The 105,318-nt window shown below is 62.5% G+C and carries 97 protein-coding genes and 3 pseudogenes (1 of these 100 cut by a window edge); 39 read left to right on the top strand and 61 right to left on the bottom strand.

The window, feature by feature from the left end; genetic code table 11:
• Positions 1 to 548: 548 nt before the first annotated feature.
• The 7 genes from ACF8EA_RS05170 to ACF8EA_RS05140 form a co-directional block, all read right to left on the bottom strand.
• Entirely contained in the window at positions 549 to 1,322 is a 774-nt protein-coding gene (locus ACF8EA_RS05170; protein WP_003250095.1) for an enoyl-CoA hydratase, read from the bottom strand.
• A gap of 13 nt (positions 1,323 to 1,335) precedes the next feature.
• The gene (locus ACF8EA_RS05165; RefSeq protein WP_021785352.1) at positions 1,336 to 2,463 is read right to left on the bottom strand and encodes an acyl-CoA dehydrogenase; all 1,128 of its coding nucleotides are present in this window, start codon (positions 2,461 to 2,463) and stop codon (positions 1,336 to 1,338) included.
• A gap of 8 nt (positions 2,464 to 2,471) precedes the next feature.
• The gene (locus ACF8EA_RS05160) at positions 2,472 to 3,665 is read right to left on the bottom strand and encodes an acetyl-CoA C-acyltransferase (RefSeq protein ID WP_392521219.1); all 1,194 of its coding nucleotides are present in this window, start codon (positions 3,663 to 3,665) and stop codon (positions 2,472 to 2,474) included.
• 11 nt (positions 3,666 to 3,676) lie between these two features.
• Positions 3,677 to 4,444, bottom strand: a complete 768-nt coding sequence (locus ACF8EA_RS05155; protein WP_021785354.1) for an SDR family NAD(P)-dependent oxidoreductase — start codon at positions 4,442 to 4,444, stop codon at positions 3,677 to 3,679.
• A gap of 13 nt (positions 4,445 to 4,457) precedes the next feature.
• On the bottom strand, positions 4,458 to 6,104 hold the full coding sequence (locus ACF8EA_RS05150; protein ID WP_325948497.1) for an acyl-CoA synthetase: 1,647 nt from the start codon (positions 6,102 to 6,104) through the stop codon (positions 4,458 to 4,460).
• A 228-nt stretch (positions 6,105 to 6,332) separates the two neighbouring features.
• The gene (locus tag ACF8EA_RS05145) at positions 6,333 to 7,355 is read right to left on the bottom strand and encodes an AraC family transcriptional regulator (RefSeq protein ID WP_021785356.1); all 1,023 of its coding nucleotides are present in this window, start codon (positions 7,353 to 7,355) and stop codon (positions 6,333 to 6,335) included.
• A 200-nt stretch (positions 7,356 to 7,555) separates the two neighbouring features.
• Positions 7,556 to 8,419, bottom strand: a complete 864-nt coding sequence (locus ACF8EA_RS05140) for a LysR substrate-binding domain-containing protein (protein WP_021785357.1) — start codon at positions 8,417 to 8,419, stop codon at positions 7,556 to 7,558.
• Between the two features lie 112 nt (positions 8,420 to 8,531).
• On the opposite strand from ACF8EA_RS05140, the gene ACF8EA_RS05135 reads away from it, so the two are divergent.
• Together ACF8EA_RS05135 and phnX are read left to right on the top strand one after the other, a co-directional pair.
• Entirely contained in the window at positions 8,532 to 9,638 is a 1,107-nt protein-coding gene (locus ACF8EA_RS05135) for a 2-aminoethylphosphonate--pyruvate transaminase (protein WP_103444025.1), read from the top strand.
• A gap of 34 nt (positions 9,639 to 9,672) precedes the next feature.
• Positions 9,673 to 10,500, top strand: a complete 828-nt coding sequence (gene phnX / locus ACF8EA_RS05130) for a phosphonoacetaldehyde hydrolase (RefSeq protein ID WP_003250077.1) — start codon at positions 9,673 to 9,675, stop codon at positions 10,498 to 10,500.
• A 77-nt stretch (positions 10,501 to 10,577) separates the two neighbouring features.
• On the opposite strand, the gene ACF8EA_RS05125 is transcribed toward phnX, so the two are convergent.
• Positions 10,578 to 11,642 (bottom strand): AI-2E family transporter, encoded by a 1,065-nt coding sequence (locus ACF8EA_RS05125; protein WP_021785358.1) that lies wholly within the window; start codon positions 11,640 to 11,642, stop codon positions 10,578 to 10,580.
• A 133-nt stretch (positions 11,643 to 11,775) separates the two neighbouring features.
• Between ACF8EA_RS05125 and yegQ the strand changes: the two genes are divergently transcribed.
• The 6 genes from yegQ to ACF8EA_RS05095 all read left to right on the top strand — a co-directional run bounded on the left by yegQ (position 11,776) and on the right by ACF8EA_RS05095 (position 17,744).
• Positions 11,776 to 13,110, top strand: coding sequence for a tRNA 5-hydroxyuridine modification protein YegQ (gene yegQ, locus ACF8EA_RS05120; RefSeq protein WP_021785359.1), 1,335 nt, complete (start codon positions 11,776 to 11,778; stop codon positions 13,108 to 13,110).
• A 78-nt stretch (positions 13,111 to 13,188) separates the two neighbouring features.
• Entirely contained in the window at positions 13,189 to 14,913 is a 1,725-nt protein-coding gene (locus ACF8EA_RS05115) for a copper resistance system multicopper oxidase (RefSeq protein WP_392521218.1), read from the top strand.
• Positions 14,906 to 15,790, top strand: coding sequence for a copper resistance protein B (locus ACF8EA_RS05110; protein WP_021785361.1), 885 nt, complete (start codon positions 14,906 to 14,908; stop codon positions 15,788 to 15,790). Before ACF8EA_RS05115 ends, ACF8EA_RS05110 begins: the two co-directional genes overlap by 8 nt.
• A gap of 14 nt (positions 15,791 to 15,804) precedes the next feature.
• A complete protein-coding gene (locus tag ACF8EA_RS05105) occupies positions 15,805 to 16,233 on the top strand; it encodes a DUF411 domain-containing protein (RefSeq protein WP_003248913.1) in 429 nt (142 codons plus the stop codon).
• Positions 16,233 to 16,670 (top strand): YqaA family protein, encoded by a 438-nt coding sequence (locus tag ACF8EA_RS05100; RefSeq protein WP_392521217.1) that lies wholly within the window; start codon positions 16,233 to 16,235, stop codon positions 16,668 to 16,670. The genes ACF8EA_RS05105 and ACF8EA_RS05100 overlap by 1 nt, the downstream gene beginning before the upstream one ends.
• A gap of 75 nt (positions 16,671 to 16,745) precedes the next feature.
• Positions 16,746 to 17,744, top strand: coding sequence for an alpha/beta fold hydrolase (locus ACF8EA_RS05095; RefSeq protein ID WP_103444023.1), 999 nt, complete (start codon positions 16,746 to 16,748; stop codon positions 17,742 to 17,744).
• A 75-nt stretch (positions 17,745 to 17,819) separates the two neighbouring features.
• On the opposite strand, the gene ACF8EA_RS05090 is transcribed toward ACF8EA_RS05095, so the two are convergent.
• From ACF8EA_RS05090 to ACF8EA_RS05065, 6 genes are all read right to left on the bottom strand, one after another.
• Positions 17,820 to 18,401, bottom strand: a complete 582-nt coding sequence (locus tag ACF8EA_RS05090) for a DinB family protein (protein ID WP_392521216.1) — start codon at positions 18,399 to 18,401, stop codon at positions 17,820 to 17,822.
• Positions 18,402 to 18,414: 13 nt separating this feature from the next.
• Complete coding sequence (gene zapE / locus ACF8EA_RS05085) at positions 18,415 to 19,521, bottom strand: cell division protein ZapE (protein ID WP_021785364.1); 1,107 nt, start codon at positions 19,519 to 19,521, stop codon at positions 18,415 to 18,417.
• Between the two features lie 42 nt (positions 19,522 to 19,563).
• Positions 19,564 to 20,709 carry a PQQ-dependent sugar dehydrogenase gene (locus ACF8EA_RS05080; RefSeq protein WP_021785365.1) on the bottom strand — a complete coding sequence of 382 codons (1,146 nt, stop codon included), beginning with the start codon at positions 20,707 to 20,709 and terminating at the stop codon, positions 19,564 to 19,566.
• Between the two features lie 22 nt (positions 20,710 to 20,731).
• A complete protein-coding gene (locus tag ACF8EA_RS05075; RefSeq protein ID WP_010953180.1) occupies positions 20,732 to 21,049 on the bottom strand; it encodes a hypothetical protein in 318 nt (105 codons plus the stop codon).
• 233 nt (positions 21,050 to 21,282) lie between these two features.
• Positions 21,283 to 22,248, bottom strand: coding sequence for an agmatinase (gene speB / locus ACF8EA_RS05070; protein ID WP_021785367.1), 966 nt, complete (start codon positions 22,246 to 22,248; stop codon positions 21,283 to 21,285).
• 25 nt (positions 22,249 to 22,273) lie between these two features.
• Entirely contained in the window at positions 22,274 to 23,353 is a 1,080-nt protein-coding gene (locus ACF8EA_RS05065) for an extracellular solute-binding protein (protein ID WP_103469263.1), read from the bottom strand.
• Between the two features lie 102 nt (positions 23,354 to 23,455).
• Here ACF8EA_RS05065 and ACF8EA_RS05060 point away from each other — a divergent pair, with 102 nt between their 5' ends.
• Positions 23,456 to 24,346 carry a LysR family transcriptional regulator gene (locus tag ACF8EA_RS05060; RefSeq protein ID WP_021785369.1) on the top strand — a complete coding sequence of 297 codons (891 nt, stop codon included), beginning with the start codon at positions 23,456 to 23,458 and terminating at the stop codon, positions 24,344 to 24,346.
• Between the two features lie 197 nt (positions 24,347 to 24,543).
• Here the strand turns inward: ACF8EA_RS05060 and ACF8EA_RS05055 are convergent, their stop codons facing one another.
• Both ACF8EA_RS05055 and ACF8EA_RS05050 read right to left on the bottom strand, forming a co-directional pair.
• Positions 24,544 to 26,970, bottom strand: a complete 2,427-nt coding sequence (locus ACF8EA_RS05055; protein ID WP_392521221.1) for a TonB-dependent receptor — start codon at positions 26,968 to 26,970, stop codon at positions 24,544 to 24,546.
• Between the two features lie 228 nt (positions 26,971 to 27,198).
• Entirely contained in the window at positions 27,199 to 28,323 is a 1,125-nt protein-coding gene (locus tag ACF8EA_RS05050) for a sigma-70 family RNA polymerase sigma factor (protein ID WP_392521215.1), read from the bottom strand.
• A 131-nt stretch (positions 28,324 to 28,454) separates the two neighbouring features.
• Between ACF8EA_RS05050 and ACF8EA_RS05045 the strand changes: the two genes are divergently transcribed.
• Positions 28,455 to 28,937 carry an LEA type 2 family protein gene (locus ACF8EA_RS05045; RefSeq protein ID WP_392521214.1) on the top strand — a complete coding sequence of 161 codons (483 nt, stop codon included), beginning with the start codon at positions 28,455 to 28,457 and terminating at the stop codon, positions 28,935 to 28,937.
• A 17-nt stretch (positions 28,938 to 28,954) separates the two neighbouring features.
• Here ACF8EA_RS05045 and ACF8EA_RS05040 read toward each other — a convergent pair whose 3' ends face one another.
• The gene (locus ACF8EA_RS05040) at positions 28,955 to 29,218 is read right to left on the bottom strand and encodes a hypothetical protein (protein ID WP_003248880.1); all 264 of its coding nucleotides are present in this window, start codon (positions 29,216 to 29,218) and stop codon (positions 28,955 to 28,957) included.
• A gap of 22 nt (positions 29,219 to 29,240) precedes the next feature.
• On the opposite strand from ACF8EA_RS05040, the gene ACF8EA_RS05035 reads away from it, so the two are divergent.
• Positions 29,241 to 29,666: a YqjD family protein gene (locus tag ACF8EA_RS05035; protein WP_392521213.1), complete on the top strand. Its 426-nt coding sequence runs from the start codon at positions 29,241 to 29,243 to the stop codon at positions 29,664 to 29,666.
• Positions 29,667 to 29,688: 22 nt separating this feature from the next.
• On the opposite strand, the gene ACF8EA_RS05030 is transcribed toward ACF8EA_RS05035, so the two are convergent.
• On the bottom strand, positions 29,689 to 30,306 hold the full coding sequence (locus tag ACF8EA_RS05030) for a tRNA-(ms[2]io[6]A)-hydroxylase (protein ID WP_021785374.1): 618 nt from the start codon (positions 30,304 to 30,306) through the stop codon (positions 29,689 to 29,691).
• 154 nt (positions 30,307 to 30,460) lie between these two features.
• Here ACF8EA_RS05030 and ACF8EA_RS05025 point away from each other — a divergent pair, with 154 nt between their 5' ends.
• Complete coding sequence (locus ACF8EA_RS05025) at positions 30,461 to 31,324, top strand: universal stress protein (RefSeq protein ID WP_392521212.1); 864 nt, start codon at positions 30,461 to 30,463, stop codon at positions 31,322 to 31,324.
• 114 nt (positions 31,325 to 31,438) lie between these two features.
• On the opposite strand, the gene ACF8EA_RS05020 is transcribed toward ACF8EA_RS05025, so the two are convergent.
• The 10 genes from ACF8EA_RS05020 to ACF8EA_RS04975 form a co-directional block, all read right to left on the bottom strand.
• Positions 31,439 to 31,642 (bottom strand): formate dehydrogenase subunit delta, encoded by a 204-nt coding sequence (locus ACF8EA_RS05020; RefSeq protein WP_021785376.1) that lies wholly within the window; start codon positions 31,640 to 31,642, stop codon positions 31,439 to 31,441.
• Positions 31,639 to 34,521, bottom strand: a complete 2,883-nt coding sequence (fdhF, locus tag ACF8EA_RS05015) for a formate dehydrogenase subunit alpha (protein ID WP_392521211.1) — start codon at positions 34,519 to 34,521, stop codon at positions 31,639 to 31,641. The genes ACF8EA_RS05020 and fdhF overlap by 4 nt, the downstream gene beginning before the upstream one ends.
• Complete coding sequence (locus tag ACF8EA_RS05010) at positions 34,518 to 36,077, bottom strand: formate dehydrogenase beta subunit (RefSeq protein ID WP_392521210.1); 1,560 nt, start codon at positions 36,075 to 36,077, stop codon at positions 34,518 to 34,520. Before ACF8EA_RS05010 ends, fdhF begins: the two co-directional genes overlap by 4 nt.
• Complete coding sequence (locus ACF8EA_RS05005; protein ID WP_028697582.1) at positions 36,071 to 36,553, bottom strand: formate dehydrogenase subunit gamma; 483 nt, start codon at positions 36,551 to 36,553, stop codon at positions 36,071 to 36,073. Before ACF8EA_RS05005 ends, ACF8EA_RS05010 begins: the two co-directional genes overlap by 7 nt.
• A 401-nt stretch (positions 36,554 to 36,954) precedes the next feature.
• Positions 36,955 to 37,476 carry a ProQ/FinO family protein gene (locus tag ACF8EA_RS05000; RefSeq protein WP_028697581.1) on the bottom strand — a complete coding sequence of 174 codons (522 nt, stop codon included), beginning with the start codon at positions 37,474 to 37,476 and terminating at the stop codon, positions 36,955 to 36,957.
• Positions 37,477 to 37,599: 123 nt separating this feature from the next.
• Entirely contained in the window at positions 37,600 to 38,154 is a 555-nt protein-coding gene (locus ACF8EA_RS04995) for a helix-turn-helix domain-containing protein (protein ID WP_010953167.1), read from the bottom strand.
• Positions 38,155 to 38,337: 183 nt separating this feature from the next.
• The gene (locus ACF8EA_RS04990; protein WP_319298352.1) at positions 38,338 to 39,696 is read right to left on the bottom strand and encodes an aspartate aminotransferase family protein; all 1,359 of its coding nucleotides are present in this window, start codon (positions 39,694 to 39,696) and stop codon (positions 38,338 to 38,340) included.
• A gap of 69 nt (positions 39,697 to 39,765) precedes the next feature.
• The gene (locus ACF8EA_RS04985) at positions 39,766 to 40,539 is read right to left on the bottom strand and encodes a gamma-glutamyl-gamma-aminobutyrate hydrolase family protein (RefSeq protein ID WP_392521209.1); all 774 of its coding nucleotides are present in this window, start codon (positions 40,537 to 40,539) and stop codon (positions 39,766 to 39,768) included.
• A 72-nt stretch (positions 40,540 to 40,611) separates the two neighbouring features.
• Complete coding sequence (locus ACF8EA_RS04980; RefSeq protein ID WP_392521208.1) at positions 40,612 to 41,958, bottom strand: glutamine synthetase family protein; 1,347 nt, start codon at positions 41,956 to 41,958, stop codon at positions 40,612 to 40,614.
• Positions 41,959 to 41,985: 27 nt separating this feature from the next.
• On the bottom strand, positions 41,986 to 42,540 hold the full coding sequence (locus ACF8EA_RS04975) for a helix-turn-helix domain-containing protein (protein ID WP_392521207.1): 555 nt from the start codon (positions 42,538 to 42,540) through the stop codon (positions 41,986 to 41,988).
• A gap of 213 nt (positions 42,541 to 42,753) precedes the next feature.
• Between ACF8EA_RS04975 and ACF8EA_RS04970 the strand changes: the two genes are divergently transcribed.
• The 4 genes from ACF8EA_RS04970 (at position 42,754) to ACF8EA_RS04955 (ending at position 45,890) form a co-directional block, all read left to right on the top strand.
• Complete coding sequence (locus ACF8EA_RS04970) at positions 42,754 to 43,647, top strand: LysR substrate-binding domain-containing protein (RefSeq protein ID WP_392521206.1); 894 nt, start codon at positions 42,754 to 42,756, stop codon at positions 43,645 to 43,647.
• 99 nt (positions 43,648 to 43,746) lie between these two features.
• Positions 43,747 to 44,451 (top strand): SDR family oxidoreductase, encoded by a 705-nt coding sequence (locus ACF8EA_RS04965; protein ID WP_103444012.1) that lies wholly within the window; start codon positions 43,747 to 43,749, stop codon positions 44,449 to 44,451.
• 81 nt (positions 44,452 to 44,532) lie between these two features.
• On the top strand, positions 44,533 to 44,922 hold the full coding sequence (locus ACF8EA_RS04960; RefSeq protein WP_392521205.1) for a GFA family protein: 390 nt from the start codon (positions 44,533 to 44,535) through the stop codon (positions 44,920 to 44,922).
• Between the two features lie 128 nt (positions 44,923 to 45,050).
• Entirely contained in the window at positions 45,051 to 45,890 is an 840-nt protein-coding gene (locus tag ACF8EA_RS04955) for a GyrI-like domain-containing protein (RefSeq protein WP_103444010.1), read from the top strand.
• 74 nt (positions 45,891 to 45,964) lie between these two features.
• Here ACF8EA_RS04955 and ACF8EA_RS04950 read toward each other — a convergent pair whose 3' ends face one another.
• A complete protein-coding gene (locus ACF8EA_RS04950) occupies positions 45,965 to 46,939 on the bottom strand; it encodes a DMT family transporter (protein ID WP_021785388.1) in 975 nt (324 codons plus the stop codon).
• Complete coding sequence (locus ACF8EA_RS04945) at positions 46,936 to 47,499, bottom strand: TetR/AcrR family transcriptional regulator (RefSeq protein ID WP_392521204.1); 564 nt, start codon at positions 47,497 to 47,499, stop codon at positions 46,936 to 46,938. The genes ACF8EA_RS04950 and ACF8EA_RS04945 overlap by 4 nt, the downstream gene beginning before the upstream one ends.
• 222 nt (positions 47,500 to 47,721) lie before the next feature.
• Here ACF8EA_RS04945 and ACF8EA_RS04940 point away from each other — a divergent pair.
• A pseudogene (locus tag ACF8EA_RS04940) lies at positions 47,722 to 48,012 on the top strand (LysE family translocator); the annotation flags it as partial.
• Between the two features lie 45 nt (positions 48,013 to 48,057).
• Here ACF8EA_RS04940 and ACF8EA_RS04935 read toward each other — a convergent pair.
• The 5 genes and pseudogenes from ACF8EA_RS04935 to ACF8EA_RS04915 all read right to left on the bottom strand — a co-directional run bounded on the left by ACF8EA_RS04935 (position 48,058) and on the right by ACF8EA_RS04915 (position 50,442).
• Positions 48,058 to 48,366 (bottom strand): chorismate mutase, encoded by a 309-nt coding sequence (locus ACF8EA_RS04935; protein WP_012053142.1) that lies wholly within the window; start codon positions 48,364 to 48,366, stop codon positions 48,058 to 48,060.
• A gap of 222 nt (positions 48,367 to 48,588) precedes the next feature.
• A pseudogene (locus ACF8EA_RS04930) lies at positions 48,589 to 48,714 on the bottom strand (site-specific integrase); the annotation flags it as partial.
• Between the two features lie 85 nt (positions 48,715 to 48,799).
• Positions 48,800 to 49,429 carry a glutathione S-transferase family protein gene (locus ACF8EA_RS04925; protein ID WP_392521203.1) on the bottom strand — a complete coding sequence of 210 codons (630 nt, stop codon included), beginning with the start codon at positions 49,427 to 49,429 and terminating at the stop codon, positions 48,800 to 48,802.
• A 76-nt stretch (positions 49,430 to 49,505) separates the two neighbouring features.
• Positions 49,506 to 50,114, bottom strand: a complete 609-nt coding sequence (locus ACF8EA_RS04920; RefSeq protein WP_021785393.1) for a glutathione S-transferase — start codon at positions 50,112 to 50,114, stop codon at positions 49,506 to 49,508.
• Between the two features lie 28 nt (positions 50,115 to 50,142).
• Positions 50,143 to 50,442, bottom strand: a complete 300-nt coding sequence (locus tag ACF8EA_RS04915; protein WP_392521202.1) for a hypothetical protein — start codon at positions 50,440 to 50,442, stop codon at positions 50,143 to 50,145.
• A gap of 135 nt (positions 50,443 to 50,577) precedes the next feature.
• On the opposite strand from ACF8EA_RS04915, the gene ACF8EA_RS04910 reads away from it, so the two are divergent.
• A complete protein-coding gene (locus ACF8EA_RS04910; RefSeq protein ID WP_392521201.1) occupies positions 50,578 to 51,489 on the top strand; it encodes a LysR substrate-binding domain-containing protein in 912 nt (303 codons plus the stop codon).
• A 248-nt stretch (positions 51,490 to 51,737) separates the two neighbouring features.
• On the opposite strand, the pseudogene ACF8EA_RS04905 reads toward ACF8EA_RS04910, so the two are convergent.
• Positions 51,738 to 52,015: pseudogene (locus ACF8EA_RS04905) on the bottom strand (site-specific integrase); the annotation flags it as partial.
• 94 nt (positions 52,016 to 52,109) lie between these two features.
• Here ACF8EA_RS04905 and dusA point away from each other — a divergent pair.
• From dusA to ACF8EA_RS04890, 3 genes are all read left to right on the top strand, one after another.
• Complete coding sequence (dusA, locus tag ACF8EA_RS04900; RefSeq protein WP_392521200.1) at positions 52,110 to 53,120, top strand: tRNA dihydrouridine(20/20a) synthase DusA; 1,011 nt, start codon at positions 52,110 to 52,112, stop codon at positions 53,118 to 53,120.
• A 156-nt stretch (positions 53,121 to 53,276) separates the two neighbouring features.
• Positions 53,277 to 54,203, top strand: coding sequence for a transaldolase (tal, locus tag ACF8EA_RS04895; protein ID WP_021785403.1), 927 nt, complete (start codon positions 53,277 to 53,279; stop codon positions 54,201 to 54,203).
• Positions 54,204 to 54,382: 179 nt separating this feature from the next.
• The gene (locus ACF8EA_RS04890) at positions 54,383 to 56,233 is read left to right on the top strand and encodes an alkaline phosphatase D family protein (RefSeq protein WP_392521199.1); all 1,851 of its coding nucleotides are present in this window, start codon (positions 54,383 to 54,385) and stop codon (positions 56,231 to 56,233) included.
• A 148-nt stretch (positions 56,234 to 56,381) separates the two neighbouring features.
• Here ACF8EA_RS04890 and rssC read toward each other — a convergent pair whose 3' ends face one another.
• Together rssC and rssB are read right to left on the bottom strand one after the other, a co-directional pair.
• Positions 56,382 to 56,864, bottom strand: a complete 483-nt coding sequence (gene rssC, locus ACF8EA_RS04885) for an anti-sigma factor antagonist RssC (protein ID WP_021785405.1) — start codon at positions 56,862 to 56,864, stop codon at positions 56,382 to 56,384.
• Positions 56,861 to 58,045 (bottom strand): two-component system response regulator RssB, encoded by a 1,185-nt coding sequence (gene rssB, locus ACF8EA_RS04880; protein WP_021785406.1) that lies wholly within the window; start codon positions 58,043 to 58,045, stop codon positions 56,861 to 56,863. The genes rssC and rssB overlap by 4 nt, the downstream gene beginning before the upstream one ends.
• 271 nt (positions 58,046 to 58,316) lie before the next feature.
• Here rssB and ACF8EA_RS04875 point away from each other — a divergent pair, with 271 nt between their 5' ends.
• Positions 58,317 to 58,616, top strand: coding sequence for a PilZ domain-containing protein (locus ACF8EA_RS04875; protein WP_392521198.1), 300 nt, complete (start codon positions 58,317 to 58,319; stop codon positions 58,614 to 58,616).
• 34 nt (positions 58,617 to 58,650) lie between these two features.
• On the opposite strand, the gene ACF8EA_RS04870 is transcribed toward ACF8EA_RS04875, so the two are convergent.
• On the bottom strand, positions 58,651 to 59,358 hold the full coding sequence (locus tag ACF8EA_RS04870; protein WP_021785408.1) for a VacJ family lipoprotein: 708 nt from the start codon (positions 59,356 to 59,358) through the stop codon (positions 58,651 to 58,653).
• Between the two features lie 201 nt (positions 59,359 to 59,559).
• Between ACF8EA_RS04870 and ACF8EA_RS04865 the strand changes: the two genes are divergently transcribed.
• Positions 59,560 to 60,123 (top strand): hypothetical protein, encoded by a 564-nt coding sequence (locus ACF8EA_RS04865; RefSeq protein ID WP_053870451.1) that lies wholly within the window; start codon positions 59,560 to 59,562, stop codon positions 60,121 to 60,123.
• A 122-nt stretch (positions 60,124 to 60,245) separates the two neighbouring features.
• Complete coding sequence (locus ACF8EA_RS04860; RefSeq protein WP_392521197.1) at positions 60,246 to 60,509, top strand: DUF4404 family protein; 264 nt, start codon at positions 60,246 to 60,248, stop codon at positions 60,507 to 60,509.
• Between the two features lie 32 nt (positions 60,510 to 60,541).
• Here the strand turns inward: ACF8EA_RS04860 and queF are convergent, their stop codons facing one another.
• Positions 60,542 to 61,372, bottom strand: coding sequence for an NADPH-dependent 7-cyano-7-deazaguanine reductase QueF (queF, locus tag ACF8EA_RS04855; protein ID WP_392521196.1), 831 nt, complete (start codon positions 61,370 to 61,372; stop codon positions 60,542 to 60,544).
• Positions 61,373 to 61,440: 68 nt separating this feature from the next.
• Entirely contained in the window at positions 61,441 to 61,968 is a 528-nt protein-coding gene (locus ACF8EA_RS04850; protein WP_103469272.1) for a plastocyanin/azurin family copper-binding protein, read from the bottom strand.
• Between the two features lie 202 nt (positions 61,969 to 62,170).
• Here ACF8EA_RS04850 and cinR point away from each other — a divergent pair, with 202 nt between their 5' ends.
• Positions 62,171 to 62,851, top strand: coding sequence for a two-component system response regulator CinR (gene cinR / locus ACF8EA_RS04845; protein WP_392521195.1), 681 nt, complete (start codon positions 62,171 to 62,173; stop codon positions 62,849 to 62,851).
• On the top strand, positions 62,848 to 64,200 hold the full coding sequence (gene cinS, locus ACF8EA_RS04840) for a two-component system sensor histidine kinase CinS (protein WP_392521194.1): 1,353 nt from the start codon (positions 62,848 to 62,850) through the stop codon (positions 64,198 to 64,200). The genes cinR and cinS overlap by 4 nt, the downstream gene beginning before the upstream one ends.
• Positions 64,201 to 64,239: 39 nt before the next feature.
• Here the strand turns inward: cinS and ACF8EA_RS04835 are convergent, their stop codons facing one another.
• Genes ACF8EA_RS04835 through ACF8EA_RS04825 form a run of 3 tightly spaced genes read right to left on the bottom strand, consistent with a single transcriptional unit; the run spans position 64,240 to position 67,483 of the window.
• A complete protein-coding gene (locus tag ACF8EA_RS04835) occupies positions 64,240 to 65,481 on the bottom strand; it encodes a lipoprotein-releasing ABC transporter permease subunit (RefSeq protein WP_392521193.1) in 1,242 nt (413 codons plus the stop codon).
• Positions 65,482 to 65,541: 60 nt separating this feature from the next.
• Positions 65,542 to 66,225, bottom strand: a complete 684-nt coding sequence (gene lolD, locus ACF8EA_RS04830; protein WP_172402812.1) for a lipoprotein-releasing ABC transporter ATP-binding protein LolD — start codon at positions 66,223 to 66,225, stop codon at positions 65,542 to 65,544.
• Between the two features lie 7 nt (positions 66,226 to 66,232).
• The gene (locus tag ACF8EA_RS04825; protein ID WP_021785415.1) at positions 66,233 to 67,483 is read right to left on the bottom strand and encodes a lipoprotein-releasing ABC transporter permease subunit; all 1,251 of its coding nucleotides are present in this window, start codon (positions 67,481 to 67,483) and stop codon (positions 66,233 to 66,235) included.
• A 93-nt stretch (positions 67,484 to 67,576) separates the two neighbouring features.
• Between ACF8EA_RS04825 and ACF8EA_RS04820 the strand changes: the two genes are divergently transcribed.
• Positions 67,577 to 68,161 carry a PilZ domain-containing protein gene (locus ACF8EA_RS04820; RefSeq protein ID WP_021785416.1) on the top strand — a complete coding sequence of 195 codons (585 nt, stop codon included), beginning with the start codon at positions 67,577 to 67,579 and terminating at the stop codon, positions 68,159 to 68,161.
• A gap of 31 nt (positions 68,162 to 68,192) precedes the next feature.
• Positions 68,193 to 68,909, top strand: a complete 717-nt coding sequence (locus ACF8EA_RS04815) for a glycerophosphodiester phosphodiesterase (RefSeq protein ID WP_021785417.1) — start codon at positions 68,193 to 68,195, stop codon at positions 68,907 to 68,909.
• Positions 68,910 to 68,957: 48 nt separating this feature from the next.
• On the opposite strand, the gene sthA is transcribed toward ACF8EA_RS04815, so the two are convergent.
• From sthA to ACF8EA_RS04800, 3 genes are all read right to left on the bottom strand, one after another.
• Positions 68,958 to 70,352 carry a Si-specific NAD(P)(+) transhydrogenase gene (sthA, locus tag ACF8EA_RS04810; RefSeq protein WP_021785418.1) on the bottom strand — a complete coding sequence of 465 codons (1,395 nt, stop codon included), beginning with the start codon at positions 70,350 to 70,352 and terminating at the stop codon, positions 68,958 to 68,960.
• Between the two features lie 204 nt (positions 70,353 to 70,556).
• The gene (locus tag ACF8EA_RS04805) at positions 70,557 to 71,555 is read right to left on the bottom strand and encodes an FAD:protein FMN transferase (RefSeq protein WP_392521192.1); all 999 of its coding nucleotides are present in this window, start codon (positions 71,553 to 71,555) and stop codon (positions 70,557 to 70,559) included.
• 179 nt (positions 71,556 to 71,734) lie between these two features.
• Positions 71,735 to 73,198: a glyceraldehyde-3-phosphate dehydrogenase gene (locus ACF8EA_RS04800; protein WP_021785419.1), complete on the bottom strand. Its 1,464-nt coding sequence runs from the start codon at positions 73,196 to 73,198 to the stop codon at positions 71,735 to 71,737.
• A 167-nt stretch (positions 73,199 to 73,365) separates the two neighbouring features.
• Between ACF8EA_RS04800 and mfd the strand changes: the two genes are divergently transcribed.
• Genes mfd through ACF8EA_RS04785 form a run of 3 tightly spaced genes read left to right on the top strand, consistent with a single transcriptional unit; the run spans position 73,366 to position 80,719 of the window.
• Positions 73,366 to 76,815, top strand: coding sequence for a transcription-repair coupling factor (mfd, locus tag ACF8EA_RS04795; protein WP_392521191.1), 3,450 nt, complete (start codon positions 73,366 to 73,368; stop codon positions 76,813 to 76,815).
• A gap of 9 nt (positions 76,816 to 76,824) precedes the next feature.
• On the top strand, positions 76,825 to 77,397 hold the full coding sequence (locus ACF8EA_RS04790) for a peptidoglycan binding protein CsiV (RefSeq protein ID WP_028697563.1): 573 nt from the start codon (positions 76,825 to 76,827) through the stop codon (positions 77,395 to 77,397).
• Positions 77,398 to 77,401: 4 nt separating this feature from the next.
• The gene (locus ACF8EA_RS04785; protein ID WP_392521190.1) at positions 77,402 to 80,719 is read left to right on the top strand and encodes an SNF2-related protein; all 3,318 of its coding nucleotides are present in this window, start codon (positions 77,402 to 77,404) and stop codon (positions 80,717 to 80,719) included.
• A 114-nt stretch (positions 80,720 to 80,833) separates the two neighbouring features.
• Here the strand turns inward: ACF8EA_RS04785 and nagZ are convergent, their stop codons facing one another.
• Positions 80,834 to 81,832, bottom strand: coding sequence for a beta-N-acetylhexosaminidase (nagZ, locus tag ACF8EA_RS04780; RefSeq protein WP_172402813.1), 999 nt, complete (start codon positions 81,830 to 81,832; stop codon positions 80,834 to 80,836).
• 189 nt (positions 81,833 to 82,021) lie between these two features.
• A complete protein-coding gene (locus ACF8EA_RS04775; protein WP_021785423.1) occupies positions 82,022 to 82,729 on the bottom strand; it encodes a TetR/AcrR family transcriptional regulator in 708 nt (235 codons plus the stop codon).
• Between the two features lie 282 nt (positions 82,730 to 83,011).
• On the opposite strand from ACF8EA_RS04775, the gene lexA reads away from it, so the two are divergent.
• Both lexA and sulA read left to right on the top strand, forming a co-directional pair.
• On the top strand, positions 83,012 to 83,620 hold the full coding sequence (gene lexA / locus ACF8EA_RS04770) for a transcriptional repressor LexA (protein WP_010953131.1): 609 nt from the start codon (positions 83,012 to 83,014) through the stop codon (positions 83,618 to 83,620).
• Positions 83,621 to 83,633: 13 nt separating this feature from the next.
• Entirely contained in the window at positions 83,634 to 84,110 is a 477-nt protein-coding gene (gene sulA, locus ACF8EA_RS04765) for an SOS-induced cell division inhibitor SulA (protein ID WP_104962209.1), read from the top strand.
• 50 nt (positions 84,111 to 84,160) lie between these two features.
• Here sulA and ACF8EA_RS04760 read toward each other — a convergent pair whose 3' ends face one another.
• The 7 genes from ACF8EA_RS04760 to ACF8EA_RS04730 all read right to left on the bottom strand — a co-directional run bounded on the left by ACF8EA_RS04760 (position 84,161) and on the right by ACF8EA_RS04730 (position 92,495).
• Positions 84,161 to 84,394, bottom strand: a complete 234-nt coding sequence (locus ACF8EA_RS04760) for a hypothetical protein (RefSeq protein ID WP_392521189.1) — start codon at positions 84,392 to 84,394, stop codon at positions 84,161 to 84,163.
• 50 nt (positions 84,395 to 84,444) lie between these two features.
• Positions 84,445 to 84,960: a DUF6586 family protein gene (locus tag ACF8EA_RS04755; protein ID WP_028697562.1), complete on the bottom strand. Its 516-nt coding sequence runs from the start codon at positions 84,958 to 84,960 to the stop codon at positions 84,445 to 84,447.
• A 187-nt stretch (positions 84,961 to 85,147) separates the two neighbouring features.
• Positions 85,148 to 87,757, bottom strand: a complete 2,610-nt coding sequence (gene topA / locus ACF8EA_RS04750) for a type I DNA topoisomerase (RefSeq protein WP_021785427.1) — start codon at positions 87,755 to 87,757, stop codon at positions 85,148 to 85,150.
• A gap of 100 nt (positions 87,758 to 87,857) precedes the next feature.
• Positions 87,858 to 88,109, bottom strand: coding sequence for a DUF1653 domain-containing protein (locus ACF8EA_RS04745; protein WP_021785428.1), 252 nt, complete (start codon positions 88,107 to 88,109; stop codon positions 87,858 to 87,860).
• Between the two features lie 76 nt (positions 88,110 to 88,185).
• The gene (gene fadA / locus ACF8EA_RS04740; RefSeq protein WP_392521188.1) at positions 88,186 to 89,361 is read right to left on the bottom strand and encodes an acetyl-CoA C-acyltransferase FadA; all 1,176 of its coding nucleotides are present in this window, start codon (positions 89,359 to 89,361) and stop codon (positions 88,186 to 88,188) included.
• 31 nt (positions 89,362 to 89,392) lie between these two features.
• Positions 89,393 to 91,540, bottom strand: a complete 2,148-nt coding sequence (gene fadB, locus ACF8EA_RS04735; RefSeq protein WP_103469276.1) for a fatty acid oxidation complex subunit alpha FadB — start codon at positions 91,538 to 91,540, stop codon at positions 89,393 to 89,395.
• Between the two features lie 517 nt (positions 91,541 to 92,057).
• Positions 92,058 to 92,495: a hypothetical protein gene (locus tag ACF8EA_RS04730; RefSeq protein ID WP_021785430.1), complete on the bottom strand. Its 438-nt coding sequence runs from the start codon at positions 92,493 to 92,495 to the stop codon at positions 92,058 to 92,060.
• Positions 92,496 to 92,604: 109 nt separating this feature from the next.
• Between ACF8EA_RS04730 and ACF8EA_RS04725 the strand changes: the two genes are divergently transcribed.
• Positions 92,605 to 93,045: a universal stress protein gene (locus ACF8EA_RS04725; protein ID WP_135192526.1), complete on the top strand. Its 441-nt coding sequence runs from the start codon at positions 92,605 to 92,607 to the stop codon at positions 93,043 to 93,045.
• Between the two features lie 107 nt (positions 93,046 to 93,152).
• Here ACF8EA_RS04725 and ACF8EA_RS04720 read toward each other — a convergent pair whose 3' ends face one another.
• Entirely contained in the window at positions 93,153 to 95,081 is a 1,929-nt protein-coding gene (locus tag ACF8EA_RS04720) for an ATP-binding cassette domain-containing protein (RefSeq protein WP_021785432.1), read from the bottom strand.
• A gap of 220 nt (positions 95,082 to 95,301) precedes the next feature.
• Here ACF8EA_RS04720 and ACF8EA_RS04715 point away from each other — a divergent pair, with 220 nt between their 5' ends.
• The gene (locus ACF8EA_RS04715; protein WP_275966936.1) at positions 95,302 to 97,227 is read left to right on the top strand and encodes a transglycosylase SLT domain-containing protein; all 1,926 of its coding nucleotides are present in this window, start codon (positions 95,302 to 95,304) and stop codon (positions 97,225 to 97,227) included.
• 67 nt (positions 97,228 to 97,294) lie between these two features.
• Here the strand turns inward: ACF8EA_RS04715 and ACF8EA_RS04710 are convergent, their stop codons facing one another.
• Together ACF8EA_RS04710 and ACF8EA_RS04705 are read right to left on the bottom strand one after the other, a co-directional pair.
• Entirely contained in the window at positions 97,295 to 98,098 is an 804-nt protein-coding gene (locus ACF8EA_RS04710; protein WP_392521187.1) for an MOSC domain-containing protein, read from the bottom strand.
• A gap of 55 nt (positions 98,099 to 98,153) precedes the next feature.
• Complete coding sequence (locus ACF8EA_RS04705) at positions 98,154 to 99,089, bottom strand: chemotaxis protein CheV (RefSeq protein ID WP_021785435.1); 936 nt, start codon at positions 99,087 to 99,089, stop codon at positions 98,154 to 98,156.
• Positions 99,090 to 99,440: 351 nt separating this feature from the next.
• On the opposite strand from ACF8EA_RS04705, the gene ACF8EA_RS04700 reads away from it, so the two are divergent.
• From ACF8EA_RS04700 to ACF8EA_RS04690, 3 genes are all read left to right on the top strand, one after another.
• Entirely contained in the window at positions 99,441 to 99,950 is a 510-nt protein-coding gene (locus tag ACF8EA_RS04700) for a histidine kinase (protein ID WP_392521186.1), read from the top strand.
• 366 nt (positions 99,951 to 100,316) lie between these two features.
• Positions 100,317 to 101,213, top strand: a complete 897-nt coding sequence (locus ACF8EA_RS04695; protein ID WP_392521185.1) for a sensor histidine kinase — start codon at positions 100,317 to 100,319, stop codon at positions 101,211 to 101,213.
• Positions 101,203 to 101,862 carry a response regulator gene (locus tag ACF8EA_RS04690; protein ID WP_392521184.1) on the top strand — a complete coding sequence of 220 codons (660 nt, stop codon included), beginning with the start codon at positions 101,203 to 101,205 and terminating at the stop codon, positions 101,860 to 101,862. The genes ACF8EA_RS04695 and ACF8EA_RS04690 overlap by 11 nt, the downstream gene beginning before the upstream one ends.
• On the opposite strand, the gene yegS is transcribed toward ACF8EA_RS04690, so the two are convergent.
• Positions 101,846 to 102,733, bottom strand: coding sequence for a lipid kinase YegS (gene yegS / locus ACF8EA_RS04685; RefSeq protein ID WP_274148094.1), 888 nt, complete (start codon positions 102,731 to 102,733; stop codon positions 101,846 to 101,848). The two genes, ACF8EA_RS04690 and yegS, sit on opposite strands and share 17 nt — an antisense overlap.
• A gap of 255 nt (positions 102,734 to 102,988) precedes the next feature.
• Between yegS and ACF8EA_RS04680 the strand changes: the two genes are divergently transcribed.
• Positions 102,989 to 104,236 (top strand): glycosyltransferase family 4 protein, encoded by a 1,248-nt coding sequence (locus ACF8EA_RS04680; RefSeq protein WP_274118787.1) that lies wholly within the window; start codon positions 102,989 to 102,991, stop codon positions 104,234 to 104,236.
• On the opposite strand, the gene glp is transcribed toward ACF8EA_RS04680, so the two are convergent.
• On the bottom strand, positions 104,225 to 105,318 hold the 3' portion of the coding sequence (gene glp / locus ACF8EA_RS04675; protein ID WP_392521183.1) for a gephyrin-like molybdotransferase Glp. It continues 133 nt past the right edge of the window; the window shows 1,094 of its 1,227 coding nt (coding positions 134-1,227); the start codon falls outside the window, past its right edge; it ends in the stop codon at positions 104,225 to 104,227. The two genes, ACF8EA_RS04680 and glp, sit on opposite strands and share 12 nt — an antisense overlap.

Below are 105,318 nucleotides of genomic sequence, written 5' to 3'. Positions count from 1 at the left end.
CGTCGCCATCGCAAACGGCCTGTTCGCTGAGTCAAAACAGACGAGTTCGCTTCTTGCTTCTTGCTTCTTGCTTCTTGCTTCTTGCTTCTTGCTTCTTGCTTCTTGCTTCTTGCTTCTTGCTTCTTGCTTCTTGCTTCTTGCTTCTTGCTTCTTGGATGTGGGCATTCACATCGAGTAGGTATTCATTCACGAAGGTGGCGCATAGTCACCTTTCCGCCCTTACGGCGGGTCACTTTTTGTCAAACGCGACAAAAAGTAACCAAAAAACGCTGCGCTCCCATCATCCGGCCCCTGCGCTACGCTCCGGGGTTCCCTCGCTCCGGGCTTGCTCCCGGGAGGACCGCGCTGCAGGCCCCATCCTGGGGCCCAGCGCTTGACGGGCATCCATGCCCGTCACCTCCCTCCGCAAGCCCTGCGCTCGGCCTCCTGAAGTCGCAATCTGCGTCGCCTGAACTATCGCGCGCTTAGAAGCAAAAGCAAAAGCAACGGCAAAAGCAAAAGCAACGGCAACGGCAACGGCAACGGCAACGGCAACGAACCGAGTCTGATCAACGGTCCTTGAACTGGGCCTCGCGCTTGGCGATGAATGCGGCCATGCCTTCTTTCTGGTCTTCGGTGGAGAAAGCCGCATGGAAGACCCGACGCTCAAAGCGTACCCCCTCGCTGAGGGTGACTTCAAACGCTCGGTTGACGCTCTCCTTGACCATCATGCTCACCGGAATCGACTTGCTGGCAATGGTCGCCGCCACCTTCAGCGCCTCTTCCACCAGTTCTGCCTGCGGCACGATCCGCGCCACCAAACCTGCACGCTCGGCCTCTTCCGCCCCCATCAGGCGGCCAGTCAGGCAAAGCTCCATGGCCTTGGCCTTGCCCACCGCACGCGTCAGGCGCTGGGTGCCGCCCATGCCCGGCAGCACGCCCAGGTTGATTTCCGGTTGACCAAACTTGGCGTTGTCGGCAGCGAGGATAAAGTCGCACATCATCGCCAGCTCGCAGCCGCCGCCCAAGGCAAACCCGGACACGGCAGCAATGATCGGCTTACGGCGATTGGCAATGCGATCGGCGTCGCTGAACAGGTCGTCGACGTAGATCTGCGGGTATTGCAGCTCGGCCATTTCCTTGATGTCAGCGCCAGCGGCAAAGGCTTTGGCCGAGCCTGTCAGCACCACGCAGCCGATGTTCGGGTCGCGCTCGAGCTGGTCCAGGGCCTGGTTGATCTCGCCGACAATCTGCGCGTTCAGCGCATTGAGCGCCTGCGGGCGGTTGAGGGTGATCAGGCCAACCTTGCCGTGGATGTCCAACAGGATGGTTTCGAATGCCATGCAGTCTGCTCCTTCAAAGATTGCGCGCAATGACCATGCGCTGAATGTCGCTGGTGCCTTCGTAGATCTGGCAAACCCGAACGTCGCGATAGATCCGCTCCAGCGGGAAGTCACTCAGATAGCCATAACCGCCCAGGGTCTGCAAGGCATCCGAACAGACCTTTTCGGCCATTTCCGAGGCAAACAGCTTGGCCATCGATGCTTCCACCAGCGCCGGGCGCCCCGCATCACGAAGGGCGGCGGCGTGCAATACCATCTGCCGGGCCACGGAAATCTTCGTCGCCATGTCGGCCAGGCGAAACGCCACGGCCTGGTGCTGGATCAACGGTTTGCCAAAGCTCTGGCGCTCGTTGGCGTAGTCGCGCGCCACTTCGAACGCCGCGCGGGCCATACCCACCGCTTGCGAGGCGATGCCGATACGGCCGCCCTCAAGGTTGGCCAGGGCGATCTTGTAGCCTTCACCCTCCGCCCCCAACCGGTTGGCCACTGGCACGCGCACATCGTCGAAAACGATCTGGCAGGTGTCGGAGGCGTGCTGGCCGAGCTTGTCCTCAACCCGCGCTACCTGGTAGCCCGGCGAATCGGTCGGCACGATGAAGGCGCTGATGCCACGCTTGCCAGCCTCCGGGTCGGTGACTGCAAACACGATCACTACCCCGGCGTTCTGCCCCGAGGTAATGAACTGCTTGCTGCCATTGAGCACATAGTGGTCGCCCTCCAGGCGTGCGCGGGTCTTCAGGCTGCTGGCATCGGAGCCAGCCTGCGGCTCCGTCAGGGCGAAAGCACCGAGCATCGCACCTGTCGCCAGCGGGGTGAGGAACTGCTCTTTCTGCTGCTCGTTGCCGAAGCGCAGGATCGGCACGCAACCCACCGAGTTGTGCACGCTCATGATGGTCGAGCAGGCGCCATCACCCGCAGCGATTTCCTCCAGGGCCATGGCATAGGCCACATAGCCAGTGTCGCTACCGCCCCACTGCTCCGGCACCAGCATGCCGAACAGGCCCAGTTCGGCCATTTCGTCGATGGCCTCTTTCGGGAAGCGATGCTCCTTGTCCCATTGCTCGGCAAACGGTCTCAGGCGCTCCTGGGCGAAGGCGCGTACCGCGTCGGCGATCTGTTGTTGCTCGTCATTTACCAGCATGGTTCACCTCAGTACAGGCATTCAACAGCCATGGCCGTGGCCTCGCCACCGCCGATGCAGATGGCCGCCACACCCCGGTGCAGATTGTTCTGGCGCAAGGCCGACAACAGGGTGACCAGAATACGCGCGCCAGAAGCGCCGATCGGGTGCCCAAGGGCGCAGGCGCCGCCGTGGATATTGACCTTGTCGTGTGGCAGATCGAGGTGTTTCATGGCCGCCAGGGTGACCACGGCGAAGGCCTCGTTGATCTCGAACAAGTCGACCTCGGCCAGGTTCCAGCCGGTGCGTTTCATCAGTTTGTCGATCGCGCCGATCGGGGCGGTCGGGAACAGCGCCGGGGTGTCGGCAAAGGCGGCGTGACCGTGGATGACGGCCAATGGCTTGAGGCCACGTTTGTCGGCCTCGGAGCGACGCATCAGTACCAGCGCCGCAGCGCCGTCGGAAATCGAACTGGCGTTGGCCGCCGTCACGGTGCCGCCTTCACGAAACGCCGGTTTGAGCTGCGCAATCTTGTCCAGGCGCGCCTTGGGCGGCTGCTCGTCATCCTTGATGACACGCTTTTCCTTGCCCTCGGTGACTTCCACCGGCACGATCTCGGCGACAAAACGGCCGCTGCTGATGGCGTCCTGCGCTCGGGTCAGCGAGGCGATGGCGAACTGGTCCTGGGCTTCGCGGCTGAAGGCATTGGCCTGGGCACAGTCCTCGGCAAAGGTGCCCATCAGGCGGCCTTTGTCGTAGGCGTCTTCGAGGCCGTCCATGAACATGTGGTCGATGATCTTGCCGTGGCCCATGCGGTAGCCACCACGGGCTTTGTCCAGCAGGTACGGCGCGTTGGTCATGCTTTCCATGCCACCCGCCACTACCACGTCTGCGGTGCCGGCCAGCAGCAGGTCATGGGCCATGATCGCGGCTTGCATCCCCGAGCCGCACATTTTGTTCAGGGTGGTGCAGGTGGTGTGCTTGTCCAGCCCCGCGCCCAGCGCGGCCTGGCGTGCCGGCGCCTGGCCCTGGCCGGCTGGCAGCACGCAGCCGAACAGTACCTGCTCGACACAAGCGGCATCGATGCCGGCACGTTCCACGGCACCACGGATGGCAGCGCTGCCCAGTTGCGGCGCAGTCAGGCTTTTGAGGTCGCCCTGCAGCCCGCCCATGGGCGTGCGTACGGCGCTGACGATAACGATGGGGTCATTGGCGAGGGGCATGTTCGTTCTCCTTACTTGGCAGCCATGCGCAGCGCACCGTCGAGGCGGATGACCTCACCGTTGAGCATGCTGTTCTCGATGATGTGGCGGGCCAGCGCAGCGTATTCCTGCGGGCGACCCAAGCGGGGCGGGAATGGCACGCCGGCAGCCAGAGAAGCACGTACTTCTTCGCTCATGCCGGCCATCATAGGGGTTTCAAAGATGCCCGGAGCGATGGTCATCACGCGGATGCCGAAGCGCGCCAGTTCGCGCGCGGCCGGCAAGGTCAGGCTGGCAATGGCACCCTTGGAGGCGGCGTAGGCGGCCTGACCAATCTGGCCGTCATAGGCGGCAATGGAGGCCGTGTTGATGATGACCCCACGCTCGCCGCTCTCATCGGCAGCCCCTTCGGCCATGGCCGCCGCAGCCAGACGCAACAGGTTGAAGCTGCCGATCAGGTTGACGTTGATGACCTTGGCGAAGCTGGCCAGGCCATGCGGGCCCTGCTTGCCCAGCACCTTCTCGGCACCGACGATGCCAGCACAATTGACCAACCCATGCAGGCTGCCAAAGGCGCTGACAGCTGCATCGACAGCCGACTGGGCCGCCTGCTCGTCACTGATATCAGCCACGGCGAAACGGGCGTTGTCGCCCAGCTCGCGAGCCTTGGCTTCGACAGCCGGGGCATTGAGGTCGACCAGCATGACCTTGGCACCAGCCTCGACCAGCATCTGTGCAGTCGCAGCACCCAGCCCGGAAGCGGCGCCGCTGACGATGAAATGTTTATTGGCTATGTGCATGAGTACTTTCCTTTCAGACGCTGGCAGGGGTGGCCTGTTGCGCTTGTTGTTTGGCGACTTCCTGGTTGCGCAGGATGAAGCGTTGCAGCTTGCCGCTCGGGGTCTTGGGCAGCTCGCTGACGAATTCGATTTCCCTGGGGTAGGCATGCGCGTAGAGGCGCTGGCGCACGTGCTGGCGCAAGGTTTCTTCCAGCTCGACGCTGCCGGCATAGCCGCTGGCCAATACCACGAACGCCTTGATCAGCTCGGTGCGCTCCGGGTCGGGCTTGCCGATCACCGCTGCCTCGATCACCGCCGGGTGCTCGATCAACGCGCTTTCCACATCGAACGGCCCCACCCGGTAACCGGAGGTGGTGATCACGTCGTCGCTACGGCCAACGAAGCTGATGCTGCCATCCGGGTTCAGCTCGACAGTGTCGCCGCTGAGGTAGTACTTGCCGACGAAGGCTTTGGTCGGCAGGCCGTGGTAACCGCCGAACCAGCACAGCGGCGACTGCTCGCGGTCAACGGCGAGGATGCCTGGCTGGCCGGCTGGCAGCTCGTTGCCCTGCTCGTCCAGCACCACGATGCGGTGGCCGGGGATGGCATAGCCGGCAGAACCCAGGTGCACCGGATGCTGCAGGCCATGGTGGTTGCACAGCACCATGCCCAGTTCGGTCTGGCCATAGTGATCGTGAATGGTCACGCCCAACTCGTCGGCGAACCAGCGGATCACCTCGGGGTTAAGCGGTTCGCCCGCACTGCTGACCACTCGCAGGCGGCCCTTGATCGGTGCCGAAAAATCTTTGCCCGCCGCAATCAGCAAGCGATACGCAGTGGGCGAACCGGCCAGGTTGGTAATGCCCAGCTTGTCGATCACCCGGGCGCAGCTTTCGACACTGAACGGGCCATCGTAGAACGTGGTGGCATGCCCCAGCGACAACGGACCGGTCACGGCGTAATACAAACCGTAAGCCCAACCCGGGTCGGCCAGGTTCCAGAAGTTGTCCTCAGGCAGCAGCTCGATGGCATCACGCATGTAGCCCTGAAACGCGACAATCGCGCGCAGTGGCACTTCCAGGGGTTTTGCCGGGCCAGTGGTTCCAGAAGTGAACATCAGCAGGAACGGATCGTTGCCTGAGCGCATCACCGGCTCGCAGACATCCGCTGCGCTTTCCAGGCATTGCTGGAAGTCCAGTTCACCACTGCGGGCCTTGACGGTGATGATGGTCGGGCAGGCGTGCACCTCGTCCAGCTTGGCGCGGTTCTGGCTATCGGTGACCACCACTCGGGCGTGGGATTGCTCAAGCCGGTGCTCGATGGCCTTGGGGCCGAACGCCGTGAACAAGGGCTGATAAACCGCCCCAAGGCGCCAGGTAGCAAGGATGGTCACCAGCAGTTCAGGGGTGCGCGGCATCAAGCCGGCAACCCGGTCTCCAACGCCCACCCCCTGCGCCCTTAGCACATTGGCGAACCGGGCAGCCTGCACCTGAAGCTGATCGAAACTATAGCGCGCGCTGTTACCATCGCGGTCTTCATGAATCAGCGCCAGCTTGCCGTCACCGGCATGCCGGTCACAACATTCGACACAGGCATTAAGGGCCTCAAGGCTGCCATGCAATGCCGCCACTGCGGCCTGGGCATGGTCAAACGCACGAGCGGCCTCGGCGTAATCGCGCATCATCGGACTCCTGGTTTCTTGTTTTTGGAGTTGAAGCATCGGTCCGACGATGTTCGCGCCGCTCATGCGCGGCGGCAATGGCCAAAGCTGTCAATCTGGATGACTGGTTTGGCCGCCGCTCATCACCCCTCTGCGCGCTCGGCTGCCCGCAGCCAGGACTGGGTGAGCGCCCGACCAGGCGCTCGACATGGACGCCGTGTCATGCCTGCCGCCGCAAGCGATGGCCCTTCAGTGCCCTGCCCCTCGCGCCTGGATCAATGCCCGATAATGCCCCGGGTTGCAGCCGAACCACTTGCGAAATGCCTTATAGAACGAGCTGCTGTCGGCAAACCCCAAACGCTCGGCAAGCTCGCCCATGGCCACGTCTTCCTGGCTGAGCCAGGCGATCGCCAGCTCCCGTCGTACGCTGTCCTTCAGGCCCTGGTAGTTCTGCCCCTCTTCTGCCAGGCGCCGCCGCAGGGTCGATGGCGACAGGCATAGCTGCCGGGCCAGGCTGTCAGCATCGGGCCATTGCTCAGGGGCCAGGCGCAACAGGTCGGTGCGGATACGCCGCCCGAGGCTGGCCGGGTCACGGTACTTGACAAGGATATTGCCCGGCGCTTCGGCCAGAAAACGCTGCAGTTCCTCCTCGCTGCGGCGCAGGGGCAAGTCGAGGCATTGCGAAGCAATGATCATGCGTGTGCGTGGACGCTCAAAATGCAGGCTCTCCGAAAACATGACCCGGTAGTCGTCGCAAAAAGGGGGTTCGGCACAACGCAGATCGATGCTCAGAATCGGGATGCGCCGCCCGGCCAGCCAGCAAGCCACGCCATGCACGATCATCCAGAACGTGAAATAGGTAAACGCACGGCGCGGTTCGTCACGCGGCTCATTGATGACAATTTCGGCCAGGCCTTCCTGGCGCACCAGGCTGGGCTGCATGTCTTGAAGCATCAGCGACAGAAATGCCAGCGAGGTTTCCAGGCCTGCGCCCAGGGTCGGTTGGCCCATGCTGGCACGGCACATGAAAGCCAGGCTGCCACTGCACAAACCGCGCGGGTCCATCGCGAAAAACTCGTCGTTGCAGCGCCGGGCCAGCAAGCGCCACAGGCGGGCATAGGATTCGGCACTGACCCTTGCCTCTGGCAGGTGCAGTTGTTCAACGGCAATACCCGCCCTGGCCAGCAAGCCACTGTCAGGCTCACCGGCAGGGCAGGTCTGCAACAGCGCTTCGCGCACCAGTTGCATGGAAATGGTGTCTTTGTCGCTCATCGACGGTCCTGTCGGCTGATTGCCGGCCATATTAGGGTCTGTATGAAAAGCCTTGAGACGAAGGTCAGGCAAGGCGAAAACAGCCGAGGAAGCGGAGTTTACGGGTTGTAAATGAGCATTCCGAGGCTGTTTTCAACGCAGCATCACCGAGTATCAAGGCTTTTCATACAGAGCCTAGGGTGCCCCGCAGCAAACAGCCATCATAGCCCCGCGGCCAGACTCAGGAACGCCTGAATCAGGCGCAGTTCGCGACGGCGCTCCAGGCAGCCGATCACGTGTTGGTTGACAAGACCCTCACCGGCCAATGGTCGTGCCACCACACGGGGATCATTGGCCACTTCAGTGGAAGAAACAACGCCAATCCCCAGTTGCGAGGCCACTGCCTCGGTTACCGCCTCCCGGCTGTCCAGTTCCAGCAATACACGCGGTTGCACGCCCGCCTTGAAGCAGGCCTTGTCGAAGGTGCGCCGGGTGGTGGAACTGGGTTCGCGCAGCACCATGATCTGCTGGTGCAGCGCGGCCAACGGCAAGTCCTCCCGCTCGGTGGCCCAGGCATGCCCCACAGGTAACAACGCACACAGGCGCGACTCACAGAGCGTTTGCAGATGCAGCCCCTTGCGCGGCTCGATTTCGGTCAGCACCGCCACGTCGGCATGCTCGCCAAGCAGCGCAGCCAACGTCTCCTGTGCATTGCCCAGGCGCAAGTTGACGGTGACGCCAGGGTACCGCTCACGCAACAGCGCCAGCATCGGCATGACCCGGTGCGGGCCGTCGGCGGCTACCTCCAGGCGCCCGGTCAGCAGTTGGCGGTTGGCCTCGAGCATGGCCTGCGCCTCTTCGGCCAGGCCGAACATGGCGCGGGTGATGGCCGCCAGGCGCGTGCCCTCCTCGGTCAGTTCCACGCGCCGTGCGGTACGCCGCAGCAAGGTGATCTGGTAGTGCTCTTCCAGGGCCTTGACGTGCCCGGTCACCGCCGGCTGGCTGATGAACAGGCGCTCGGCAGCACGGGTAAAGCTGCCCTCACGGGCCACGGCGTCGAAAGCGCGTAGCTGGAACAGGTTCATATTTATCGGCCTGACTTATAGCTGGGATAACAACAAACAATTTGATTGATGACAACGCGAATTGCAACCTAGGCCCCGTAGTTTCAGCCCACCGCTTGTGAGGAATAACGGAATGAGCAACGCCCCGATTCTGCTGACCCCAGGTCCCTTGACCACATCAATCCGCACCCGCCAAGCCATGCTGGTGGACTGGGGCTCCTGGGACCGTGACTTCAACCAACTGACTGCCAGCGTCTGCGAACAACTGCTGGCCATCATCGACGGCGCCAGCAGCCACCACTGCGTTCCCCTGCAAGGCAGCGGCACCTTCGCCGTGGAAGCGGCCATCGGCACCTTGGTGCCACGCGATGGCAAGGTTCTGGTACTGATCAACGGCGCGTACGGCCAGCGCCTGGCAAAGATCTGCAAAGTGCTGGGCCGCACCTACAGCACCTTCGAAACGGCCGAAGACCAGCCGACCACCGCCGCCGACGTCGACCGGCTGCTGGCCGAAGACCCGGCCATCACCCATGTGGCGCTGATCCACTGCGAAACCAGCACCGGCATTCTCAACCCGCTCCCCGAGATCGCCCAGGTGATCAAACGCCATGGCAAGCGCCTGATCATCGATGCCATGAGCTCGTTCGGAGCATTGCCGATCGATGCCCGCGAAATCCCCTTCGAAGCGCTGATCGCAGCTTCCGGCAAGTGCCTGGAAGGCGTACCCGGCATGGGCTTCGTCTTCGCCGAAAAGAACGCCCTGGCGGCCGCCGAAGGCAATGCCCACTCGCTGGCCATGGACCTGCACGACCAGCACGCCTACATGGCCAAGACCGGGCAATGGCGCTTCACCCCGCCTACCCACGTGGTCGCGGCCCTGCATGAAGCGCTGCAGCAATACAACGAGGAAGGTGGCCTTCCGGCCCGCCACCAGCGCTACGCAGACAACTGCAAGACGCTGCTCGACGGCATGGCAGCCATCGGCCTGCGCAGTTTTCTGCCCGCCGAAATCCAGGCGCCGATCATCGTCACCTTCCACGCCCCCACCGATGCCCGCTACCAGTTCAAGGACTTCTACGAGCGGGTCAAGGCCAAGGGATTCATTCTCTACCCGGGCAAGCTGACCCAGGTCGAAACCTTCCGCGTCGGCTGTATCGGTGTGGTCGGGGCGGACGGCATGCAGGCCGCCGTGAATGCCGTGGCCGAGGTGCTGCGGGAAATGGAAGTGCTGGACATCTGACGCTTTGCCCACCCGAACCCAGGAATTCGCGCACATGAACTACAACAACCCCACCCAACTGCAAGCCGCCATCCTCGACTGGGCTGGTACCGTGGTCGATTTCGGCTCATTCGCCCCCACCCAGATCTTTGTCGAGGCCTTTGCCGAGTTCGACGTGCAGGTGTCCATCGAGGAAGCCCGAGGCCCGATGGGCATGGGCAAATGGGACCATATCCGCACCCTGTGCGACGTACCGGAAATTGCCGAGCGCTACCGCAAGGTGTTCGGCCGTACCCCGACCGATGATGACGTCACCGCCATCTACAACCGCTTCATGCCGCTGCAGATCGAGAAGATCGCTGTGCACTCGGCGCTGATCCCCGGTGCGCTGGACACCCTCACCGGTCTACGCCAGGACGGCCTGAAGATCGGTTCGTGCTCGGGCTACCCGAAAGTGGTGATGGACAAGGTGGTTGAACTGGCGGCGCAGAACGGCTATGTGGCCGACCACGTGGTGGCCACAGATGAAACCCCGAACGGCCGCCCATGGCCGGCCCAGGCCTTGGCCAACGTGATTGCGCTGGGGATTGACGATGTAGCGGCCTGCGTGAAGGTGGACGACACCGTGCCAGGCATTCTTGAAGGCCGCCGTGCCGGCATGTGGACCGTGGCACTGGTCTGTTCGGGCAATGCCCTGGGCCTGACCTGGGAAGGCTTCCGGGCGCTGAGTGCCGAAAAACTGGAAAGCGAGCGCCAGCGTATCCATGCACTGTTTGCCGGCTCCCGCCCGCACTACCTGATCGACACCATCAACGATCTGCCCGAAGTGATTGCCGACATCAACCGGCGCCTGGCCAAGGGCGAGATGCCGCAAGCCTTCTGACCCTGCGGTTTCTCTGTGGAAGCGGCCCTTTTGCGAAACAGGGCCGCTCCACACCCGACTACCCTCAGGCTTGAACGCTATTGCGGCAATTGCACCTGCGGTTTGGTCGCGGCAAAGATCGCCCAGCTGGAGACGAACAGCGCCGCGATCAATGGGCCGATCACGAAGCCGTTGAGGCCGAACACCGCCAGCCCGCCAAGGGTCGATACCAGAATCAGGTAGTCCGGCATGCGGGTATCCTTGCCCACTAGGATGGGCCGCAACACATTATCCACCAGGCCGATCACCAGCACCCCGAACGCAGTAAGCACCACCCCGGGCAGTATCGCCCCGGTCAGCAGGAAATACGCCGCCACCGGCGCCCAGATGATGCCCGCGCCCACCGCCGGCAGCAGCGACAGAAACGCCATCAGCACCGCCCACACCAATGCACTCGGGATATCCAGCACCCAGAAAATAAAGCCACCCAACGCACCTTGGGTAATGGCCACCAGCACGTTGCCCTTCACCGTCGCCCTCACCACACGATTGAATTTCAACTGCAAACGACGCTTCTGGTGCTCGGGCAGCGGTACGGCCATGCGCACCCGGCGCGCGACTTCCGGGCCATCACGCAGGAAAAAGAACAGCAGGTACAGCATGATGCCGAAACTGATCAGGAACTCGAATGTGCCCTGGCCAAAGCTGAATGCCTGGCTGGCCAATACCTGGCTACCCTGGGTTGCCCACTTGGTGATCTTGTCACGCAACCCGTCGAGGTTACCCATGCCCATGTTGTCCAGGCCACGCTGGGCGAATGCCGGGAGCATGTCCTTGCCGCGCTCGACGTAACCGGCGATGTCCAGTTGCCCGCTTTCGATGCGCTGGTACAGCGTGGCGCCTTCTTGTACCAGCAGGGCGCTGGTGATGATTACCGGCAGGATCGCCACAAGCAGGCACACCAGCGTGGATGTGACCGCGGCAAGGTTACGCCGCCGCCCGCTGCGGATCAGCAAATGACGCTGCAGCGGGGCGAACAGGATACCGAGGATCACCGCCCAGAAGATTGCGCCGTAATACGGCAGGAGAATCCAGAAGAAGGCAATGGTCACCAGCGCCAAAAGTACTGCCAGGGCTTTGTTCTGTAGCGCGGTTTCGTTCATCGCAGTTCCTCACATGGCTTATGAGTGATTAGTGCACCGCACCTGGACAAAAGTGCCGCGCTCTCTTGACGCAAATCAATACGCACCTTGTCCATCGCCCCTAGCATCGCTGCCTTTTTGCCCCGGTGCGCACATGAACCCTACTGCCAAGCCCGAACTGCTGGCCCCCGCCGGCACCCTCAAGACCATGCGCTACGCGTTTGCCTACGGCGCCGATGCGGTCTACGCCGGCCAGCCGCGTTACAGCTTGCGGGTGCGCAACAACGAGTTCGATCACGCCAACCTGGCACTGGGGATCGAGGAGGCGCACGCCTTGGGCAAGCGCTTCTACGTGGTGGTCAACATCGCCCCGCACAATGCCAAGCTCAAGACCTTCCTCAAAGACCTGGCACCCGTGATCGAGATGGCGCCGGACGCGCTGATCATGTCCGACCCCGGCCTGATCATGCTGGTGCGTCAGCACTTCCCGCAGATGCCGGTGCACCTGTCAGTGCAGGCCAACACCGTCAACTGGGCGAGCGTGCAGTTTTGGCAGCAACTTGGCCTGAGCCGGGTGATCCTGTCGCGAGAGCTGTCGCTGGACGAAATCGAGGAAATCCGCCAGCAGGTGCCGGGCATGGAACTGGAAGTGTTCGTGCACGGCGCCCTGTGCATGGCCTATTCCGGCCGTTGCCTGCTGTCGGGCTACCTCAACAAGCGTGACGCCAACCAGGGCACCTGCACCAATGCCTGCCGCTGGAAATACGACGCCACACCAGCCACCGAGAACGCCACCGGTGACATCGTGCGCCAAGTGCAGCCCACCCTGGGCCTGGGTGCCCCCACCGACCAGGTGTTCCTGCTGCAGGAAAGCAACCGCCCCGGCACTGAAATGCCGGCGTTCGAGGATGAACACGGCACCTACATCATGAACGCCAAGGACCTGCGCGCCATCCAGCACGTCGAGCGCCTGGCCTTGATGGGTGTGCATTCGCTGAAGATCGAGGGTCGCACCAAATCGCACTTCTACTGTGCCCGTGCGGTGCAGTCGTATCGCCAGGCGATCGACGACGCGGTGGCCGGGCGGCCATTCGACCGCGCCCTGATGGGTAACCTCGAATCCTTGGCACAACGCGGTTACACCGAAGGTTTCCTGCGCCGCCACGTGCACGACGAGTACCAGAACTACCAGCGGGGCAACTCGGTGTCCGAACGCCAGCAATTCGTTGGCGAGCTGACCGGCGTGCGTATCGACGGCCTCGCCGAGGTCAAGGTGAAGAACCGCTTCGCCGTGGGCGACCATCTGGAGCTGATGACCCCGCGCGGTAACTACCACTTCGACCTGCACCGCCTGCACAACCGCCAGCAGCACGCCATCGAGGTCGCACCGGGCGATGGCCATGTGGTGTACCTGCCGATTCCGGAACAGGTTGCCCTCGACTACGGCCTGCTGATGCGCGACCTCCGCATCGACGAAGCAGCAAGCTGACAACACTGTAATGTGCACCTCAGCTACCTGACAGCCGGCGGCAGCGAACATCGTGGCTCTTCTGCATGAGGCCACGCCATGTTGCGCAACCCCTCCCGCCGTACGTTTGTCAAAGGCCTGGGCGCCGCCAGCACGCTGGCGGGCCTGGGGCTGTGGCGCCCGCTGGCTCAGGCCGCCGAAGGCCGAGACCTGGCCGGCCAGCATTTCGAGCTGTTCATTGGCCAGACCCCGGTCAACATCACAGGCCGGCCGCGTACCGCACTGACCGTCAACAACAGCCTGCCCGGCCCACTGCTGCGCTGGCGCGAAGGTGACACCGTGACCTTGCGCGTGCGCAACCGACTGGCGCAGGACACCTCGATCCACTGGCACGGCATCATCCTGCCGGCCAACATGGACGGCGTGCCTGGCCTGAGCTTCGCTGGCATCGAGCCCGGCGGCGACTACCTGTACCAGTTCACCCTGCGCCAGAGCGGCACCTACTGGTACCACAGCCATTCGGGGCTGCAGGAGCAAGCCGGGGTATACGGGGCGATCGTGATCGAGCCACGCGAGCCCGAAACGCACCGCTACCAGCGCGATCATGTGCTGCTGTTCAGCGACTGGTCAGACCAGGCGCCGGAGCAGCTGATGGCGACGCTGAAGAAGCAGTCCGACGCGTACAACTTCCACAAGCGCACGGTTGGCGACTTCATCGATGACGTGGCCGAAAACGGCTGGAGCCCCACCGTCGCCGAACGCACGGCCTGGGCGCGCATGCGCATGAGCCCAACCGACCTCGCGGATATCAGCGCCGCCACCTACACCTACCTGCTCAACGGCCAACCACCACAAGGCAACTTCACCTGCCTGTTCCAGCCAGGCGAAACCGTGCGCCTGCGGCTGATCAACGCCTCAGCCATGACCTATTTCGACTTCCGCATCCCCGGGCTGAAGCTGACGGTGATCGCCGCCGACGGCTTGCCGGTGACCCCGGTGAGCGTGGATGAAGTGCGCATTGCCGTGGCAGAGACCTACGACGTGCTGGTGACCGTGGGTGACCAACCCGCCTACACCCTGTTCGCCCAAAGCATGGACCGCACCGGCTTCGCCCGCGGCACCCTGGCCCGTGCGGCCGGGTTGCAGGCACCGGTGCCTGCCCCCGACCCACGCCCAGTGCTGAGCATGGAGGACATGGGCCACGGCGGTATGGATGCCATGGCGGGCATGAACCACAGTAACCCGCCCGGCATGAACCACGGCAACATGGCCGGCATGGGCCACGCCGCCATGTCGGCCATGCAGCAACACCCGGTCAGTGAAACCGGCAACCCGCTGGTGGACATGCAGAGCATGGCACCGCGTCCCAACCTGGCCGACCCTGGCATAGGCCTGCGTGACAATGGTCGCCGCGTGCTGACCTACGCCGACCTGCGCAGCCCCTACCCCGACCCGGACGGCCGCCCGCCATCGCGTGACATCGAGCTGCACCTGACCGGCCATATGGAGCGCTTCGCCTGGTCGTTCGACGGTATCAAGTTCAGCGACGCCGAACCGCTGCGGCTGACCTACGGTGAGCGCGTGCGTATCACCCTGGTCAACGACACCATGATGACCCACCCCATCCACCTGCACGGCATGTGGAGCGACCTGGAAGACGAGCATGGCCAGTTCCTGGTGCGCAAGCACACCGTCGACATCCCGCCCGGCAGCCGACGCACCTACCGGGTGACCGCCGACGCGCTGGGCCGCTGGGCCTACCACTGCCACTTGCTCTACCACATGGAGAGCGGCATGCTCCGCGAGGTACGCGTCGATGAATGACACCCGCAACCGCAGCATCGTGGCAGGCGTGACGCTACTGACCTTGCTCGCCAGTGAACGGGCGATGGCCGCGGGTTTCGAACACGCGAACCACGGCCAGATGGGCCATCAGGCCATGCCCATGAACCATGAAAGCATGGGCCATGGCCAGCCTTTCCTCAGCCAGCCTCGCACACCCCTGCCTGTCATCACCGACGCCGACCGCCGCGCCGCCTTCCCGCCATTGCCAGGGCACCCAGTGCATGACCGGGCGCTGAACTGGGCAGTGATCGTGGACAAGCTCGAATACCAGAACTTCGAGAGCAGCAGCGCCCTGAACTGGAACGCCACCGCCTGGGTCGGCGGCGATATCGACCGCTTGTGGCTGCGCACCGAAGGCGAACGCGAACAGGGCAATACCCACAAGGCCGAGCTGCAGGCGCTGTGGGGCCATGCCGTGAGCCCGTGGTGGGAACTGGTGGCCGGTGTACGCCAGGACTTCAAGCCTGCCAGTGGCCAAACCTGGGCCGCCTTCGGCATCCAGGGCACACCGTTGTACGGCCTGGAGCTGCAAGCCACCGCCTATGCAGGCGAGCGGCAACAGACCGCGCTGCGCCTGGAAGCCGCTTACGCTATGCTGCTGACCAACCGCTGGATACTGGAGCCGACCCTGGAGGCCAACCTCTACGGGCGCAACGATGCCGGGCGCGAACAAGGCGCGGGGCTGGCCGACAGCGAGGTGGGCCTGCGCCTGCGCTACGAGATCACGCGCGGCTTCGCCCCCTACGTCGGGCTCAGTTTCAACCGCCTGCACGGCTCGCGTGCCAACCAGGCCCGCGAAGACGGCGAGGACCTGGGCCAGACCCGCCTGGTCGCCGGTATCCGCCTGCGTTTTTAAAGGAGTGCTTCACCATGCTGCGCAAACACCTGCTGACCCTGAGCCTGCTAGCCGTCACCGGCCTGGCCCAGGCCGCTGAGACCATCGACGTCTACCGCGACCCCAACTGCGGCTGCTGCAAGGCCTGGATCAGCCACCTGCGTGACAACGGTTTTACCGTCAACGACCACGTCGAGCCAAACATGAGCGCCGTCAAGCAACGCCTGGGCGTGGCGCCGCGCCTGGCGTCGTGCCACACCGGGGTGATCGACGGCAAGTTCGTCGAAGGCCACGTGCCGGCCGAGCAGGTGCGCCTGCTGGCCAAGCGCAACGACCTCAAGGGCCTGGCCGTGCCAGGCATGCCCATGGGCTCGCCCGGCATGGAAATGGGCGACCACAAGGATGCCTACCAGGTCATCGGGGTGACCCAGGATGGCCAGGACACCGTGGTCGCCAACTACTGATGCTCAGCCTGGGGGCGCTGTTTCTCAGCGCCTTTGGTGCCGCCACCCTGCTTCCGCTGCAATCGGAGGCCGTGCTGGTCGGTCTGTTGCTGCGCCAGCCCGAGGCCTGGGCAACCCTGCTGCTGGTGGCTACTCTGGGCAACGTGCTCGGCTCGGGGGTCAACTGGCTGCTGGGCCGGGCCATCGAGCACCTGCGTGACAAGCGCTGGTTTCCTTTCAGCGCTGCCCAGCTGGCGCGTGCGCAGCAGCGCTACCAACGCTGGGGGCAATGGTCGCTGCTACTCAGCTGGATGCCGGTGATCGGCGACCCGCTTACGCTGATCGCCGGGATCATGCGTGAGCCGTTCTGGCGCTTCCTGTTGCTGGTGACCCTGGCCAAGGCTGGCCGCTATGCAGTGCTTGCGATGATTACCCTGGGCTGGTTTCACGCCTGGTAACACCTTTCAGGTTTCGCGTGGTCCACTGCCTGCTACAGTCGCCCCTTCCTACCTGGCCCAACACGGAGTGCCCCCATGCTGCGCGCAACCGCCCTGGCCCTGGCCTGCCTTGCCGGCAGTTCGGCCATCGCTGCCGAGTCGCCTACCTACGGCCCCCAGCTCGAAGGCTTCAGCTACCCGCACCCCCTCAAGCATTTCGACTTCAAGTCCCAGGGCCAGGCCCTGCAGATGGGCTACATGGACGTGCCCGCCCAGGGCGAGGCAAACGGCCACAACGTGGTGCTGATGCACGGCAAGAACTTCTGCGCCGCCACCTGGGAAACCACCATCGACGCCTTGAGCAAGGCCGGCTACCGGGTCATCGCGCCCGACCAGGTCGGCTTCTGTACGTCAAGCAAACCGGCGCATTACCAGTACAGCTTTCAGCAACTGGCCGACAACACCCATGCCCTGCTCGAACAGCTGGGTGTGAAGCAAACCATTGTGCTCGGCCACTCCACCGGCGGCATGCTCGCCACCCGCTATGCGCTGATGTACCCACAGCAGGTGGAACGCCTGGCAATGGTCAACCCGATCGGTCTGGAGGACTGGAAAGCCCTGGGCGTGCCCTACCGCACCGTGGACCAGTGGTATGCCCGCGAGCTCAAGCTGGATGCCGGAGGCGTACGCGCCTATGAACGCAAAACCTATTACGTCGGGCGCTGGAAGCCTGAATACGAACGCTGGGTGCAGATGCTGGTGGGCCTGAACAAAGGGCCCGGGCATGAAGCGGTGGCGTGGAACTCGGCACTGATCTACGACATGATCTTTACCCAGCCGGTGTACTACGAGTTCAAGCACCTGCAGATGCCAACCCTGCTGCTGATCGGCGACAAGGACACCACGGCCATCGGCAGCGATATCGCGCCGCCGGAGGTGAAGGCCAAGCTGGGCAAATATGCCGAGCTAGGGCCGCAGGTGGCCAAGCTGATACCCAAAGGTGAGCTGATCACCTTCGAAGGCATGGGGCATGCGCCACAAATCGAGGAACCGGTGCGGTTCAATCGCACCCTGGTCGAATGGCTGGGCAAGTGAGCCAATGATTGGTCCCCTGTGGGAGCGCGCAGGCTTTGGAACTTTGCGCAATCCCGCTGCTGCCACAGGGTTCCTCTACACGTTCCAGACCAGCGCTTCTGTCCAGCCCAGCTCGGCAAAGTCGCCCGCCCGCAATTCGGCCTCTTCCTCGCAGAAAAACTCATCCAGCCGAGGTGGCCTGACCGCGGTATCACTGAGCATCGCGTGCACCTGCCCACGGTGATGCACCTGATGTTCGAACAGATGCGCCAGCAAACGCAGCCGCTGCTCGCGCTGCACCCGATCAGGCCGCACGACGCTCACATAGCGGCCCAGGTCGCCATCACTCAGCCCCCGGCAGTAGGCGATCAAACGGTGGTCAGCCTGGGCCTGCTCGGCATGCAGGTCGGTACAGGTGGCAAACGGCTGTTCCGGGTCGAAAAAACGTTCGCCGTCTGTATCGGGCTGCTCGCCGCGCTGCTCGCACTCCAGCATATGCAGGTAAAACCAATCCACCGTCAGCAAGTGGTTGAGGGTGGCCTTGATCGACGGGAAGAAGCTGCAACGCGGGGCGACGAACTCGTCCTGGGTCAGTTGCAGGCAGGCCTTGTACAGGCGGTGGTTGGCCCAGCCATTGTTATAGGCCTGGGTCAGCAGATGATGCGATAACGGCTGCATGGTCGGCTCCTTTTCAGGCGAAGCGTTGCAGTTGCATCTCCCGTAGCCGGCTCAGGGTGCGCTGATACGGGAACGCCAGATACCCTTGAGTGTAGAGGGCATCGAGCGGCACCTGTGCCTCAAGGTACAACGCCACCCGGCGGTCATAGCATTCGTCGACCAGGGCAATGAAGCGGCGAACCGCATCGTCCTTGGGCGACAGCGCAGGCAGTTCACGGTCGCCCGCCACTACCCTCGCCGCGCCATCTTCGGTACCACGGGCAATACGCCCCGCCCGCTGTTCCCCGCCCAGCGCCGGAATGCCGGATACCAGAATCGAGGGAAAACGGTCGCACAAGGCCATGAACTCCATGGCGGCCAGGGGTTGATCGCACAGATCGGTGAAACGACACCAGATAGCCTGCTCACTACGCCGCACGACGTGAATGTGCCTTGAGCCAATAACCAAGGGCTGATCGGTGCCGGCGTCTTCGGGGCTGAGCTGGCGGAACACCTCGGCCAACTGGCTGACCTGCCCTGCCTCGGCTACCCAATAGCGCTGCCGCGCTTCACCGGGGTGCAGGCGGTGATCCTGCTCGCCCGCTACCGGCAGTACCTGCATGTGACGACCAATGGCGGCGATGGCCGGCAGGAACCGCTCGCGGTTGAAGCCATCGCGGTAGAGCTGCTCGGGTGGCTGGTTGGAAGTGGCAACAATCACCACGCCCTGATCGAACAATACCTGGAACAGGCGGCCAAGGATGATCGCATCACCGATGTCGTTGACGAACAGTTCATCGAAGCACAGCACGCGGATTTGCCGCGCCAGCTCCGCCGCCAGGGCCAGCAGCGGGTCGGCGGTACCGTTGAGCTGAAACAGGCGCTGATGCACCCAGGCCATGAAGTGGTGGAAGTGCTGGCGCCGGCTCGGTATGCGCAGACACTGGTGGAACTGGTCCATCAGCCACGTCTTGCCGCGCCCGACCGGGCCCCAGAGGTAGAGGCCCTGGGTGGGGCGGCCCTGCTCGAGGGACTGGAAGCAGCCTTGCAAGGCCTCGACGACGCGGGCCTGGGCGGGATCAGCAACGTAGCCCCGAGTGCTCAGGGCTTGCTGGTAGAGGGATTGGGGGTCGATGGCCATGGCCGCATTCTACCCGACTGTCACCCTCGGTGCAGGCGCGCGTCAGTCGGCCAGGCCTACCTTGAGCAGCGCGCCGTCCTTGTCATCGGTCAGGACATACAGGTAACCATCCGGCCCCACCCGCACATCACGGATACGCGCGTTCAGGTCACCGAGCAACCGCTCTTCGTGCACCACCTTGTCGCCGTCCAGTTGCAAGCGGATCAATTCCTGAGTGGCCAACGCACCGATGAACAGATTGTGGTCCCAGGCCTTGAACCTCGGGCTGTCGTAGAACGCCATGCCGCTGATACCCGGTGACTTTTCCCAGACATGGTGCGGGTCGATCATGCCGTCCACATGCTTGCCCTTGGCCTCGGGGATTGGCAGCAGCGAATAGTTGATGCCGTGGGTCGCCATCGGCCAGCCATAGTTCTTGCCAGGCTTTGGGATGTTGATTTCATCACCACCGCGCGGGCCGTGCTCGTGGGTCCACAGCTGGCCGGTCCAGGGGTTGAGGGCGGCGCCTTGCTGATTACGGTGGCCGTACGACCAGATCTCCGGGCGCACGTTGCCCTTGCCGACGAAGGGGTTGTCTTTGGGCACCTCGCCGTCCGGCAGAATACGCACGACCTTGCCTTGCAACTTGTCCAGGTCCTGAGCAGTGGGGCGTTGGTTGTTCTCGCCCAGGGCGATGAACAGGTAGCCGTCGCGGTCGAACACCAGCCGCGAGCCGAAGTGGTTACCCACCGACAACTTGGGCTGCTGGCGGAAAATCACGGTGAAATTCTCCAGCCGGGCGCGGTCCTCGGACAGCTGCCCGCGGCCGACCGCAGTACCGGCCTTGCCGTCACTACCCTCCTCGGCGTAGGACAGGTAAACGGTGCGGTCCTTGCCGAACTCCGGTGACAGCGCCACATCCAGCAAGCCACCCTGGCCCTCGGCCCAGACTTTGGGTACACCGCTGATCGACGGGCCGACCTTGCCTTCGGCATTGACCAGCCGCAGGTTGCCCGCCCGCTCGGTCACCAGCATGTCCTTGCCGCCGGGCAGGAAGGCCAGGGCCCAAGGGTTGCGTAGGCCATCGGCAAGCGTGCTGACGATCAAGGTACCTTCTTCGCTGGGAAATCGCTGTTCGGCCGCCGCATGCGCCCACAAGGGCAGTAGCGCGGCAGCAGCCAGGGTGGCCAGCCAGGGTGCTCGAAGCATGCCGGATTCCTTTCAAGTGGTTTTACGGCGCACGTGGGTTGTCACGGGGTGGCCGGGTGGGTTCCAGGTTCGGGGTTTGCTGCTGACGGCGCAGATTGTCGCCGTTGCCGATGCCGCGGTTGTCCAGGGTGGGTGGGCGCTGGTACGGGTCGGTGGACGGGCCACGTACCGGTGGCGCAGCCGGCATGCTGCCTTGACGGCTGTTCGGGTTGGCCCGCTGGATCGGGCTGTTGTAAGGGTTATTGTTGCCGGCAGCACGTTGCACGGGCTGCTGCGCCGCCGCGTGCGCGGGCAGGCACAAGGCCAGGCCGAGGGCCAGGATGGGCAATGTCGGGGTCATGCTTCACCTCCTGTACGAAAATGCCGCGCCTGGTGGGTTTGATAGCCTAAGGCGCGAGGGGTTCGCGGCAAAAGTGTGAATGCGGGTGGAGATGATTCCTGATGTTTCAGTATGGGCCTCGGAGGGCTGCTTTGCAGCCATTCGCGGGCGCGCCCGCTCCCACGGTCACCCACAGATTTCTGGCCCTGTGAGACACGTGTGGGAGCGGGCTTGCCCGCGAATGGCCGCAAAATCTACTGGCCGTTGTCCACCTTGTGCCGCGCCGCATACAGGCACAGCATCTCCATGGCCAAGGTTGCCCCGGCCAAAGCAGTGATATCGGCATGGTCATAGGCTGGCGCCACTTCCACCAAGTCCATGCCTACCAGGTTGATGCCACGCAGCCCACCCAGAATCTCCAGCGCCTGCACCGTGCTCAGCCCGCCACACACAGGCGTTCCGGTACCGGGTGCGTAGGCCGGATCGAGGCAGTCAATGTCGAAGGTCAGGTACACCGGCCGCTCGCCCACCCGCTGGCGAATCGCCGCAATCACCGCCTCTGTGCCCTGGCGGTGCACTTGCCTGGCGTCGAGAATGGCAAAGCCCTGGCTGTCGTCATTGGTCGTGCGCAGGCCAATCTGTACCGAGTGGGCCGGGTCAACCAGGCCTTCGCGGGCGGCATGCCAGAACATGGTGCCGTGATCGATGCGCTTGCCCGCCTCGTCTGGCCAGGTGTCACTGTGCGCATCGAAATGAATGAGCGCCAGCGGGCCATGGCGGCGGGCGTGAGCCTTGAGCAATGGGTAGCTGATGAAGTGGTCGCCACCGAGGGTGAGCATGGCGCACCCCGCCTGCAGAATATGCTCGGCATGGGCCTCGATGCTGTCCGGTACCGACTGCGGCGTGCCGCTGTCGAAGGGGCAGTCACCATAGTCGATCACCGCCAGGTGGTCGAACGGGTCGAACGCCCACGGCCAGTGGCGAGCCCAGGCCTGCTGAACCGAGGCCGCACGAATCGCCCGCGGGCCGAAACGCGCGCCGGGGCGGTTACTGGTGGCCGTGTCGAACGGCACACCGCTGACCACCACATCCACACCGCGCAAGTCGCGGCTGTAGCGGCGGCGGGAAAAACTGACAACACCGGCGTAGGTGCTTTCTGCGGCGGTCCCATACAGGCTATCGCGGGTAATTGCCTGGTCGTTGCTTGCGGCTTGGTCCACGGTCGGGCTCCTTGATTGTCATGGGCTACTGCCGGCTGCGGAAGGCGGTCCACAGACGGTTGCGTTGGCGCAGGTCGGCCAGGGCCATGCTGCGGTCGGCATACAGGCGCTGACGCACCTCGGCCGACGGATAGATATCCGGGTCGTTGCGCACCGCTTCGTCCACCAGCGGTGTGGCAGCCTGGTTGGCGTTGGCGAAGAACAGCGTGTTGGTCAGCGCTGCCACCGACTCAGGCTTGAGCATGAAGGCGATGAACGCCCGGGCGGCCTCGGGGTGTGGGGCGTCCTTGGGGATGACCAGGTTGTCCTGCCATACCAGCGTGCCTTCGCGGGGGATGCGGTAGATCACCTCGAACGGCTTGCCGGCACGGCGGGCCTGGTCGGCGGCCATCGCGGCATCGCCGTTGTAGGTCAGCGCCAGGCACACGCTGCCATTGGCCAGGTCGTTGATCTGCCGGCCATTGGCGACGTAGCTGATCGACGGCTGCAACTGGCTGAGCAGGTTCTGCGCGGCAGCCAGGTCACCCTTGTTCTGGCTGTAAGGGTCCTTGCCCAGGTAGTTCAGGGCTACGCCGATCACCTCCTGGGGCGAGTCAGGTATGGCGATGCCGCAACCCTTCAGGCGGGCGGCGTACTCGGGCTTGAACAACAGGTCGAGGCTATCCAGCGGTACATCACCAAGGCGCTGGCGTACCGCCTCCACATTTACCCCCAGGCCCAGCGTGCCCCAGGTGTACGGCACAGCATGGCGGTTGCCGGGGTCAACCTCGGCCAGTTTGCCCAGCAGGTCCTTGTCGAGGTTGCCGTAGCCAGGCATGGCCTGAGCGTCCAGCGGTTGCAGGGCATTGGCCTTGAGCGCCCGGGCCAGCACGGTAGATGACGGCACCACCACGTCATAGCCGCTACCACCAGTCAGCAGCTTGGTTTCCAGTACCTCGGGGGTGTCAAAGGTGTCGTAACGCACCTTGTAGCCGGTTTCCCGTTCGAAGCGTTGCAGGGTTTGCGGGGCGACGTAATCGGCCCAGCTGTAGAGGTTGACGACCTTTTCTTCGGCCTGCAGCGGCAGGGCCAGAACCAGAGACAAAAGGCACAACGATCGACGCATGGCGGACACCTCGGTAAATGGGTGGATGCCGCGAGCATGCCAGCCGGGTTACATTGCACCAATGGCAAGTTTGCAAAGCTGACATTCATCAGGAGCAATGTAATGCTCGGACAAGTCCATGATCCCGACCTGCACTTGCTGCGGCTGTTCGTCACTGTAGTCGAGGCAGGTGGCTTCAGCGCCGCTCAAGGCGTGCTGGGCCTGAGCCAGCCCACCATCAGCCAGCGCATGGCCCAACTGGAGGCACGCTTGGGTTACCGCCTGTGCAGCCGCGGCAAAGGTGGTTTTCGCCTGACGGAAAAAGGTGAACTGCTATTGGACGCGGCGCGTGGGCTACTGCTGAACATCGAGCAGTTTCGCCAGCAGGCCAACGGCGTTGCCGGGCGGCTGCTGGGAACTGTGCGCATCGGCATGGCGGAAAATCAGGACAAGGCGGTGAGCCTGAAACTGGCGGCGGCCATTGCGGCATTTCGCAGGCGAGAGGAATCGGTGCAACTGGAGCTAGTCAGTGCACCGCCGGCGGAACTGGAACGGCTGTTGCTGGAGCAGCGGCTGGACTATGCCATCAGCTACTTTTCCGGCAACCAGGCGGCCTTTGATTACCAGCCCTTGTTCGCCGAGCGACAGCGGCTGTATTGCGGCAAGGGGCATGTGCTGTACGGCGAAACGGATGTTGGGCTTGAGCGGTTGCTGGACATGGACCAGGTGCGCCATCCGTACCGTTTTCTCAAAGGGGGCGAACCGTTCCAGAGCAGACGCAGCACGGCAGTAGCGGAGCAGATCGAAAGCGTGCTGACGTTCATTCTGTCGGGACGGCATATTGGCTACTTGCCATGCCACTGTGCACAGGGCTGGGAGGCCGAGGGGCTGTTATGGGCGCTGGACCCTGAGCTTGATTTTGGGGTGCCGTTCACCCTGGCCCGGCACCGGGCACAGGGGGTTGGCGAGGCAGCCCATGTATTTGCGCAGGATTTGCTGGCGGCGTTTGCCTGAATCGGTCCCTTCGCGGGTAAACCCGCTCCTACACCGGATCGGTGGTGGACACCTGTCGGTGGCTGGGCACAGGCACCGTCGTGTAGGAGCGGGTTTACCCGCGAAGAGGCCGGCCCTGCTGGCCAATCTCCACCCGCCGTTCACCCACCCGCCGTTCATCGTTGCCGCCGCGAACAGGCCCGTTCAGGCCACCACCATCAGTAAGCCATGCTCCAGCTCAGCGTGTAGGTACGCCCGCGCCCCTGGTAGTCATACAGATACGCCGGCCCGTAGGTCGGCGAATAGAATAACGTCGCGCGCTGTCCCCATACCGTGCTGTACTGCTTGTCCAGCAGGTTCTGGATACCGGCGCTGAAGGTGCCGAAACCGGTGTCCTGGCTGCCCAGCAGGTCGAAGGTGGTGTAGCCGTCAATCTCGTGATCGGCATCGTCCTTCAGGCTGAAGGCATGGTTGGCCTGCAACCGTGCACTGCGGCCATCGGCCTTCCAGCCGACGAACGCGGTGGCCTTGGACAACGAAGCGTATCGGGCATCGCGCTTGATCCAGCCGCCGTCGGCGGCCTCTTCCTCGGAGCGTGTCATGTGCAATGTGCCGCCAGCTTCCCAGCCGGTCTGGAAGTGCCGGGTCAGTGCCCCTTCAAAGCCGAAGTCGCGGCTTTTCTGATCTTCCACGTCAATGGTCAGCGTTTGCGAATCGACGTTGATGATCTTGTCCGACCAGATGTAGTACAGCGCTGCCTGTGCATCCCAGTCCAGGTCGGCATAGCGCCAGCCCAATTCCACCTGGCGGCTCTTGATACCGGCCAACGGGTTATCGGCGACACTCAGGCCCGGCTTGCCGTAGTACTTGGCCGGGTCAGGCAGGTCGAAGCCTTCGCCATAGTTGCTCCACACCTGGTGGCCGTTCTTGAAGTCGTAGATGGCACCGACGTTGAACAGGTTGACCTGATAGTCGTTGCTGCCGCCCGGCACGCCCTTGAAGTCACTGACGTCCACGTCCATCTGCTGGCGCCGGGCGCCACCGGACAACGTCAGGTTGTCAGTGGCATGCCAGTCCAGCTGGGCATATACCGACACCCCATCCACCCGATAGCTGGGGTAGCGTGCGGCCTTGCTGTCCTTTTCCAGCTCCAGGCCACCCGACTCGGACGAAGTCTGGGCGTTGAAGGTGGTCTGCTCGGCATTGAAGCGCTCGCGGTCCAGGTCAACGCCGTAGGTCAGCTTCAGCGCATCCCACTGTTTGGCAAACAGGCCCTTGAGGCTGGTGACCTCGAAGTTCTGCTGCGAGGCGGCAAAGTACACCCCGCGCGAGCCGGTGGGTGTGGCACGGTTGTAGTACGGGAACGGGTAGAAGTTGTCGTCTTCCTTGCGGTACGAAGCCTGCAGGTAGAAGTCCTGGCCCAGCACGTCGGTGTGGTGGTAATTGGCATTGAGCAGCAGGCGCCGCGTGCGCGGCTCCAGGTCCGATGAATAACCGCTGCGCAGCTCGGCGTCTTCCAGGTCGGATGGCGCGTTGTAGTTCAGGTTGGGGAAGTAGATACCCGTGCTGCCGTGGTTTCCCGAGTCGTAGTACTGTGCCAACAGGTCGAGGCTCTGCTGGTCGTTCAGCTGCAGGCCCAAGGTACCGAGTACGTCGATGGTGCGGTTGTACTGCAGGTCGGTCTGGGTGTTGTCGATGAAGATCTGGTCGCCAGCACCATCGTAGAAGGCTTCGTTCTGCTCACCGGAAACCCCCAACCGGGCATTGACCCGCTCGTTGCCGCCGCTGACCGACTGGGCGAAGCGCGTAGCCAGGTCGTCGCTGTTGTTGAAACCGCTGCTGGCCCCCAACTGGGTCTCGAAGCGCGCCGGGCCGGGTTCGCCCTTCTTGGTCACGATGTTGATGATGCCGCCGGTGGCACCACCGCCGTAGATGGCGCTGGCGCCAGACAGCACTTCGACGCGCTCGACGTTGAACGGCGAAATGCTGTCGAACTGGCGCGACAGGCCGCGTGAGCTGTTCTGGCTGACCCCGTCGATCATCACCAGCACGTTGCGCCCGCGCATGTTCTGGCCGTAATTGGTGCGCCCTTCCGGCGCCAGGTCAAGGCCCGGCACCAGCTTGCCGATGGCTTCCTTCAGGCTGACGCCACTGTCGATCTGCTCACGCAACTGCTGCTGGTCCACTACCCAGACGGTTCCGGGGATTTCGCTGATTGCGGTGCTGGTGCGCGAGGCTACGCTGACTTCGATCGGCTTGAGGTTGACCGCCTGCGGCGCGGCCGCGGCCTTGCTCAGCGTGATGGTGCGAGCCTCGCTGAACTGCCAGCTCATGCCGCTGCCGGCCAGCAACTGCTGTAGGGCCTGCTCGACACTGTAGTTGCCCTGCAACGGCGGGCTGACCTGGCCGGCGACATCGCCTGTGGTGTACAGCAGGTGCAGGCCGGCCTGGTCGGCGAAGGTGGTCAGCGCCTGGTCCAGCGGCTGGGCGGGCAGGTTGAGCTGGACCTGGCGGGCCTGCATCTGGGTCTGTTCGGCAGTTGTCGCAGCCCCAGCGTGCAGGGGGCCGAGCAACAGGGCCAAGGCACTGCAAGACATCAAGGCATGGTGAAGTGGACCGCAACGGCGGTGCAAAGGCTTGAGCATCAGAGGCACGAATGAGCTTCCTGACAAGACGTAAATGAGAATGGGTTGCTGATCAGTCTCACTACGACGATCTGGCTTGCAGGAACTTGCAGTGCCAAATGAAAAATATTTTTATTTCTGTCCGGCCTCTTCGCGGGCAAGCCCGCTCCTACAACGACTGCGCCCGCCTGAATATCGTGCGACCTGTGCAGGAACGGGCTTGCCCGCTAAGAGGACGGTACAAGCTCATCAATGCACCACGGCCAACCACGGCAGGTAGGTCACCTTCAGGCCATATCGCTGCTCCAACGTCCGCAACAGGGCCTCAGGTTCATCCAGGTCGAACACCCCGCTCACCTCCATCGCAGCCAGCTTGCTGTCGGACAACACAATGCGCCCATGCCGGTATCGCTCAAGCTCCATCAGCACCTGCCCCAGCGGCTTGCCGTTGAAGATCAGCTTGCCCCGCTGCCAGGCCATCTGCGTGACGGCATCGGCCGCCACCGCCAGTTCATGTTCACCCAACTTGGCTTCACCGCGAGCCAACACGACGTGGCCATCGCGCTGCACGCTGAAGGTGGCAGCATTGCCCTGCACACGCGCACCGGCCGTTTCGACCACAAACGGACGTGAATCATCAGCGGTCTCGAACAGTGCCTCACCCGCATCGAGCACCACACGCCGCTCATGTTCGCTGAACGCCACGCTCAAGGCGCTGGCGCTGTTCAGCGTCACCCGTGTGCCATCTGCCAGGGTAATGATCTGCCGTTCGCCCACGGCGGTGTGGTAATCAGCCAGCAGCATCGGGGCTTGCTGCCAACCCGCCACGGCGGCGACCAGCAACACCACCGATGCTGCCACACCCGCCTGCTTCAGCCGGCCGCGGCAATGGCGCAGAGCCTGGCCGATGTACTTTGCCACCATGCTCTCGGAAACCCCCAGGCGTTGAGCGACCTGCTTCTGGGTCAGGCCCTCGACACGGTTGAGCAACAGCGCCTGGCGGGCATTGTCGGGCAACTGCAACAGCGCCTGGTCAAGAATCTGCAAGCGCTCGCGGGCCAGCAACGCCGCCTCGGGTGCCGGTGCCGGGCAGGCCACCTCACAGGCTCCGTCGCTGTCGTCGTGGCTGGCAGCGATGCGTTGCTCACGGCGTAAGGCGTCAATTGCCAGGTTGCCGGCCACGCGGAAGATGAAACTGCGCGCGTGCAACACCGGCACTGCCTGCTCGTCGATGTTCACCAGCTTCAGGTAGGTTTCCTGCGCCACGTCGGCCGCGCGCTGGCGGTCGCTCATGCGCCGCGTCAGAAACTGCAGCAGGTCGTCGTAGTGCTCCTGGAAACTTGCCAGCAGGCCCGACATGGGTGAAGTCAGCATGATTGGGGAACAGCCAGTAAGAGAGGTTATCGGGCGTTAATGAGAAACAGTATCTTTCATATCAACCGATACTTTCAACGTCGACGCGCATTTGCCACACTGCCAGCTCCACTCCGGCAAGGTCACAGCCCATGACTGCCCGTCTGTACCGCTATACCCGTCTGTTCCTGGTCCTGCTGCTGGCCTGTGGCCTGGCAGCCTGTGCGCTGTTCCAGCCACGTGACCCGGTGAACATCAGCGTGATCGGCATTGAACCACTGCCCGGGCAAGAGCTGGAACTGCGCATGGCGGTGAAAATGCGGGTGCAGAACCCCAATGAGGCACCGATCGATTACAACGGCATCGCCTTGAACCTGGAAGTGAACGGCCAGCCGCTGGCCGCCGGGGTCAGCGACCAGCAGGGGCACATTGGCCGTTACGACGAAGCAGTGATCGTGGTGCCGGTCAGCATCACGGCGTTTTCCTTCCTGCGCCAGGCCTATGGGCTAGGCAAACTGGACTCGCTGCAGGGGCTGCCCTACAAGCTGCGCGGCAAACTGGCCGGCGGGCCGCTGGGGACCGTGCGTTTTACCGATGAAGGCAAGCTGGACCTGCCCAACGGCACCTACTGGTAAGCGCCCGGCGGGTGTGCTCAGCGGTTGGCGCTGGCTGCGGCCATCAGCTTGTTGACTTCGCTGCGCACCATGCTGGCGTATTCAGGCGGGGTCATGCCGTCCAGTTCAGCGCGCACCCACTCGGCCCATTTGCCCTTGCGCCGTGGCTTTTCAGCAATCAGCCGGGCGGCTTCGCCCTTGGCTTTGCCCAGGTTGTTCTGCCACATCTCGAACAGCCGGGCCTTCTCTGCCTCGATCTGCGCCCGTTCCTCGAAGCTCATGTTGGCCAGATTGAAACTCATGAAGTTACCTGCAGGTTTGAAAATGGCCGCTATCTTACACCCAGACAACCCATCATCGGAAAGCCGCCGCAACTTTACCGACGTGGTGGCATCCATTGTTCACACCCCCATTGACGAGGACGAGTTCATGGCCCGGAAAAACGCCACGCTGGCAGACAGCGATCAGATCAAGGACCAGGTATTCAGCGAACTGCAATCGCTGATAGAAGAATCGGAAAAACTGCTGAACGACAGTGCCGCCCTGGTCGGCGAAGAAGCAGAGACACTGCGCGCCCAGGTAAGCCTGAAGCTGCGCCAGGCACGCCAGGCGGCCAACAACGTGCGCAGCAAGGCACAACCGGTGGTGGACGCCACTCAGGACTACATCGGCGGCCATCCCTGGCAGACCGTCGCCATTTCCGCCGGCCTCGGGCTGGTGGTGGGCCTGCTACTGGGCCGGCGCAATTAAAGCCTGCGCCGCCTGGTGCACATCAGGCGGCCAAAGCCTGCGGGATGCCGCTGTGGAAGCGCAGCTCCTGGTCTGGTGACTGGATCAGCTCCATTTCCGCAGCGCGTACCAGCTCGACACGGCGGGCGATGTCCGCCTCATCTCCGTAGTTGTGCGCCAGTTTCAGGTAGCCCTGGTAGTGGCGCGCTTCGCTTTTCAGCAGCCCGTGGTAGAAGCGGCTCAGCTCCTCATCCAGATGCGGCACCAGCGCGGCAAAACGTTCGCAACTGCGCGCCTCGATGAACGCCCCCACCACCAGCGTATCCACCAGCTTGACCGGCTCGTGGGCGCGCACCAGCCGGCGCAACCCCGACGCATAACGCCCCGCCGACACCGGGCGCAACGGCACACCGCGACGCTTCATGAGGCGTAACACCTGTTCGTGATGCACCAGCTCCTCGCGGGCCAGGCGCGACATCATGTTGATCAGATCAAGGTGAGTGTTGTACTTGGCTATCAGGCTCAGGGCCGTGCTGGCGGCCTTGAACTCGCAGTTCTTGTGGTCGATCAGCAGGGTTTCCTGGTCGGCGAGCGCCGCTTCGATCCAGGCGTCTGGCGTCGGGCAGCCAAGAAAGGCGTCGATTTCGGGGATCAGGGACATAAGCGTGCAACCACACAGAACAGGCAGGGCCGGCGATTATACCGGCGGCGGCTGGCGATGCCAGTGACTATGCTTGATGTACATCAAGCGCTGGCGGGGGAAGCGCCGACTATAGTCAGGCATTGGTCGCCATCATCGAAGGGAGTTAACGCCCATGCAAGCCGTCCGCAGCATCCTCGTCGTCCTCGACCCCGCGCACGCCCACAGCCGCGCGCTTACGCGGGCCAAGCTGATCGCTGGCATCACTGGCGCACGCCTGCATTTGCTGATGTGCGACAAACGGCATGATCACAGCGCGCTGCTGAGCCTGCTGAGCAGCCAGTTGCATGATGACGGCTACGACAATGTCACCCATGAAGAGGGCTGGCGCGACAACCTGCACGACACGATCATCTATGTACAGCAGGCCGAAGGCTGTGAACTGGTGATCAAGGACCACCGTCCGGACAACCCGCTGAAAAAGGCCCTGCTCACCCCCAGCGACTGGAAGCTGCTGCGCCAATGCCCGTGTGCCGTGCTGATGGTCAAGAGCGAGCGGTCGTGGACCGGGGGCAAGATCCTGGCGGCGGTGGACGTGGGCAACCAGGACGAAGACCACCGCCGCCTGCATGCCAGCATCATCGACCACGGCTTCGAGATTGCCAAACTGGCCAAGGGAGAACTGCATGTCATCAGTGCCCACCCGTCGCCGATGCTGTCAGCGGCGGACCCGGCGTTCCAGCTGAGCGATACGATCGAAAAGCGCTACCGTGAAGCGTGCAAGGCGTTCCAGGCCGAATACGGCATCAGCGATGAGTGCCTGCACGTGGCCGAAGGGCCGGCGGATGTGTTGATTCCACATACCGAACAGAAGCTCGATGCAGTGGTGACAGTGATAGGCACGGTGTGCCGCACAGGGATTTCCGGGGCGTTGATCGGTAATACCTCGGAAGTGGTGCTGGATGCGCTGGAGGGCGATGTGCTGGTGCTCAAGAGCGGGGAAGCCATCGCCCACCTGGCGGAGCTGGCCCGCGGCTAAGTATGCAACATGCAGGCCCCTTGTAGGAACGGGTTCACCCGCGAATGCGTCATTGATTTCAACGCCGCATTCGCAGGCAAACCCGCCCCCAAGGTTCCGTTGCCGCCCGGGAATCTATACCAACGCCTCCCGCACTTTTGGGTCAAGCCCCTCCCCCGCGTGGGCCTCGTTCCACTCTGCCAACTGCCGGAGCATCGCCGGCGTCCAGAAGCTCTTCATATGCTGCCGCACCCCTTGCACCGCCAGCGCCCGGTCTGGCTCGCTGTCGAAGTAATGGGCAATCTGGTTGGCCATCTTGACCAGGTTTTCGCTGCTCATCGGCGAACCTCGGCTTTCTCCGCAGTACGGCGCTCTTTCAGCAGGCGCTGCTGTTCATCACTGAAGTCCTGATAGCGCTTTTGCCATTGCGATGGCTGGAACACTTTCACCACTTCCACTGCCGTCACCTTGTACTCGGGGCAGTTGGTGGCCCAGTCGGAGTTGTCGGTGGTGATCACGTTGGCCCCCGACTCCGGGAAGTGGAAGGTGGTGTACACCACGCCCGGCGCCACGCGCGCACTGACCTTGGCACGCAGCACAGTCTGCCCGGCGCGGCTGCCGATCCCGACCCAGTCACCGTCTTGGATGCCACGGCTTTCAGCATCGGTCGGGTGGATCTCCAGGCGGTCGGCGTCATGCCAGGCGACGTTGCCGGTACGCCGGGTCTGGGCACCAACGTTGTACTGGCTAAGAATGCGCCCGGTGGTCAGCAGCAACGGGTAGCGGTTGTTGACCTTTTCGTCGGTGGGAACGTAGCCGGTGAGCATGAAACGGCCCTTGCCACGCACGAACTGGTCGATGTGCATGGTCGGCGTGCCGTCTGGCGCGGCGTCGTTGCACGGCCACTGCAGGCTGCCGTGGCGGTCGATTTCAGCGTAGCTGACACGACGGAAGGTCGGCGTCAGGCGGGCGATCTCGTCCATGATCTCGGAAGGATGGCGGTAGTTCATCGGGTAGCCCAAGGCGTTGGCCAGGGCCACGGTAGCTTCCCAGTCGGCCTTGCCGGCCAGAGGGTCCATGACCTTGCGCACCCGCGAAATACGCCGCTCGGCGTTGGTGAAGGTGCCGTCCTTTTCCAGGAACGAACTGCCCGGCAGGAACACATGGGCGAACTTGGCAGTTTCGTTGAGGAAGATGTCCTGCACCACCACGCACTCCATGGCCAGCAAGGCCGCCGTGACGTGCTGGGTGTTGGGGTCGCTCTGGGCGATGTCCTCACCCTGGCAGTACAGCGCCTTGAAGCTGCCATCCAGCGCCGCTTCGAACATGTTGGGAATGCGCAGACCCGGGTCGGGCTGCAAGGTCACGCCCCAGGCCTGTTCGAACTCGGCACGCACGCCCTCGTTGGAGACATGCCGGTAGCCGGGCAGCTCGTGGGGGAACGAGCCCATGTCGCACGAGCCCTGCACGTTGTTCTGCCCGCGCAGCGGGTTCACCCCTACCCCTTCACGGCCGATGTTGCCAGTGGCCATGGCCAGGTTGGCGATGCCCATCACTGCGGTACTACCTTGGCTGTGCTCGGTCACGCCCAGGCCGTAGTAGATGGCCGCGTTGCCGCCGGTGGCATACAGCCGTGCCGCAGCGCGGATCTGCTCAGCGGGCACGCCACAAACAGGGCCGAGCACCTCGGGGGCGTTGTCTGGCAGGCTGACGAAGTCGCGCCAACGGGCGAAGTCTTCGGTTTCGCAGCGGGCATCGATGAAGCTTTGGGCCAGCAGGCCCTCGGTAACGATCACGTGGGCCAGGGCGTTGAGCATGGCCACGTTGGTGCCCGGGCGCAGTTGCAGGTGCAGGTCGGCGCGGGCGTGCGGCGAGTCGACCAGGTCGATGCGCCGTGGGTCGATCACGATCAGCCGCGCCCCCTGACGCAGGCGGCGCTTGAGTTGCGAGCCGAACACCGGGTGGGCGTCGGTGGGGTTGGCGCCGATCACCAGCACAACGTCGGCCTGCATCACCGAGTCGAAGCTTTGTGTGCCAGCCGACTCACCCAGGGTCTGCTTCAGGCCATAACCGGTGGGCGAATGACACACCCGTGCGCAGGTGTCGACGTTGTTGTTGCCAAACGCCGTGCGCACCAGTTTCTGCACCAGGTAGGCTTCTTCGTTGGTACAACGGCTGGAGGTGATGCCGCCGATGGAGTCGCGCCCGTACTTGAGCTGAATGCGGCGGAACTCGCTGGCGGCGTAGGTCACGGCCTCGTCCCAGCTGACTTCCTGCCACGGGTCTTCCAGGCGTTTGCGGATCATCGGTTTGGTGATGCGGTCCGGGTGGGTGGCGTAGCCCCAGGCAAAGCGGCCCTTGACGCAGGCGTGGCCGTGGTTGGCGCCACCGTTCTTGTCCGGGACCATGCGCACCAGCTGGTCACCCTTGATTTCGGCGCGGAACGAGCAGCCAACGCCGCAGTAGGCGCAGGTGGTAATGACCGAACGCTCAGGCTGGCCAAGCTGCACCAGGCTTTTTTCCGTCAGGGTCGCGGTTGGGCAGGCCTGCACGCAGGCACCGCACGACACGCATTCGGATGCAAGGAAGTTTTCACCACCCGCTGCCGCCACCCGCGATTCGAAACCACGCCCGGTGATGGTCAGGGCAAACGTACCCTGGATGTCTTCGCAGGCGCGCACACAGCGGCTGCAGACGATGCACTTGCTTGGCTCGTAGTCGAAATACGGGTTGGAAACGTCTTTTTTCTCGTCCAGGTGGTTGGCGCCGTCATAGCCGTAGCGCACCTCACGCAGGCCCACCTGGCCGGCCACGGTCTGCAGCTCGCAGTTGCCGTTGGCCGAACAGGTCAGGCAGTCCAGCGGGTGGTCGGAAATGTACAGCTCCATCACGTTGCGACGCAGGCCGGCCAGGCGCGGGGTTTCGGTGCGCACCACCATGCCTTCACTGACTGGCGTGGTGCAGGATGCCGGGTAGCCGCGCATGCCTTCGATTTCCACCATGCACATGCGGCAGGAGCCGAAGGCTTCGAGGCTGTCGGTGGCGCACAGCTTGGGGATACTGGTGCCCAGCATGGCGGCGGCGCGCATGACCGAGGTGCCAGCAGGCACGCTGATGGCACGGCCGTCGATGCTCAGGCTGACCTGCACTTCGCTTTCGCGGGCCGGGGTGCCGAGGTCGCTGCTTTTATCAGAAGCGGGGTCGAAGAAATTGATCACTGTGCGGCCTCCGTGGTGGTCAGCCCAAAATCGGCGGGGAAGTACTTGAGCGCGCTGGCCACCGGATAGGCAGTCATACCGCCCATGGCGCACAGCGAGCCGTACTGCAGGGTGTCGCACAGGTCGCGCAGCAACAGCGCCTGGTCGTGACGCTCGGTGATGTCGGTGCTGGCGATCAGCCGGTCGACCACTTCCATGCCCCGGGTGGAACCGATACGGCACGGGGTGCACTTGCCGCAGGACTCTTCGGCACAGAACTGCAGGGCGAAACGCGCCATGCTGGCCATGTTCAGCGTATCGTCGGCCACCACGACACCGCCGTGGCCGAGCATCGCGCCCACGGCGGCAAACGCTTCATAGTCCAATGGGGTATCGAAATGGCTGGGAGGTACCCAGGCACCAAGCGGGCCACCGACCTGCGCGGCCTTCAGCGGCCGACCACTGGCTGTGCCACCGCCATAGCCTTCCACCAGCTCGCGCAGGGTCAGGCCGAACGCGCGCTCTACCAGACCACCCTGGCGGATGTTGCCGGCCAGCTGGAACGGCATGGTGCCCAGCGAGCGGCCCATGCCGAAATCGCGATAGAACGCTGCACCCTTGGCCAGAATGATGGGCACCGACGCCAGGGTAAGCACGTTGTGCACCAACGTCGGCAGGCCGAACAGCCCTTGCAGCGCAGGCAGCGGTGGCTTGGCGCGGACGATGCCACGCTTGCCCTCGATGGATTCGAGCAGCGCGGTTTCTTCGCCGCAAATATAGGCGCCGGCGCCCACCCGCACTTCCAGGTCGAACGCCTGGCCGCTGCCGGCGACGTCAGCCCCCAGGTAGCCAGCTTCACGCGCGATGGCGAAGGCCTGGTCGAGTACCCGGATGGCGTCGGGATACTCCGAGCGCACATAGATGTAGCCCTTGTCGGCACCCACGGCGAGGCCGGCAATGATCATGCCCTCGATCAGCAGGAAGGGGTCGCCCTCCATCAGCATGCGATCAGCGAACGTGCCCGAGTCACCCTCGTCGGCGTTGCACACCACGTACTTCTGCCCGGCACCAGCGTCACGCACGGTGCGCCACTTGATGCCGGCCGGGAACGCCGCACCACCACGGCCACGCAGCCCGGAATCGAGCACTGCTGCAACCACTTCGGCACCGTCCAGCGCCACGGCGGCCTCGAGGCCCGCGAAACCGCCATTGGCACGATAGTCGTCCAGCGACAATGGCCGGGTAATGCCAGCGCGAGCGAACAGCAGGCGTTGCTGGGTCTTGAGATAGGGTATTTCTTCGACCGGCCCCAGTGCCAACGAGTGGCCACCGGGTTCGCCCGCCAGGGCATCAAGCAATGACGGCGCATCGTGTGGCGTAACCGGACCGAAACCCAGGCGCCCTTGCGCACTGTCGCACTCGATCAGCGGCTCAAGCCAGTAAAGCCCGCGCGAGCTGGTGCGCTGGATGTCCAGCGGCAACTGGCGGCGCTCGGCCTCGCGCAGCAGGGCCTCGGCAACCTGGTCGGCACCCACGGCGCGGGCAACCGAATCACAGGGAATATACAGCTTCAGCATGCTGAGTCCTCCTGGCAACCGTTGACCAAGTCCCGCAGGCGCTCAGGGGTGAGGCGCGCGTGCACCTGGCCGTCCAGCTCCAGCGCGGGCGAGCAGGCACAGGCACCCAGGCAGTACACCGGGCGCAGGCTAATGGCCCCGTCGGCGCTGGTACCATGGTCGTCCAGTGCCAACTGTTCACGCAATTGCGCGGCCAGGGCTTCGGCGCCACGGCTCTGGCACGACTCGGCAAGGCACAGGCGCAGGGTGTGGCGAGCGGGCGGCGCGGTGCGGAAGTCGTGATAGAAACTGATAACCCCACGCACTTCAGCCAGGCTGAGGTTGAGTGCATGGGCGATCTCGGGGACCGAAGCATCAGGGATGTAACCAATCTCGTGCTGTACGGCATGCAGGATCGGCAACAGGGCACCTGGGGTGTCCTTGTCGCGGTCCAGAATACGCTGGATCACAGGCAGGTGGAGCAATTCATCAGGCATACAGCGGACCTCGGCATCACGGACCCTGCCTGAGTTTTTGAAAGGGCAGGTTTCCGGCGTGTTCTGCTGCGGCGCACCGTCCACGTCACAGTTGCGTGGGACTGGCGGCCTCCTCGCCCACGGCCGCACGTCTGCGCGCACTGATCCTTGGGCATCCTGCTAGCATGGCACTTGTAGCGCCGAAGGGTTGCATACGAGCGACCAGGCGCATTCTGAAACCGACGCACGTGTTTGCGCCCCGGCATCATCTGCCGCGGCTTGCCGATCAGGTGGGTCTTGAAACCATCGTTGCATGCACCAGGCCCTCGAAACCGGACCTGGCCCATTGCCGGGCCAGCCAGACGGCAGCCCCGGCAATGGGCTGCCATCCAGCATGGCCAGGGGGCAAAGCGCGACTGAATTCAGTCGGTAGACTGCACCGCCTCGGTGTCGGCCGCGGGGGCCGGAGCCTGGGCCTGGGCCTGGGCCTTTGACTTCGCACGATTGCGTCGGTCCTGGCTGCGTTGCCGCGCAGCTTGCTGCTTGGCATGCAGCGCCTGAGCGGCGGTCACGGTACCTGCAGCCTGACCGTTGAGGTCAAGGCGCGGTGCATTCTCCACCATGCTCGCCCAGTATCGAGCGCCACGGCACCAGGTCGAAATGCCCAGTTTGAGCTGTTCGCGGGTCAGCCCAAGCAGCTCCAGGTGTTGCTCGGCATCCTTGAAAATGCCCTCCTTCAGCGGCACCTTGGGGGCCGGGTTGACCGGGAAAGCCAAGGGAAAATGCTTCTGCAGTGGCCAGATCGCTGCCACCGCCGGGTCCATCTCGCGCGGCTTCGCCTGCGGGGGCGACTTGCGCTTGGGCGGTTTCGCGCTATCGGCCTTTACCTGCCCTTTTTCCGCCCGCAGGCGGTCTCGTAGCTCAGCTAGTTGTTCAAAACCCATTGTTCATTCACTGCTTCGAAGTTGATTGCGTGGTGCAAGGATACCCCATGCAGCCAGCACATTGCTTGCAGGCCAACTTTCCCGGCTAGCCGAGGCACAACGCACATGCCTGTACGACGGCCTTCAGCTGAACACCCAAAGCACGCGTGTGGGCTTGTCGGTCAGGTTGGCGTAACGAAAACGGGCGTGAGGTTGCAGCTGAAAACTGTCATTGGCGTGCAGCGTGACCGGCTCAGCATCGCCCAACCACACGGTCAGTTCGCCTTCGAGCACGAAGCAGCCCTGCTCCGAGCTGTCGTCCAGGTACTCCTCGCCACTGCTGGCCCCCGGCTGCAAATGGCTATCGAGCATGGAGAACGCGCCCGTTATCGAGGGCGATGCCAGCACATCGGTGATGCCACCCGCCAGGTGCAGCGTGCGACGCTCGTGCGGGCGGGTGACCCAGTCGAGCTCGCGGGGTTTGTCCAGCTTGTAGAAGTAGGCTGTCGAAACACCGAGCTCTTCGCTGATGGCTGTGAGATCGGCCACGGTCGGGCGTGATACGCCGCGTTCGACCTGGGACAGAAAGCCCACCGAACGGCCGATGCGCTGTGCAAGCTCGCCCAGTGTCAGGCCCTTGAACTTGCGCAGGTCGCGAATCAGTACTGCCAGGCCTTCGATTTCTTCGTGCACTTTCATGGTTGAATCGCGACTTTCAGACGGGAAATGGATGCCCGGAAAAGTACAGGATTCATTTCACAAAGCAAAATGCTTTGCGGGAGGTGCCGGAGGTGAGATGTACGATTGAGGCACCGATCGAGCACCGCGCGGACGGCGCTCGATCTCACAGGTGCTGAGAACAGCTAACCAAGCGTTCTGCCCTTACCGAACAGCCTCATAGGTCAGGTCCAGGCACTTGCGGGCTTTCTCCACCAGCTCGTCGATCTCTTCGACACTGATCACCAGCGGTGGCGCGATGATCATGGTGTCGCCCACCGCGCGCATGATCAGGCCGTTGTCGAAGCAGTGCTGGCGACAGATCATGCCGACACCTTTGCCTTCATGACGGGCCCGGGTGGCCTTGTCTTTCACCAACTCGATCGCCCCGAGCATACCCAGGCCGCGCACTTCGCCTACCAGCGGGTGGTCGGCCAGTTCGCGCAGGCGTTGCTGCAGATAAGGCGCGGTTTTATCGTGCACCTGCTGGATGATCTGCTCGTCGCGCAGGATCCGCAGGTTCTCCAGGCCCACCGCTGCCGCCACCGGGTGGCCGGAATAGGTAAAACCGTGGTTGAAGTCGCCGCCTTCGCTGATGATCTTGGCCACCTCGTCACGCACGATCACCCCACCCATGGGGATGTAGCCGGAGGTCAGGCCCTTGGCGATGGTCATCAGGTCAGGCTTGAGGTCGTAGTAATCGGTGCCGAACCACTCACCGGTACGGCCGAACCCGCAGATCACTTCGTCGGCGACGAAGAGGATGTCGTACCTGGCCAGGATTTCCTTGATCTTCGGCCAATACGTCTGCGGCGGAATGATCACGCCACCGGCGCCCTGGATCGGCTCGGCAATGAAGGCAGCAACGTTGTCCACGCCAACTTCGAGAATCTTCTTCTCAAGTTGCTCGGCCGCCCACACGCCGAAGTCGGCCTCGGTCATGTCGCCGCCTTCGCCGAACCAGTATGGCTGCGGGATGTGCACGACATCCGGGATCACCCCGCCCTGCTGGTGCATGCCACTCATGCCGCCCAAGGCCGCGCCCGCCACGGTAGAGCCGTGGTAGCCGTTGATACGGCCAATGATAACCTTCTTGTTGTTCTGGCCCTTCAGTGCCCAGTAATGGCGGACCATGCGCAGCACGGTGTCGTTGCCTTCGGAGCCGGAGCCGGTGAAGAACACGTGGTTCATGCCTTGCGGGGCCACCTCGGCGATGGCCTTGGCCAGCTCCAGCGCGGGCGGGTGCGCGGTCTGGAAGAACAGGTTGTAGTAAGGCAACTGCTTCATCTGCTGGCTGGCGACCTCGGCCAGCTCATCGCGGCCATACCCGACTGCCACGCACCACAGGCCGGCCATGCCATCGAGAATCTTGTTGCCCTCGCTGTCCCACAGGTACACGCCCTTGGCCGAGGTGATGATGCGCGGGCCTTTCTCGGCCAGTTGCCTGACATCACTGAACGGGGCCAGGTGATGGTCGCGGCTCATGGTTTGCCAGGCAAGGGTCTGCGAATTCTGTTCACTCATTGACTTCACTCCATCAAGTTTCGCAGCCATGCTGCGAGGGTACTTTTTACAGGTGGGAAAGGTCGCTGCTCAGGCAGACAGCAACAGCCTCTGACGCAGGACCGAGCGATGCCGGCAGGCCTTGCCAAAGGACTGGAAGATGGCCAGGTAATGTGGGTTATCCATGACCTGGAACTCGGGGTGCCATTGCACGGCCAGGGCAAAACCCTTGCTGTTTTCGACCGAAACCGCTTCCACCAGGCCATCGGGCGCCAGCGCTTCCACCCTCAGCCCGGGGGCCAATACGTCGATGCCTTGGCCGTGGATGGAATTGACGTCGAATATCGCCGGCAGGCCCATGCGATCGAGCATGCCGCCAGGCTCTACATGCAGGGTGTGGCGCGGCCCATATTGCTTGTCGAGGGGCTCATCCTTGCCTTCGCGGTGGTCCATGAACATGCCGGTCTCGTGGACCTTCTGGTGCAGGGTGCCACCCAGCGCCACGTTCATTTCCTGGAAGCCACGGCAAATGCCGAGTATCGGTACGCCGGCGGCGATGGCCGCGCGCATCAGCGGCAACGTGCTGGCATCGCGCAGAGGGTCGTGATGGGTGCCCGCAGCACTGGCCGGGCCGTTGTAGTGGTACGGTTCGATGTTGGACGGCGAACCGGTGAAGATCAGCCCATCCACCACATCGAGAATATCGGCGCTGTCCATCAGCTCACCGAGGCTGGGAATGACGATGGGCAGCCCACACGCTGCCTTGGCTGCCGCGCGCGCGTATTTTTCGCTGATGGTCTGGGTTGCATGCAGCCCAATCATGCTGGTGCATGCGGTAATGCCAATCACGGGCACACGTGGCATATCTTCCTCCGGCAAATCCATATTGCGCGTTGTATTGAAACGGTAGAAAGGGAGCGTGCTGCGTCGCTGCACCTACAGGAACCAGCGGTATTCGCGGGCATCTATGTGGTGCATGAAGTCCAGCTGCTCCTGGTATTTGTTTTCGCAATAAACCATCACGAACTCGCTGCCCAGGCCTTGGTTGACCACTGGGTGGTGACGCATGGCGGCCAGGGCGCTGAGGGCATCCTTGGGGAAGTCGATGCCGCTCTGGCGGTTGTCGTTCAGCGGGGCGATGGGCTCCACGCCGCGGTCCAGGCCATGCTCCATCCCGGTCAAAATGGCCGCCAGTACCAGATACGGGTTGGCGTCGGCGCCAGCGAGGCGGTGCTCGATGCGCAGGTTGCGCGGGTCGGACTCGGGGATGCGGATGCACGCGTCACGGTCTTCGAACCCCCAGCTGGCCTTGCTCGCCGCGTTGACCATGGCGCCATAACGTCGGTATGCATTGTGGTTGGGGGCAAAGATCGGCATGCAGTGCGGCAGCAATTCCAGGCAGCCTGCCACCGCATGGCGCAGCTTGCGCTGTTCGCTTCCCGCCAGGAGGTTATTGCCGGCGGCGTCGTACAGGCTGACGTGTACATGCATGCCGCTGCCTGGCGCGTCCAGGTAGGGCTTGCTCATGAAGCTGGCACGGTAACCGTGCTTCATCGCGATACCGCGGGTACTGCGGCAGAACAGTGCCGACCAGTCCGCCGCACTGAGGGCATCGTCGCTGTGCGAGAAGTTGATCTCGAACTGGCCTGGGCCCAGCTCTGCGGTGATGACGTTCGCCGGCACGCCCTGCTCGTTGGCGCCGTCGACCATTTCGTGCAGGACCGACGAGAAGCGCGACAGCCGCTCGATGTGCATGTTCGGTTGATCGTCTTCATCCCCGGTTGCCGTGTCGCGTGGATACTGTGGCAGGCCGTTATCAAGCTTGCGGTCGAACAGGTAGAACTCCAGTTCGAACGCCACCACCGGGCGGATGCCACGTTTGGCCAGACGCTGAAGCACACGCGCCAGCACTTCACGGGGCTCGAACTCGATCGGCTTTGCGGTGCCGTCGGACGTGATCAGCATCTGGGCGATCACTTCCTTTTCCCAACGCACCGGCTTCAGCGTACCCGGCACCAGGCGCCGGGCGGCATCCGGGTCGCCGTCGGCGAAGCAATAGTCCCCAATCGGGTAAAGGCCGCCCTGGGTACCCAGCAGCACGCAGTTCTGCGGCAGCTTCAGTGGCGCACCGGCTGCGACCTTTTCCAGCATGTCCATGGGGTAGCGCTTGCCGTAGAAGTGCCCGGGGATGTCCAGCGCAATCAGGTCGACATAGCGAATTGCCGGGTGTTCTGCTCGGAACGAGCGCACTTCAGCCAGCAGATCCGGAAAGATGACACTCATCTTCTTATCCTTGTGAGGTGAACGAATTCAATTGAAGACCCAGAGCACACGGGTGGCTTTATCCGTCAGGTTGGCGTAACGGAACGGCGCATGGGGTTGCAGCTGGAAGCAGTCGTTGGCCTGCAGGGTCACGGTATCGCCCTGGTCCAGCCACACCGTGAGTTCGCCCTCGAGCACGAAACAGCCCTGCTCGGAACGGTCGCTCAAGTACGCCTCCCCACTGGTGGCGCCCGGCTCGAGATGGCTGTCGAGCATGGCGAAGGCGCCTGTGATGGTCGGCGAAGCCAGCACGTCGGTGATGCCCGATTCCAGGTACAGCGTGCGCCGCTCGTTAGGGCGCGTGACCCAGCCAATGCTGCGGGGCTTGCTCAGGTTGTAGAAGTACGCGGTTGATACGCCGAGCGCTTCGCTGATAGCGGTGAGGTCTGCCACGGTCGGGCGCGAAACGCCGCGCTCGACCTGGGAGAGAAAACCCACCGAACGGTTGATGCGCCCGGCCAGTTCACCCAAGGTCAGGTTCTTGAATTTGCGCAGGTCGTGAATAAGGATCGCGAGGGCTTCAACCTCTTCGTGCATCTTCATCGTTTCGGACTGCCGTGAAATTTTTAGACTTATTTTTCATGAAAATTTACATGAAAATTTTCACGCGTCAAGCCAAACGATGGAAATGTGCAGCCGCCAGCAGAGGGCTTGCTGCGCAGCGTGCCGGATTGGCTGCGGTGGCGCGGGTTTCTTTACAGGCGCTCGGCGAGTAGCCTCGTGGCTTAATCCTCCAGCCCGACCACGTCCATCGCCATGCCAAACGGTTTCCCTGATTTGCCCTCGCTCAATGCGCTACGTGTGTTCGAAGTGGTTGCTCGCCACCTGAATTTCCGCCTGGCCGCCGAAGAGCTGGGGGTGACCCAGGCGGCAGTGGCACAGCAGATACGCGGGCTGGAAGCGAGCCTGGACCTTCGTTTGTTCGAGCGCCTGCCCCGGGGCCTGGCACTGACCGATGCGGGCCTGGGCTACAGCGGCAGCATTCGCAGTGCCTTGGCGATGATCGATGAGGCAACCCGCCTGCTGCGGCCACAAGCGTCTCACCTGACGGTCAGCGTGACACCGACCTTTGCCTCCAAATGGCTCATTCCCCGGCTGGGTAACTTTGCGCAAAGCCATCCGGACATCGATTTACGTGTACTGGCCACCGATCGGCTGTCCCACTTCAATACTGACGGCGTGGATATCGCAGTCCGCTATGGCAAGCCCGACTTCGGTGCGGGTTTGAACAGCGAACTGTTGATGGACGAGCGTATCGTCGCCGTGGCCAGCCCAACGCTGTTCGAAGCCGGCAAAGCCCCCGCCAGCTTCGAGCAGCTTCAAGCGTTCACCCTGCTTCACGATGCCCATGATTTCTGGCCTCGGTACCTCGCACAACTGTTCCCGCAGCACGGGCAAGCGACTGCCAAAAACCTGCGGTTCAATCAGACCTCATTGGCCATCGATGCGGCCATCAGTGGTCAGGGTATTGCTTTGGCAAGCCTGGCGTTCGTCAGTGATGACATCGTCACGGGCAGGTTGACCCAGGTCTTCGCTCAGCAGCTCAGGCTCGATAAGGCGTTCTATCTTGTGTGGCCACGAAAGATGCAGCAGCCGGATTCGCTAGGCATTGTCCGGCGCTGGTTCAAGCAACAAACAGGCAATAGTTAATTTACTGCATCAGTAAAGTTTAGCTGTCTCCCTCACCGCCACTTCTGCTGCTAATTTTAGTGCTTCCAGGCAATCATCCATTCGCATTACGGAGGCAGCATGTCAGTAGAAAAAGTTGCGATCATCACGGCAGGTGGCAGTGGTATGGGTGCCGCAGCAGCGCAGCGCCTGGCCGCTGACGGGTTCAAGGTTGGCATCCTTTCCTCCTCGGGCAAGGGCGAAGCACTGGCTGCCGAGCTTGGCGGTGTGGGTGTAACAGGTAGCAACCAGTCGGTTGAGGACCTAAAACGCCTGGTCGATGCCGTGGTGGAAAAGTGGGGGCGCATCGACGTGCTAGTCAATAGCGCCGGCCATGGTCCGCGCGCGCCAATCCTGGAAATCAGCGACGAAGACTGGCACAAGGGCATGGACACCTATCTGCTCAATGTCATCCGCCCGACGCGCCTGGTAACGCCCTACATGCAGCGCCAGAAAGGGGGCGTGATCATCAACATTTCCACGGCTTGGGCGTTCGAGCCGATTGAGCTGTTCCCGACGTCTGCAGTGTTCCGCTCGGGCCTGGCCGCATTCACCAAAATCTTCGCCGACCAATTCGCCGGGGACAACGTGAGGATCAACAACGTCCTCCCCGGCTGGATCGACAGCCTGCCAGCCACCGAACAGCGCCGCGACAGCGTGCCGCTCAAACGCTATGGCACCCGCGAGGAAATCGCCGCCACCATCGCGTTTCTCGCCAGCGAAGGCGCTGCCTACATCACCGGGCAGAACATCAAGGTCGATGGCGGCGTGACACGTAGCGTTTGATTGTCTGTCGGCCCGCAGGCCAGTCGACTGAGCAGGCCAAGGCGTTTACGCTGGCGCTTTCCCACCTGCACGGAAGCGCCAATGACAGAGACATACCAAGGAAGCTGCTTGTGCGCAGCAGTCTCTTACCTGCTACTCACCCCACCCAAGGCAGTGAGCCACTGCCACTGCAGCCGGTGCCGCAAAAGTCACGGCGCCGCATTCGCTTCGTACGGCAGCATTCCGCGCGGTATGCTGCGAATACTGCGCGGCTCTGCCAGCATCAAGGCCTTCTCTTCATCACCGACGGTTACGCGCGAGTTCTGCACGGAGTGCGGCTCGACCTTGTTCTGGTCACGCGCCCAGGGTGAGTTTGCCGACTGGATTTCGATAGCGCTGGGAACGCTTGATACGCCGTTCCTGCCCAGGAAGCAGAAACATGTTCACGTCGACGCTGCTGCCCCTTGGTACTCTCCCTGCAACCCTGACTGATCACCCAGCGCAGGACCAATAGAGCAATCACGGCTAGGCACCTCAGTGCCTGAACAACGGATGCTAGCGCTTACCGCACCTTCCAGAGATTCCGTTCGTTGACTGACTCACAGCACAACCCGAGCTACATGAAACGGTTCGAAACCGTGCTTGCCTACATCGACAGCCACCTCGAAGGTGACCTGTCGGTGAATGCCTTGAGCCGCATCGCCAACTTCTCGACGTTTCACTTCCATCGGCAGTTCACGGCCTACATGGGCGTTCCGGTTTCACGGTATGTGCAACTGATGAGGCTTCGACGCGCAGCACATCAACTGGTCGCCTCGCCCGCGACGCCCATACTGGAGGCCGCATTCGGCGCCGGGTTCGAAAGCCCCGAAGCCTTTGCCAGAGCGTTCAGGCGCGCCTTCGGCATGGCGCCGAGCGCGTTCGCCAAGGCGCCGAACTGGCAGGCCTGGAGTGCGGTATTCAATGTTCCTCACCGTTCCAGGAGTATCACCATGCAGATCCGTATCGTGCATTTCGCCCAAACCCGCGTGGCCGCGCTCGAACACCAGGGGCCGCCCGGTCTGGTCAGCGAAAGCGTCGCGCGTTTTCGCCAATGGCGCATGCAAAGCGGCCAGTCGCCTGTGACCAGCAGCCGTACTTTCGGTATCCCCTACGACAACCCCGACACCACCCCGGCCCACGCCTTTCGCTTTGCCGTGTGCGGCGAGATAGAAGAGGCGGTGCAGCCCAACGATTTCGGCGTGCATGAACGGGTTATACCGGCAGGGCGTTGTGCCGTGATTCGACATACCGGCTCGCCTGACTACATTGGCGAAACCATCTACCCGCTTTATCGTGACTGGCTGCCATCGAGCAACGAAGAACTGCGTGATCATCCGTTGTTCTTTCATTACCTGAGCGTCTATCCGGAAACACCACTGGAACAATGGCAAACGGACATCTACGTGCCGCTGAAGTAGGCGGCTGGGCCATGGGTAGCCGGCGTAGCCAACTTGGCCGGCCCAGGCGCATGGCCGGGCAACCGGCCCGGGGATCAGATACGTACCCTGGATGCCTCGCCATGCGTCTGGAGGCGTGTTTGCTTGCGATAAAAGGCGTGGATTGCCCACACCACCCCCACGAACAACAAGGCTGTACCAAGCGCTTCCATAGGAGACGGCCAGCGTTGGTTTATGAGCAGGCCCATCGTAGTTGCATAAATGGTCCCGCTGGCGATCAATTGCCCGCTCAGCGCCAGCGGAAGACGCCGCGTTGCGATTGACCATGCCCAGGCACCTGCAAGGGTGGCCCCCAACCCCTGAATCAGCCCACAGACGATCAGCGCCTGAGTACCTGCCAAACCGCTTGGATGGCTAGCGAAATGAGACAGTTTCAAGTGCAGCCCAACCGGGATGAACGCCAGCATTTCGACGCTGCACATGAAGATCAACATGGCTGACCACAACATGGGAGACATGCTTGGGCGCCGAGCCAACGCACTTTCATTCAACAGGCCAAAACCGGTCCAGAATGCGATTGCCAGCAACGATGCAAACAGCCCAAGCAGTAACGACGCGGTCGGGAGCACTACCGCCGCACGGCTAGCATCAAACACGCTCAGATTGACCAGGCTGATGCCCAGGGCCGCCACCAGCAGTGGCCCGGCAATGGCGCGCCAAGGCACGCTGGCGCTGCGCATGTTGCCGGCAATCGCGAGCACGATCGGTACTGACCCCATCATCACCGGGGGGATCACCGGCCCGGCTGCCAAAACCGCAGTGGTGATCAGGAAGAAGTAGCCAATGTATCCCAAGAAGCCCAGCAGTGCGGCACAGGCCCAGTCATTCAGTCGCAATTGCCGCACTTCGCTGCGGTAAGCGAACAGCACCAGCAGGCTACCTAACCCGGCAAAGGCATAGCTCACCACCGCCAGGTCAAAAAGGCTGTAGTCGCCGACCAGCCCCGGAAAGATATAGAGCAGCGACCAGGAAAAAGTGGCGGCAATGGCCGCTAACAAGCCCAGGGTCATACGCTGTACTCCTGCCGTTGGATCCAGCAATGAGCTATTTGCCGGGCAGTGTCGAATACCCGCATGTCCTGGCCCATCGCACCGCTGACAAAACTGCCCTCCAGCAAGATAAACAACCCTTGGGCAACTGCGTCAGGGTCGTTTATACCGGCGCTTACGGCCAAGGCAGCAAGGTTTTCGCGTATCCCTTGCTTATGCCGGCTCACTGCCAAATGCACGGGGTGGCTGAACTGGGGGAATTCAGCCGCACTGTTAACGAACAGGCACCCCCGCTCGCTATCTTTCAAAAGAAAGCGTTCATACAAATCGAAAAAAGCGAGCATGCCACTGACCGGCTCAGGATGCCCAGCCAGGGTGCGCGCTACCTCTTCACGCCAGCGTCGGTCACGCTCCTCAAGGCACGCCACTATCAGCGCATCCTTGGAGGGAAAATGACTGTAGAGCGTCATTTTGGTAACGCCCGCCATCGCGGCAATGGCCGTTACCCCCGTCACATATAAACCTTGCGACAGAAACAGCTTCATCGCGGCATCAATCAAGCGCTCACGGGTATTGTCCAATTCAAGGCACTCCGGCAAAGGCACGGAGTTGACTATACTGACCGGTAAGATTCAGGCGCATCCAGATACGACCTGAAGCATGGTCGCTACGACATAGACTGCAGCAGTAAAAACTAGGCCTTCGGCATTTTTGGCAGCGCCGGGGCTGATTCCACCGTCAGGAGGGATGCTTCATCGGGCTTAAGGAGAGAGCCGTGTTTCCCATGAACGTGTGGTTCGCCTATGACCGGTCTGCTTTCGGCTGCGCTCAACCCCAAGCCAGGTTTGTTCGTGCTGGCGTTCATTCCCCAGTTCGTCGACCCCGCACGCGGGTCGGTCAGTGTGCAGATGATGGTTTACGGCCTGTGGTTCGCTGCACTCACTGCATTGGGGTTTGCCTTGATGGGCATTTTCGCCACGGGGCTGTCTCGCTACCTGTACCGGCGGCCACGACTGGTGAATGGGCTGAACGTGGGCGCAGGCCTCACCTTCGTCGCGTCTGGCGTTTCGATTGCGGCGTTGAGCCAGAGATAGCAAGCAGGAAAGGGCGGCGGGGCTGCGTATGAGCCCCGCACTTCATCACGATGCAGAAGCCTCGTCGGCCAGCTTCGCATGGGTGTTCAGTTCCTCAGCGATGAAGGCCGAAATCATCGCCCTGTAGACCTGCTCCACCACCTCAGCCGAGGCACCGGTTTCGTCAGCCATCTCACGAACCTTCTTGATCACTTGCTCGACCCGGGCAGGCGCACGCACATCATCGGTGGTTTTCTTGAAGCCTGCTGCTTGCGTTACGAGCCTTCCACGTTTGGCGAGAAGCGAAACGAGGCTGCGGTCGATTTCATCAATCCGTTGACGGACTTCGTCCAGAGAGGTGCAAGGTACATCCATTTGCTTGACTTCCTTTTCATGAGCCTGCGCTGGATTGAAGCAGGCTGTCGTGGGTGATCGGGTCGTGCAGTGTAGCTGCTATGCCAGGTCTGCTTAACGCGCCTCAGAGGGTGTAACGCCGCAGGGATATCCCAATCCATTTCGAATAACCAGCTCACGCCTGCGTGGCGCAGGTCGCGAAAATGCAGATCCTCCACACGAACCATCTTTCGCACAGGCTCAAGCAGCCTGCTGGCGGGCGAAGGTTTGGGGCTCTTGGTAGACCAGGACATCCTTTTTCTTGAGGTGGATCTGGACGGGATAGATAAACGTCCAATCGGCCTTTTTCCTTGCTCTGATCGTTGCCATGATTCCCGGTGGTATGAGCATGATTGGCGGAGGCCATTCCGGCTATTTGTCCGGTCTGGGCTATTTCAGGGAGACTCTCGGTGCATCATCCCGGGAGCGTCGATGTTGACCTTGCCCCCTTGGCATAGGCGGTCAGCACTTCTTCACGGGCCGCCATTCGCTTCAGATAACCGGCCACATTGGGCAATGTCTGGATATCCACCTGCAATTGAGCGTGGATGCGCAGCCAGGGATAGATGGCCATGTCGGCAATCGAGTACATCCGAGCAATGAAATCGCGTCCGGCCAAAGCCTTTTCCACTGTGTTGAACAAATGGACGGTTTGTTCCTGATAGCGCGATCTTGCGTACTCGTTGCCTTCGGCCTGTTGATGAATGAAGTGATAGTTCTGCCCGGCCATTGGCCCCAGGCTGCTGATTTGCCAGGCCAGCCAGTGGAGCACCGCATAGCGCTCAGGCCCTACGCACGGTAGGAATCGCAAGTGCTTTTCCGCCAGATATTGAAGGATAGCTCCGGACTCGGGCAGGATCAGCGCCTGATCGTGATCGACCAACAACGGGATCTTTCGGTGGATTGTCAGGCGGGCGAAGTCCGGCTGGTGTTGTTCACCCTGCGCCAGGTTTATCCGACGGATCCGGTAAGGCACGCCAAGCGCCTCTAGCATGATCAGGATCTTGTGACCATTGGCCGTCGGCGCGAAATAAAGTGTGTACATGGATACGGCTCGCAAAAACCAATCAGTGGCGGGAGGGGCAATCGGCGCGGTTGAGCCCGGCCCGTTCCGCCAGGGCTCAGGCAATCGGATAACGCTTGAACAGATCGGTCTGTTCCAGGCGGGCTGCATGGGCATTGATGGCCGGGAAATCGCTGGCCTTGACTACGTCGGGCAGCATCAACTGCATGAACGACCAGGCTACCGCACAAGTGACCTCAACCTGGTCTGGGCGCACCCCGTGCGACGCTTGTGCCGCCAATTGTTTGTCCAACTCCGCGCACGCCGCCAGCAACTGCCGGGTGACGCGTTCGACCCAGGGCTGATGAAGCTTTTCCGCCGGTCGAAGATTGTGTTCATAGACGATCTGGACGGTCTTCTCGCATGCCGCCAGCGCCAGCCCCAATGTACTCAAAGCTCTGGCCAGCGCCTGCGGTTGACTTGGCAATAGCTTGCTCCCGGGTGAGCTGAGGGTCTCGAAATAATCGATGATCAGCGTCGAGTCCATCAGTACGGAGCCGTCATCGAGCAACAGAGTCGGCGCTTTGACCACCGGATTGATCCTCGAAAACTCTTCGAATGTGCTGAACACCGACAGTGGGGCATGTTCGAACTCGATGCCTAGAAGGTCCAGGGATATAGCTACCCGGCGAACGTAAGGTGAATCCAGCATCCCAATGAGTTTCATCGATAGTTTCCTTGATTGATGTTGATCTCTAATGCCGTTGTCTGGCGTTTGAACAGCAGGGGAACGGATACGCCGGGTGCTGCTTCTGTGCCCTGACTGGCTCCAGCTGCAGAAGACCTTCCCCATCAATCAGCGCTAGCCCGGCAGACAATTTCACGCGCTCGCCGGGGCCAATCGCGAAGTCGACACCGTCCGCGCTGATCCAATGCTTGCCGCTCACCGCACGCGTGTAGATGTCGTGAGCAAACCGCACCGAAACCCATTGCGCGCTGGTCAATGAAATCTGCAACCACTGGTGGTCTTCACAGTCAGGATTACCCGTTGTCATTTGCCGTGCTCCCCCCCGCACCGTCTATGGCTCCAGTCCTCTTGCCAGTCGAAGACTTTACCGTCACTTACATTAATGAGAGCCTTGCCACTTATAAATCAGTTTTTTTTTCCACTATTTGTAAGAAACACTTACATGTCGAATATTCCTCCAATCACCTGCCTACGCTGCTTCGAATCGGTTGCAAGGCTGGGGAGCGTCACCGCAGCCGCCAAGGAACTGCATGTCACCCATTCGGCCATCAGCCAGCAGATCAAGGTGTTGGAAGAGATGATCGGCGTCACCCTGTTCGTCCGTGAGGGACGGGGTCTGCGGGTCAGTGAGGACGGACGACTGTATGCCTTGCAGATCCGCGAATGCTTGGGCGGAATCGCCGAAGCCACGCGACTGATCAAGACGCAACCCAAGTCAACGGAACTGGTGGTCGCCGTTCTCCCTTCGTTCGGATTCAGCTGGTTGTTGCCCCGCTTGCCACGTTTCCAGCAATTACAGCCGCATATCAGCGTCCGGCTGCAGGCCAATCTGGCGTTATCGGACCTGACGCGGGAATCTGTCGACGTAGGGATCCGCATGGGCAAGGGCGACTGGGACGGGGTGGAGCAGCATCTGCTCTTTCATGACGAGACGCTGGTGGTTGCCGCTCCGCACTTCAACGGCGGGGTGCTACCACAGACCCCTGAAGAGATCATCGGCAGCAACATTGTTTTCAACATGGAATCATGGCAACCGTGGTGTCAAGCGGCCGGGCTGGATAGGGAAGTCCCACGCATCGGCCTGTGCAGCAACGACTCCAACCTGGTACTTCAAGCCGTGCGCTTGGGCCAGGGGATCGCTCTGGAGCGCCGCAGCCTTGTGCACGACGCGATCCAACGAGGGGAGTTGGTGCAACTCTCCCCCGTGATCGCTCCCTATCCCTACCCGTATTGGCTGGTATTACCCAACCGCGAGCGTTCGGAAACAAAGCAGCAGGTGTTCTCAAGTTGGCTGACACATGAGGTCGCTGCATATCTGAACGAACTGGATCATGGCAGCAAGACGGTACGATGATGGCCGATTGTTGCCCTTGCCAAGGGGCTGCTAACCGACCCGGAGCGGACGGTCATGGCATTGGGTTCGGTGGGGGCCTTGAGGTGTTCGTCATGAGGTTTTTGGTGGTTATCAGACCGAGCGCCGCCCGCGCGGCGCATCGCGAGCTGGCGCTCGCTCCTACGTTTTTTTCGGGCCAATTGTTCCTAAGGATTTTGCGCGCGAACGTCTTGGCGCATGGCTGGGAATCGCGTCGTACAAATCAGGCGGGTCTGCCGCTTCGTCTTACCCAGCGGCCGGGCTTTCTCGGCTTCCACCAGGTAGCGATCAATCATGTCCTTGATTGCGTGCCCTCCACGGTTGGCCCGCTCGATGGCACCATGCCCTGCCAACTCTGTCTCTCGTCGCTTCGCCCAAGCCTGCGCTGCCTGCTTACGGGCGAACGCCTGGGCTTCTTGATAGACTAGGACACCTTTTTCTTGAGGCGGATCTGGACGGTATAGCTGACCGTTCCATCGGCCTTTTTCCTTGCTCTGATTGTTACCATGATTTCCGGGGGTACAAGCGTGAATGGCGGTGCTACCTCGCACCACTGTCTCACCAAAAAACCCGAAAAGTGGTACATAAATGCGTAGACCAGAATGCCCCTAGAATTAGCATCAAAGCCACAAACCACGCGCCCTGAGCCGTCACGCCGCTTCAGCGTGGCACCGATGATGGACTGGACAGACAGACATTGCCGGTTCTTCCTGCGCCTGCTCTCCCGGCAAACCCTGCTCTACACCGAAATGGTCACCACCGGTGCCCTGCTGCACAACGACGCCCACCGTTTCCTGCGCCACGATGCTTCTGAGCACCCGTTGGCCCTGCAACTGGGCGGCAGTGTGCCGGCCGACCTGGCCGCTTGTGCGCGCCTGGCTGAAGAGGCGGGCTACGATGAGGTCAACCTCAACGTTGGCTGCCCGAGCGACCGGGTGCAGAACAACATGATCGGCGCGTGCCTGATGGCTCACCCGGCGCTGGTGGCCGACTGCGTGAAGGCCATGCGTGATGCCGTATCGACGCCTGTGACGGTGAAGCACCGCATTGGTATCAACGGCCGTGACAGCTACGCCGAACTGAGCGACTTCGTCGGCCAGGTGCGTGAGGCCGGCTGCCGGAGTTTTACCGTGCATGCACGCATCGCGATTCTGGAAGGGCTGTCACCGAAAGAGAACCGCGAGATCCCGCCGCTGCGCTATGACATCGCAGCGCAGTTGAAGAGGGACTTCCCGGACCTGGAGATCGTGCTCAACGGCGGGATCAAGACCCTGGACGAATGCCAGGCACACCTTGAAACCTTCGATGGCGTGATGCTGGGGCGCGAGGCGTATCACAACCCTTATCTACTGGCCGAGGTGGACCAGCAACTGTTTGGCAGCGATGCGCCGGTGGTCAGCCGTAGCGAGGCATTGGCGCAACTGCGGCCTTACATCGTGGCGCATATGGAAAGCGGCGGTGCGATGCACCACGTTACCCGGCATATTCTGGGGCTGGCCCAAGGATTCAAAGGGGCGCGGCGCTTCCGCCAGTTGCTGTCGGCAGACATTCACAAGGCGACTGAACCCTTGGCGGTGTTTGACCAGGCCGTGGAGTTGTTGCAGGGGCGGTGACCTCAGAAGGAGGGAACCTCGGGCTTGCTTGCGACTCGAATCTTCACCTTTCCTACAGCCCTGTGCGGACCAGCGGGTCCGCAGGGTTTCGGCGGCCCTTGAGCGGCTGCCGGGGCTCGGGTAATGTCGAGTAAATGCACAGGACAGAGCACGCCCATGACCTCCAAGCTGGAACAACTCAAGCAGTTCACCACCGTGGTCGCCGACACCGGGGACCTGGACGCCATCACCCGCCTGAAGCCGGTCGATGCCACCACCAACCCGTCGCTGCTGTTAAAGGCTGCTGCCATCCCGGGCTACGCCGATCTGCTCAAGCAGGTGAAGGCCGACGCCAAGGGTGATGTCGACCTGGCCTGCGACAAGTTTGCGGTGGCCGTGGGCTCGGGCATTCTCAAGGTCATCCCGGGGCGTATCTCCACCGAGGTGGATGCACGCCTGTCGTTCGATGAGCCAGCCCTGCTGAACAAGGCTCGTCAGCTGATTGCGCTGTACGAGGCGGCCGGAGTGCCAAAAGAGCGTGTGCTGATCAAGCTGGCCTCCACCTGGGAAGGCATTCGCGCCGCCGAGAAGCTGGAGAAAGAAGGTATCCAGACCAACCTGACCCTGCTGTTCTCCTTCGCCCAGGCCCAGGCTTGCGCCGATGCCGGGGTGTTTTTGATTTCGCCGTTCGTGGGCCGTATCTACGACTGGTACAAGAAGAGCACCGGCCAGGAATACGTGGGCGCCGAGGACCCAGGCGTGCAGTCGGTCACGCGCATCTACAACTACTACAAGGCCAATGGTTACAACACCGTGGTCATGGGTGCCAGCTTCCGCAATATCGGCCAGATCGAACAACTGGCCGGCTGCGACCGCCTGACCATCAGCCCCGAGCTGCTGCAGCAGCTCAGTGATGACCAAGGTGAGTTGCCGCAGGTGCTGAAACCGGGCAACGCCGGTGAAGCCAAGCAGCACCTGAACGAAAGCCAGTTCCGCTGGGCGATGAACGAAGACGCCATGGGCACCGAGAAACTGGCCGAAGGTATCCGCCAGTTTGCGCGGGACCAGGAAAAGCTGGAGAAGTTGATGGCTGAAAAGGCCTGATACAGTTCGGGTTTGCCCGACGGGCGGGAAGAGCTCAGTATTTTCCGCCCGTTTTGTTTGCCACGCCTTAGTTGTGTATTGAATTCTCGGGCCTGTTCGCGGGCAAGCCCGCTCCTACACCGATCGAGGTGAGGGCGGGCTTGCCCGCGAACAGGCCGCCATAGCCACCCGAGCTGTCGATGACCTCCCCTAACCCGTTGCCCCTCGTACTCGCCGGCCCGGTACTGCGCCGCCTGGAACCCCAGCGTCTGGCCATCTGGCTGGTCACTACCCAACCGCTGCAGCCCGAATTCGTCTGCCCGGCAAGCGAGGCCCAAGTCGATTGCCAGGTGGTGCCGATAGGCCGGCACGCCTACGTACACCTGCTGGACATCCAATTCGCCAGCCCCCTGCCCTGCAACCAGCTGCTCGACTACGACCTGCTGATCAACAGCCAGGGTATCGCCGACTGGGCGCCGCACCTGCTCTACCCGGGCGCCCAGCGCCCAAGCCTGGTGCTGCGTGAGCGCCTCGACCACTTGCTGCACGGCTCCTGCCGCAAGCCGCACCACCCTGCGGCCGATGGCCTGCTGTGCGCCGACCGCCTGCTGCAGGCGTGCAAGAGGCCCGAAGACCGCCCCGCCGTGCTATTGATGACGGGCGACCAGGTTTACGCCGACGATGTCGCTGGCCCCATGTTGCGCGCCATTCATAGTCTGATCTCGCGCCTGGGCCTGTTCGACGAGCAACTGGAGGGTGCGGTGGTAGCCGACAGCCAGGCGCTGTACCAGCACCCGGCCAGCTACTACCACCGCGCCGACCTGCTGCCGGCGCTGGAGCGCAACGACACCCTGCGCGAGCGCTTTTTCGGCGGCAAGCGCAAGCCGATCTTCTCGTCCAGCAACGCCGACAACCATCTGGTGACCTTGGCCGAAGTCATGGCCATGTACCTGTTGGTGTGGTCGCCGGTGCCTTGGCAGCTGGTGGACCTGGGCATCCCCAGCGGGCTCAGCGACGAGCATCAAGCCCGATACCGGCATGAGCTGCCGCTGATTCAGGGGTTTGCCGACAATCTAGGTCAGGTGGCACGGGTGATGGCCCACCTGCCCTGCCTGATGATCTTCGACGACCACGACATCACCGACGACTGGAACCTCTCGGCGCAGTGGGAGGAAACGGCCTACGGCCATCCATTTTCGCGAAGGATCATTGGCAACGCCTTGCTCGGCTACCTGCTCTGCCAGGCCTGGGGCAACAACCCGGACGATTGCAATCCGCTGATCAAACAGTGCCAGGTGCTGACCCGCCAGAACCAGGATGAGCTGATTGGCGAGCTGCTGCGCTTCCAGGGTTGGCAGTTCAGCCTGCCTACAGAACCACCGCTGCTGGTCCTGGACACCCGTACGCGGCGCTGGCGCAGCGAAAGCAACCTGGCCAAGCCGTCCGGCCTGCTGGACTGGGAAGCGCTGAGTGAATTGCAGCAAGCACTGCTCGATCATCCCTCGGCGGTTATCGTGTCACCTGCGCCGATTTTCGGGGTGAAGCTGATTGAAACGGTGCAGAAGGTGTTCAGCTGGCTGGGCTACCCGCTGCTGGTGGATGCCGAGAACTGGATGGCCCACCGCGGTGCAGCACAGGTCATCCTCAATATCTTCCGCCACTCGCGCACACCGGGCCACTACGTTGTGCTGTCGGGGGATGTGCATTACTCGTTCGTGTATGAGGTGCTGATTCGCCACCGCCAGCGCAGCCCGCACTTGTGGCAGGTGACCAGTAGCGGGATCAAGAACGAGTTCCCTCGGCGTTTGCTGGATGTACTGGACCGGCTCAACCGCTGGTTGTATGCGCCGCGCTCGCCGCTCAACTGGTTTACCAAGCGCCGAGAAATGGAGGTGGTGCCGCGTACGCCCAGCCACAGCAAGGCCGGGGAACGGCTGTGGAATGGTGCCGGGCTGGGACAGGTGTTTTTTGATGAACAGGGGCGGCCGGCGCGGGTGTATCAGCTGGATGCGGGCGGGGGTGAGGCTACAGAGTTTAGAAACCGGGAGTAGTGAGATTCAGAGTTTTTACAGCCTGTGCCGGCCTCTTCGCGGGTAAACCCGCTCCTACACCTGATTGGGGGTGGACACACATTGGTGTTTGGGCGCAGGCCGTCGTAGGAGCGGGTTTACCCGCGAAGAGGCCGGCACAGGCTATAGATCAGCCCCGCTCCAGCGCATTGACCAGGTCATGGAAGGCTTCGCGGTTGGAGTCATTCAGGCCCATGAGGATCTTGTGCGCCTCCAGCACCTTGGAGCGCACCACCTCTTCACTCTGGTCCTGCGACGGCAGGTCGGTCAGGCATTCGGGGCAGGGAATCGGCCGATCGACGATGTTGAACACCTGATCGAAGCCCATCGACTGCAATAACCGTGAAATGTCTGGATTGGTAGTCACCACAGTCGGCAGCAGACCCACCTTCTGCCGCGACAGGATCGACAGCTTTGCCAGAAGGCCCAGCGTGGTGCTGTCGATACTCTCGGTTTCAGTCAGGTCGATGACAATCGCCGAGAAGTTCAGCGCAGTGAAAATCTTCTCGATCGTCGCATCCAGCGCCGAACACAGGGTCAGGCGCACTTCACCAACGAATTTCAGTACGAAGGTACCGCTCTGCTCGGCGAACTGAATTCTACCGGTACTCATTGAAGGTTCCTGCTCAACACCAATAGGGCGATATCATCCGGCATCTCCCCAAGCGTAGCCAATCCAAATCGTTGACGCAGCCCATCCAGACTGCCACCTGCTGCCTTGACGATCTCCGGCAAGGCGGCTTCTTTATCTTTGAGCGTATCACCCGGCAAAAGGTCCAGAATGCCATCGGACATCAGGCTGAGGCTGAACTGCGGGGGCAGTTCCACCACCAGGTCCTGGTAGGTGGCCTCATCGAACAGCCCTACCGGCAGGCCACGGCCTTCCAGGTAGCGTGTGTGCTCGGGGGTGTACAGCACCGGCAGCGGTAGATGGCCGCCAACGGCGTAGGTCAGCAGGCCGGTGTCTTCGTCGATGACCCCGCCCACCATCGTCACATGCTTGCCCAGCTTGCAGTTGATCAACCCACGGTTGATATGGCTAAGCACCTGCGAAGGTTTGAACTCGCGCATCTTGCCGCCACGTTTGAATTCGAACAACAGCCGCGTGGTCATGAACTTCAGCAGGACGGTGACGAACGCTGATGATGCACCGTGCCCGGAAACATCGGCGAGGTAGAAGGCGATACGCCGTTCGTCCACGCGGAAGTAATCGGCAAAGTCACCCGACAGATACAGCGACGGGATGATCTGATGCTCGAAAGCAAACTCGCCGGCCACCCAGGGGCTTTCCGGCAACATGTTCATCTGCACCTGGCGACCGGCGGTCTGGTCCTCCTGCAGCAGGTGCAGGCTGGCCTCCAGTTCGCGGTTGGCGGCTTCGAGCTTGTCGCGGTAGCGCTGGTTTTCCAGCACAAGGCGCGAGCGGTCGAGGGCGCGGCGCACCGAATGCTCGAGTACGGCCAGGTCTTCCAGCGGCTTGATGAGGTAATCGGCGGCGCCCAGGCGCAACGCTTCCACCGCATCACTCATGACGCCGGCACCGGACACCACGATCACCGGCAACTGCGGCGCACGCTCGCTGACCTGACGGATCAGTTCGAGGCCGCCCATCTGCGGCATGCGCAGATCGCAGATCACGAGGTCGGGCTGGTGTTCTTCGAAGACCTGAAGCCCCTGCTGGCCATTACCGGCCTGGAGGACGCTGAAACCACTGTCTTCAAGGTAGGCGGCGAGGCTAGCACGGACCACGTCGTCGTCATCGATGATCAGCAGCGTTGCACTGGTTTTCTGCATGTGGGCGAACGGCGCCGATTTAGGTTGGTGCAGCGGTGTCGGCAAGGCAGACGGCCAGCTACGGGAATTCTTTATGGTCACACTCTACTTGAGTTGTAGGACAAGAACACCTGCCCGGCAACTGTTCAGAGGTACCTTGTAAGGCGCAGACGGTACTCCCATCCGGCAGGGGTTTCAAGCATGCAGGGGTCGACCTCGCTGCTCTTTACAGGGCAAATCACCGGGAGTTATAAGAAAGTCGACCAGCGCAACCCGACGGGAAGGATGCAGCATGCCTCACACGCCCTCCAGCCACAGCGAGAAACGCGACTTCATTCGTATGCGCATCGACACCGAGGTCAGCCTTTTGCACGAAGGCCAGGTGATTGCGGCGGTGTGCCTGGACCTGTCCAGCGGCGGCATGCAGGTACAGGCGCCGCAGCATTTTTTGGTGGGTGATCGCATAGAGGTGCGGATCGACTCCGACCATCCGGCACTGAAGGGATTGCATGCCAGCACCGAAGTGGTGTGGATTGCCGACCAGCCGGGCGGGCAGCAGAAGTTCGGGCTGCGGATTCTGGCCATGCATTGAACAAGGGGCCGCATTGCGGCCCCAGGTTCACAGATCAGAAGTCGTCTTCGACCTCGCCATCCTTCACCTTGAACTCGCGGTTCTGCAGGTAGGCGTTACGAATGAAGATGTACTTGTCACCCTGAATCAGCTTTTCGGCCGAGAGCAGGCTGGCGCGGGTGTCGATCACGTCCAGCGCGAAGATCGAGTTGCGCGTAGGCACGTGGTCGATGTAGCGATAGGGTTTGGTGTAGGTGTCCGGATACTTGGCCACGCCGTCACGCACGGTGCTTGGGCCCAGCAGCGGGATGACCACATACGGCCCGCTCGGCACACCCCAGTAGCCCAAGGTCTGGCCAAAGTCTTCGTCATTGCGCTGCAGGCCCATCTTGGTACCCACATCGAAGAAGCCACCCAGGCCGAAGGTGGTGTTGACGATCAACCGCGCCGTATCCACGCCTGCCGCATGCGGCTTGAGCTGCAGCAAGTCGTTGGCCAGGTTGGTCACGTCACCCAGGTTGCGAAAGATGTTGTGGATGCCATCTTCGAGGAACTGTGGAGTGACCGCCTGGTAGCCCTTGGCCAATGGTTTGAGGGCATAGGTGTCGAGGGTATCGTTGAAGCGGAAGATCGGGCGGTTGACCGCTTCCCAGGGATCTTCCTCGGTGGCGGCCTGAGTGGCAGCCACGGGCGCCAGCAGCATGCTGGCGCAGACACAGGCCTGGGTGACTCGTTCGATCACACTGGCACCGATCCTACGCATAGGTGTTTCTCCATCGAATTTCTCGGCCGCAAGCGCAACAGGTCGCGCTGCTATCAAGGCGGCAGTATAGAGACTTGCGGGCTGATAAACAGCTTTACACATTTTTGCTCAATATTTTGTGAACAACTGTTGCACAGAGGCCGTTGTCACAGGACGGTAACAATCAACGCATAGCCTTCGAACCATTTGGGGGAAGTTGCCATGGACACTGCGCCCGCCTTCACTGCTGTACTGTTCGGCTTGCGCGGCTGCCTGGTGCAGGCCGCCAATGGCGCTCCCTCACCCGCCCCCGGCGCCCTGGCCACTCTTGCCAGCCTGCGTCAGCGCCAAGTGCCGTGCATCTGGCTGGATGACCTCAATACCACGCAAAGCGAACACCTGGCCCATGTACTACCCGACTGGCTGCCAGGGCATTCAGTCAATGGTGTGCACTGGCCAGCGCCAAACGCTTGCTGGCAGGCACTGATGGCTCTGGATAGCGAGCGCCTGGATGGCTGCGTATTGGTCAGCGGCGACCCACGCCTGCTGCAGTCTGGCCTTAACGCCGGCTTGTGGACGGTAGGCCTGGCCGCCTGCAGCCCGTTATGCGACCGCACTTCTGCACAATGGCAAGCCATGAGCCCGCAAGAGCAGGATCTGGCGCGCAGCAAGGCGACGCTGGCGCTGTTCAGCCTTGGCGTGCACTCGGTGATCGACCATCTGGAAGCGCTGGACACCTGCCTGCAGGACATCGCCCAGCGCCGACGCAAGGGTGAAAAACCCTGATACAGCACCCTTGACGCGGATCATGCAAATCGGCAGCAGGTAGATTACCCTGAAGACAGGCCAGAACCTTTGCCACGTCGCCGAGGTCCATGGCTTGCCAAGCCATTGATGGAGAATAGCCAATGCCTGCCCGCGAATTGCAAGAGCGCCTGAACAGCTTGCGCGAGCAACTGGACCGCAACGCACCGCTTTCGGAAGAAGAGCTGGCCGCCCTGCACGATGAGGCGCGCCAGATCGAGGCGCAACTGAAACTTGAGGAAGCCACGCCAGACAACAACCTGGTGGACGGCGTGAACCTTGCGATCGAACGCTTCGAGGCCGACCACCCCGACCTCACAGCCACCCTGCGCAGCATAGCCAACTCGCTGCACAGCATGGGGATCTGAAATAGCGGGGGGCCGCAAAGCGGCCCCCTGTATTACTGCCGAACCAGGCGCTTGTTATCCGGGCTGATCGCCCCGGTGCTGCGGTACGGGTTGATGTCCAGCCCACCGCGGCGCACATAGCGCGCATAGACCGTCAGGTGCTCCGGCTGCAGCAGATTCTTCAAGTCCAGGTAAATCCGTTCCACACACTGCTCATGGAAGTCGGCATGCTGGCGGAAGCTGATCAGATAGGTCAGCAGGCTGGCGTGGTCCAGCGCCCTGCCCTTGTACTCGACCACCACGCTGCCCCAATCCGGCTGGCCGGTGACCGGGCAGTTGGACTTCAGCAGATGGCTGTGCAGGGTTTCTTCCACCACCCGCTCCGGGTTGCAGCGCAACAGCTCTGGCTGCGGCTGCTCGTAGTTGCTGATGACCACGTCCAGTGCATCGATGCACTGCCCCGGTAAAGCCACCACACCCTGGGCTTCAACCTCGGCCAACGTGCGAACCTTCACCCCCACCGGCTTGCCGGCAGCGGCGGACAGGTCTTTTTGCAGGCATGCCTGCAACTCGCCCAGCGAGGCGAACACCGTCTGGTTCAGCGAGTTGAGGTACAGCTTGAATGACTTGGACTCAATGATGTTTGGCGAATCAGCCGGGATGGCGAACTCGCCGATCGCCACCACCGGCTTGCCCGAAGGCAGCAGCCAGCTCAGCTCGAAGCAGTTCCAGTAATCCACCCCCTGCCAAGGCAAGGTCTGTGCAGTAACGCCCAGCTCGGCCCACTTGGCAGTACGCGGGATCGGGAACAGCTGTTCCGGGGAGTAGGTGGCGATGTATTCGCTGGACTTGCCCAGCGGGGAATGTTCGGCAGCGGGATGCATGGAAACTGACCTAGAGGTTCGGATTTACCTCTAGTCTAACGGTTTTGCACCCCGCCTTGCAGGGCCAGTCACTCAATGGTCAATGTCCCGACCATACCCGCCTGGTAATGCCCCGGCACGTTACAGGCAAACTCGATGGGCGCCGATTGGCGGAAGGTCCAGGTCAGCTCGGCGCGCTGGCCGGGCATGACCATCACAGTGTTGCCACCCCCGTGACCATGGCCGTCACCGTGGCCCATCATTTGGCCGTGGTTCATCATCTTGCCGTGATCCATGCCGTCGTGGTTCATGGCCTCGGTGAACATCTTGCCTTGCATGGCGACCATTTCCTTCTGGTGTTCGGCATGCATGGCCTTGTCGCCCAGATTGAATTCGTGAGGCAGCTTGCCCTCGTTGACCAGCACGAAGCGCACCGTCTCGCCGGCTTTTACCTGCAGGCTTTTGGGCTCGAAGGCGATGTCCTTGAGCACCACGTTGACCGTACGGGTGGCCTTGGCCGCCGGGGCAGGCTCGCCGAAGGCGAAGGTCTGCGCCTGGCCAGCAAAAGCCGGCAAGCTGCCCAAAGCAAGGGTGGCGGCAATGAACAGGTGTTTCATGATGACTCCGGGGTTACACAATCGGGATGAAGCCACATTAGCCGGGGGCGACTGGCAGCTACCTGACAGGCACATTACAACTTTGTCAGCTTGGGCGAGCGGGCACATCGTCACGTATCATTTCAGCCATCACATTGCCCCTGTGCTAGCAGGGTAAAACAACACCCATTGGCTACGCTAACTTTCAGATTATGGACAGTGCATGAAACTGCTGATCGTCGAAGACCAGGCCCGCACCGGCCAGTACCTGAGCCAAGGCCTGAGCGAGGCCGGCTTTGCCACCGAGTTGGCTACCGATGGCGAAACCGGCCAGTTCCTCGCCCTGACCGGCGACCACGACCTGCTGATCCTCGACGTGATGCTGCCCGGCCGCGACGGCTGGCAGATCCTTCAGGCCGTGCGCCAGGCTGGCCTGGATACGCCGGTGCTGTTCCTGACCGCCCGCGACGCTGTCGAGGATCGCGTGCATGGTCTGGAACTGGGCGCCGACGATTATCTGATCAAGCCGTTCGCCTTTTCCGAACTGCTGGCCCGGGTACGCAGCCTGCTGCGCCGTGGCACCAGCCCGAGCCAGGACACTACCTTAAGCCTGGCCGACCTGCGCCTGGACCTGATCCGCCGCCGCGCCGAGCGTGCCGGGCTACGCATCGACCTGACCGCCAAGGAGTTTTCACTCCTTGAACTGTTGCTGCGCCGCCAGGGCGAGGTGCTGCCAAAGTCGCTGATCGCATCGCAGGTATGGGACATGAACTTCGACAGCGACACCAACGTGATCGAAGTGGCCATCCGCCGCCTGCGCCTGAAGATCGACGACCCGCACCCCAACAAGCTGATCCACACCGTACGCGGCATGGGTTACGTACTTGAAGAGCGCACCGAGTGATGCGACGGATTTCCCTCGGCAGCCGCCTGGCCCTGCTGTTCGCCGCCTGCACCGCCACCGTCTCGCTGGGCGCCGGCCTGTTATTCAGCCGGGCCAGCGCGCAGCACTTCATCGAGCTCGACCAACAACTGCTGGACTCGCGCCTGTCATTGTTCCGTACGCAACTGGCTGGCGTCAGCACGGCTGATGAGCTTCTGGCTCGCCTGCCTGCCCTGCACGATGAACTGAGCCACCAGGCCGACCTGGCCCTGCGTATCAGCGCCAGCAATGGCGCCACCTGGTTCGAAAGCCGCAGCGGGCTGCCGCAAGCAGCACTGAACACCGGGCTGACCACCCTGCATACACAAGGCATCGACTACCGCAGCCTGTCCGTACCCCTGACGCCGGGCACCATGCAGTCGCCGCAACTGACCCTGTACCTCGACATCACCCACCATCAGCACTTCCTCCAAGGCATGCAACGGCTGATCTGGCTGACGGTCGGCCTGTCGGCGCTAACCACCGCACTACTGGGTGCCTGGGCCGCCCGCAGCGGCCTGCGCCCATTGCGGCAGATGGGTCAGGTGGCCGCCAGCGTGTCAGCGCGCTCCCTCACCACCCGTCTGCCGGTGGCGCAGATGCCCGAAGAACTGGCCGAGCTGGCCAGCAGCATGAACGCGATGCTGCAGCGCCTGGACGATGCCTTCCAGCGCCTGTCAGCGTTTTCGGCCGATATCGCCCACGAGTTACGTACGCCGCTGTCCAACCTGCTGACCCACACCCAGGTCACCCTCACCCGCCCACGCAGCCTCGAAGAATACCGCGAGGCGCTGCATGGCAATCTGGAAGAGCTGCAATGGATGGCGCAGATGATCAACGACATGCTGTTTCTGGCCAAGGCCGACCACGGCCTGCTGGTACCGGGGCACGCGCCTTTGGCGCTGCATGACGAGGTGGATGCGCTGCTGGAATACTACGCGCCACTGGCCGAAGACAGCGACGTGCAGATGCTGCGCGAGGGTGAAGCCGTGCTGCTGGGTGACCAGCACATGCTGCGCCGGGCGCTGTCCAACCTGCTGGACAACGCCATGCGCTTCACCCCGGCAGGAGGACAGATAAAGGTGACCCTGGGGCCGGGGCCGACGATCAACGTGGCCAATACCGGGCTGGCTATCGACCCGACGGCGCTACCACGGCTGTTCGACCGGTTTTACCGGGTGGACCCGGCTCGGCGGGAAGGCTGCAGCGAGCATGCGGGGCTGGGCCTGGCGATTACCCGGTCGATCGTGCAGGCCCATGGCGGGTGCATACGGGCGGAGTGCGAGGGTGGGTGGACCCGATTCGTGATCGACTTCACTCAAGCTCGGTAACCCTGGGGCGCTTTACTCCCCCAGGATCTCAGGCAAACATCAAACCGCCAGGCCAATCGCCGGCTGCACCTGCGAGGCCCGGTAGGCCGGGTAAATGGTCGCCAGGAAACTCATCACCAGGCCGGCGGTGCAGATCATCGCCACATCCCCCCACTGTAACTGCGACGGCAAGCTGCTGACGAAATACACATCCGACGTGAAGATGTGCTGCCCGCTCACCCGCTCCAGCCAACCGACAATCTGGCTGACATTGAACGCCGCAATCACGCCCAGTACGCCACCAATCAGCGTGCCGACAATGCCGATCAGGCTGCCCTGGACCATGAACGTGCCCATGATCTGCGCCGGCGTGGCGCCCAAGGTACGCAGGATGGCAATGTCCGGCCCCTTGTCGTTCACCACCATCACCAGGGTGGCGATGATATTGAACGCCGCCACCGCGATGATCATCATCAGCAGCAGACCGATCATGGTCTTTTCCATCTTCATGGCGCTGAACAGGCTGCCCTGGGTATGCGACCAGTCATCGGCGCGGTAGGCGTCGCCAAGCCCGGCGGCAATCGCCTTGGACACCTGCGGAGCGGCATACAGGTCGTGCAGTTTCAGGCGCACGCCTTGCACCTGGCCCGGTGCCCAGCGTTGCATCTCGGCAGCATCAGCGACATGGATATAGGCCTGCGAGCCATCCAGCTCGGCGCCGACCTTGAAGATGCCGACCACGGTGAGGCGCTGCATGCGCGGGGTGATGCCACCCGGTTCCTTGCTGATCTCCGGCACGATCAAGGTCAGCTTGTCGCCGGTGTTCAGGCGGAAGCGGCGTGCGGTCAGCTCGCCGATGACCACGCCAAACTCACCTGGCTGCAAGTCCTGCAGGCGGCCCTGGACAATGTGCTGGCCAACGATGGAAACCTTGCCCTCCTCGGCCGGGTCGATACCACCCACCTGGATCGGCTGCATGGCCCCCTTGTACGACAGCATGCCTTCCATCTCGGTAATCGGCGCCACAGCCATCACCGCCGGATTCTTCATGGCTGCGTCGGCTACCTTGTGCCAATCGTCCAGCGGCTGCACGCCAAGGATGGCGGCATGCGGCACCAGGCCGAGAATGCGCGAGCTCATTTCGCGCTGGAAGCCGTTCATCACCGACAGCACCACGATCATCGCCAGCACGCCCAGCGACAGGCCGATCATCGAAGTCATCGAGATGAACGAAATGAAGTGGTTGCGACGCTTGGCTCGGGTGTAGCGCGCACCGATAAAGATGGGCAAGGGTCTGAACATGTACGAAATCACCCAATGAAAACAGGAAAACGGGGCAGCACTTGCCACCCCGACAGTCGATCAGATTGCCACCAGGTGGCCATCGTCGAGCTTCAACACGCGGTCCATCTGCCGCGCCAGGTTGAGGTCGTGGGTGACCACCAGGAATGCCGTGCGCGAGGCACCGGACAGCTCCTGCATCAGCTCCTGGATGCCTTGGGCGGTATGGTGGTCGAGGTTGCCGGTCGGCTCGTCGAGCATCACCAGGCCGGGGCGGTTGACCAGCGCCCGGGCAATCGCCACGCGCTGGCGCTCGCCGCCGGACAGCTCGGCCGGCTTGTGGTTCAAGCGGTGGCCCAGGCCTACCCGTTTGAGCAGCGCCTCGGCGCGCTCCCGAGCCTCGGGGATGGGCGTTCGGCCGATCAGCAGCGGCATGCACACGTTCTCGATGGCGGTGAATTCCGGCAGCAGGTGGTGAAACTGGTAGACAAAACCCAACTCACGGTTGCGCAGCAGGCCACGGGCACGCTCGCCCAGTGCCGACAGCTCTTCGCCAGCCAGCCATACGCTGCCCTGGGTCGGCCGGTCGAGGCCGCCCAGCAGGTTGAGCAAGGTACTCTTGCCTGAGCCGGAACTGCCGACGATGGCGACCCGCTCACCGGCTTGCAGCTCCAGGTTGAGCCCGGACAGCACCTGCACCGACTCCGGGCCCTCGTCGTAGGACTTGCCCAGGTTGCGGCAACTCAGAACGGCTTTATCACTCATGCGCGACTCACTCATAACGTAGCGCCTCTGCAGGCTGGGTGCGGGCCGCACGCCAGGCCGGATACAGGGTGGCGAAGAAACTCAGGACCAGTGCCGCACCGCAGACCATGTACACGTCCTGGGCCAGGATCTGCGACGGCAGGTAATCGATGAAGTACACGTCGGCGTTGAGGAACTTGTGCCCGATCAGTTTCTCGATGCCGGCGATCGCGGCGCTCACGTTCAGCGCCGCGAAGATCCCGACCACGGCGCCGATCAGGGTACCGATCACCCCGATCACCGTGCCCTGGACCATGAAGATGAGCATGATCTGCCCGGGCGTGGCGCCCAGGGTGCGCAGGATGGCGATGTCGCCGCGCTTGTCGTTGACCACCATCACCAGGGTGGAAATGATGTTGAACGCTGCCACCGCCACGATCAGCAGCAACAGCAGGCCGATCATGGCCTTTTCCATACGGATCGCCTGGTACAGGTTGCCGTGGGTACGGGTCCAGTCACGGCTATAGAATTCCTGGTCGCCCAGCTGCTGGGCGATGCTCCAGGCTACACGCGGCGCCTGGAACAGGTCGTCGAACTTCAGGCGCAGGCCCTGGACCTGGTCGGGCTTCCAGCGGTGCAGGCGGGACAGGTCGCTGATGTTGGTCAGGCCCAGGTAGCCGTCGATCTCGCCCGCGCCAACGTGGAAAGTGCCAACCACGGTGAAGCGCTTCATGCGCGGGAACATGCCGGCAGGGGTCACGCTGACCTCGGGGGCGACGAAGGTGAGCTTGTCGCCGATGGCAACGCCCAGCTTGGCCGCTGCCTTGTCGCCGATCATGATGCCCCACTCGCCCGGCGCCAACTGGTCCAGGCGGCCTTGCAGGACGAAGTTGTCGATGATCGACACCTCGCGCTCGCGAGCGGGGTCGATGCCGTTGAGCAGCACCTTCTGCACCTTGCCATCATGGGTCAGCAGGCCCTGCATCTGGGTGAACGGCGCAACCGCTACCACCTGCGGATTCTGCTTTACTTGTTGGGCAAGGGCCTGCCAGTCGGCAATGGGTTGGCCGCTCTCCAGCGTGGCATGGGGAATCATGCCCAACACGCGGGTGCGCATCTCGTGATCGAAACCGTTCATCACCGACAGCACCACGATCATCACCACCACGCCCAGGGCGAGGCCGATCATCGAGGTCAGGGAAATGAACGAGACGAAGTGATTGCGACGTTTGGCACGGGTATAACGCGTGCCGATGAATGCGAAAAGAGGTCTGAACATGTCGGGGCTTGTTCGGATGAAAGGGAACGTCCTTGTGGCGAGGCGCCTACGGCGGCTTTACACTCGGACCACCGCCGCTACCTTGGGTTCGCCATGACGACATTAGACGAAGAAGATCGCCGCGAATACTACCGCATCGAAGATCGGATCGCACTTCAAATAAACCCCCTTAGCGCGGCCGAAGCCCTCGAACCAGATGTGTTGCAAGATGATTCGCCGCTGTTCAACCTGCTCAGCGAACTGCACTTGTCCGACTTCGAGTCGCAACACCTGTTGCGCCAGCTGAGCGACAAGGACCGCACGCTCGCCGCCTTCCTGCGGGCACAGAACAAGCGCCTCGACTTGCTTAGCGCGGTGGTTGCGCAAACCCTGCTTGGCGAGGTCGGCGAGCCAGTACCGGTGGTCATTTCCGAAGGCGGCATCGAATCCGTCCAAGCCACACGGATTGACCCCGGTACACGAGTGAAGGTGAAAATGGTGCTGATGCCACGTGCCCATGGCCTGCTGCTGCGCGGCAAGGTCAGCCATTGCGACCCTCGCCCGGAAGGCGGCTTCGAGGTCGGCACCGAGTTCATCGACATGACCGACGCCCAACGACAACTGCTGGCCCGTTACATCCTGCAGCGCCAGCAACAGCAACGGCGCCAGCAGCTGGAACTGAACGACCCTGCCTCCTGAGCCAATTTTCCCCTGATTTGAAGGAACGAACGTGACCCTGATCTACGGCCATCGCGGCGCCAAGGGCGAAGCACCCGAGAACACCCTGAAAAGCTTTCAGCAATGCCTGTCCCATGGCGTGACCCGCTGCGAGCTGGACCTGCACCTGTCAGCCGACAACGAACTGATGGTCATCCACGACGCCACCCTCAAGCGCACCACTGGCCGTCGCGGCAAAGTGGTCGAGCACCCGGCCGCCGACCTGGTCAAGATCGATGCCCGCAAAGGCGGCCCGGGCCATGTGCAGCCCTGCCCGATCCCGAAACTGGAAGAGCTGTTCGAAAAATGCCCGTTCGAGCACTGGCAGCTGGAAGTGAAAAGCGCCTCGCGCACCCGCGCGGCCACCACTGTCCTGGCGATCCGTGAACTGGCCCAGCAATATGGCTTGCTGGACAAGGTGACCATCACCTCCAGTTCACGCGAGGTACTGGGCGCCGCCCTGGAACTGGTGCCGGACGTGAAACGCGGGCTGGTGGCCGAATACGCCTGGCTCGACCCGCTGAAGGTGGCACATAACTATGGCTGCGAGCTGCTGGCATTGAACTGGACACTGTGCACCCCCGAGCGCCTGCTCAAAGCACAGGGCCAGGGTTTGCATGTGTCGGTGTGGACGGTCAACGAGCCGGCACTGATGCGCCGGCTGGCTGACTTTGGTGTGGACAGCCTGATTACAGACTTTCCCGGTTTGGCCAAGACCACCCTCGGGTAGGGTTGAAATCGGTCTCTCCGACCGGCTCAGGCCACCGGTCGGAGCCGCTCAAAAAAGCCGGTTCAGGCCGTCATAGGCAGCTACCCGATAGGCTTCGGCCATGGTCGGGTAGTTGAACGTGGTGTTGACGAAGTACTTCAGGTTGTTGTGCTCACCTGGCTGGTTCATGATCGCCTGGCCAATGTGGACAATTTCCGAAGCCTGATAGCCGAAGCAATGCACACCGAGGATTTCCAGGGTTTCGCGGTGGAACAGGATCTTCAGCATGCCCTGCGGCTCGCCGGCGATCTGCGCACGCGCCATGCCTTTGAAGAAGGCCTTGCCCACTTCGTACGGCACTTTGGCCTGGGTCAGTTCCTGCTCGTTCTTGCCGATCGAGCTGATCTCCGGAATGGTGTAGATACCGGTCGGCACGTCGTTGACGAAGCGCCAGCTGCCATTGTCGACAATGCTGCCAGCGGCCGACCGGCCCTGGTCATGGGCCGCACTGGCCAAGCTTGGCCAGCCAATCACGTCACCGGCACCGTAGATGTTCGGCACGGCGGTGCGGTAGGCCTCGTCGACCTCGATCTGGCCGCGGCTGTTCACCTTGATGCCGATGTTTTCCAGGCCCAGCTTGTCGGTGTTGCCGGTACGGCCGTTGCACCAGAGCAAGGCGTCGGCCTTGATCTTCTTGCCCGACTTGAGGTGCAGGATCACCCCGTTGTCCAGGCCTTCGACGCGCTCGTAGTCTTCGTTGTGACGCACTGTGATGTTGTTGTTGCTGAAGTGGTAGCTCAGCGCCTGGGAAATTTCCGAGTCGAGGAAGCTCAGCAGTTGGCCGCGGTTGTCGACCAGCTCGACCAATACGCCCAGGCCACTGAAGATCGAAGCGTATTCGCAACCGATTACGCCGGCACCGTACACGATCAGCTTGCGCGGGGTATGGCTGAGGCTGAGGATGGTGTCGCTGTCGTAAACCCGCGGATGGTGGAAGTCGATGTCGGCCGGGCGGTAAGGGCGCGAGCCGGTTGCAATGATGATGTGCTTGGCGTTGAGCTTCTCGACCACGCCGTTGGGGCACACCACTTCCACGGTCTGCTCGTCGGCGAAGCTGCCGGTGCCGAAGAACACGTCGACGCGGTTGCGGGCATAGTAGCCGGTGCGCGATGCCACCTGCTTGGCGATGACCTTCTCGGCGCTTTTCAGCACGTCCGGGAACGAGAACCAGCGTGGCTCGCCGATGGCACGAAACATCGGGTTGGTGTTGAACTGCATGATCTGCCGCACCGAGTGACGCAGTGCCTTGGACGGAATGGTACCCAAGTGGGTGCAGTTGCCACCAACCTGGCGACGGTCATCGACCATCGCTACCTTGCGCCCTGCTTTGGCGGCGTTCATTGCCGCGCCTTCACCGGCCGGGCCGGAACCCAGCACCACTACGTCGTAGTTGTAGACAGCCATGCGTACTCCTTCAGAACTGGCCCGCAAGCCACGGTCGCTTGCGGGGCACGATCATGCCGCCGGGGCGCCATGAGAAAATTCGGGTGCAGTCTAATCAACCCGGAACGCCGCGCACATTAACCCTTGGTCGCGTCGTAGGCCAATTTTGCCCGCACTACATATGCTTCACCCATTCCCTGGCGGCAATCATCCCTGCTTGTGCTTTCACTGGCCTTTCACTGCCCGTTCGAACGCGGGCGTAGATCGGGAGACGAAGCCTCCCTCTGCTCGAGTCACCAAAACCGCAGCCAGGTCATGCGCCACGGCAAAATCCCAGCCTCGCTGCGGACCCAGGATGAGCAGCAGCGTCGAATAGCCGTCGGCCTGCAGTGCTGAGGCGTCCAGCACCGTAACGGCCGCCAGGTCATGCTCGACCGGGCGCCCGAGGCGGGCATCGAAGGTGTGCGAATAGCGCTGGCCATTCTGCTCGAAATAGTGCCGATAGTCACCCGAGGTTGATACTGAAAGGCTATTGACCGGGATGATCTGGCGGGCGACCTGCCGGTCTTCGCGAGGCAGTTCCAGGGCAATGCGCCAAGGGCTGCCGTCAGGCTTGCGGCCAACTGCCTTCAACTCGCCAGTGACCTCGGCGACAAAGCTGCTGACACCCATGGCCTGCAGGCGCGCAGCGATCACGTCAACAGCATGGCCGGCGACGATGCTGTTGAAGTCGAGCTGCACCGGGGCATCCTTGCACAGGGCGCGCCCCTTGATGCGCAGATGCTGGTAGCCCACGCGCCGGCGCACCTGGGCCAGTGCCTGTGGTTCGGGCACCTGCTCGTGACGGGCCTGAGGGCCGAAGCCCCACAGGTCGAGCAAAGGCTCTACCGTGAGATCGAAAGCGCCATCGCTCTGTTCGGCAAGGTGCTGGCCGAGGCTGACCAATTCGAGCATATCGGGCGGCAGGGCCAGGCACTCACCGGCGGGTAACCGGTTGAACTGGCTGACGATGGAATCGCCGCGGTAGGTCGAGTAGTGGTGGTCGATGTCATGCAGGATGGTTTCAACCGCCCTCTGCACCTGGGCCGGCACCGGGCCACCAGGCTCGCGGACGTACTGGATGCTGTAGCTGCTGCCCATGGTCGGGCCACCCAGACGCTCCAGGGTGGGGCCCTGGTTGCAGGCGGTGAGTAGCAGCAGAATGAACAGTAGGGCTGTGCGCACAGTAGGGTTTCTCGGTTGCCGGTGCTGGCCTCTTCGCGGGTAAACCCGCTCCTACAGGGGCAGCGATAATCCTGTAGGAGCGGGTTTACCCGCGAAAGGGCCAGCACTGACAACACACATTCAGAATAAAAAAAACGGGAACCCGAAGGTTCCCGTTTTTTCATTGCCTTACAAGCGAATCAGCGTGGAAACGCTGGCGGGTTCACACCGGCCATGTCTTCCATCACACGAACCACCTGGCAGCTGTAACCGAACTCGTTGTCGTACCAGACGTACAGAACAACGCGGTTGTCGTTGGCGATGGTCGCCTCTGCGTCAACCACACCGGCATGGCGCGAGCCCACGAAGTCGGTCGAAACCACTTCCTGCGAAGCCACGTAGTCGATCTGCTTGTGAAGTTCCGAGTGCATGGCGGTCTGGCGCAGGTACTCGTTGATCTCGTCGCGAGTGGTGGCCTTTTCCAGATTCAGGTTCAGGATGGCCATCGAAACGTTCGGCGTCGGGACACGAATGGCGTTGCCGGTCAGCTTGCCCTTCAGCACTGGCAGTGCCTTGGCAGCGGCGGTGGCGGCGCCGGTTTCAGTGATTACCATGTTCAGCGGCGCGGCACGGCCACGGCGGCTGCCCTTGTGGAAGTTGTCGATCAGGTTCTGGTCGTTGGTGAACGAGTGAACGGTTTCGACGTGGCCGTTGACGATGCCGTACTGATCGTTGATGGCCTTGAGCACCGGCACGATGGCGTTGGTGGTGCAGGAGGCCGCCGAGATGATCTTGTCATCGGCAGTGATGTCACCGTGGTTGATACCGTGCACGATGTTCTTCAGCGCGCCCTTGCCAGGTGCGGTGAGGATCACGCGGGCAGCACCAGGGCAGGCCAGGTGCTGGCCCAGGCCGTCGGCGTCACGCCATACACCGGTGTTGTCAACAACAAGCGCATTGTCGATGCCGTACTGGGTGTAGTCGACTTCGCTCGGGTTCTTGGCGTAGATAACCTGGATCAGGTTGCCGTTGGCGGTGATGGTGTTGTTGGCTTCGTCGATGGTAATGGTGCCATCGAACGGACCATGCACCGAGTCACGGCGCAGCAGGCTGGCACGCTTGACCAGGTCGTTTTCGGCGCCTTTGCGCACGACGATGGCACGCAGACGCAGGCCGTCACCACCACCGGTTTTCTCGATCAGGATGCGCGCCAGCAGGCGGCCGATGCGACCGAAACCGTACAGAACAACGTCGGTGCCTTTACGCGCCGAAGCGTTCTGCTGGCCAACCACGTCAGCCAGCTCTTCACGGACGAACTGCTCGGCAGTGCGGCCATTGCCTTCCTGCTTGAACTTGTTGGCCAGCTTGCCCAGGTCGACCGATGCGGCGCCCAGTTTCAGCTCGCTCATGGCTTTGAGCAGGGGGAATGTCTCGTGGACGGACAGTTCGGTTTCGTCGGTTTGGCGGTGGCGCGCAAAGCGGTGCGCCTTGAGGATCGAGATAACCGAACGGTTGATCAGGCTGCGGCCATAAATCGAGCTCACCACGTTGTTATTGCGGTAGAGCTGACCGATAAGCGGGATCATCGCTTCAGCCAGGGCTTCACGATCAATCCACTCACCAAGACACTGGTCGGGCTTCTGAGTCACGGGAACCTTCCACATGTAGGGACAGAAAAAAGGGGCTACATTATGACGCCCCGACGCGGAACCGGCAATGAGCGCCTGTCGCAGTGACGCAAGCCAGCGCTCATGCCCTTTCGAGCCTGACAGCCGGCACCGTCACCGGTACAATCGGTCTCTTTGCCGCAACGCTTGGAGTGCAATCTCCCGTGTCAGTTCTGCGCCTACCGCAAATGTCGGCCACGGCCGGCAAACAAACCTGGGGCAACTTGCCCGGTGCCGCCCTCAGCCTTGCCATCGCCGAGGCTGCCAGCAGCGCTGGCCGCTTCACCCTGCTGCTGACGACCGACAGCCAGGCCGCCGACCGTCTGGAGCAGGAGCTGCGCTTCTTTGCCCCGGGCCTGCCAGTGCTGCCGTTCCCCGATTGGGAAACCCTGCCCTACGACCTGTTCTCGCCGCACCAGGACATCATCTCCCAGCGCATCGCCAGCCTGTACCGCCTGCCGGAGCTGAGCCACGGCATCCTCGTGGTGCCGATCACCACCGCCCTGCACCGCCTGGCGCCCACACGCTTTCTGCTGGGCAGCAGCCTGGTGCTGGATGTGGGCCAGACCATCGACGTGGAACAGATGCGCACGCGCCTGGAAGCCAGCGGTTATCGTTGCGTCGACACCGTCTACGAGCATGGCGAGTTCGCCGTGCGCGGCGCGCTGATCGACCTGTTCCCGATGGGCAGCAAGCTACCCTACCGTATCGACCTGTTCGATAACGAGATCGAGACGCTGCGCACCTTCGACCCCGAGACCCAGCGCTCGATCGACAAGGTGGATTCGGTGCGCCTGCTGCCAGCACGCGAATTCCCGATGCAGAAGGAAGAAGTGACCCGCTTCAAGGCACGCTTTCGCGAGCGCTTCGACGTCGACTTCCGCCGCAGTGCAATCTTCCAGGACCTGGCCAGCGGCATCATCCCCGCCGGTATCGAGTACTACCTGCCGCTGTTCTTCGAAGACACCTCGACCCTGTTCGACTACCTGCCGACCGACACCCAGGTGTTCTCGCTCCCCGGCGTAGAACAGGCCGCCGAGCACTTCTGGAACGACGTGCGCGGGCGTTATGAAGACCGCCGCGGCGACCTCAGCCGGCCGCTGTTGCCGCCGGCCGAGCTGTTCATGCCGGTGGAAGATTGCTTCGCCCGGCTCAAGCAGTGGCCCCGGGTAGTGGTCAGCAGCGAAGAGCTCGACCCTGGGGTGGGCCGCGAGCGCTTCCCGGCGCGCGCCCTGCCCAACCTGGCCATCGAGGCCAAGGCCAACCAGCCGCTGGCCGAGCTGGCCAACTTCCTCGACCAGTTCCCCGGCCGCGTACTGTTCACTGCCGAATCAGCGGGCCGCCGTGAAGTGCTGCTGGAGCTGCTCGAACGGCTGAAGCTGCGCCCGCATACCGTCGATGGCTGGGACGATTTCATAACCGGTGCCGAGCGCCTGGCGATCACCATCGCCCCGCTGGACGACGGCCTGCTGCTGGACGACCCAGGCCTGGCCCTGATTGCCGAAAGCCCACTGTTCGGCCAGCGGGTGATGCAGCGCCGGCGCCGTGACAAGCGCGGCGAAACCGCCAACGACGCGGTCATCAAGAACCTCACCGAGCTGCGCGAAGGCGCGCCGGTGGTGCACATCGACCATGGTGTCGGCCGCTACCTGGGCCTGGCCACCCTGGAAATCGACGGCCAGGCCGCCGAATTCCTGACGCTGGAATACGCCGAGAACGCCAAGTTGTATGTGCCGGTGGCCAACCTGCACCTGATCGCCCGCTACACCGGCAGCGACGACGCCCTGGCACCGCTGCACCGGCTGGGTTCGGAGGCCTGGCAGAAAGCCAAGCGCAAGGCCGCCGAACAGGTCCGCGACGTGGCCGCCGAACTGCTCGACATCTATGCCCGCCGCGCCGCGCGCAAGGGCTACGCGTTTGCCGACCCGTCCGCCGACTACGCCACCTTCAGCGCCGGCTTCCCGTTCGAGGAAACCCCGGACCAGCAGGCTGCAATCGAGGCCGTGCGAGCCGATATGCTGGCACCCAAGCCAATGGACCGCCTGGTCTGTGGCGACGTGGGCTTCGGCAAGACCGAAGTGGCCATGCGCGCGGCGTTCATCGCCGTGCACAGTGGCCGCCAGGTGGCTGTACTGGTGCCCACCACCCTGCTTGCCCAGCAGCATTACAACAGTTTCCGCGACCGCTTTGCCGACTGGCCCGTGACCGTGGAAGTGATGAGCCGCTTCAAGTCGGCCAAGGAAGTGGCCGCCGCCGCCGCGGACCTTGCCGAAGGCAAGATCGACATCCTCATCGGCACCCACAAGCTGCTGCAGGACGACGTGCGCTTCAAAGACCTGGGCCTGGCCATCATCGATGAAGAGCACCGCTTTGGCGTACGCCAGAAAGAACAGCTGAAGGCGCTGCGCAGCGAGGTCGACATCCTCACCCTGACCGCCACGCCGATTCCGCGCACGCTGAACATGGCGGTGGCGGGCATGCGCGACCTGTCAATCATCGCCACGCCGCCAGCACGCCGTCTGTCTGTGCGCACCTTCGTCATGGAGCAGAACAAGAGCACGGTCAAGGAGGCGCTGCTGCGCGAACTGTTGCGCGGTGGCCAGGTGTACTACCTGCACAACGATGTGAAAACCATCGAAAAATGCGCCGCCGACCTTGCCGAGCTGGTGCCTGAGGCACGCATCGGCATCGGCCACGGGCAAATGCGCGAACGCGAGCTGGAACAGGTGATGAGCGATTTCTACCACAAGCGCTTCAACGTGCTGGTGGCCTCGACCATTATCGAAACCGGTATCGACGTGCCCAGCGCCAACACCATCGTCATCGAGCGCGCCGACAAGTTCGGCCTGGCCCAGCTGCACCAGTTGCGTGGCCGGGTTGGCCGTAGCCACCACCAGGCTTACGCCTACCTGCTCACACCTACCCGTCAGAAGGTCAGCGCCGACGCCGAAAAGCGCCTGGAGGCGATCGCCAACACACAAGACCTTGGCGCAGGCTTCGTGCTGGCCACCAACGACCTGGAAATCCGCGGGGCCGGCGAGCTGCTGGGCGAAGGCCAGAGCGGGCAGATCCAGGCGGTGGGCTTCACCCTGTACATGGAAATGCTCGAGCGCGCGGTCAAGGCAATCCGTAAAGGTACCCAGCCGAACCTTGAGCAACCACTGGGCGGCGGCCCGGAGATCAACCTGCGCCTGCCGGCACTGATCCCCGAAGACTACCTGCCTGACGTGCATGCGCGTCTGATCCTGTACAAACGCATTGCCTCGGCTGCCGACGAAGAAGGCCTCAAGGACTTGCAGGTCGAGATGATCGACCGCTTCGGCCTGTTGCCAGAGCCGACCAAGAACCTGATGCGCCTGACGTCGCTCAAGCTGCACGCGGAAAAGCTCGGGATCAAGAAAGTCGATGCGGGGCCCAATGGTGGCAAGCTCGAGTTCGAAGCCGAAACCCCGGTCGACCCGTTGACCCTGATCAAGCTGATCCAGGGCCAGCCCAAACGTTACAAGTTCGAAGGCGCTACCCAGTTCCGCTTCCTGGTACCGATGGAACGCCCCGACGAACGTTTCAATACCCTGGAGGCGCTGTTCGAGCGCCTGACCCCACAGCCTGCCTAAGGAAGACCCATGCGTGCCATCCGTTGCCTGACCCTGCTGCTGGCGCTGTTCGCCCCAGCTGCCTTCGCCGAAGGCCTGTATCAGGTAGAAATGATTCTGGTGCGGCAGAACAGCGTGCCCGCCTTCACCAGCCCGTTCGCCCCCGAAGACTGGAGCGCCGGCGCCCCACGCCTGACCAAGGACGCCGAGCGCCCCCCAGCACTGGAAGATGAAGCCACCCGCCTGGAAGCCACCGCCGACTACACGGTGCTGATGCACAAGGCCTGGCAGCAGCAGGTGGGCAGCGAACCCAGCCGCATCGCCGTGGGCGAAGGCACCGAACAGTTCGGGCACTTCCCTATCGAAGGCAACCTGAGCATCGCTGAAGGCCGCTTCATCACCGTCGAGGCCAACTTCTGGGTCAACCAGCTGGATGGCAACGGCAACGTGCTGCAAAGCGAGCAGTTCAGGCAAAGCAACAGCAACGTCAAGGGCGGCCAGCTGACCTTTCTCGACGGCGGGCACCTGGCGGTACTGCTGAAGGTGACACCACCGGGTACGCCGAAAATGCCGGTGATGGACCCGGAGATGATGGAGCAGTAGGCCAATGAAGCACGATGCCGCCGAGATGGTGAACGCTTATCCGAACTGGATTCAATCGTTCAGCAAAGCTGCCCTGCAGCGCGGTGAGCGGTATGCCGAGGAAGGCAGGGCCGAACTGGAGGGCGTGTATGGGCAGACCATCACCGCCAATTGCCAGGGGAGCGGCAACAACCACTACCGGCAACGCATCGAGCTGCACGTGGCGGGCGGCCGCTGCCATGTGCGCGGTGAATGCGATTGCCCGGTACGGCATAACTGCAAGCATTGCGCCGCTGTACTCTTCTGCGTGAGCGACCGCTTTTCCAGTAATGGGGGCATGCAAGCCAACCCGGGCACCCTGTCCGCCGAACTGCAGCACTGGTTGAGCGGCCTGGAGCAGGCCCCACCCAAAACCGACGCGACCGAAGACAAACGCGGGCGCATGGTGTGCTATCAGCTGCAGCTCACCGACGATGCCGGCTGCGCCCTGCTTGTCCGCAAAGGCACGCGAACGGAAGACGGCATCCGCTTCAGCCGCGTCCAGTCACTTTACGACTTTCTCTACGAGCCACCGCGCTTCGTAACAGACGAAGACATCCGCATTCTGCGCCTGCTCTCGGCCCTGAATCAGGGCGGCGGCCAAGATCGCGGTTACAAACTGAAGGGCCACGAAGGTGGCGAGTTGTTCCAGCGCGCCCTCGAAACCGGGCGAATGTTCTTCGATACCGACCTCCCCCCGCTTCATGAAGGCCCGGTGCGCCACGCCGAGTTTCGCTGGGTACGCCTGGACAACGGAAACTACCGGGGGCGGTGGTACAGCGGCGAAGAAATGCTGCGCTGCGTCATCCCGCTGCTGCCGCTTTACTACCTGAACCTGCCGACCCGTGAAGTGGGCAAAGTCGAGCACAGCCTGGATCCGCACGTCGCCGTGCAGTTGACTATCGCACCCGATGTACCGGAACACCTGGTCGTACCCCTGAGCCACAAGCTCAATGCCCTCAGCCACAAGGTGCCGACCCCGACGCAAGTGCAGGAGCAGTTGCTCGATAACATCCAGCCAAAGCCCCTTCTTGCTCTCGGCAGCCTTGAATACACCGCCTACATGCCAAAAACCGGTCGCATGCAACGGCAGATGCAACATCGCGCCGCATTGGCGTTCGATTATGACGGCTTGCAGGCCAGCGGCACCGATGAAAAGCCACTGACCCGCCTGGCAGGCAGCACCAGCCAGCGCATTCGCCGCCAGACTCAAGCCGAGCAGGCGTTGCGCCAGATGCTGCGCGATTTCGGCTTCAAACCTGCCACACGGCAGAGCAAGGCACTCCCCGACAGCGCCGGCGAAATGCATCAGTTGCCAGACGACGAAGCCTGGTTGCGTTTTGCCCGCGAAGGCCTGCCGCGCCTGCGCGAAGCCGGCTGGGACATCGACATTCACCGCGACTTCGCCTTCAACCTTCAGGAGGTGGACGACTGGTATGCAACCATCGACGAAGCGCCCGGCCATGAATGGTTCGACCTGGAACTAGGCATTGTGGTCGATGGCCAACGCCACAGCCTGCTGCCGATCGTATTGCACCTGCTGCGCAGCAGCCCGGAGCTGCTACGCCCTAGCGAACTGGCCCGGCGCAGTGACGATGAGCACCTGCTGATCGACCTCAACCGCGGCCGTCCCGATGCCCCCGCCTTGCGCGTCGCCCTGCCCTACGGCCGCATCAAGGCAGTCATGGGCACCCTGGGCGAGCTCTACTTGCACGAGGACACGGCAGGCCCGTCCCTGCGCATGGAGCGCGCCGACGCCGCGCGCCTGAACGAAATCGAAGGCCTGCCCCTGCACTGGGAAGGTGGCGAGCATGTACGCGATCTGGGCCGCCGCCTGCGCGATGCCCGCGACCTGCAGGTAGAACCGCCCACCGGGTTGCAGGCCAGCTTGCGCCCCTATCAGCAGCAAGGCCTGAACTGGCTGCAGGCCTTGCGCGAAATGGGTACCGGCGGCATCCTCGGCGACGACATGGGCCTGGGCAAGACCCTGCAGGCCCTGGCCCATCTGCTGCTGGAGAAGCAATCCGGGCGCCTGAGTACACCGGCCCTGGCGGTCATGCCAACCAGCCTCATACCCAACTGGCTGGACGAAGCCCAGCGCTTCGCGCCCGGCCTGCGCGTACTGGCCCTGCATGGGCCGGGGCGCAGCAAGCACTTCACCAAGCTCCATGAGTACGACCTGGTCCTGACCACTTACGCCCTGATACCACGCGACCTCGAACAGTTGCGCCCCCAGGCCTGGCACATGCTGATACTGGACGAGGCGCAAAACATCAAGAGCAGCAGCAGCAAGGCCGCCCTCGCCGTCTGCGAGCTACAGGCCGGCCAGCGCCTGTGCCTGACCGGCACGCCGATGGAAAACAACCTGGGCGAACTGTGGTCGATCTTCCACTTTCTGATGCCCGGCTGGCTGGGCGACCTGAAGCGCTTCAACCAGGATTACCGCAACCCGATCGAACGTCACGGTGACAGCGAGCGCATGGCCCACCTGGCCAGCCGCATCCGGCCGTTCCTGCTGCGCCGCACCAAAGAGCAGGTGGCCACAGAGCTGCCGGCCAAGACCGAGATGGTGCACTGGGTCGAGCTCAGTGACGCCCAGCGCGATACCTACGAGGCCGTGCGAGTAGCCATGGACCAGAAAGTCCGCGACGAAATCGCCCGCAATGGTGCCGCACGCAGCCAGATCGTGATCCTCGATGCGTTGCTCAAGCTGCGCCAGGTGTGCTGCGACCTGCGCCTGGTCAAGGGGGTGGAAAGCAAAGGCAACCAGGCCGACAAGGGCAAGCTGGGTGCGCTGCTGGAAATGCTCGAAGAACTGCTCAGCGAAGGGCGCCGGGTATTGTTGTTCTCACAGTTCACCTCAATGCTGGCGCTGATCGAGCAGGAGCTCGAGAAGCGCAAGATCCGCTACAGCCTGCTGACCGGTGACACTCGCGACCGTCGCACGCCAGTGCAGCAGTTCCAGCAAGGTAACAGCGAAGTGTTCCTGATCAGCCTGAAGGCGGGGGGCGTAGGCTTGAACCTGACGGCGGCGGACACCGTGATCCACTTCGACCCCTGGTGGAACCCGGCCAGCGAAAACCAAGCTACTGACCGAGCCTACCGCATCGGTCAGGACAAGCCGGTGTTCGTGTTCAAGCTGATTACCCGGGGCACGGTGGAGGAGAAGATCCAGCTGCTGCAGCAGGAAAAGGCAGCATTGGCCGCCAGCCTGCTGGACGGCGGGCAGGCTGGGCAGTGGCGGCTTGGCGATGAAGAAATCGAGGCCCTGTTTGCGCCATTGCCCGGAAAACGCGGGCGATAGATCGAAAACGGATACAGCCCGCGCGGGCCTCTTCGCGGGCAAGCCCGCTCCTACAGGCACAGCCCTGCCCCAGGTGGCGATGCGGTACCTGTGGGAGCGAAGAGGCCAGCGCAATCAATCGACCAACTGAGCTTCCTTCAACGCCCCCAGCGCCTCCAGCCAGCGCGGCTGCTGGCGATAATCGGTTCGTGCAAAACCTTGCCCGCGCATCCGCGCAATCCGCGGCGACGGCTTGACCTTCATGCGCTGCGCCGCACTCAGCGCCAGCTCCGCCGCCGCCCGGTCATTGCACACCAGGCCCATGTCACAACCGGCGCTCAGCGCCGCCTCGATACGGCTGGCCGCGTCGCCCACCACATGCGCACCGGCCATCGACAGGTCATCACTGAAGATCACCCCGTCAAAGCCCAGCTCACCACGCAAGATGTCCTGCAACCAACGCCGCGAGAAGCCGGCTGGCTGGTTGTCGACCTGCGGGTAAATGACATGCGCCGGCATCACTGCCGCAAGCTGCCCACTCAGGCGGGTAAACGGCACCAGGTCGGCCTGGCGCAGTTGTTCCAGGCTGCGCTCATCGGTGGGGATAGCCACGTGCGAATCGGCTTCGGCCCAACCATGCCCCGGGAAATGCTTGCCACAAGCGGCCATTCCCGCCGCATTCATGCCACGGATGAACGCGCCGGCCAGTCGCGTTGCACGCAGCGGGTCACCCTCGAAAGCGCGGCTACCCACCACGGCGCTACGCTGGTGGTCCAGGTCGAGCACCGGAGCAAAGCTGAGGTCCAGACCAACTGCCAGTACCTCGGTCGCCATCAGCCAGCCGCACTGCTCAGCCAGGTATTCAGCATTGTCGTTATCGGCCAGCGCACGCATGGCCGGCAGGCGCACGAAGCCCTGGCGCAGTCGTTGTACGCGACCACCCTCCTGGTCCACTGCCAGGATCAGTTCGGGGCGAATGGCGCGGATGGACGCGCACAGTTCGCGCACCTGGCGCGGGCTGTCGATATTGCGGGCAAAGATGATCAGGCCAGCCACTTCGGGCTGGCGCAGCAATTGACGGTCTTCGGCGGTCAGCCATTTACCGGCGATATCCACCATCAGGGAGCCTTGCAGGCTGACAGTCATGGGTAATCCTTCATTGAAGACAGAGAGAGGCCCAATTGGGGGCAGCAGACACCCACAGGCACGCGCCGCTGGCCACAGGCGAAGCCATAAGAGCACTGGTCAGCGAGGGAAATGTGAAGTAGATCGAGATCGGGCATGGGCGCTAGCTTAGCGGAAGCGCCCTGCCACGCCCAGCCTTCAGGCCTTGGCGGTAGCCGAGCTGGTCTTTGTTCGCGGGCGCAGCTGCGCAGTGGCCATCGCCTCGTCGGTCACACCGCTGTCAGCGCGCATGCCTGCCGCCAGGAACGGCACCATCAGGCGCATCACCTGCTCGATCGAAGTGTTGATGCCGAAGTCGGTCTCGGCAATCGCCCGCAAGGCCTTGATACCGGACATGCTGAAGGCCGCGGCACCCAGCATGAAGTGCACACGCCAGAACAGTTCCAGTGGCGGAATGCGTGGCGCAGCTTCGTTCACAAGCAGCATGTAGCGGCGGAACACCTTGCCGTACATGTCTTCCAGATAACGCCGCAGGTGACCCTGGCTCTGGCTGAACGCCAGACCCAGCAGGCGCATGAAGATCGACAGGTCGTTGTTGCTACGCGGCTGCACGGCCAACGCCTGCTCTACGAGCATTTCCAGCAGTTCTTCGAGGCTGGGCTTGTGCTCCGGCTTGGCCTGGCGCCGCTCCAGTTCACGCTCGAGACTGGCGCAGAACGGGCCAAGGAAACGCGAGAAAACAGCCTGGATCAGCGCCTTCTTGGAGCCGAAATGATAGTTGACTGCCGCCAGGTTGACCCCGGCCTTGCTGGTAATCAGCCGCAACGAGGTTTCGGCGAACCCCCTTTCCGCGAACAGCTGCTCGGCAGCATCGAGAATGCGTTCAACGGTTTCCGATTGGGCCATGACTACTCCGACTACTCCGCCAGACAAACAGGTGTTTGAAACATACGTTTCAGCCCTGCGTCTGTCAAGGCTCGGTGACTGGGCGGTCGCCATTTAAAAGGCGCAAGCTGGAAGCTGCAAGCATCAAATAACAGCAACACCGGCCGGATATCACGAAATCGCTTCTGGGGTGACTGAGATCGGATGGACTGCCGTTTCGCCCTTTCTTGCAGCTTGGAGCTTGCAGCGGGCCCGACACTGTATATAATCCCAGTCACTGTACAAAAAGACAGAGCGCTTACCATGTTGAAACTGACGCCACGCCAAGCCGAAATTCTCGCGTTCATCAAGCGCTGCCTGGAAGACAACGGCTTCCCGCCCACCCGCGCGGAGATTGCTCAGGAGCTGGGCTTCAAGTCGCCCAATGCCGCCGAGGAGCACCTCAAGGCGCTTGCCCGCAAGGGCGCGATCGAAATGACGCCGGGCGCTTCCCGCGGCATCCGCATCCCTGGCCTGGAAGCCAAGGCCGAAGAAGCCGGCCTGCCCATCATCGGCCGGGTAGCTGCCGGTGCGCCGATTCTTGCCGAACAGCACATCGAGCAATCCTGCAACATCAACCCTGCCTTCTTCCACCCCCAAGCCGACTATTTGCTGCGCGTACACGGCATGAGCATGAAGGACGTCGGCATCTTCGACGGTGACCTGCTGGCTGTGCACACCTGCCGTGAGGCCCGCAACGGCCAGATCGTGGTGGCGCGTATCGGCGACGAAGTCACCGTCAAGCGCTTCAAGCGCGAAGGCAGCAAAGTCTGGCTGCTTGCTGAAAACCCCGAATTCGCCCCCATCGAAGTCGACCTGAAAGAACAGGAACTGGTGATCGAGGGCTTGAGCGTCGGCGTCATTCGCCGCTGATCCAGGAGGCGTCATGCAGCAGTTCATTCACGCACCCGAGCAAGCCCAGTTGCCCCTGTTCGAAGCATTCCTCGCACAGCCCGTGCTGCCAGGCCTGAAAGCCAGGGAGCCAGCGCGCAAGAGCAGCCAGCCCGAACTGTTCAGCGAACTGTCGCTGCGCGGCGCCCCTGGCCACTGCCAAAGCCTGCTGGCGCCGGTGCTGCGCGAGCTGAGCGAAGAGGACGAGGCCCGCTGGCTGACCCTGATCGCCCCGCCGCCAAGCCTGACCCAGGCCTGGCTGCGCGATGCCGGGCTCAACCGTGAACGTATTCTGCTGCTGCAACCCCGCAGCAATCAAAGCGCGCTGCAGCTGGCCTGTGAGGCCTTGCGCCTGGGCCTCAGCCACACCGTGGTGAGCTGGCTGGGCAACGTCAACGCCACTGCACGCCAGCAACTGCTACGTGCAGCCAGTGCCGGAAACGCACAAAGCCTGAACATCCGCCTCGGCTGATGTTCAGGCTTTGCCTGTCACTTCAAATAGCCTGATACGCTGCTGCACACTCAGTGCAGCACACGCGGCCCTTCATCACGCTCAAGCTCGCCATCCATCAGGCGACCGGCCATCTGCACGCCCACACTGAGCATGGCCTTGGCCACTTCCACATGCTGACCCTGCAGGAACACCTTGGCGTCTTCCGAGAAATCCAGGGTTACCAGAGAGCCCTCATCCTCGGCGCGACGAAGTTCGATGCGGCCATCAGACAACTCGACAATTTCCAGAAAAGACGTAGACATAAATGGCAGTTCTCCGCGAAAGGCGATTATTGTACCAGCCGTTGCGGCTATCAGCACTCACTCAACGCGTCACGGAAACGTCTCACCAGACTTTTGAGGTCATTTCGCCAGCTTTCCAGCTCGGCACGCGACAGCGCTGGATGCTCAGGCTCATCAAGATTGACGGCTTGAATCAGGGGCTGGGTAACGTCGGTTTTCGGCGCTTTTCTGGCGACCGGTGGTCGGAACAAATCGGCATAAGCACCGAGCATTTGCGCCAGCCAGGTTTCCCGCTGGCGGGCCAGTTCCAGCAACTCGGCCACTTCCGGGATGGTTATACCGTTAAGGGCATCGTCGGCCAGGGCCTGCTCCACCGTTGCGACAACCGGAAGGCGGTAGAAGCCCCCGATTTCATGGCACAGCCCCAACAGAGCACCATACAGGTGGAACAGCGCCGACTCGCGTTCAGCCTGAACCAAGCCCTGGGCATTCATGGCCTGGCTTTGTTCAGCCTTGGCCATGGACTCGAGGGCGAGGCCGGCGAAGAACAGTTTCTGGTTGGTGCGGGTGTAGAGTTCCTGGGCCATTTCAGTGCCCTCCCATAAGGCTACAAGGCGGATATCTGCATCATAAATGATTGGGGCCGCTTTGCGCCTTTCGCGGGCTTGCCCGCTCCCACCAGTACAGCGCCACATTCAAGGGCGGCGCGATACCTGTGGGAGCGGGCAGGCCCGCGAAGGGCGCAAAGCGGCCCCACATTACAGCACCGATGGATCAGCGCTTGTCTTCAACCTTCCAGGCATTGCCGTCGTAGAACGCCTTCCAACCGGTCGGCTTGCCATCGACCTCGGACTGTACGTACTGCTCCTTGGTCTTGCGGCTGTAGCGAATCACCGCCGGGCGGCCATCCGGGTCTTTCTGCGGCGCATCGCACAGGAAGTGGTACTTCGGGTCGATCTCATGCTTGTGCGGCACAATCTCCAGCACCAGCGGCGCACGGGTTTCGCGGTTCTTGGGGAACTGGCTGGCTGCCAGGAACAGCCCCGAAGCACCGTCGCGCAGCACGTAGGTATCGTCGACCTTCTCGCACTTGAGCTCCGGCATGTCTACCTTGTCCATCTTCGGCGGCGCCGCCTCGCCGCTCTTGAGCAGCTTGCGGGTGTTCTTGCACGCCGGGTTGGTGCAGCCGAAGAACTTGCCGAAACGGCCAGTCTTCAATTGCATCTCGCTACCGCACTTGTCGCACTCCAGGCTCGGCCCTTCGTAGCCCTTGATGCGATAGTTGCCTTCCTCGATCTCGTAACCTACACAGTCCGGGTTGTTACCGCAGATGTGCAGCTTGTGCTTCTCGTCCAGCAGGTAGGCGTCCATCGCCGTGGCGCAGATCGGGCAACGGTGCTTGCCCAGCAGTACGCGCGATTCCGACTCGCCCTCGTCGTCAGCAGCAATCTCGTCGCCCGGCACCAGGTTGACGGTAGCCTTGCAGCGCTCTTTCGGCGGCAGGCTGTAGCCAGAGCAACCCAGGAACACGCCTGTAGAGGCGGTGCGAATCATCATCGGCCGGCCACATTCCTTGCACGGAATGTTGGTCATGGTCGGCTGGTTGGCGCGCATGCCGTCTTCGCTGGACTCGGCAGTCTGCAGCTTTTTGCTGAAGTCGCCGTAGAACTCGTCGAGCACGTTCTTCCAGTCACGCTCGCCCTGGGCCACGTCGTCAAGGTTCTCTTCCATGACGGCGGTAAAGCCGTAGTCCATCAGGTTGGAGAAGCTCTCCGACAGGCGCTCGGTGACGATGTCGCCCATCTTCTCGGAGTAGAAGCGGCGGTTGTGCAGCGTCACATAGCCACGGTCCTGGATGGTGGAAATGATCGCCGCGTAGGTCGATGGGCGGCCAATGCCGCGCTTTTCCATTTCCTTGACCAGGCTGGCTTCGGTGAAGCGCGCCGGTGGCTTGGTGAAGTGCTGGCTCGGGTCGATCTGAATCAGTTTAAGCGCTTCGCCCTGAACCATTTCTGGCAGCACGTCGTCTTCGCCCGGCTTGCTCTGCTGGGGCAGCACACGGGTGTAGCCGTCGAACTTGAGGATGCGGCCCTTGGCACGCAGCTCGAAATCGCCGGCAGCGACGGTGACGCTGGTGGACAGGTACTGCGCTGGCGGCATCTGGCAAGCCAGGAACTGGCGCCAGATCAGCTCGTACAGGCGCTCAGCATCACGCTCCATGCCACTGAGCTTGGTCGGATGGGTATTCACGTCAGAAGGTCGAATCGCTTCGTGCGCCTCCTGGGCGCCCTCCTTGCTGCCGTAAACCAGTGGCGCCTCCGGCAGGTACTGCTTGCCGAACTCCCGCTCGATGTAGCTGCGCGCCATATCCAGGGCGTCAGCCGACAGGTTGGTCGAGTCGGTACGCATGTAGGTGATGTAACCAGCTTCGTACAAGCGCTGGGCCATCATCATGGTTTTCTTCACACCGAAGCCCAGGCGGTTACTGGCCGCTTGCTGCAAGGTGGAAGTAATGAACGGTGCCGATGGCTTGCTGCTGGTCGGGCGGTCTTCGCGCTTGACCACGCTGTAGCTGGAAGCCTTGAGCTTTTCCAGCGCAGCCATGGCCTGAGCTTCATTCAGCGGCTTGAAGGCCTCGCCCTTTTCGCGCGCCACCTCGAAACGCACCTTGGCGTTCTTGGCGGTGCCGAGGTCGGCGTGGATTTCCCAGTACTCTTCCGGGATGAACGCGCGGATCTCACGCTCACGCTCCACCACCAGCTTTACCGCTACCGACTGCACACGGCCAGCGGACAGGCCGCGAGCAATCTTGGCCCACAGCAATGGCGAAACCATGTAACCGACCACGCGGTCGAGGAAACGCCGCGCCTGTTGGGCGTTGACCCGGTCGATGTCCAGCTCGCCCGGCTGCGAGAAGGCCTCCTGAATGGCCTTCTTGGTAATTTCGTTGAACACCACGCGCTTGTAGCGGGTGTCGTCACCCCCGATGGCCTCGCGCAGGTGCCAGGCAATGGCTTCCCCTTCGCGGTCCAAGTCGGTTGCGAGATAGATGGTGTCGGCATCCTTGGCCAGGCGGCGCAGCTCTTCGATCACCTTTTCCTTGCCAGGCAGGATCTCGTACTTGGCCTTCCAGCCATGGTCGGGGTCGACGCCCATGCGCGCCACCAGCTGGCGGCGGGCCTTTTCTTTCGGCGAAAGCGCCGGCGCCTCACCCGCAGCCTTTCCACGCTTGGCGGCCGGCTCTTTGCTCGCGCTGGCCGAACCGCTGGTGGGGAGGTCTCGGATATGGCCGATACTCGACTTCACCACGTACTGGTTGCCCAGGTACTTGTTGATGGTCTTGGCCTTGGCCGGGGATTCCACAATGACCAGCGATTTGCCCATGGATCGGAGTATTCCTGAATCTGAAGATAAAAAACGCGCCAAGTGCCAGACGCGGCACCGCTATATATAGTGGCAAAAGTGTGAGGTCAAGCTCGGACGATCAGTCGTGCGACTTGCCCAGCAACCCGGGCAGCCCCTCTTCGGCCTTGACCAAAGCAAAGCGTGGCACCTGCTCGCCGTCAACTTCTACGGACTCCTCGAACATCGAAAGGGGGCGTACCCAGAAGCTGTAATCACCATACAGGCATTGGTAGAACACCATCCACTCTTCAGTTTCGGAGTGCCGCGCAACACTGAAGACACGGTACTCAGGCCCTTTGTAATGCCGGTATACGCCTGGTTGTATCTGCATGTTGCACACCTCCTGAATAAAACCTGAAAAAAACAAAACCGGGGCACAAGGCCCCGGTTGCTGTCCCGCTACGCGATCAGACGCGTTCGAAGACAGTGGTGATACCTTGGCCCAGGCCGACGCACATGGTCGCAACACCCAGAGTACCGCCATTTTGCTTCATGACGTTGAGCAGGGTGCCGGAAATCCGCGCCCCGGAGCAACCGAACGGGTGGCCCAAGGCAATCGCGCCGCCGTGCAGGTTAACCTTCTCATCCATCTTGTCGAGCACTTTCAAGTCTTTCAGCACTGGCAGGGCCTGTGCAGCGAAGGCTTCATTGAGCTCGATGAAGTCGATGTCAGCCATGGTCAGACCGGCACGCTTGAGGGCTTTCTGGGTCGATGGCACCGGGCCGTAACCCATGATCGCCGGGTAGACACCCGCCACCGCCATCGAGCGGATGACCGCCAATGGCTGGATACCCAGGTCCATCGCACGCTGGCCGGACATCACGATCATGCACGATGCGCCGTCGGTAATCTGCGACGAGGTACCGGCAGTGACAGTACCGCCTTTCGGGTTGAACGCAGGCTTGAGCGATGCCAGGCCTTCGAGGGTAGTTTCCGGGCGAATGGTTTCGTCGAAATCGAACACCTTCAGGAAGCCGTTCTCGTCATAGCCCTGCATCGGGATGATCTCATCCTTGAACTTGCCTTCGACAGTGGCCTTGTGGGCCAGCTGGTGCGAACGCAAGCCGAACAGGTCCTGCTGCTCACGGGTGATGCCGTGCATCTTGCCGAGCATTTCCGCAGTCAGGCCCATCATCCCGGAAGCCTTGGCGGCATGCAAGGACAGGTGCGGGTTGGGGTCGACGCCATGCATCATGCTGACGTGGCCCATGTGCTCCACGCCACCTACCACGAACACATCACCGTTACCGGTCATGATCGCCTGGGCAGCCGTGTGCAGGGCGCTCATCGACGAACCGCACAGGCGGCTGACGGTCTGCGCCGCAGAGGTGTGCGGGATCGGGGTCATCAGCGAGGCCATGCGGGCGATGTTCCAACCCTGCTCCAGGGTCTGGTTGACGCAGCCCCAGATCACGTCCTCGACTTCTTTCGGGTCGACCTTGCCGTTGCGTTCCAGCAGTTTGCTGATCAGGTGCGCCGACATGTCTTCAGCGCGGGTATTGCGGTGCATGCCACCCTTGGAGCGGCCCATTGGCGTGCGACCGAAGTCGACAATCACCACGTCTCTTGGATTCAGGCTCATATCAAATCTCTCGCTCTAGCTCGTTGACCGCTCAGTTGAAGAAGCGCTGGCCGTTCTTGGCCATTTCACGCAGCTTGGCGGTCGGGTGGTACAGCGGCCCCAGGTCGGCGTACTGATCGGCCAGGGCAACGAATTCGGCCACACCGATCGAGTCGATGTAACGCAGCGCACCACCGCGGAAGGGAGGGAAACCAATGCCATAGACCAGGCCCATGTCGGCTTCGGCAGCGGTTTCGACGATGCCGTCTTCCAGGCAGCGCACAGTCTCCAGGCACAGCGGGACCATCATCCAGTTGATGATGTCTTCATCGGTCACTTCACGCTGCTCGAACACGATAGGCTTGAGCACGTCCAGCACGGTGGCATCGAAGACCTTCTTCGGCTTGCCGCGCTTGTCGGTTTCGTAGGCGTAGAAGCCCTTGCCGTTCTTCTGGCCCAGGCGGTTGGCCTCGTACAGCGCGTCAACGGCCGAGCGACGCTCGTCCTTCATGCGGTCCGGGAAACCTTCGGCCATCACATCGCGGCCATGGTGACCGGTGTCGATGCCGACCACGTCCATCAGGTAGGCCGGGCCCATCGGCCAGCCGAACTTTTCCATGACCTTGTCGATACGCACAAAATCGACACCGGCGCTGACCAGCCTGGCGAAGCCGCCGAAGTACGGGAACAGCACGCGGTTGACCAAAAAGCCCGGGCAGTCGTTGACCACGATCGGGTTCTTGCCCATTTTCTTGGCGTAGGCCACGGTGGTGGCAACCGCCACTTCACTGGACTTCTCGCCACGGATCACTTCAACCAGCGGCATCATGTGCACCGGGTTGAAGAAGTGCATGCCGACGAAGTTTTCCGGGCGCTTGAGCGCCTTGGCCAGCAGGTTGATGGAAATGGTGGAGGTGTTGGAAGCGAGGATCGCATCGTCCTTCACCTGGCCTTCCACTTCCGCCAGCACCGCTTGCTTGACCTTCGGGTTCTCGACCACAGCCTCGACGACGATGTCCACATTGGCGAAGTCGCCATAGGACAGGGTCGGGCGAATGGCGTTGAGCGCCTCGGCCATCTTGGCCGGGGTCAGGCGACCCTTTTCGACGCGGTTGCCAAGCAGCTTGGAGGCCTCGTTCAGACCCAGCTGAATGGCTTCTTCGCGGATGTCCTTCATCAGGATCGGCGTACCTTTGACCGCCGACTGGTAGGCGATACCGCCGCCCATGATGCCGGCGCCGAGCACGGCGGCCTGCTTCACGTCGTGGGCGATCTCGTCATGTGCCTTGGCCTTGCGCTTGAGTTCCTGATCGTTCAGGAACAAGCCTATCAGGCTCTCGGCGACCGAGGTCTTGGCCAGCTTGGCAAAGCCTGCGGCTTCGACTTCCAGGGCCTTGTCGCGACCGAAGTTGGCGGCTTTCTGGATGCTCTTGATCGCTTCGACCGGGGCCGGGTAGTTCGGGCCGGCCTGGCCTGCGACGAAGCCCTTGGCAGTCTCGAAGGCCATCATCTGCTCGATGGCATTGAGCTTGAGCTTCTCCAGCTTCGGCTGGCGCTTGGCCTTGTAGTCCAGCTCGCCACTGATGGCACGCTTGATCAGGTCGAGGGCACCGGCCATCAGCAGCTCAGGGGCAACCACGGCATCGACGGCCCCCACTTTCAGGGCGTCTTCGGCACGGTTTTCCTTGCCGGCGGCGATCCACTCGATGGCGTTGTCCGAGCCGATCAGGCGTGGCAGGCGCACGGTACCGCCAAAGCCCGGGTAGATACCCAGCTTGACTTCCGGCAGGCCGATCTTGGCGCTGGAGGACATGATCCGGTAGTCGGCCGCCAGGCACATTTCCAGGCCGCCGCCCAGCGCGATGCCGTTGATGGCGGCAACGGTCGGCACTTCGAGGTCTTCGAAGGCGTTGAAGATGCGATTGGCTTCCAGGTTGCCAGCGACCAGTTCGGCCTCAGGCAGCTTGAAGTTGTCGACGAACTCGGTGATGTCGGCGCCGACGATGAACACGTCCTTGCCACTGCTGACGATCACGCCCTTGACCGAGGCATCGGCCTGGATGGCATCGACGGCCTGGCGCAGCTCGTTCAGGGTAAGGCGGTTGAACTTGTTGACGGACTCACCCTTGAGGTCGAACTTGAGCTCGACGATGCCACTTTCAAGAGCCTTAACCGTGATGGCTTTACCTTCGTAAATCATCAACTGATCTCCACGATATGGAAGCTGAACTGTACACGCCGATCGCTGCAGCAGAAGCAGGCCTAGCTGCCCTGCCCCAGGCACACCCGTCAGCGCGCTAGTCGGAAGTATGGCTTGGCGTCATGACATACAAACGCTCAATTCATACGCCCGTTTGATTTGGGTGTGCACACATTCTCCGAAAAGATGGGCGTTGTCAAATGCTCACGAGCACGGCGAAAACGCGACTTTCCAGTCATTTTCTATCGTTCGGGTACAAAACATGATGACAGTGATCGCCGGTCATTCATGTCAGCGATTGACCACACGTATTGGCTGGAGTGCTTTGCGCTTGCGCGGCGAGCCAGGGCGACTACACTGGCTCTTGCTTGAATGAATACCCGGCCTGCCTGGCCTTTTCTGCGCAGCAGAACGCAAAGCGGCGACTTGGCACCCCACCCCTTCAGGGTCATGCCGAGCCGCCGCTTTGTCGTTGTGGGAGCGGGGTTGGTGTCACCCCAGGATGTGTGGTGACCTGTCAGGCCAAGGTTTCGAGAGCATGGGCAACATCCTGCAATACAGCAGTATCGCCGCGCTCGGTCCAGTACAAGGCAATCATCCGCGCATCGGCCTCTACCTTGTACACACTCGCCGGCAAACGCGACAAGGCGCCCATGAAGCGTGGGTCTTCACAGGGTTCACGCCACTGATTCCACCACACCCCGGGGCTGACCTGCCAGAAACTGAAGCTGTCCTCATGCCCACGGCGCCGGGCCCGGTGATACTGCGGGCAGGGGCTTGGCGGCTCCTTTTCCAGCCAGTGCGGCCACTGCTGCGGCGCCAATTGCATGGCCAGACCCATGCGCCGTGCCTCCAGGCGCAACTTCATCTGCTCGCTCTGCTTGCGCGAACTGCGCAGCCAGGAAAGCGGGCTGAGAATCAGCGCAAGGATTGACACCACCAGCAATACCGTCATATCAGTAGTTCCCATAAAGCGTTGCAAATGAGCTGGTTAGCCATTTTCACGGTAGACCCGCCCTAAAGCGACCATACTTCTTCTATCGCGATTGTCAGGAGTACCGCTCATGAAATACGAACATTTGTTGGTCGCCGTCGACCTGACCGAAGAGTGCGACCCGGTGATCAAGCGCGCCATGGCGCTGGCAGAACCTTCGAACGCCAAGGTATCCCTGGTGCACATCGTCGAGCCGATGGCCATGGCTTTCGGCGGTGACGTACCGATGGACCTGTCGCAGCTGCAACAGCAGCAGTTCGACCAGGCCAAGGAGCGCATGGACCGCCTGTTCAACAAATACCCGGAAATCAACCGCGGCGACTCGCACCTGACCTACGGCCAACCGCGCCAGGAAATCCACCAGCTGGCCAAGGACCAGAACTGCGACCTGATCGTGGTCGGCAGCCATGGCCGTCACGGACTGGCATTGCTGCTGGGCTCCACGGCCAACGATGTACTGCACGGTGCGCCGTGTGACGTGCTGGCGGTGCGCTTGCTGAAGAAGGATTGATTTGACCTGAACCGGCCTCTTCGCGGGCAAACCCGCGCCTGCAAGGGTATGGCGATCCCTGTAGGAGCGGGTTTACCCGCGAAGAGGCCGAAACAGGCTAACGCCAATCAGCCTTCCAACTCAGCCCAGCGCTCTACCAATGCATCCAGTTCGCCCTGCAGCTTCTCGATCTGTGCCAACACCGCCGAAGTTTCTGCAATCGGCCGCTGATAGAAACCCGCCGCGTTCACTTCTTCCTGAGCCTCGGCCATACGCTGTTCCAGCTCGTCGATCTGCCCCGGCAGCATCTCCAGCTCACGTTGCAGCTTGTAGCTGAGCTTCTTCTTCGAAGGCTCTTCCACCACCGCCGCAACAACAGGTTCAGGCTTGGCCTCGACCTTCTCCACCACCGCGCTGTTGAGCGCGGATTTGCCGCCCTTGCTCTCGGTCACACCCAGCAGCTTCGGCGAGCCGCCCTGGCGAATCCAGTCCTCGTAGCCGCCCACATACTCACGCACCTTGCCCTCGCCTTCGAACACCAACGTGCTGGTGACGACGTTGTCGAGGAAGGCCCGGTCGTGGCTGACCATCAGCACGGTACCTTTGTAGTTGGACAGCACCTCCTCCAGCAGCTCGAGGGTTTCCACGTCCAGGTCGTTGGTCGGTTCGTCGAGCACCAGCAGGTTGGCCGGCTTGCTGAACAGCTTGGCCAGCAGCAGCCGCGCACGCTCACCACCCGACAGCGCCTTGACCGGCGTGCGCGCACGCTGGGGGCTGAACAGGAAGTCGCCCAGGTAGCTCAGCACGTGGCGGTTCTGGCCATCGATCTCGATGAAATCACGGCCCTCGGCCAGGTTGTCGATCACGGTCTTTTCCAGGTCGAGCTGGTGGCGCATCTGGTCGAAATACGCCACCTCGAGCTTGGTACCGCGCTCCACTTTGCCCGCTGTGGGCTCAAGGTCGCCCAGCATCATCTTGAGCAAAGTGGTCTTGCCGGTGCCGTTTGCGCCCAGCAGACCGATGCGGTCCTGCCGCTGCAGGACCATGGAAAAGTCCTTGACCAGCAGAGGCCCGTCCGGGTGATGGAAGCTGACATTTTCCAGCACCATTACCTGCTTGCCGGATTTGTCCGCAGCTTCGATCTGGATGTTGGCCTTGCCCTGTCGTTCGCGACGCTCGCCACGCTCCACACGCAAGGCCTTCAGTGCACGCACACGGCCTTCGTTGCGGGTACGCCGGGCCTTGATACCCTGGCGAATCCACACTTCTTCCTGGGCCAGGCGCTTGTCGAACAGCGCGTTGGCGGTTTCCTCGGCGGCCAGTGCGGCCTCCTTGTGCACCAGGAAGCTGGCGTAATCGCCGTTCCAGTCGATCAGGCCGCCGCGGTCCAGCTCGAGAATGCGGGTAGCCAGGTTCTGCAGGAACGAACGGTCGTGGGTGATGAACAATACCGCGCCGTTGAAGCCACGCAGGGCCTCTTCGAGCCAGGCGATGGCACCGATGTCCAGGTGGTTGGTCGGTTCGTCGAGCAGCAGCAGGTCGGGCTCGGACACCAGCGCCTGGGCCAGCAGCACGCGGCGGCGCCAGCCACCGGACAGCTCGGCCAGGGTCTTGTCGGCCGGCAGTTGCAGGCGACTGAGCGTGCTTTCAACCACCTGCTGCAGGCGCCAGCCGTCGCGGGCCTCCAGCTCGTGCTGGACGTGCATGAGCTTTTCCAGGTCTTCATCGCCCTGGATGTTCATGCTCAGGTGGTGGAACTGCGCCAGCAACTCGCCCACGCCGTCCAGGCCTGCGGCTACCACGTCGAACACTGTGCGCTCGTCGGCCACCGGCAGCTCCTGCGGCAGCTCACCGATCTTCAGGCCCGGGGCACGCCAGATTTCGCCGTCGTCGCCCTTCTGCTCGCCCTTGACCAGGCGCAGCATGCTCGACTTGCCGGTGCCGTTGCGGCCGATGATGCACACCCGCTCGCCACGAGCGATCTGCCAGGACACTTTGTCCAGCAGCGGCATGGCGCCGAATGCGAGGGACACATCGCTGAATTTGAGCAGGGTCATGTTCGTCTCCATAAATCGGGCGCGCATTCTACCTGACTTGGCCCCCGACGGCATCCGCCAGGCCAACCGGTGAGCGCCTGGCGACATCTGGTCGAACTTAATATCCCGATACAAGCACAGTGCTTTCACCCACCGCCGGCAAACAGCTAAGCTAATGCAATAGCTTTCAATAGTGCTGGCTCCGCCGACACTTCCCATGGTTCAACTGCCCGGACGTATCATGCGCAGCCGCCTGTTACATATCGCATCCTGCCTGCTGCTTACCGCTGCCACCTGCGCAGCGCAGGCCACCGACCTGACCCTGCAACGCCAGTACTATGACGAGGCCAAGCGAGCGCTGGCCAAAGGCGACAAAGGCCCGTACCTGCGCTATGCCCAGGCCTTGAGCGACTACCCGCTGACGCCCTACCTGGCCTACGACGAACTCACCGCCCGCCTGAAAAGCGCCAGCAACCAGGAAATCGAAGGTTTCCTTGCCAAGCATGGCGACCTGCCCCAGGCCAACTGGATGAAACTGCGCTGGTTGCGCTGGCTGGCCGAACGCGGCGAGTGGGATACCTTCGTCAAGTACTACGACCCCAAGCTCAACTTCACCGAGCTGGACTGCCTCAACGGCCAATACCAACTCAGCCACGGCTTGCGCGCCGAAGGTTACGCCACCGCCGACAAGCTGTGGAACGTCGGCAAATCGCAACCTGCCGCCTGTGACACGCTGTTCGGCATGTGGGCAGCCGAAGGCCAGCTGACCGAGGCCAAGCGCTGGGCACGCACCAAGCTGGCAGCCCAGGCGCGCAACTACGGCCTGGCCAACACACTGGCCAAGACGCTGACCACCCTCCGCTCACAGGGGCGCCTGCTGGTCGACGTCGCGCAGAAGCCTGAGCTGCTCAACCAGCCGTCGCGCTTTACCCCGATCAACGAGGCCATGTCCGACGTGGTCAGCCTCGGCCTTCGTCGCCTGGCCCGGCAGAACCCGGAGCGGGCGATGGCACTGCTTGACGATTACGCCCAACGCATGCACTTCTCGCGTGACGAAAAGGTGGCCATCGCCCGCGAAATCGGCCTGACCCTCGCACGCCGCTACGACCCACGCGCCCTCGACCTGATGACCCGCTACGACCCCGAGCTGCGTGACAACACCGTCAGCGAATGGCGCCTTCGGCTGCTGCTGCGCCTGGGCCGCTGGGAGGACGCCTACGAGTTGACCAAGCGCCTTCCCCAGGACCTGGCCAGCACCAGCCGCTGGAAGTACTGGCAGGCCCGCAGCCTGGAACTGGCACAGCCAAACAACCCGCAGATCCCGCTGCTTTACAAGACCGCCGCGCGTGAGCGTGACTTCTATGGCTTCCTCGCCGCCGACCGGGCACAGACACCGTACCAGATGAACAACAAGCCGCTGCTGCTGAGCCCGCAACTGGTCAAGAAGGTGCGCAACACGCCCGGTATCCAGCGCGCACTGGAATTCCACGCCCGCGGCCAGATCGTTGATGGCCGCCGTGAGTGGTACCACGTCAGCCGCCACTTCACCCGTGACGAAATGGTCGCACAGGCACGCCTGGCCTATGAGCTGCGCTGGTACTTCCCGGCCATCCGCACCATCAGCCAGGCCCGTTACTGGGACGACCTGGACATCCGCTTCCCCATGGCCCACCGCGACACGCTGGTGCGCGAAGCCAAAGTTCGCGGCCTGCATTCGAGCTGGGTATTCGCCATCACTCGCCAGGAAAGCGCCTTCATGGAGGACGCCCGCTCACCCGTGGGCGCCAGCGGCCTGATGCAACTGATGCCGGCCACGGCCAAGGAAACCGCACGCAAGTTCAGTATCCCGCTGGCATCACCGGCGCAAGTGCTGAATCCGGACAAGAACATCCAGCTGGGTGCAGCCTACCTGAGCCAGGTACACAGCCAGTTCAACGGCAACCGGGTGCTGGCTTCGGCAGCCTACAACGCCGGGCCCGGGCGTGTGCGCCAGTGGCTCAAAGGCGCCAAGCACCTGAGCTTCGATGTGTGGGTAGAGTCGATCCCGTTCGACGAAACACGCCAGTACGTGCAGAACGTGCTGTCGTATTCGGTGATCTACGGGCAAAAGCTGAATTCACCGCAGCCATTGGTGGATTGGCATGAACGGTATTTCGATGACATGTGATTGCTGTTGAGCCTGTACCGGCCTCTTCGCGGGTCTCCCCGCGAAGAGGCCGGTACAGGCAACACACCTACTCCAGGATTTCTACTTCCATCCCCACCTCCAGCCACCCACTGCCATCCACCGCCAGGTTCTGGCCGAACAGCACGTCGCCTTCTTTTTCGCGGAAAGTCTTCAGCGTAGCCATCGGCTCACGGTCAGCGCTGCGCTCCCCAGTGGCTGGATCGATGGTGGTGAAGATGCACCGCACGCTGGGCTTTAGCACGCGGAACACCAAGCTGCCGATGCGAATCCGCTTCCAGCCATCCTCGGCAAACGGCTCCGCGCCCTGCACCACCAGGTTGGGCCGAAAGCGCAGCATCGACATGGGCCGACCAATACGCCGGTTAAGCTCATCCAGCGAGCCCTGCCCGATCAGCAGCAAGGGAAAGCCATCCGGAAACGCCGCACGGTCACTGTTGAATCCGTAACCATTGGGCAGGTAACGCGCACGCTGCTCGGGGCAATGCACCAGGCGTACGGCCTTGCCCAGCAACTCGCTCAACCAGGCTGCCGCGGCATCGCCAGCGTCCGGCACGCGCAAGGTATCGCGCCAGATCGTCACGCCGCGCAGGGCGTCATCGGCAGGCGGTACAGGCACCCGCAACGGCGGCTGCCCAGGGGCTTGCAGCAGCAACTGGCCGCTGTCGTCAGCGTGTGCGCAGATCTGGCCAAGTTGTGGCCAGGCACGCTGGGTCAGGAAGCGTCCGTTTTCTTCCTCGACCACCATCCAGCGCCGGTCGCCTTGCAGCCCCAGCAACCCCACCGGTGATGCCTTCAGGCTTTGCGCCTGCCCCGACTTCACCGGGTATCGATACAACTCACTGAGAAACATCCTTGCCGCCTCGCGTCATGCCAAAAGCCAAGCTTATACCTGGCCGGCACAACGTTCACGCAGCGGTGGTATCCAGCAACAGGCGCTGCTTGACCACATCGACAAGGCGATCAGGCTGGAACTTGGAAAGGAAGTTGTCACAGCCCACCTTCTTCACCATGGATTCGTTGAAACTGCCCGACAGCGAAGTGTGCAGCACCACATAGAGCTGGCGCAGGCGGGCATCGCTGCGGATCTCGGTGGTCAGCCGATAGCCGTCCATTTCCGGCATTTCTGCATCGGTGAACACCATCAGCAGCTTCTCGCACACGTCCTCGCCGGCATCCGCCCAGCCCTTGAGCATGCGCAGCGCCTTCAGGCCATCACTGGCCACATGCAGCTTCATGCCCAGCTGGGACAGGGTGTCGCGCAATTGCGCCAAGGCCACACTGGAGTCGTCCACCAGCAGCACCTCCCGGCCGCGGGCCCGGGCCAGCACTGGGTCGGCGAGCTTGTCGCCAGAGACCCGAGCGTTGTAGGGCACGATTTCGGCCAGCACTTTCTCCACGTCGATCACTTCCACCAGCTTTTCATCGACCTTGGTGATGGCAGTCAGGTAATGCTGGCGACCGGCACTGGAAGGCGGCGGCATGATCGACTCCCAGTTCAAGTTGACGATGCGGTCGACACCGCCCACCAGGAAGGCCTGCACCGAGCGGTTGTATTCGGTGACGATGATGGTGCTGTCCGGCCCCGGCTGTAGCGGGCGCATACCGATCGCCTGGGACAGGTCGATCACCGGCAGGGTCTGCCCGCGCAGGTTGACCACACCGCAGACATAGGCGTGGCGCTGGGGCATCAGGGTCAGCTTGGGCAGTTGCAGTACTTCCTGCACCTTGAACACGTTGATCGCGAACAGCTGGCGACCGGCCAGGCGAAACATCAGAATTTCCAGGCGGTTCTCACCCACCAGTTGCGTGCGTTGGTCTACCGTGTCGAGAATGCCAGCCATTGGAAAGCCCCCAGGCTTGAGTCGTAAAAGGTGAAATCATCTACCCTGTATCGGCGGCTTCACGCACACCTTGACCCTTGCGGGAAAATGCCGCGCGAATAATTGATATCACTTTGCCATCATGCTTTACTGCCGACGCGCCAGGGCAAATCAGGGGCACGACAAAAGTTCCCTACCCTAGCCCTTAATCAGGGAAACCCTTAGCGGCAATCGGGTGCAACCTGATGTTCGCGATATCCTTTAGCCATTAATGTGACGCCATTCTCATTGCATGAATGGAGTCAGGCTTTTGCTAGCTATCGTTTCGGCGTGCCCGCCCCCCGCGCCTACCCCACGCGCGGGGATTTGATGATGGACACTGCCTTATCGTTCGATGACGCCCTGCAGGGCTTCCTGCTGGATGCCCAGGTACTGCTGACCCAGGCTCAGGAATGCCTGCAGCATCTGGAGCTGATAGACAATGACCCGGATGCCTGCAGTTGCCTGAGCAGCGCCCTCGACACTATCGCCCGTCAAGCTACGCGCTTGGGCCTGCGTGAAGTTGCCCACTACACCACCGCCCTGCAACAGCTGCTTGCCCCAGCCTGCCACGGTGGTTGCCTGCAGCGGGAAGCCCTACCCGCGATAGGGGCGTGCCTGACCTTGCTGGCCTGGCAGTTGGAGCTGGTCGATAGCCGTACAGGGCGGCTGAACCTGGACATCGGCGAGCAACTGGTGCTGCTGGGTGAATTGGCCAAGGTCGTACAACCCCCCTTTGCGCCAGCCTGCGCGTCCTGCGACGAAGCAGGCAGCGCGTGCATTCACCCGCACAGTGACATGGCAACCGGCACCCGCCCCAGCCGCTCTAATCGCACGCATTAACCTGACTCAAAGTGCAACTAAGCAACTTTATTGAAACTCGACCATGGTCGAACTTGAAAAGTTCTTCAGGTTTTCGGTGCATGCCGTTGAATCATTGCCGCATAAGTTACAGCACAAGTGGGTACTGCGCGATTAAAGGGTGGCACTTTGCTACTCGAAAGGCCCCGAGCAGCAGGCGTTTCAACGGACTACCTGGCCGCGACCGATGCAATGCAAAGTGGTAATATGCGCCCCCACAAACGCTTGCTATCGGAACAAAGGTGGCAAGAATACGTATTCAAAAAAACAACGAAAGTACTGCGCCAAAGCCTCTGAGCAGCATTGTGCAAGGCCTCCATCAGCAATACTTCAGTGGCCTCCCTACCTATGTTCCCACGCTTGAAGACCTTTTTGCGTTGCTGCTCCCGCGCCGCCGTGCTGCGTTGGACAACGGTCGGACTGTGCGTAGCCTCACTGGTTGCCAACATGGCGCTGTACCTGGCCAACCAGACAATCCCGGCCACCCTGCTGGTGCTGCAGTTGGTCGCCACGCTGGGTGCTGCTGTGCAACTGGGCCTGGGCGCCAGGTCGATCCACCTACGCCCGGCTGAGCTGGCCGAGCGCATGCTCAAAGTGCAAGAAGACGAGCGTCAGCATCTGGGCAGGGAACTGCACGACGACATCGGTCAACTGCTCACCGCTGCCAAGCTGCAACTGCAGTGGCTACAGCGGCGCATGCCCGACGAATTGCAGGGGCACTGCGACGCCCTGCGCAGCACACTGGATGACACCCTCGGTAATGTGCGCAATGTCTCCGCACTGCTCAACCCCCGGCAGTTGGCCAGCCTTGGTCTGGAAGACAGCCTGCGCGCGCACCTGGTACGCACCCTGGCCAGCAGCGGCGTGCACTGGAGCCTGGCGTGCAACCAGCGCCTGGGCGGTATCGACGAAGCCGTGGCCATGGCAGTGTTCCGTATAACCCAGGAGGCAGTGACCAACATGCTGCGCCACGCCCAGGCACATAACCTGGTCATCCGCCTGCAACGTACTCCTGAGGGGCTGGCGTTGTCGATCCACGACGATGGTCGTGGTTTCGTCCCTGCCCGGCACCCGGCAGAGGCCGGTCAGCGCGGCCTGGCCGGCATGCAGGAGCGGGTAATCGCGCTGCAGGGCAGCCTCGACATCACCAGTCAGCCTGGCCGAGGCACGCAGATCGAAGCGATGTTCCCGTGGTCCCCGCGCACCCAGCAACGCGCCAGGAGTATTACCAACCATGACCTGTAGACTACTGCTGGTAGATGACCACTCGCTGATCCGCGCCGGGGTACGCGCGCTGGTCGGCGATATCCCCGGTTATGAAGTGGTCGGCGAGGCCGACGACGGCAATCAGCTACTCGACCTGGTGCGCACACTAACGCCCGACATCATCTTGCTGGACATCTCCATGCGTTCGACCAGCGGCCTGGATGCCCTCACTCAACTGCGAGCCAGCGGCAGTAGCTGCAAAGTGCTGATCCTGTCCATGCACACCGACCCGGACCTGATCATGCGCGCCCTGGAGAGCGGCGCCCACGGCTACCTGCTCAAGGACACCAGCAGCGCCGAGCTGGAACAGGCTCTGGGGGCTGTATGCCGAGGTGAGCGCTACCTCAGCCCAGCCATCGCCCACACCGTTATCAACCAGGCGCTGAGGCACACCAAACAAGGCAAGCAAAGCGCTGGCGAACGGCATAATCTGACTTCACGCCAGCTTGAAATCCTGCGCCTGATCGTGCGCGGCAAGTCCACGCGGGAAATCGCTGCGGGCCTGGGCCTGTCGATCAAGACCGTGGAAACTCACCGGTCACAAATCATGAAGCGCCTGCAGATTCACGACGTGGCCGGCCTGGTGCTGTTTGCGGTACGCGAAAAAATCATCAGCCTGGATGACTGAGCAACGGCGACCCGGCCGGCAGGTGCAGGAACAACGCCGCCGACCTCGCCTGAAAGCGCAGATTGGCAGCCTGCAACGGCTCGCCATCAAGGTTGATGTCCAACCCTTGCGAACTCTTGATCTCGACCCATGGCAGCCTGGCACGAACAAACAGGCCGTCACCGCCCAACAGGTCACGCAGAGCCCCTACCATCTCCTGCGGTGCCGGCAGAATGGCGACGTCAAGCAAGCCGTCGTTGATCCTGGCTTCGGGGCACAGCACCTGCCCGCCACCGGCCTGGCGGCCATTGCCGATACCCAGCGCCAGCAAATCCCCTTGCCAATGAAAGCCCGGCCCCTGTAGTTCCACCGAAGCCGCCTGAAGCTCACTGAAGCGGGACAGCCCGGTGAACAGGTAGGCGGCAGCGCCCAGCACTTTCTTGAGGTCTTCGGAGGTATTGGCGGTGACCTGGCTGCCAAAGCCACCCGTGGCCATGTTGAGGAACAACTGATCGCCAGCCTGCCCCAGGTCTATGGGTTGTGGCGCGACATTCAGCAAGGCCAGCGCCGACGCCGGCTCCAGGGGGATGCCAGCGGCCTTGGCAAAATCGTTGGCAGTACCCAGTGGCAACAAGGTCAGGCTGGCTTTAGTAGCGGCCAATCCCATGGCCTCGGCCACATCACGCAACGTGCCGTCCCCGCCACCGGCGACGATATGGCTGTAACCCGCCGCCAGTGCCTCGGCGACCAGCCGTTGGGCATCGCCCGCCTCCCAGGTCACCCGTACATCCAGCACCCAGCCGCTATCGCGCAGGTCGCTCACGGCGCTGCGGACGTCTTCGTTCATCGCCTGCTTGCCGTGCAGCACCAGCATTGCCTTGCGCCCTTGCATGTGCGCGTCTCCGTAAAATGGACCACCCCCTATCTCGACCACTGGCCTGCCCGGATCGTTGCATGGCCTGGAAAAAACATTGGACCGGCGCCACGCCTGCAACTGATCGCGTCGCCGGTCATTTTTCCACACTTGGCAATCCCGGCTATGCTCAGCAGATACCCCTATTGCCATGGACGCGCCCGGCAGTGGCTCCCCCACTGCTGTCAACGGGCGCGTTTTGCTATCTGCAGCCTTTCGCGAGGACTTCGGGTCATGCGCATTCTCTGGACACTGCCCTACCTGCCTTGGCCGACCACCAGCGGCCACAAAACCCGGCAATACCATCTGCTGCGCGCACTGGCGCAGCGCGGCCACCGAATCACCCTGCTGGTGCAGTCGAAAATCCCTCTCAGCGATGCAGCACGTGAGGCCCTGGAGCCACTCCTCGAACGCCTGATCGTGCTACCCCGCCGGCCGCTGCACAGTCCACTCAACCTGCTGGCTTCACCCATCATCGACTACCCCATGCGGGCAATCATCAATGGCCTGGCACCTCGCCTGCGGCACCGGTTCGAGCAATTGCTGGACGAGCCTTGGGACGTGATCCAGATCGAGCACAGTTACAGCTTCCAGCCGTTCGAAAAAGCCTTGCAGGCTCGCGGGCTGCCTTACATGCTTAGCGAGCACAATTTGGAGTCGGTAATGGGCGGTGCCTGCCACGACCGCCTGCCGCTGTGGCTGCGCCCGCTCAACGCCTTCGACCGCTGGCGCTACCGGCGCTGGGAGCACCGAGTGCTACGCCAGCCTACCGAACTGGTGGCCGTCTGCGCCCACGATGCCGAACTGATCGCGCAGATCAGCGGGCGCGCGGTGAATGTGGTGGTCAACGGCGTGGATTGTGATTTCTACCAGCAAGTGCAACCTGCGGTGCACAGCCAGCGCCTGTTGTTCGTCGGCAATTTCGAATATGGCGCCAATCTGGAAGCCATCGAGTGGGCACTGGACGACATCATGCCGAAGGTGTGGATGAGCAACCCGGCGGTGCGCCTGGCTATTGCCGGGCATGCCATGCCGGCCAACTGGAAACTTCACTGGAATGACCCACGCATTGAATGGTTCGGCTACCGCCCCGACCTGCGTGAACTGCAACGATGTTCAGCGTTATTCTTCGCCCCCCTGCGCTATGCCGGTGGCTCGAAGGTGAAAATCCTCGAAGCGATGGCCGCCGGCTTACCCGTGATCACCACCGACAAGGGCGTTTCAGGCCTGACCGTGAACAACGGCGAGCACTACCTGGGCAGTGACGACGGTGACCTGCTGGCACTGCTGATCACCCAACTGCTCAATCAGCCCTGGCGCATGAGCCAGTTGAGTGCTGCCGGGCGCCAGTTTGCCCGCCAGCGCCACGACTGGAGCGTGGCCGCCCAGCAACTGGAGAATGTGCACATACGCCTGACCCAGGCGGCACCGGCCGAGGCCGCGCCGCTGGACAGTGCCTGGCTGGGCCGCTCAGCCAAGTAGCTCGCTGAAGGGAATGAACGGCACGCTGTCGCCCTGCTTCGGCGTGCTGCCTTCACGCACTTCCACCAGCCCCTCCGCCCAGGCTGCGCTGCGCAGCACACCCGAGCTCTGGTTCTTGTAGATGCGCACCCGTCCCTGTTCGATGCGCGCGCGCAGGTATTCGCGGCGCGTACCCGGCTTGGGCCAGTCAAACCCAGCGGGCATGTCGAACCGCAGCGGCGTGACGTCAACTACACCCTGACGACGCAGCAGGTAGGGCCTGGTCAACAGACCAAAGGTGACCAAGGTCGAGGCCGGGTTGCCCGGCAGGCCGATCACCGGCACACCCTGGAAGTGGCCGAAGGTCAGCGGCTTGCCCGGTTTGATCGCCAGCTTCCACAACGCCAGTTCGCCGGCCTCGCGCAGGGCAGCACCGAGGTAGTCGGCTTCCCCCACCGAGACGCCTCCGGTGGACAGAATCAGGTCTACGTCACCCAGTGACGCCAGGCAGGTGCGAGTACGCCCCAGGTCATCCGGCAGGATGCCGGCATCGACCACTTCGCAACCCAGCCGCTGCAACCAGCTGACCAGCAGCCTTCGGTTGCTGTTGTAGATCTGCCCGGGCCCCAGCGGCAGGCCAGGCTCGACCAGTTCGTCGCCGGTCGACAGCACCGCCACTTTCACCTTGCGCACCACGTCCAGGCGGCCATGCCCCAAGGTCGCCGCCAGGCCCAGTTCGATCGGCCCGAGGCGGGTGCCGGCGCTCATCACCTGCTCGCCTTTGCGGGTTTCCTGGCCTTGAGGCCGTATGTTCTGCTCGGTGCGCAACGTTTCGAGAAAGCGCACCCGGCCATCTTCGAGTACTTCGGTGTTTTCCTGCATCTCGACGCAGTCGGCCCCCTCCGGCACAGGCGCACCGGTGAAGATCCGTGCGCAGGTACCCGGTTGCAGCGGCTGGGGCGCATGGCCGGCGAAAATACGCTGGCTGACCGGCAGCGGCTGGCCCTGCCAGTCAGCCAGGCGCAAGGCATAACCGTCCATGGCGCTGTTCGGCCAAGGCGGCAGGTCGAGCGAGGCCACCAGGTCGGTGGCCAGCACGCGGC

The sequence above is a fragment of the Pseudomonas sp. YQ_5 genome (assembly GCF_043103305.1).
GTDB lineage: Bacteria > Pseudomonadota > Gammaproteobacteria > Pseudomonadales > Pseudomonadaceae > Aquipseudomonas > Aquipseudomonas putida_Y.
The sequence above is the reverse complement of the archived record's forward strand: the minus strand, read 5'-3'. Positions and strand labels throughout refer to the sequence as shown.

Bases quoted from the DNA above. Each gene is read 5' to 3' on its own strand.
- ACF8EA_RS04730 (WP_021785430.1), bottom strand. From the start codon at position 92,495: ATGACGGTATTGCTGGTGGTGTCAATCCTTGCGCTGATTCTCAGCCCG.
- ACF8EA_RS04925 (WP_392521203.1), bottom strand. From the start codon at position 49,429: ATGTACACACTTTATTTCGCGCCGACGGCCAATGGTCACAAGATCCTG.
- ACF8EA_RS04865 (WP_053870451.1), top strand. From the start codon at position 59,560: ATGGACACTGCGCCCGCCTTCACTGCTGTACTGTTCGGCTTGCGCGGC.
- ACF8EA_RS05020 (WP_021785376.1), bottom strand. From the start codon at position 31,642: ATGAGCAGCGAAAACCTGGTCAAGATGGCCAACCAGATTGCCCATTAC.
- ACF8EA_RS05035 (WP_392521213.1), top strand. From the start codon at position 29,241: ATGGCCGCTATCTTACACCCAGACAACCCATCATCGGAAAGCCGCCGC.
- ACF8EA_RS05165 (WP_021785352.1), bottom strand. From the start codon at position 2,463: ATGCTGGTAAATGACGAGCAACAACAGATCGCCGACGCGGTACGCGCC.
- ACF8EA_RS04775 (WP_021785423.1), bottom strand. From the start codon at position 82,729: ATGGCCCAATCGGAAACCGTTGAACGCATTCTCGATGCTGCCGAGCAG.
- sthA (WP_021785418.1), bottom strand. From the start codon at position 70,352: ATGGCTGTCTACAACTACGACGTAGTGGTGCTGGGTTCCGGCCCGGCC.
- ACF8EA_RS04965 (WP_103444012.1), top strand. From the start codon at position 43,747: ATGTCAGTAGAAAAAGTTGCGATCATCACGGCAGGTGGCAGTGGTATG.
- ACF8EA_RS05045 (WP_392521214.1), top strand. From the start codon at position 28,455: ATGACTGCCCGTCTGTACCGCTATACCCGTCTGTTCCTGGTCCTGCTG.
- ACF8EA_RS04985 (WP_392521209.1), bottom strand. From the start codon at position 40,539: ATGCCACGTGTGCCCGTGATTGGCATTACCGCATGCACCAGCATGATT.
- ACF8EA_RS04690 (WP_392521184.1), top strand. From the start codon at position 101,203: ATGACCTGTAGACTACTGCTGGTAGATGACCACTCGCTGATCCGCGCC.
- ACF8EA_RS04980 (WP_392521208.1), bottom strand. From the start codon at position 41,958: ATGAGTGTCATCTTTCCGGATCTGCTGGCTGAAGTGCGCTCGTTCCGA.
- yegQ (WP_021785359.1), top strand. From the start codon at position 11,776: ATGAACCCTACTGCCAAGCCCGAACTGCTGGCCCCCGCCGGCACCCTC.
- ACF8EA_RS05010 (WP_392521210.1), bottom strand. From the start codon at position 36,077: ATGCTGAAGCTGTATATTCCCTGTGATTCGGTTGCCCGCGCCGTGGGT.
- ACF8EA_RS05105 (WP_003248913.1), top strand. From the start codon at position 15,805: ATGCTGCGCAAACACCTGCTGACCCTGAGCCTGCTAGCCGTCACCGGC.
- ACF8EA_RS04875 (WP_392521198.1), top strand. From the start codon at position 58,317: ATGCCTCACACGCCCTCCAGCCACAGCGAGAAACGCGACTTCATTCGT.
- ACF8EA_RS04705 (WP_021785435.1), bottom strand. From the start codon at position 99,089: ATGGCTGGCATTCTCGACACGGTAGACCAACGCACGCAACTGGTGGGT.
- ACF8EA_RS04700 (WP_392521186.1), top strand. From the start codon at position 99,441: ATGGACACTGCCTTATCGTTCGATGACGCCCTGCAGGGCTTCCTGCTG.
- ACF8EA_RS05115 (WP_392521218.1), top strand. From the start codon at position 13,189: ATGTTGCGCAACCCCTCCCGCCGTACGTTTGTCAAAGGCCTGGGCGCC.
- ACF8EA_RS05140 (WP_021785357.1), bottom strand. From the start codon at position 8,419: ATGAACCTGTTCCAGCTACGCGCTTTCGACGCCGTGGCCCGTGAGGGC.
- ACF8EA_RS04825 (WP_021785415.1), bottom strand. From the start codon at position 67,483: ATGTTCAGACCTCTTTTCGCATTCATCGGCACGCGTTATACCCGTGCC.
- ACF8EA_RS04835 (WP_392521193.1), bottom strand. From the start codon at position 65,481: ATGTTCAGACCCTTGCCCATCTTTATCGGTGCGCGCTACACCCGAGCC.
- ACF8EA_RS05065 (WP_103469263.1), bottom strand. From the start codon at position 23,353: ATGCGTCGATCGTTGTGCCTTTTGTCTCTGGTTCTGGCCCTGCCGCTG.
- ACF8EA_RS05090 (WP_392521216.1), bottom strand. From the start codon at position 18,401: ATGCAGCCGTTATCGCATCATCTGCTGACCCAGGCCTATAACAATGGC.
- ACF8EA_RS04920 (WP_021785393.1), bottom strand. From the start codon at position 50,114: ATGAAACTCATTGGGATGCTGGATTCACCTTACGTTCGCCGGGTAGCT.
- ACF8EA_RS04970 (WP_392521206.1), top strand. From the start codon at position 42,754: ATGCCAAACGGTTTCCCTGATTTGCCCTCGCTCAATGCGCTACGTGTG.
- ACF8EA_RS04950 (WP_021785388.1), bottom strand. From the start codon at position 46,939: ATGACCCTGGGCTTGTTAGCGGCCATTGCCGCCACTTTTTCCTGGTCG.
- ACF8EA_RS04910 (WP_392521201.1), top strand. From the start codon at position 50,578: ATGTCGAATATTCCTCCAATCACCTGCCTACGCTGCTTCGAATCGGTT.
- ACF8EA_RS05055 (WP_392521221.1), bottom strand. From the start codon at position 26,970: ATGCTCAAGCCTTTGCACCGCCGTTGCGGTCCACTTCACCATGCCTTG.
- ACF8EA_RS05080 (WP_021785365.1), bottom strand. From the start codon at position 20,709: ATGCTTCGAGCACCCTGGCTGGCCACCCTGGCTGCTGCCGCGCTACTG.
- ACF8EA_RS04785 (WP_392521190.1), top strand. From the start codon at position 77,402: ATGAAGCACGATGCCGCCGAGATGGTGAACGCTTATCCGAACTGGATT.
- ACF8EA_RS04995 (WP_010953167.1), bottom strand. From the start codon at position 38,154: ATGAAAGTGCACGAAGAAATCGAAGGCCTGGCAGTACTGATTCGCGAC.
- rssC (WP_021785405.1), bottom strand. From the start codon at position 56,864: ATGAGTACCGGTAGAATTCAGTTCGCCGAGCAGAGCGGTACCTTCGTA.
- ACF8EA_RS04680 (WP_274118787.1), top strand. From the start codon at position 102,989: ATGCGCATTCTCTGGACACTGCCCTACCTGCCTTGGCCGACCACCAGC.
- tal (WP_021785403.1), top strand. From the start codon at position 53,277: ATGACCTCCAAGCTGGAACAACTCAAGCAGTTCACCACCGTGGTCGCC.
- ACF8EA_RS04755 (WP_028697562.1), bottom strand. From the start codon at position 84,960: ATGGCCCAGGAACTCTACACCCGCACCAACCAGAAACTGTTCTTCGCC.
- zapE (WP_021785364.1), bottom strand. From the start codon at position 19,521: ATGGCCATCGACCCCCAATCCCTCTACCAGCAAGCCCTGAGCACTCGG.
- ACF8EA_RS05040 (WP_003248880.1), bottom strand. From the start codon at position 29,218: ATGAGTTTCAATCTGGCCAACATGAGCTTCGAGGAACGGGCGCAGATC.
- ACF8EA_RS05005 (WP_028697582.1), bottom strand. From the start codon at position 36,553: ATGCCTGATGAATTGCTCCACCTGCCTGTGATCCAGCGTATTCTGGAC.
- queF (WP_392521196.1), bottom strand. From the start codon at position 61,372: ATGCATCCCGCTGCCGAACATTCCCCGCTGGGCAAGTCCAGCGAATAC.
- ACF8EA_RS05150 (WP_325948497.1), bottom strand. From the start codon at position 6,104: ATGCGCGATTACGCCGAGGCCGCTCGTGCGTTTGACCATGCCCAGGCC.
- ACF8EA_RS04960 (WP_392521205.1), top strand. From the start codon at position 44,533: ATGACAGAGACATACCAAGGAAGCTGCTTGTGCGCAGCAGTCTCTTAC.
- ACF8EA_RS04710 (WP_392521187.1), bottom strand. From the start codon at position 98,098: ATGTTTCTCAGTGAGTTGTATCGATACCCGGTGAAGTCGGGGCAGGCG.
- fadB (WP_103469276.1), bottom strand. From the start codon at position 91,540: ATGATTTACGAAGGTAAAGCCATCACGGTTAAGGCTCTTGAAAGTGGC.
- ACF8EA_RS04975 (WP_392521207.1), bottom strand. From the start codon at position 42,540: ATGAAGATGCACGAAGAGGTTGAAGCCCTCGCGATCCTTATTCACGAC.
- ACF8EA_RS05170 (WP_003250095.1), bottom strand. From the start codon at position 1,322: ATGGCATTCGAAACCATCCTGTTGGACATCCACGGCAAGGTTGGCCTG.
- ACF8EA_RS05135 (WP_103444025.1), top strand. From the start codon at position 8,532: ATGAGCAACGCCCCGATTCTGCTGACCCCAGGTCCCTTGACCACATCA.
- ACF8EA_RS04760 (WP_392521189.1), bottom strand. From the start codon at position 84,394: ATGTCTACGTCTTTTCTGGAAATTGTCGAGTTGTCTGATGGCCGCATC.
- ACF8EA_RS05125 (WP_021785358.1), bottom strand. From the start codon at position 11,642: ATGAACGAAACCGCGCTACAGAACAAAGCCCTGGCAGTACTTTTGGCG.
- ACF8EA_RS04870 (WP_021785408.1), bottom strand. From the start codon at position 59,358: ATGCGTAGGATCGGTGCCAGTGTGATCGAACGAGTCACCCAGGCCTGT.
- ACF8EA_RS04820 (WP_021785416.1), top strand. From the start codon at position 67,577: ATGACGACATTAGACGAAGAAGATCGCCGCGAATACTACCGCATCGAA.
- ACF8EA_RS04890 (WP_392521199.1), top strand. From the start codon at position 54,383: ATGACCTCCCCTAACCCGTTGCCCCTCGTACTCGCCGGCCCGGTACTG.
- ACF8EA_RS04935 (WP_012053142.1), bottom strand. From the start codon at position 48,366: ATGGATGTACCTTGCACCTCTCTGGACGAAGTCCGTCAACGGATTGAT.
- ACF8EA_RS05100 (WP_392521217.1), top strand. From the start codon at position 16,233: ATGCTCAGCCTGGGGGCGCTGTTTCTCAGCGCCTTTGGTGCCGCCACC.
- fadA (WP_392521188.1), bottom strand. From the start codon at position 89,361: ATGAGCCTGAATCCAAGAGACGTGGTGATTGTCGACTTCGGTCGCACG.
- ACF8EA_RS04725 (WP_135192526.1), top strand. From the start codon at position 92,605: ATGAAATACGAACATTTGTTGGTCGCCGTCGACCTGACCGAAGAGTGC.
- yegS (WP_274148094.1), bottom strand. From the start codon at position 102,733: ATGCAAGGGCGCAAGGCAATGCTGGTGCTGCACGGCAAGCAGGCGATG.
- ACF8EA_RS05155 (WP_021785354.1), bottom strand. From the start codon at position 4,444: ATGCACATAGCCAATAAACATTTCATCGTCAGCGGCGCCGCTTCCGGG.
- ACF8EA_RS04850 (WP_103469272.1), bottom strand. From the start codon at position 61,968: ATGAAACACCTGTTCATTGCCGCCACCCTTGCTTTGGGCAGCTTGCCG.
- ACF8EA_RS05025 (WP_392521212.1), top strand. From the start codon at position 30,461: ATGCAAGCCGTCCGCAGCATCCTCGTCGTCCTCGACCCCGCGCACGCC.
- ACF8EA_RS04715 (WP_275966936.1), top strand. From the start codon at position 95,302: ATGCGCAGCCGCCTGTTACATATCGCATCCTGCCTGCTGCTTACCGCT.
- ACF8EA_RS05160 (WP_392521219.1), bottom strand. From the start codon at position 3,665: ATGCCCCTCGCCAATGACCCCATCGTTATCGTCAGCGCCGTACGCACG.
- ACF8EA_RS04720 (WP_021785432.1), bottom strand. From the start codon at position 95,081: ATGACCCTGCTCAAATTCAGCGATGTGTCCCTCGCATTCGGCGCCATG.
- ACF8EA_RS04915 (WP_392521202.1), bottom strand. From the start codon at position 50,442: ATGACAACGGGTAATCCTGACTGTGAAGACCACCAGTGGTTGCAGATT.
- ACF8EA_RS04790 (WP_028697563.1), top strand. From the start codon at position 76,825: ATGCGTGCCATCCGTTGCCTGACCCTGCTGCTGGCGCTGTTCGCCCCA.
- lolD (WP_172402812.1), bottom strand. From the start codon at position 66,225: ATGAGTGATAAAGCCGTTCTGAGTTGCCGCAACCTGGGCAAGTCCTAC.
- ACF8EA_RS05030 (WP_021785374.1), bottom strand. From the start codon at position 30,306: ATGTCCCTGATCCCCGAAATCGACGCCTTTCTTGGCTGCCCGACGCCA.
- topA (WP_021785427.1), bottom strand. From the start codon at position 87,757: ATGGGCAAATCGCTGGTCATTGTGGAATCCCCGGCCAAGGCCAAGACC.
- ACF8EA_RS05110 (WP_021785361.1), top strand. From the start codon at position 14,906: ATGAATGACACCCGCAACCGCAGCATCGTGGCAGGCGTGACGCTACTG.
- ACF8EA_RS04800 (WP_021785419.1), bottom strand. From the start codon at position 73,198: ATGTGGAAGGTTCCCGTGACTCAGAAGCCCGACCAGTGTCTTGGTGAG.
- ACF8EA_RS05095 (WP_103444023.1), top strand. From the start codon at position 16,746: ATGCTGCGCGCAACCGCCCTGGCCCTGGCCTGCCTTGCCGGCAGTTCG.
- ACF8EA_RS04990 (WP_319298352.1), bottom strand. From the start codon at position 39,696: ATGAGTGAACAGAATTCGCAGACCCTTGCCTGGCAAACCATGAGCCGC.
- sulA (WP_104962209.1), top strand. From the start codon at position 83,634: ATGCAGCAGTTCATTCACGCACCCGAGCAAGCCCAGTTGCCCCTGTTC.
- ACF8EA_RS05000 (WP_028697581.1), bottom strand. From the start codon at position 37,476: ATGGGTTTTGAACAACTAGCTGAGCTACGAGACCGCCTGCGGGCGGAA.
- phnX (WP_003250077.1), top strand. From the start codon at position 9,673: ATGAACTACAACAACCCCACCCAACTGCAAGCCGCCATCCTCGACTGG.
- ACF8EA_RS05060 (WP_021785369.1), top strand. From the start codon at position 23,456: ATGCTCGGACAAGTCCATGATCCCGACCTGCACTTGCTGCGGCTGTTC.
- dusA (WP_392521200.1), top strand. From the start codon at position 52,110: ATGCCCCTAGAATTAGCATCAAAGCCACAAACCACGCGCCCTGAGCCG.
- cinR (WP_392521195.1), top strand. From the start codon at position 62,171: ATGAAACTGCTGATCGTCGAAGACCAGGCCCGCACCGGCCAGTACCTG.
- ACF8EA_RS05050 (WP_392521215.1), bottom strand. From the start codon at position 28,323: ATGCTGACTTCACCCATGTCGGGCCTGCTGGCAAGTTTCCAGGAGCAC.
- ACF8EA_RS04955 (WP_103444010.1), top strand. From the start codon at position 45,051: ATGAAACGGTTCGAAACCGTGCTTGCCTACATCGACAGCCACCTCGAA.
- ACF8EA_RS04695 (WP_392521185.1), top strand. From the start codon at position 100,317: ATGTTCCCACGCTTGAAGACCTTTTTGCGTTGCTGCTCCCGCGCCGCC.
- rssB (WP_021785406.1), bottom strand. From the start codon at position 58,045: ATGCAGAAAACCAGTGCAACGCTGCTGATCATCGATGACGACGACGTG.
- ACF8EA_RS04860 (WP_392521197.1), top strand. From the start codon at position 60,246: ATGCCTGCCCGCGAATTGCAAGAGCGCCTGAACAGCTTGCGCGAGCAA.
- lexA (WP_010953131.1), top strand. From the start codon at position 83,012: ATGTTGAAACTGACGCCACGCCAAGCCGAAATTCTCGCGTTCATCAAG.
- ACF8EA_RS05145 (WP_021785356.1), bottom strand. From the start codon at position 7,355: ATGAGCGACAAAGACACCATTTCCATGCAACTGGTGCGCGAAGCGCTG.
- ACF8EA_RS04745 (WP_021785428.1), bottom strand. From the start codon at position 88,109: ATGCAGATACAACCAGGCGTATACCGGCATTACAAAGGGCCTGAGTAC.
- ACF8EA_RS05075 (WP_010953180.1), bottom strand. From the start codon at position 21,049: ATGACCCCGACATTGCCCATCCTGGCCCTCGGCCTGGCCTTGTGCCTG.